The organism is Pseudochelatococcus lubricantis (genome assembly GCF_011762225.1).
Classification (GTDB): Bacteria; Pseudomonadota; Alphaproteobacteria; order Rhizobiales; family Beijerinckiaceae; genus Pseudochelatococcus; species Pseudochelatococcus lubricantis.
This window is the reverse complement of sequence record NZ_JAASQI010000006.1, coordinates 162709-278051: the sequence shown is the minus strand read 5'-3', so window position 1 is coordinate 278051 and position 115343 is coordinate 162709. Positions and strand designations below refer to the sequence as shown.

The window sequence follows — 115343 nt, the reverse complement described above, 5'->3', positions numbered from 1 at the left end:
GTAGTCCTTTTCCCGGATCGAGCGGAACTCCGCGCGCACCAGCCGCGCAACGTTCGGCCAGGTGACGATGGCGATGGCGATGGAGATCGTCGCGGCTGTCGGCTGGGTGATGGCGACGAGCACCACGACAAGCACGAAGTTGGGCAGCGTCTGGAATATCTCGATGATGCGCACCAGCAGATCGTCGACCCGGCCGCCGTAATAGCCTGCCACCGCGCCCACGCTGATGCCGGCGACGAGGCCGAGCAGCGTCGCCGCGATCCCGACCGTCAGCGATATCCGCGTGCCGTGCAGGATGCCGGCGAGCACGTCGCGCCCCATGGAATCGGTGCCGAGCGGATAGGCGGCATCCTGCCCCGGCCACAGGAAGGGCTTCGCTACCATCGCCAGCGGATCGCCGGGATAGAGCAGCGGCGCGATGCCGGCGGCGATCACCACGAGCGCGAGGATGATCAGCCCCGCGAGCGCGTTGGGATTGCGCAGGAAGATGCGCAGCGCCCGGCGCCCGTGGGTCGCGCCCGTGCCGGCGACATACGCGGGGAGCGGCTCTTCCTTGCCGAGCCAGCTCGGCGGCTCGGGCTCGCGCGGGTTCGCGGCCTTGGCCGGCGCGGCTTCACCCAGCAGGGCCGGATCGCGCAGGACTGGATCGGTCGCCGACATCAACGCACTCCAATACGAGGATCGAGGAAGGTTTGCAGCAGGTCCACCGCCGCGTTGACGGCGATGACCAGAAGCGAGGACAGGAGCAGGATGCCGAGCAACACGGTGAAGTCGCGCCCCATCACCGCCTCGTAGGCAAGGCGCCCCAGCCCCGGCCAGCTATAGACCGTCTCCACCACCACGGCGCCGCCCAGCATGCTGCCGATATGCATCCCCGCCAGCGTGGTGATGGGGATCAGCGCATTGCGCAGCACGTGATGCACCGTGACGGAGAACGGGGAGAGGCCCTTGGCGCGCGCCGTGCGCACGAAATCCTGCGACTTCACCTCCAGCATCGAGGCGCGCGTCAGGCGGGCGTAGATGGCGACGTAGAACAGGGCGAGCGAGGTCGCCGGCAGGATCATGTAGCGGGCCTTGTCCCACAGGCCCGCCCAGCCCGAAAGATCGGCGCCGATGGTGCCCGCGCCGCCGCTGGGCAGCCAGCCGAGCGTGACGGAGAACAGGATGATCAGCATCAGGCCGATCCAGAAGCCGGGCACCGAATAGAACACGAGCGCCAGCACGGAGAGCACGCGGTCCGGCAACCGCCCGGCGAAGATGGCCATCACAGAGCCCAGCACGAGCCCGATGAAGAGCGCGATGCCCAGCGCCAGCGACATCAGTAGCAACGTGCCCGGCAGCCGCTGGCCGATCAGCTCCGCCACCGGCATGCCATAGCGCGGCGAGAAGCCCAGGCTGAAATGCGCCAGCTCGTTGAGGTAGTTGTAGAGCTGCACCAGCACCGGATGGTTGAGGCCGAACTGCACGCGCAGGGCGTGCATGGTCTCTTCCGTGGCGGAGCCCGCCTCGCCGGCGATCACGTCGGCCGCGTCGCCCGGCGCCATCTGCAGCAGGAAGAAGTTCAGGATGACGATCCCGATGACCGTGGGCACGGCCTGAATGGCCGTCCGCCGCAGGCTGCTTCCGATTTTTCCCAGACTCGACATCCGCTTGCTCCGCGTCGCAGTGATTTCAGAACCGCAGCCCCGCGCTCTTCATCAGCGGTAGGATGTTCTCGCCGAAATGCTGGAGATCGGCGCGGAAGTCCGCGAAGCCGAGCTGCAGGCCGTCGATGCCCGCCCGCTTGAGCGCGATGAACTGCTCGACGACCTGCTCCGGCGTGCCGATAATCTCGATGTTGCCGCCGAGGCCGTAGCCCTGCTTGTGCGTCTTGTCCGAACGGCCACGCCAGGCATGGGCGTCGCTGTCGTAGTGGCCATGCCCGAACGACGCCCCTTTGGGGCGCGGCGGATTGTCGAGCAGCGCGTCGAGATAGGCCTGCGTTTCCTTCTCGGTGTTGCGGCTGACGATGACCGGGTTGATCAGCGTCCGGACCTCGCGCTCCACCGAGGCCGCAGTGCTCCGTATCGCATCGATATGCGGCGGCAGCGTCGCCAGGGCGCTGTCGATATGCGCGCCGCCAGGGGACGTGATGAACAGGATGTCGGAGTAGCGCGAGGCGAAGTCGATGCCCGCCTGCGAGCCCGTCGCCGTGACGAGAACCGGCCGGCCATAAAGCGGCTTGGGCGTGATCCAGCCGTTCGAGACCTTCCAGGCGGAATGGACGCTCTCGTGGGAATAGTTGTCGTCCGCCGTCCAGAGACGGTTCAGGACGTCGAACAGCTCGCCCGCCATGGTGTAGCGCTTGTCGTGCTCGATTCGCTGCCAGCCGAACATCTCGTGCTCGACGGCGCGATGGCCGGTGACGATGTTGATGCCCCAGCGTCCCTTGCTGATGTGGTCGAGCGTCGCGCCGAACTTGGCGAGGTGCAGCGGATGCCACGGGCCGTAGAGCACATGGATCGTGGAGATCAGCAGGATGCTCTTCGTGATCGCCGCCATACCGCCGAGCGCGACGAAGGAATCGAGGGAAGCCTCGCCGTCATAGCCGCCCTTGGGCAGCCACTGGGTGCGGCTGAAAGCGAGATCGAAGCCGAGCGCTTCCCCCTGCCGGACGATGTCGGCGTTGTAGTCGAACGTCCAGGTGTTGCTGGTGGGATACGAGGAGATGCTGATGTCCTGCAGATTGAGGAACAGCCCCAGCATCAGCGGCTGCCGCGCGGCGCGCGCCAGCGGGCTGTCCGCGCGCTCCAGCGGCCCGCGAACGCGGTAGAAGCTCTCCCCGGCGGACCACGCCGCCGGCGCGGCGGGCGTTGCTATGGCGGACGACATCATTGACTCCAGACAACATTGACCAAAAACACGCCTGCGCCGCGAGGGCGCGGACGCCGCCGCATCCGTTCATTCGCCGTTCACGCTTCCCGCGCCGCCGCGCTGATGAGCGCGCGCGTATAGTCGTGCCGGGGATGGGTCCATATCCGCAGATGATCGTTCTCCTCGACCACCTTCGCGTCCTTCATCACGATCACGCGGTCGGAGATGTACTGGACCACGGCGAGATCGTGCGAGATGAACAGGTAGGAGAGGTTGAGCGATTCCTTCAGCTCCACCAGCAGGTTGAGGATCTGCGACTGCACCGACACGTCGAGCGCCGACACCGGCTCGTCGCACACCACGAGCGAGGGGTTCAGCATCAGCGCACGCGCGATGCCGATGCGCTGGCGCTGGCCGCCAGAGAACTCGTGCGGCAGGCGATTGGCGGAGCGCGCCGGCAACCCGACCTGATCGAGCATCCGCTGTACCCGCTTCTGCCGTTCCCGCGCGTCGTTGACCTCGTGCACGGCAAGCGGGCCTTCGAGAATCTCGCCCACTGTGTGGCGGGGATTGAGCGAGCCGTAAGGGTCCTGGAACACCATCTGCATGTTCCGGCGCACGCGCCGCAGATTCTTGCCCTCGATGCGCGTGATGTCCTCGCCCCTGAACACGATCCGGCCGGAATGGGCGGGCACGAGGCGCATGATGGCTTTCGACAGCGTGGACTTGCCGCTGCCCGACTCGCCGACGAGCCCGAGCGTCTCCCCCGGTGCGATGGCGAGCGAGACGTCGTCCACCGCCGTGAACGGCCCGCGCGGCGTATCGTAGCGGACGGCGAGGTTGTGCACCTCGACGACCGGCGCGCCGCCGCGGTCCGGCGGCGGCAGGCGGATCGGCTCCCGCTTCTCCAGCAGGAATTCGTAGGTGTCGTCGGCATTGTGCACGACACGGATTTCCGGCAGGCGTTGCGTGCGGTAGTGCTGCGAGCGGTCGAGCCGGATCGAGGCGCCGATCAGGCCGCGCGTGTAGGGATGATGCGCCCGGCCGAACAGGTCGGCGGCGGCGAGCTGCTCCATCTTCTCGCCGTGATGCATCACGACGACGTTCTCCGTCCAGCGCGACACCAGCGCCAGATCGTGGGTGATGAGCAGCAGGCCCATGTTGAGTTCGCGGCGCAGGTCGTCCAGCAGTTGCAGGATCTGCGCCTGGATGGTGGCGTCGAGTGCCGTTGTCGGCTCGTCCGCGATCAGCAGCCTTGGCTCGCAGGCGATCGCCATGGCGATCATCACGCGCTGGCGCTGACCGCCGGAAAGCTGATGCGGATAGGCGTCGAGCCGCTGCTGTGCATCGGGAATACGCACCTGCTCCAGCAGCGCCAGCGCGCGCTCGCGCGCGTCCTCCCGCGACAGCGGCTTGTGGGCGCGCAGCGCCTCCACGATCTGCTCGCCGACGCGGTGCACCGGGTTGAGCGAGGTCATCGGCTCCTGAAAGATCATCGCCACCTTGCTGCCGCGCAGCGCCCGCAATTCCTTGCGCGGCAGGCCGATGACGTCCCGGCCGTCGACCCTGATCTCGCCGCCCAGTTTCGCCGTGTCGGGCAGCAGCTGCATGATCGCCAGCGCCGTCGAGGACTTGCCGCAGCCGGATTCGCCGACAAGCGCCACGGCCTCGCCGGGGCGGACGGAAAAGCTCAGCCCTGAGACGGCGGTCGTTTCCCCGCCGGGACCGGGAAAACGCAGCCGCAGGTTACGAACGTCCAGAACGGGTTGTTCCGTTTGCGCCATCTAATCTCTCTATAAATTCTGTAAAGTTTATTGCATTTGCGCAAATGCCTTGTCAAGCGCTGCCGGCGGCATTTCTCGGGCCGGTCCGGATGGCCGCCCGCAGGAGCATACCGCACGATAAAATAACTTGTAATATGGAATTTATGGAATTATGGCGTTGGCAACATCGACCCGGATGAAGACGGCGCGCGGGCCAGCGCGCCACCCGTTTCAAAGGATGACCACGATGCGTCTCGCACTGCATTCCTCACGCCGCCGCTTTCTCGGCGTTTCCCTTGCTGCGCTCGGCTTTGCGGTGACGGGCGCGCCCTTCTCCACGGGCGCAGGCGCCGCCCTTGCCGGACCGGCGCATGGCGGCACGGCCACTCTGCTGTTGGCCGCGGAACCGCCAGTGCTCACCTCCATCGCCCACACGGCGTACAACACGGTTTTCGTATCGGGCAAGACGACCGAGGGGCTGCTCGCCTACGACTTCGACCTCAACCCCCGGCCGCAACTGGCGACGGAATGGTCCGTGAGCGAGGATGGCCTGCGCTACACGTTCAAGCTGCGCGAGGGCGTGAAATGGCATGACGGCAAGCCCTTCACCTCCGCCGACGTCGCCTATTCGATCAATACCTTGAAGGAGGTGCATCCGCGCGGCCGCAACACCTTCCTCAACCTCGTCGAGGTGCAGACGCCCGATCCGCTGACGGCGATCCTCGTGCTCTCGAAGCCGGCGCCCTACCTCATCTCGGCGCTCAACGCCACGGAATCGCCGATCGTGCCGAAACACCTCTACGAAGGCACGAAAGCGGCGGAGAACCCGGTCAACCTCGCCCCCGTCGGCACGGGGCCCTACAAGTTCAAGGAATGGGTGCGCGCGAGCCACATCATCTACGAGCGCAACCCCGACTACTGGGACAAGCCCAAGCCGTACCTCGACAGGATCGTCGTGCGCTTCATCCCCGACGCGGCGGGGCGGGCGATCGCCATCGAGACCGGCGAGATCGACCTTGCGCCCAACACGCCCATCTCGCTGAGCGACCTGTCGCGGCTCGAAGGCCTGCCGCACATCGGCATCGAGAAAAACGGCAACCAGTACAACAACGGCATCAGCCGCATCGAGTTCAACCTCGAACGCCCGTTCTTCAAGGACGTGCGCGTGCGCCGGGCCATCGCCCACGCCCTCGACAGGGAAGTGTTCAAGAACACCGTCGCCTACGGCTACGGCAACGTCATCCCCGGCCCCATCAGCCCGAACCTGACCCGGTGGTTCGATCCGGATCTGAAGACCTACCCGCTCGATCCGGACACCGCCAACAAGCTCCTCGACGAGGCGGGCTTCGCGCGCGGCGGGGACGGCGTGCGCCAGCGCCTCACCATCGATTACGTGCCGAGCGGCGAAATCTACAAGCGCGGCGCGGACTACATCAAGCAGGCGCTGGCGCCGCTCGGCCTCGACGTGACCGTGCGCAGCCAGGACTTCGCCACCTATACCAAGCGTATCTATACCGACCGCGACTTCGATTTTGCCTTCGAGGGCATGAGCAACCTGTTCGACCCCACCGTCGGCGTGCAGCGCCTCTACTGGAGCAAGAACTTCAAGCCGGGCGTGCCGTTCTCCAACGGTGCCGCTTACAGTAACCCCGAGGTCGACAGGCTTCTGGAAGAGTCCGCCGTCGAGACGAATCCGGAAAAGCGCGTGGCCCAGTGGCGGCGCATCCAGGAAATTCTGGTCGAGGATCTGCCCGCCATCGACGTCATCAGCAGCCCTGAAGTCACGCTCTACAACAAGCGGATCGTCAATCACACGATCACCGCAGACGGCGTCGGCGGCTCGCTGGCAGATGCGTATATCGTGAAGTGACGCGGACGTGGCGGGCGCGGATGCCCGCTGCTTTCCTGAAAAAACCTCTCCCCAACGACGGGCGATCGCAATGACGGAACATCTCGATATCGTGGACATCCACACCCACCTGTGGCCGGCCGACCGGGGCGCTGGCGGCGCGCGGCGGGTGAATTTCGGCCTCGGCGACGACATCCTGCGCCAGATCGTCGATCCCGCCGCGCTGCTTGACGCCTTCGCGGCCGCGGGTGTGTCGCTTGCCGTCGTCAGCACGACCGTCGAAAGCCTGTTCGGGGTGGAGGGCCCCACCGACGAAAGCACGATCGCAGGGGTCAACGACTGGCTCGCCGGCCTCGTCGCCGCCCATCCCGGACGGCTTGCGGCTCTCGGCGTGGTCGACCCGTTCTCCGGCGAGGCGGCTGCACGGGAAGCCGAGCGGGCGCTCGGCACGCTCGGCCTCGCGGGGCTGGTCATCGACTCCTCCCGGCACGGACGCTTCCTCGCCGATCCCGCCGTCCGTCCCACGCTTGAGGTGGCGAACCGCTACCGGGCGCCGGTTTTCGTCCATCCCATCAACGCGCCGCAGGCCGATCTCCTGATCGCCGGCGCGGGCAAGGCGGGCAATTCGCTCGGCCGCGGCCTCATGAACGGCGTTGCCTTCCTGTCCCTGCTGGAATCGGACATCCTCGACGCCTTCCCCGACATCAACTTCGTTTTCGCGACGCTGGGGCTCGGCGCCATCGTGCAGGCATCGCGCGGCGGTCGCTACGGACGGGAGGCACGCGACGCCGGCGAGCGCCCCAACATCTATTTCGACACCATGGGCGATGACCCGGCAATCGTGCGCATCCTCACCTCCTTCTTCGGCGTCGAGCGCGTCCTCGCCGGCACCGATTGGCCGATTCTGCCCGCACTCGCGCAGGCGAGCCTGCGGGACAACCTGATCCGCGCCGGGCTCGACGCGCATGAACGGCAGCTCGTCGCCGGTCTCAACGCGCGCCGCATTCTCGGAAGCCGCGTCCCGGGGCAGACGGGAGCAGCCTGACGATGACCGCCCTGCCCGATACGGATTTAGCCGCCACGCTGGCCCGCGCCCGCGACCTTGGCCGGGAGTTCGCGGCGCGGGCCGCCCGCTATGATGAAACGGGGGAGTTTCCCGTCGCCAATTTCGAGGCGCTGCATGAGGCAGGCCTTCTAGGCCTCACCACCGCACGCGAGCACGGCGGCCTCGGGGGCGGGCTGCGCGACGCGCTGGCCGCCGTTTCCGCCGTCGCCCGCGGCGATCCGTCGACCGCCCTCGTTTACGCGATGCATCTGAACAACCAATACAGCGCCAGCCATTCCGGCAAGTGGCCCGCGCATCTCGTGGAGCGCGTGACGCGGGCCAACCGCGAGGGCGTGGCACTGCTCAACGCGGCGCAGGTGGAGCCCGCCGTCGGCTCGCCCTCGCACGGGACGCTGCCCCAAACGGTTGCGCGGCGAGACGGCGGGACGTGGCTCATCAGCGGGCGCAAGATCTACACAACAGGCATTCCGCTGCTGAAATGGGCGCTCGTGCTCGCCGTCACGGACGAGACCGAGCCCCGGCTCGGCTCGTTTCTGGTGCCGACGGACGCACCCGGCCTGCGGGTCGAGCGCACGTGGAACGCCGTCGGCATGCGCGCCACCCGCAGCGACGACATCGTCCTGGAGAACGTCGCGATCCCCTACGAGGACACGATCGACCTCGCACCGGCCTCGGCGGGCATCCGGCGCGACGAACGCGAGAGTGCCTGGTATTTCGGCCTTGTGCCCGCCGTCTATGACGGCGCGGCGCACGCCGCCCGCGACTGGCTGGTGAACTTCGCGGCCAGCCGCACGCCCGGCAGCCTCGGCGCGCCGCTCTCCTCCTTGCCCCGCTTTCATGACGGCGTCGGCCAGATCGAGGTGCTGCTCGGCATCAACCGCCGCCTGCTGCGCGGCCTCGCCGAGGACTACGATCTCGGCCGGCCGTTCGGCGCCGACGCCGTCATCGTCAAGCACGCGGTGATCGAGAACGCGCAGGCCGCGACGCTGATCGCCCTCGATCTCGGCGGCAATCCCGGCATCAACCGGGACAACCCGCTGGAGCGCCACCACCGCGACTCGCTGGGTGGCAAGGCTCACGCACCGCAGAACAACCTCATCCGCACCAATCTCGGCCGCGCCGCCTTCGCGCGCCACGCCGCCGGCACTGCCGCGGAATAGGGGAAAACGGATCGCCCGGCCCGGCAGAGGGCGTGTCATTCCCGGAGCGTCATACCCGGAACGACATGCCCCGAATGTCATGCCCCAAATGTCATGCCCATGTCATCGTCAACCCATGACATACGGCACTGCTATTGCTGTGCCCCGCGCGCGGGCTAGGGAGAAAAAACGAGATGAAAAGGTCGATCCTGCTGGCTATCGGCGCCAGCCTGCTGTCCGGCACCGCCCTGATGGCGGCCGAGCCCCTGAACTTTAACCGGATTTCGGTTTTCCCGGTCATTCGCAACCTGCCGGAAGGCGCCGATCCGGCCAAGCCGACGGTGTCCGAGATCATCGCGGCCAACGCTGACGGCACGCTGCTCGTCTACACCGATTCGCCCGGCAACCGCGTCGGCCTCGTCGACATCACCGATCCCGCCGCGCCCAAGGCCGGCGGCGCGGTCGCCGTCGAAGGCGAGCCCACCTCGGTCGTCGTCGTGGGCAACAAGGCGCTCGTCGGCGTCAACACCTCGAAGAGCTACACCGAGCCGTCGGGCTTCCTCGGCGTGGTCGATCTGACGAAGAAGACCCTCGAAAAGAAGTGCGAGCTGGGCGGCCAGCCGGACTCGGTCGCGCTGAGCCGCGACAAGAAGACCGTCGCCATCGCCATCGAGAATGAGCGCAACGAGGAACACAACGAAGGCGCGCTGCCGCAGCTTCCCGCCGGCTTCGTCTCGCTCGCCGCCGTGGGTGCCGATGGCGACGTGGACTGCGCCGCCGTTCGCCGCGTCGAAGTGACGGGCCTCGCCTCCTACGCTCCGGAAGATCCCGAGCCCGAGTTCGTCGACTTCAACGGCAAGGACGAGGTCGTCGTCACGCTGCAGGAGAACAACCACCTCGTCATCGTCGACGCGAAGGAAGGCAAGGTCGTCTCGCACTTCCCCGCCGGCGCCGTGACGCTTGAGAACGTCGACACGAAGAAGGACGGCGTCATCAGCCCCACCGACACGATCGAGAACGCCCTGCGCGAACCGGACGCCGTGCGCTGGCTGGACGACGACCGCTTCGTCATCGCCAACGAGGGCGACTACAAGGGCGGCGCGCGCGGCTTCACGATCTTCAACAAGAACGGCACCGTCGAGTTCGAGAGCAAGGCCTCGTTCGAGCATGAAGTGCTGCGCGCCGGCCACTATCCCGACAAGCGCAACAAGAAGGGCGTCGAGCCCGAAGGCATCGCTTTCGGCAAGTACGGCGACGACAACCTCTTCTTCGTCGGTTCCGAGCGCGGCTCCGTCGTCGGCGTCTACAAGGACGAAGGCGCGGGCAAGGAGCCCACGTTCCTGCAGCTCCTGCCGGCTGGCGGCATCGGACCCGAGGGCCTGCTGGTCATTCCGCAGCGCGATCTCTTCGTGACCGCCAACGAGACCGACCTGCGCAAGGACGGCGGACAGGGCACCACCGTCGCGATCTTCAAGCGCGCGCAGGCGCCGGCCGTTTATCCGACCATCGTTTCCGGCAATGACGGCAAGGGCCTGCCGATCGGCTGGGGCGCGCTCTCCGGCGCAGCCGCCGATCCGTCCGTCCCCGGCCGCCTCTATGTCGTCAGCGACAGCTTCTATTCGCAGGGCGCCATCTACGTCGTCGACGCCGCGCAGAAGCCTGCGCGGATCGTCGAGAAGCGCATCGTGACGAAGGACGGCAAGCCCGTCGCCAATCTCGACCTGGAAGGCATCGCTGTCCGTCCCGCCGGCGGCTTCTGGCTGGCGTCGGAGGGCAATCCGGAGCGCGAGAAGAACCCGACCCAGTCGCAGATCGTCCGCGTCGACGACAAGGGCGAGGTGCAGGAAGTCGTCGAGCTGCCGGAAGAGCTGAAGAAGCAGGCCACGCGCTACGGCTTCGAGGGCATCGCGGTGGCCGGCGAGGGCGACAGCGAGACGTTGTGGATCGCCGTGCAGCGCGAGTGGAAGGACGACCCGAAGGGCCACGTCAAGATCCTCGCCTACAACCCGGCTGCGAAGACGTGGGGCGAACTCCACTATCCGCTGGACAAGTCCGAGAAGGGCTGGGTCGGCCTGTCGGAAATCACCTACGTCGGCAACGACAACTTCGTGGTCATCGAGCGCGACAACCAGGTGGGCGACGCCGCCGCTATCAAGAAGCTCTACCGCTTCTCGATCGCGGGCCTGAAGCCGGCGGCCATCGGCGCGAAGGAGATCGCCGTGGTGAAGAAGACGCTGGCGCGCGACGTGCTGCCCGACCTCAAGGCCGCGAACGGCACGGTGCTTGAGAAGGTCGAGAGCTTCGCCGTGGACAAGGACGGCGTGAGCTTCATCATCACCGACAACGACGGCGTGGACGGTTCCTCCGGCGAGACGCAGTTCATCAACCTCGGCAAGATCAAGCTCGACTGACGGCGACACGCCATCGAATCCGGTACGGCCGGCGGATCGCTCCGCCGGCCGTATCCATTGCGGCCTCTCCGGCGCCGCGCACCTGTCACACCGGCGTCATTGCGCGGTGGCAGACAAACGCGGACATTTTTCTCTCTGGAGAGGCGCCATGCGCAAATTCACTGCTTCACTGTTTGCCGTCGCCGCTCTTGCGGCGCTCGTTGCCGCGCCCGCCCGGGCCCAGGACCTCGCCACGCTTGAAGCCGGCGCCCGCAAGGAAGGCGCGGTCTACAGCGTCGGCATGCCGGACGGCTGGGCGAACTGGAAGGACACCTGGGCGCAGCTCACGGAGAAGTACGGCCTCAAGCACGCCGACACCGACATGAGCAGCGGCGAGGAAATCGCCAAGTTCGCCAACGAGGGCGCCAACGCCACGGCGGACATCGGCGACGTCGGCCTCGAATTCGGCCCCATCGCGGTGAAGCGCGGCGTGACGCAGCCCTACAAGCCCACGACGTGGGAGCAGATCCCCGGCTGGGCGAAGGATGCCGAAGGCAACTGGGTCATCGCCTACACCGGCACCATCGCGTTCATCGTCTCGAACGAGGTGAAGAACCCGCCGAAGTCGTGGGCCGACCTGCTTAAGGGCGACTACAAGTTCTCCATCGCGCAGGTGGGTTCCGCCGCGCAGGACAACGCCGCCGTGCTCGCCGCCGCCGTGGCGCAGGGCGGTGATGAGAACAACCTGCAGCCGGGCATCGACCTCTTCGCCAAGCTCGCCGAACAGAAGCGCCTCGTCGCCAACGCCGCCAACCCGGCGAGCCTGGAGAAGGGCGAGATTCAGGTCGCCGCCCTGTGGGACTTCAACGCGCTGAACTACCGCGACGTTGTCGGCCGCGACAAGTTCACGGTCCTGATCCCCTCCGACGGTTCGATCACCAGCGGCTACGCGACGATCATCAACAAGCACGCCAAGAACCCCAACGCCGCCAAGCTGACGCGCGAATACATCCTGAGCGACGCCGGCCAGGTCAACCTCGCCAACGGCTACGCCCGTCCCATCCGCGTCGATCACATCACGCTGCCGGAAGAGACGAAGGCGCGCCTGCTGCCGTCCGAGCAGTACGCGAAGGCCAAGCCCATCGACAGCGAGGCATGGACGAAGTCCGCGCCGACCATCGCCGCCAAGTGGCGCGATCAGGTCGCTCCCAAGCTCTGAGCGGACGGCCCTTCAGTCGCAAAGGCGCGGATGATGCATCCGGCGACCCCCGCCGTTCCCGGCGGTTCCTGTGAAGCCAACAGGTGCGAGCGTCCCGGCCATGCCGGGGCGCTCGTGCGCATCCGGCGCGGCAGCGGCAGGCCTTCAGCGCCATGACCGACGCCAATACACTGCGCATGCGCCTCCTCGCGCTGCCCCTGCTGGTCGTGTTCGCGGTGCTCGTCGTCTGGCCGCTGACCAGCATCGTCATCGACAGCTTCGATGCGCAGGGGGAAATTTCCCTCGCCAACTACCGCACGGTGCTGGAAAGCACCTATTACCGGCAGTCCTTCGTCACGAGCCTCTGGATTTCCGTGCTGACGACGGGCATCGGCATCGCCCTCGGCATCCTGCTCGCCATCGCCCTGCGCGCGCGGGGCGGCGGCGTGCGGCGGTTCGCGCTCGCCTTCGGCAGCATGGGAGCCAACTTCGCCGGCGTGCCGCTCGCCATGGCGATCATCATCCTGTTCGGCATGAACGGGTTTTTCACCATCCTCGTCGGCAAGCTCGGCCTGCCGGGCGGCTTCAACGTCTATTCCCTCGCCGGGCTGGTGATCGCCTATTGCTACTTCCAGATCGCCCTCGCCACGCTGCTGCTCACGCCCGCGTTCGATGCCGTGCCGGCGGAGATCGAGGAAGCGGCGGCCCTGATGGGTGTGTCGTCAGCCCGCTTCTGGCTGCGCGTCGGCCTGCCCATCGTCGCACGCCAGATCGTCGCGATCGCCATCCTGCTGTTCGCCAACGCGATGGGCACGTTCGCCACGACCTACGCGCTGACAGGCACCAGCGTCAACGTGGTGACCATCGCCATCAGCGATCTCGTGTCGGGTGACATCTTCTCCGATCCCAATCTGGCCAACGCCATCGCGCTGGTGCTGCTCGTGGTGCTGCTCGTCCCCATCGTCGCCAGCCAGTTCCTCGCGCGGGAGAGGCGGCCATGATCCCGTCGAACGGACTGCTGTCGCGGACGTTTCTGATCGCCATGGCGACGCTGATGGCGCTGCCCATCGCCGCCACCGCCATCAACGCCTTCGCCGCGGACTGGTCGGACACGCTGCTGCCGTCCGCGCTGACGGCCGACTATTTCCTCACCGTGATCGCCGACCCGCGCTTCACCGCCGCCATGGTCCGCTCGCTGGCGGTGGCGGCGGTGGCGCTGGCACTGGCGACGGTGCTCATCGTGCCGGCGATCGTGTGCGCGCATATCTACTGGCCAGCGCTTGACCGCTGGCTGGCGCGGCTCGTGATCCTGCCCTATGCGGTGCCGGCGATCGTGCTGGTGGTGGGCTACCTGCGCGTCTTCTCCCACCCGCCGCTGCAGATCAACGGCTCGCCGCTGGTGCTTGTGCTCGTTTATGTGCCGGTCTGCTTCCCGATGTTCTACATTGCGATCAAGAACAGCCTGCGCGGCCTTGCGATCGTGGATCTGCTCGATGCCGGGCGGCTTGTGGGCGCGAGCGACGCCGTGCTGCTGCGCCGGGTGATCCTGCCGTCGATCGTGCCCGGCATCATGGTCGCCGCCGTGCTGAACTTCGCCATCCTGTTCAGCGAGTTCGTCTATGCGAAGATGCTGGTGGGCGGCAATTTCGAGACGCTGCAGATGTACATGTACGCCCAGCGCAACCTCAGCGGCCGCATCACCAGCGTGATCGTGCTGATCTATTTCGTCCTGCTGCTTGTCATGACCCTGGCATCGCTGGGACTCGCCCGAACGGAGGAGCGCGCAAGCCGATGAGCTATCTGACCATCGCCAAAGTCAGCGCGACCTATGGCGCCGCGACCATCCTCGACGGGATCAACCTTGAGATCGGACAGGGCGAGATGCACGTGCTGCTCGGCCCTTCCGGCTGTGGCAAGACGACCCTGCTGCGTGCCATCGCGGGGCTGGCGGCGCCATCGGCGGGCGAAATTCGCCTCGCCGGGCGGCGCATCGATAACCTGCCGCCCAAGGACCGCGGCATCGCCATGGTGTTCCAGCACTATGCGCTGTTTCCCAACATGACCGTGCGCCAGAACCTCGCTTTCGGCCTTGAGCAGAAAAAGCTCTCGCGGGCCGAGATCGCGCGGAAGGTCGAGGCGACGCTGGACATGGTGGCGCTCGGGCCGCGTGCCGACGTGCGGCCGCACCAGCTGTCCGGCGGGCAGCGCCAGCGCGTGGCACTCGCACGCGCGCTCGTTCTGGAGCCCTCCCTGCTGCTGCTCGACGAGCCGCTGTCGGCGCTGGATGCGCAGATCAGGAAGCGCCTGCGCGACGAGCTGAAGCGCATCCAGCGCGACACCGGCCTCACCAGCATTCTGGTCACGCACGACCAGGACGAGGCGCTGACGCTCGGCGACCGCATTTCCGTGATGAACGCCGGCGGCATCGCCCAGACCGGCAATCCGCGCGACATCTATCACCGCCCGCACAGCCTGTTCGTGGCCGGCTTCATCGGCGACGGCAACTTGCTGGCGCCGGAGGAGCTGGAGCGGCTGACCGGCATCCGCTCCGCCGACACGGTCGTCATCCAGCCGCAGGACTGGCGGCTGGAAGGCGCGAACGGCACGGCCGCCGCGCCGGCTGGCGACGAAGCGGGCGAGGCCATCCGCCTGCCGGGCGTCGTGGCCGATGCCAGCCTGTCCGGCCCCTCCATCCGCTATACGGTGACGGCGGCGGGCCTGCGGCTGAAGGTGGAAACGCCCAACCACTACGATTCCACGCAGTTTTCGCCAGGCGCCGACGTGGTCCTCACGCTGCGTCGGCGGGACGTGCACGCCGTCACGGGCTGAAACGGCGGTACCTGACGTCGCAGACATGCGATCAAGCTGCCGAAATCCCCCACCGCGCCTGCCGGATGCGTCTCGACGCACGGAACAGAAAGGCGGGGCACTTGCGTGCCCCGCCGATATCTTGTCGCTGGATCAGGCGTCTGCCGTCAGCCCACGAGGTCGTAGCCGACGATCTGGCCGAGGTCGCGGATCGCGGTCGTGCCCACCAGGTCGAGTTCGACCACGTTCTCGATCGACAGGTTGCCTTCCGCCATGTTGTTCACCGTGCGCAGGCCCGTGGGGTTCAGCATCGTCAGCGCGTTGCTCAGCCCGTTGATGTTGCCCGTGCGGTCGCCCGTCTGAACGACATACCAGTTATCGTCGAAGCGGAACGCCGCCACGCTGTTCTGGCCCATCACGCTCGCCACGTAAGTCGTCGCCAGCGCCACGTCGTTGGTCAGCGAACTCAGCATGTTCGAGATCGTGTTGGTCAGCACGCCGTTGGTGAACGCCTGCGAGGTGCCGCGGCCGCTCGCCTGCTGGTGCACGCCAAGGCCGTCGAACGCCAGCTTGTCGCCTTCGCCGATGTTGAAGTCGGTGACGAGGTCGATCTGGCGCGAGCCGGACTGGTCGGCGGCATCGAACAGGAAGGTGTCGGCGCCCTTGCCGCCGGTCATGACGTCGCGGCCGGCGCCACCCCGGATGACGTTGTCGAAGGCATTGCCGGTGAGCGTGTTGTCGCCCGCGCCGCCGAAGAGGTTGCTGTCCTTCGCGGCGTCGAGGAGGGTGCCCTGCTCGATGTTGTCGGGCAGGACGACAGTGGCCTTCTCGCCGTCGTAGAACACGCGGTCGATGGCGTCCGTGCCGAGGTCGGCAACCAGCGCATCAGCGTCGTGCAGGAAGATGTCCTGACCGCCGAATTCGTTGTCCGCGAGGTCATAGCCAAGCACCGCGAGAGGCAGGCGATAACCGTTCTCGTTCAGATAATTGATCGCGATCCGCGGCTCGTCGGTCTGGATGATCGACACGCCCTGATCCGCCCAGAAGCCATAGACGAGATCGGGACGCTCCAGGCCGAGGAAGTCCCCGCGGTTGCCGCTCATCGAGCCGCTCGAATTGCCGGAGCCCTGGAAAAGCGTATTCATGAAGTAGCGAACGTCATATTGCTCGAAAAGCGCCTTGATTTCGGGCATGAAGAAGTAGCCGGGGTCCTCGACCTGCCCGGGGCCCGATGCATAGACATTGATCTCGACCGCGTCGACGGGGATCGTCGAGAACACCTTTTCGACGAATGCCGCCGACACGCCCGGATACATGATCGGCATGAAGTGGATTCCGGCAGGCGACGCATCGAGCGCCGCTTTCACGGCGGCCAGGGACGCATCGTTGGTGATCGCGGCCTTGAACAGAAGCTGGTCAGCGACGCCGGCCGCCTCGCCGAGCCTCGCGATGGCGGGAATGTTCGCCACGGAGACCTTGTCGAGGTTGACCATCACCTTGTCATCGATCGCCGCGAACAGTTCCTCGATGGTCAGAACCTTCTGGTCCGTGACCTCGCGGGTGCCCTCGATGACGAGATTGAGCGACTTGATCTGTTCCAGCGTCAGGCTGCTGACATTGCCCGTTCCGGTCGTCGTGCGGTTGACGCTGCCGTCGTGCATCAGGACATAGTGCCCGTCGGCGGTCCGCTGGATGTCGGTCTCGATGATGTCGACACCGAGGCTGATCGCGTGCTCGATCGCCTTGAGGGAGTTCTCGGGCAGGATGCGCGCCCCGTCCTCGTAATAGCCCGCCCGGTGCGCCGCGATCAGCGTGTTGCCGTCCTTGGCGTCCTGATAGGAGTCGATGATCCGGTCGATGGGCGCGTTCACATAGTCCGGGTTCACGTCGCCGATCAGGTCCGCGAAGCGGTCCGGATGCACCGTCTCGCCCGCGTCCTCAAGCTGCATGGAGGGAATGTCGCGCGTCTGGATGATCCAGCCGTCCTCGACCTCCTGATACGACACGATATTGTCTATGTTGGCGCCGTCGAGGCCCTCGGGGCTCAGCACCAGAGCGCCGTCCTTCGGCGTCAGGCCGTTGATGGTGAGCTTGTACTCGCCGGTGCCGAGCTTGACGATGTTGTAATTGCCGTTGGAGACGGACGACGATCCGTCGCTCAGCACGCGCCCGAAGGTGACGTCCTTGTGGCCCGTCGGAATGTAGGTGAAGCCGAAGTCCTCGTTGTCGTAGACATAGCCGTTGTGGGTGTTGTTATGCGTGCCGATGACCCAGCCGCTGCCGTCTTCCTTCGGCCGCGCGGCCGTGTAGACGCCCTTGTTGGCGCCGCCGGTCACGAGCAGGATGCCGTCCGTCAGGCTGTTCACGCCGTCGAGCGTCACCGTGTAGGTGTAGTCGCTGTTGCGCGACACCTCGGCCTTGTCCGCGAAGCCGGCCGATGAAACGACGGTGTTGCCGCCGTTGCGGACCCACGCGCCCGTGAAGCGGGAGAAGTCGAAATAGGCGGCGGAGATGTCGCTGTTGAACTCGTTGCCCGTCGGCGCTTCATTCACCGACACGAACAGCGAGTTGTCGGAGCGGTAGCCGATGGACGCCGCGCCATACTGGACGCCGTCCCCGAAGCCCCAGTCGACACCGTTCGACGCGATCGAGGCGACGAAAATGCCGTTGATGGCGTCGTTCGTCGCCGATCCCGCGCGGATGTGGTAGTCGCCGCGGTTCGAATTATCGATCCGGCCATGATCCAGCGCGAACCAGTACGTATTCCGCTTGAGCGCAATGGTCACGTTGTTGCCGTCGCTGCCGTCGGCCGTCTGCTGCGCGGAGATATATCCGGCGTCGACCGTGTTCTGATCATAACGGACAAACGCAAAATTGAAGGCGCCACTATAGATGACGCCTTCTTCACGAACACCAGTATCAGTCATTGTGGCCTCCTCGTCATTCAGCCGCCAGGCGCCGCGACCGGACACCGGAAGCCGCACCAACCCCAAAGCGTACAGATGCCTAGCACCTGTCGATGACGATTAAATTACATCTTGCAATTTAATCTGGGTGTCGTAAATGGCTGGGCGAGGAGGAGAAGCCATGGCCGATGTCCAGACGCTGTTGTCCTACAGCGACCGCAGGTTCCTGCAGTTGCTGTTCATGGAAAAGGCGCTGTCGCGCAAGGATGTCGCCAGGAGGCTGGACATGACGGAGGCGAGCATCTCCCGCATCGCCTCGCGCCTCGTCGCGATGGGGATCGTGAGCGAGAGCGCGGAGCGGGAGGGCAAGCTCGGGCAGCCTGTGCGCACGCTCACCATAGCGGCGGGGCAGATCTTTTCGGCGGGCATCAACTTCGCGCTGAACGTCGTCGACGTCGCCATCATCGATCTCGCGGGGACCGTCGTATCCATGACGCGCGAGCGGATCGAGCAATCGTCGCCCACGGTGGCCGCCGAAAAGGCGAACGGTATTCTCTCGCACATGATCTGGCAGCACGGGATCGACCTGGACGCCATCGTCGGCGTCGGCGTCTCGGTGCCGGGCAACTTCGCGCCGGACAAGGAGTCCGTGTTCGCGCACAGCCTGTTCCTCGAATACGGCGACATCAACATCGCCGACGTCTTCGGCAGCGTCTGCGGCATGCCGGCCGTCATCGAGAACGACGGCGCCTGTGCGGCGCTCGGCGAGTATTACTTCGCCAACGGCCACCGGCACCGCATGCTCTTCAAGTACCACCTCGGGCACGGCTTCAATGCCGGCATCGTGCTCGACGGGCGTCTCTACAGGGGTGCCTACGGCAATTCGGGTGTGACCGGCGTGCTGTTTCCCTATGGCAAGCCGCGCCCCACCGGCACCGATCTCATCGAGACCCTGGCGGCTGTCGACATCCATCTGACCGACGTCGCCGACCTCGAATCCGTGCCCGGGAACGGGCGCGATACCGTGGAGCGGTGGCTCGACCGCGCAGCGGGTCAGCTCGCGGAGGCCGTGCGCATCGCGACGGGCTTCTACGATCCGAGCATCATCGTCATCGGCGGGCGCCTGCCGCGCTGGCTGACTCAGGAGTTGACGGGGCGGATCGCGTGGGAGACGCTCGCCGGGCCGTCGCGCGGGCTCCGGGTCGCACCCGTCGTTCCCTCCACGCTCGGTCCGTCGAGCGGCGCGATCGGGGCGGCGTGCGTGCCCTTCTTCGACCGCTTCTTCCCGAACGCCATCATCTGAATCGCGCAATGCAAGGCCTACCGATGTCACACAACGATATCTGTCCGCAGGATCATCTCCAGCATCTTTTCACAGGCGCCTCCGGCATCGTCGACCGGGCAGCTCAGCTTCTCGTCGCCATGCAGGCGCGCTCGCGCAGCGTCTCGCACAAGGAACTGCGCGACATCGTGACGGACGCGGATATCGCCGCCGAGGAACTCCTGATCGACGGCTTGCGCAAGCTGACGCCGGAGGCGGACATCCTCGCCGAGGAAACCGGCGAAACGCCCGGCAACGGCCGTCCCGGCACGGCGCCACTCCGCTGGATCGTCGATCCGCTCGACGGAACCGTCAACTATGCCAACGGCCTGCCCCTGTATTCGGTGACGGTCGCCGCGCAGGAGGGGGGCGAAACCGTGCTCGGCATCGTGCAGTCGCCGGCGGTCCCGCTCGCGGCGGCGTTCCTGAAGGGGGGAATGGCGACGGTGAACGGACGCCCGGCGCGCGTGTCCGACGTCGGCACGCTCGCGGACGCCATCGTGTGCGTTTCCCTGACGTCGAGCTATGAAGCCGCAACCGTGGCACGGACGACGGAGATCATCCGGCGGCTCGCGAATCGTGTCCGCGGCATCCGCGTCATCGTCTCCGGCGCATTCGAGCTGTCGCTGGTCGCAGCCGGACAGGTGGATGCCTTCGTCGGCCTGCGGACGGACGTCGTCTCCCACGCCGCCGGCATGGCGCTGGTGCGGGCGGCGGGCGGCATGGTGACGACGCTGTCGGGCGCGCCGGCCACGGACAGCGACCGGGAGCGCGTATTCTCCAACGGCCGCCTGCACGACGCCATCCTGCGCGAGATCGGGGACGTGTAGCACAGCGAACCGGGAAACGGCCGCCGTTTCCCGGCCGCGCCGTCAGGTATCGATGCGAATGCGGATGAGGTGGCGCGGAAAGACGCCGTGGCCGTAAAGAATGGGCGCATCCTCGGCATCGGTGTCCACATAGGTCATCACGATCACCGGGATCGTGGCCGGGATCGCCAGCGCCTCCGCCTCACGCGGGCGCGGCATGCGGCAGCTTATCCATGTCGAGCGGCGGAAGAACTCCGCCACGCCGCAGGCCGCGATCGCCTTCGTGAAGCTGGCGTGGCGCACGAATTCCCGATCGATGCCGTCGAAGCGCACTTTCGGAAACAGGTGATAGCCGTAGGTGCCGATGCCCGGCCCGGCCCGGCGCAGTGTCTCCGTGGCGATGAGCGGCGTGCCGGGGGCGATGCGCAGGGCGCGCGCCACCTGCCGCGTGGCGGGCAACTCGCGGCAGTCGTGCAGCACCGCCTCCCCGCCGCCGCCGTCGAAACGCTTTTCCACCTCGCTCCATTTCGCGTTGCGGTCGAGCGTGTAGTCGACCGGCTCGTCGGCGACGAAGACGCCCCTGCCCCGCTGCGCATGCACGAGGCCCTTTTCCGCGAGCCCGGCAAGGGCCTGACGCACCGTATGCCGGTTCACGCCGAATTTCGCCGCGAGTTCATGCTCGCTCGGCAACCTGTCGCCGGGGCCGAAGACGCCCATCTGGATATCGACCTCGATATCGGTCTCGATCTGCCGCCAGACCGGTACGTCGCGCCCGTTCCGGACCAGCTTGTACGTCGCCTCCATGTGCCGCGTCGCCTCCATGCGCGTCTCCTCCGCAGTCATCTGTTATCAATGCAGCCGCCGATTCCGCAACCGTGGCGAGACCAGCCGCCGCGCCCGTTCCGTCATGGAATCATCATCGTTCGGCAACGTGTCTGTTACACAACATGTGTAGTTCATCTATACAACTTTGATAGCGAAGGAAACAGGCCGTGCTGGATTTCGCACTCAACCGCCTGCTGCGCACGGTGGTCACGCTGGGCGTGATTCTCGTCGCCGTCTTCGTCGCGACCCGCCTGTCCGGCAATCCGCTCGATTACACCGGCAACGAGGGGCTCAGCGCCGAGGACCGCAGCCGGCTGATGGATTTCTACGACATCACCGGCTCGATCACGCAGCAGTTCGTCCAGTATATCGGCGATTTGCTGCGGGGCGATTTCGGCCTGTCCATCGTGGAGCGCCGCCCGGTGACGGTGATCTTCGCCGACAGGCTGTGGCCGTCGCTGTCGCTCGCGGGCGCCGCCATCCTGCTCACGCTGCTCATCGCCATTCCGGGCGGCATTGCCGCCGCCATCTGGCGCGACGGCCCGCTGGGGCAGGCGGTGATGGCCTTCGCCTTCCTCGGCTATGCCATTCCCAATTTCGTGCTGGCGATCGGCCTGCTGCTGGTCTTCTCATTCTGGCTCGGCTGGCTGCCCAGCACCGGCAACGCCACGCCCTGGCACTACGTGATGCCGGTCGCCGCGCTGTCTGCCTTCTACATCGCGGGGCTGACGCGCTTCACGCGCAACGCCATGCTCGACGTGCTGGGGCAGGACTACCTGCGCACCGCGCGCGCCAAGGGCCTGCCGGAGCCGCGCGTCATCCTCAAGCACGCGCTGCGCAACGCCAACATCACCATTCTCTCCGTGCTGGGGCTGCAGATAGCCGGCCTGATGGCGGCGGGCAATGTGGTGATCGAGACGATCTTTTCATGGCGGGGCGTCGGCGACCTGCTGGTCACCGCGGCTCTGCGCCGGGACTACCCGGTGCTGCAATTCGGGGTGATGGCGGTCGCGCTTGCCGTCGTTCTGATCAACCTCGCTGTCGATCTCGCCTATGGCCTTGCCGACCCGCGCGTGCGGGTGGGCCGCAAGGCATGAGCCGACTGGACGAACCGGGACAAAGGAGGGCCACAATGACGGAAATTGCCCTGCCGCAGGCCGAACCGGCCCGCAACGCGACGGAACGGACGGCTACCCCCCGTGCGAGACCGCATCTTGCGGTGCGCCTCGGCCGCCAGGCTGCGGGCCTCTGGCGCGAGGCCGGCTGGATGATGCGCGTCACGCTCGCACTGGGCATGCTGCTGGTGCTCGCGGCGCTGCTGGCGCCCGTCGTCGCGCCGTTCGACCCGAACGCGCAGAAACTGCTGATGCGTCTGCGCCCGCCGATCGGCTTCGAGGGCGCGCGGCCGGGCTATCTGCTGGGCACGGACGAACTCGGCCGCGATATCCTCTCGCGCAGCCTCTACGGCCTCAGGATGACACTGGCGATCGCGCTCAGCGGCTCGATGATCGGCATGCTGATCGGCGGTACGCTCGGCCTGTTCGCCGGCATGCTGCGCGGGAGGGCGGACGGCCTGATCATGTCGCTCGTGGACATCCAGATCGCGGTGCCGTTCACGCTGGTGGCACTGCTGGCGGTCGCGGTATTCGGCAGCCACTGGCAGGTATTGATCGCGGTGCTCGGCGTCGCCTACTGGGAGCAATACGCCCGCATCATCCGCGGGGAAGTGCTGAAGCTGCGCGAGATGCCCTTCATCGAGGCCGCGCGGGCGGCGGGCGCCTCCCCGGCGCGCATCGCCTTCCGCCACGTCCTGCCCAATGTCGTCTCGCCCATCGTGGTGATGTTCACGCTGAACTTCTCGAACATCGTGCTGCTGGAATCGAGCCTGTCGTTCCTCGGGCTCGGCCTGCGCCCGCCCACGGCGACGCTCGGCTCCATGGTCGGCATCGGGCGCGACTTCATGCCCTCCGCGCCGTGGATCGTGATCGCGCCCGCCGTCTTCATGCTGCTCACCACCTTCGTCGTCCAGATGCTGGGGGACCGGCTGCGCGACCGGATGGACGTGCGCCTGCGCGGCCGGTGAACGGGCGGCGCGAAACGACAACCGGCCGGGCGGCCGGCGCCCGCGGCTGCGTCCGCGACGCCGGTGCGCCCGCCGCGGCGGCGGCCCTGTCCGGGCCGTCGTCACCTCCTTGCCCACGCTAACCGTTTTTCGGGAGATTCGTCATGAAGTTCAAGGTCTTCGCCGCCACGGCGCTGATGGCCGCGCTCTCCGCCCCTGCGCTTGCGCAGGAGCTGAAGGTCGGCTCGCAGAACATGCCGCCCTTTCTCGATCCCGGCCGCGACCATTCCAACGTCGGCCAGCAGTTCTACGTCAACACCTTCGATGTGCTCATCGACCGCGACGCGGCAAAGGCGGACGCCGATTTCCGCCCCGGCCTCGCGACCGAATGGAAGCGCATCGACCCCACCACGATGGAGCTGAAGCTCCGGCAGGGCGTGACGTTCCATAACGGCGATCCGCTCACCGCGGACGACGTCGTGTTCTCGCTGAATCGCCTGTTCCAGCCGACCTTCGCGCCTTACGCCGTGCGCTCGCGCGACCGTTTCGGCAACTTCAAGGGCGCCGAGAAAGTCGACGACTTCACGGTGCGCATCCAGACGCATCGGCCGGAGCCGCTGTGGGAGACGCTGCTCAACACGCAGCAGCTCATGATCATTCCCGCCAAGTACACCAAGGCGCTGACCGGCGACCCGAACGTAGCCGAGGACAGCGATTTCGAGGCCTTCTCGCTCGCCCCCGTCGGCACCGGCCCCTACCGCATCAGCGAGTACGTACCCGGCGAAAGGCTGACGTGGGAGCGCTTCGACAGCTACTGGGACAAGAAGGCCCCGCTGGAAAAAGTCTCCATGATCCGCATCCCGGAGATGGCGAGCCGCATCACCGCCCTCAAGAGCGGCGCCGTGGACTTCATCACCAACATCCCGCCGGACCAGATCGCCACCATCGAGTCCGACCAGAACCTCAAGGTCGAGGGCGCGGTGACGCCGCTGTTCCACCTCATCATCTACAACACCCAGCATGAGCTGATGAAGAACCCGAAGTTCCGGCAGGCGCTCAACCTCGCCGTGGACCGCGAGACGCTCAACGAGGCGCTTTGGCTCGGCAAGGGCGTGGTGCCGACGAGCCACACCTTCCCGCAGTTCGGCGAACTCTACATGCCCGAACCCGTCATCTTCAAATACGACGTGGACGAAGCGAAGAAGCTGCTGGCGGAATCGGGCTACAATGGCGAGGAAATCCGTCTCGACACCTCGGCCACCTACTACACCAACGGCTTCCTCGCCATGCAGGCCGTCTCCGAAATGTGGAACGGCATCGGCGTGAAGACGCGCATCAACGTCGACGACAAGTGGACCGGCGGCGACCCCACGATGAACGTGCGCAACTGGTCGAACCCGATGTACTTCGCCGATCCCTTCGGCGGCTTCGGCGTGATGTGGGCGCCCGGCGGCCCGGCCGAGAGCGAGGGGCGCATCAAGACCGACGCCGCCTTCGCCGAGACCTTCGACAAGTTCCGTTTCTCGGAAAAGGTGGAGGACCGCAAGGCCGCCTACGCCGCGCTGATGGAGCGCACCCGCCAGGACCCGCCCTTCCTCGTTCTCTACCAGCCCTATGAATCGTGGGCGATGCGCAAGAACGTGAACTGGCGCCCGCTGCCGGGCCATATCGCCTACGTGCTCGACTTCCGCAACGGCGCGATCGGCATCGACTGACGGCCTGAAAACACGCCGGGGCCGCAGCGGCCCCGGCATCCCGCGGCCCCGAACCGGATTTGCACCATGAGCAGCAGCCTGCGCCTCGCCATCGTCACCGACATCCACCACGGCGACGACCATTTCACCAAGAAGGGTTCCAGCGCGCTGGGGCTGCTGACCGAATTCACCCGCTTCGTCGCCGATACGAAGCCGGATGCCGTCATCGACATGGGCGACCGCATTTCCGACCGCGACCGCGACACCGACCTGCGGCTCGAAACCGAGGTGGCGGAAATCTTCCGCGCCGTTGCGCCGCCGTGCTTCCACCTGTGCGGCAACCACGACCGCGACCATCTCACCGTCACGGACAACGCCGAGATTCTGGGACAGACGCTCGACAACACGGTCGTGGATATGGGCGCGTGGTCGCTCGTGCTCTGGCGCGCGGATTCGCGCATCCACCGCCCCGGCGGCTTCGTGCTGCCCGAAAGCGATCTGTTGTGGCTCGCCGGCGTCGTGGCACAGGCCGACAGGCCGCTCGCCGTCTTCTCCCACGTGCCCGTCTCCGGCCATGCGCAGGAGGGTAACTACTATTTCGAACGCAACCCGGACAGCGCCACCTATCCGGGCGGCGCGGAGCGGGCGCGGGCGGTGCTCGCGGGCGCGCGCGTGCCGGTCGCCTGCTTTGCCGGGCACGTCCACTGGAATACGCTCACCGTGGTGAACGGCCAGCCGCATTTCACCCTGCAATCGCTGACGGAAACCTTCACCACCCATCCCGAGCCGGCGGCGAGCTGGGCGCTGCTCGAACTGTCCGACACCATCGACTGGCGCGTCTACGGCCGCGACGCCCTGTCCGCCTCGCTGCCCGCGGGACGCACGGCGCACCGCTGGATGACGCCGCTGCCGCTCTTCGAGGACCATCCCGAGGCGCGCCTGCGCCGCCTGCAGCGCACGGAAGGCTGATCCCATGAGCGCCGCCGATCCCATGAGCGCCGCTGATCCCATGAGCGCCGCGACGACCGCCTCCTCCGCGCCGCTGCTCGCCGTCGACAGCCTGTCGGTTTCGTTCGGTCCCGTCCATGCGCCGGTCAGCGCGACGCAGGGCATCTCGTTCACCGTGGAGCAGGGGCAGACGCTCGCCATCGTCGGCGAATCCGGCTCAGGTAAATCGGTGACGTCGCTTGCCATCATGCGCCTGATCGAGCGCGAGGGCGGCCGCATTGACAGCGGGCGCGTCCTCTTCCGCAAGGAGGACGGCGAGATCCTCGACCTCGCCGCCTGCTCCGAGGCAGCGATGCAGCGCATTCGCGGCAACCAGATCGCCATGATCTTCCAGGAGCCGATGACCTCGCTCAACCCGGTACTCACGCTCGGTGACCAGATCGCGGAAACCCTGATGCTGCACCGCCGCCTGTCCCGCACCGCCGCGCTCGCCGAGGCGCAGCGGCTGCTCGACCGCGTGCGCATGTCGGAGCCCGCGCGGCGGCTGACGCAATATCCGCACGAGATATCCGGCGGCATGCGCCAGCGGGTGATGATCGCCATGGCGCTTGCCTGCGCACCGAAGCTGCTGATCGCCGACGAGCCGACCACGGCGCTCGACGTCACCATCCAGGCCGGCATCCTCGACCTCATCCGCGATCTGCAGACGAGCGCGGGCACCGCCGTCATCTTCATCACGCACGACATGGGCGTGGTGGCGGAAATCGCCGACAACGTCGTCGTCATGCGGCAGGGGCGCATGGTGGAGACGGCGCCGACGCAGCGCCTGTTCGCCGCCCCCGCCAGCGCCTACGCGCGCCAGTTGCTGGCCGCCGTGCCCCGCCTCGGCGCGGGCGCACCGCGCTATACCGCGCCCGCCGTCCCGGTGAAGATGGAAACGGCGGAACAGCCCGCCGACGCCCCCGTGCTCGATGTGCGCAACCTCGTGACGCGCTTTCCCGTGCGGGCCGGCATGCTGCGCCGGCTGGTGGCGCGCGTGCATGCGGTGGAGGACGTGAGCTTCACTCTGCGGCCCGGCGAAACGCTCGGCCTCGTCGGCGAATCCGGATCGGGCAAGTCCACCATCGGCCGCTCCGTGCTGAAACTGGTGGAGCCGCAGGAAGGAGCGATCGTGTTCCGCGGGCACGATCTTGCACCTCTCGACCGGCAGGCGATCCATCCCTATCGCCGGCACCTGCAGATGATTTTCCAGGACCCGTTCGCCAGCCTCAACCCGCGCATGTCGATCGCCGATCTGGTGACGGAGCCGCTCGCCATCCATACCGGCATGAAGCCGCAGGAGCGCCGCGATGCCGCCGCCGCGCTGCTGGAGCGCGTGCGCCTCCCCGCCGACGCGATCGACCGCTATCCGCACCAGTTTTCCGGCGGCCAGCGGCAGCGCATCTGCATCGCCCGGGCGCTCGCCTCGCACCCCGCCGTCATCGTGGCGGACGAGCCCGTCTCGGCGCTCGACGTCTCGGTGCAGGCGGATGTACTTGCGCTGATGAAGGAACTGCAGCACGACTACGGCATCGCCTATCTGTTCATCTCCCACGACATGGCGGTGATCGAGAGCATGAGCCACCGCATGGCGGTGCTCGATCAGGGCCGGATCGTGGAAAGCGGCCCCACGGACGCCGTGCTGGCCGGGCCGGCGCACGGCTACACCCGGCAGTTGCTGGATTCGGTGCCCGTTCCGGATCCTGCACACCGCCGCATCCGCGCCCGCGGGCAGGAGCAGGAACAGGAACGGAAAACACCGGTGCGCCCGCTGAACTATGCGCCGCCCCCGACGCGCTACAGGGACCTCGGCGGCGGCCATGTCGTGCTGGAGGGCTGAAGCAATTGCAACGAAAACGGAAACCGTTTTTTCGTCAAAAATTGCTTTAGAAACGAAAAGATGGAATATTTTGCACTTCAGCGTAGCACATAAATATTCAAGAGCGTGACATCCATCTCAAATCGCGCCGCAATTCTATATGTTTCTCGTAAGAAAACACTTATTATTCTTCATTTTATACGTCATAAGTACCGCCCTCTACGTGCCGCAGAACGTCTGTTGCACCACTTGCTCGGGGCGCGGCGGTTCGGCGTAGCGGGCATCTTGCGGCCGGTCGATGAAGGGCTCGGCGAGGACGTTGTGCAGCATGCGCGCGGGCGCGTCGTCACCGGCGTAGGCGGCGGCGATCGCCTCCTCGACGAGGTGGTTGCGCGGAATGAAGAGCGGATTGACGCTTTCAAGATGCCGCTGCAGGGCGGCCGGCTCGCGCCAGTCGCTGTCCGTGCGGCTTCGCCAGCGCGCGAGCCATGGCGCGAAGGCCGGCGTGCTGAAAATGCCGCCCCGCCCGCCGTCGCCCGTGAAAAGCGCGTCGGCGAGGCCGCGGAAGGTCAGCGTGTAGTCGGCCGCCGCCTCGCGCATGAGGGTTAACAGATCGCGGATCAGCGCACGGTCGTCGTCCTGCGCCGTCAGCAGCCCAAGCTTGCGGCGCATGACGGCAAGCCACGCCGCCTCGTAGAGGTCGGGGAAGCGGTCGATGGCGGCCTGCGCCTCGCGCTGCGCCGCCTCCGTGTCCGGCGCGAGCAGCGACATCAGCGCCTGCGCGAGGCGGGCGAGATTCCAGTAGACGATGCTCGGCTGATTGCCATAGGCATAGCGCCCGAAACTGTCGATGGAACTGAAGACGGCACCGGGGTCGAAGGCGTCCATGAAGGCGCACGGCCCATAGTCCAGCGTTTCCCCGGCGATGGAGGTGTTGTCGGTGTTCATCACGCCGTGGATGAAGCCGATGCCCATCCAGTCCGCGACGAGCCGGGCCTGCGCCGCGACTACCGCGTCGAGCAACGCGCGGTATGGGTTCTCCGCCTCCGCCGCGCCGGGATGCAGCCGCGCGATAGCGTGGTCGGCGAGCTGGCGCAGGCCGTCCTGATCGCCTATGGCGGCGAAGTACTGGAACGTCCCCACCCGGAGATGGCTGCTCGCCACCCGCGCGAGAACGGCGCCGGGCAACGGCACCTCGCGCATGATCGTGTCGCCGGTGGCGATGGCGGCGAGCGCGCGCGTTGTCGGGATGCCGAGGCGAGCCATGGCCTCGCTGACGATGTATTCCCGCAGCACCGGGCCGAGCGCCGCACGCCCGTCGCCGCCGCGGGAAAACGGCGTGCGTCCCGAGCCTTTGAGGTGAATATCGTAGCGCCGGCCCGCCGTGCTCACCGCCTCCCCGAGCAGGAGGGCGCGCCCGTCGCCGAGGCGCGGCACCCATTGGCCGAACTGGTGGCCGGCATAGACCATGGCGAGCGGCTCCGCCCCCTCGGGAAGGATGGTCCCGCACAGCAGCGCGGCGATGTCGTCCGGCGTAAGGGACGCGGGATCGAAGCCGAGTTCCCCGGCCAGGCTTTCGTTGAAGAGCACGAGGCGCGGTGCCGGCATCCGCTGTGGCTGCTGGCGGCGGTAGAAGCGATCCGGCAATCGCGCATAGCTGTTGTCGAATGCAAAGGACATGGCAGCCTCCCGGATATCTGCAAGGCGCGACGGGACCGGCGCGACACACAGGATATCTGGTGACCGCAACGGCGCATGTCAGCCCCCCGCATGTAAAGTCGCGGACGTCCGCACCGGCGGACGTGTAGCAAAGTTTCAATGTCGCCCGTGCATGATACACACTGTCCGAACGGCACTGAACGGGGGGAAGGTACGCCGACATGGATCCCATCGATTTCAACCGCGAGCTTCATGCGCGTCCATCCATCTATTTCGACGGACCGGCCCTCGTCTGCCACGCGGCCTACATGGGCGGCTCGGATGCCCATCCGCTTTATCACGAGCAGTCGGGCGGCATGAACGGGCGTCTCAGGCTGGCGCGCGAGATGCACGCCGAATTCCACACGCTGACGTCGGTCGTGGAACTCACGCACAACCCCTCCTCCTGGCCCGTGGCGCCGCGAGAAAGCCTTGAGGGCGTTACCAACGCCGGCACGGTGATGATGCGGGTGCAGATTCTCGTTCTCTCGGAAACGGAAGGCGAAGAAGCCGGAATCGATGCCGCCGCGCTGGAGCGCTTCGGCATGATCCAGCCGGTCGCTTCCACCGTCGGCGGGGGAGACGCGACGATCTATTCCGATTTCCGCGTTGACACCACCGGCTTCGGTCGCATCCTGCTCGTTAATCGCAGCCTCAACGCCTACCGCCTCGGCCGCATGGTGCGCAGGCTCTATGAGATCGAGACCTACCGCGCCATGGCGCTGCTCGGCCTGCCGCTGGCGCGCGAGGCCAGCGCCGCGCTGCCGCGCTTCGACGAGCGGCTGGTCGCTCTGTCGGAGCAGAGCGTCGGTTCGTCGAAGACCGATCCGCGCGAGCTGCTCGACCGGCTGTCGGAGCTGTCTTCCGAGCTGTCGCGGACCATCGCCCGTGTGAGCCACCGTTTCGGCGCGACCCGCGCCTATGCCGAGATCGTCGAGGAACGCATCCGGGAACTGCGCGAGACGCGCGCGACCGGATTCCAGCGCTTCGGCACCTTCATCGACCGGCGCTTCCGCCCGGCGGTGCGCACCTGCGGGGCGACCGAACGGCGGCTGGACAAGCTCGCCGCCAATGTCGCGCAACTCGTCAGCCTGCTCCAGACGCGGGTGCAGGTCGGCCTGCAGGAGCAGAACGTCCAGCGCCTGCAGGGCATGGAGGCGCGCACCGCCACCCAGATCAAGATCCAGAAGGCGGTGGAAGGACTTTCGGTCATCGCCATCACCTACTACGCGGCAAGCCTCGTCAAGCTGTCGCTGGAAGCGCTGGACCATTCCGAACTCGTCAGCACCGGGAGCTGGATGCTGGTCGCCCTGCCGATGACGCTGTTCGCCGTCATCGCCGCCGTGCTGATGGTGCGCCGCGCCCTGAAGTGACGCGCCGCTCCGGCATCAGCCGATCGCCATCAGCGTCGCGTTGCCGCCGGCGGCGGCGGTGTTGATCGAGGTCGACACCTCCTCCACCAGCCAGTGGCCGCAATAGGCGTCCGGGTTGCTGGCCAGCACCTCGCCGGTCGCGGCCTGCACGGGCACGAGCGGTCCAGGCAGCGCGGCGATGGCGCGGACGAGCTGGCGCGTGCGCTCCGCGTCGCCCTCGATCAGAGCCCCCGCATAAGGGCAGGCGGACGGCACGTCGCGCGTCCACGAAAGCCGCGCGAGGACGCTTGCCGGCAGGTCCCGGAACGCGCTCTCCAGCCCGCTGGCCGCGTCCGCGACCACGCTGTCGCCGGCGGCGAGCGCGGCCGTCAACTGGCGGATGAAGCCGGTTTTCGTCTGCGGGACGGCCAGAATCCGCCCGCGCGGATGCAGCGCGTAGAGGTTGCGCTCGCCGACCGGTCCCGGCAGTTCCAGTTCGAGCCCGGGCAGGGCGCGTTCGCCGGCCTGGCGCGCGGCCGCCGCCTCTTCGGCCGCGCCCTTCGCCTCCAGCCATCCGGCGAAGTCCGCCAGCGCCGGATCGATGCGCGTGCGCTGTCCGCGCGGCAGTTGCGGCGCCGTTGCGACGAGGCGTCCCAGATAGAGCGGCCCGCCCGCCTTCGGCCCGGTGCCCGACAGGCCGCGCCCGCCGAACGGCTGCACGCCCACGACAGCGCCGATGACGTTGCGGTTGATATACACGTTGCCGACCTTCACCCGCGCGGTGACGTGCGCGATAGTCTCGTCGAGGCGCGTGTGGAGGCCGAAGGTGAGGCCATAGCCGGTGGCGTTGATCGCGTCGATCACCCCATCGATGTCCTCGCGGCGATAGCGGAGCACGTGCAGGACGGGACCGAACACCTCGCGCGTCAACTGCGCCAGCGATCCGATCTCGATGATGGTCGGCGGCACGAAAGTGCCGTGCGCCGTCTCGCCGGCAAGGTCGATCTGCTCGATGGCGGCGCCGAGGCCGCGCATCCTTTCGATATGCGCCTCGATGGCCGCCCGCGCCTCTCCCGTGATGACCGGGCCGACATCGACGGCGAGCCTGTCGGTGCGGCCGATGGAGAGTTCGTGCAGCGCGCCCTTCAGCATCGCGAGCGTGCGCTCGGCAACCTCCTCCTGCAGGAAGAGCACCCGCAAGGCCGAACAGCGCTGGCCGGCGCTGTCGAAGGCGGAGGCGATGACATCGCCGACCACCTGTTCGGCGAGCGCCGACGAATCGACGATCATCGCGTTCTGCCCGCCCGTCTCCGCGATCAGCGGAATGGGCTTGCCCGCCGCCGACAGCCTTTCGGCGAGCTGTGCCTGGATGAGCCGCGCCACCTCCGTGGAGCCGGTGAACATCACGCCCTGCGTTTCGGGGGCCGCGACCAACGCCGCGCCCACGCGCCCGTCGCCGGGCAGAAACTGGAGCACGCCGCGTGGCACACCGGCCTCGTGCAGGATGCGCACGCCCTCGGCCGCGATCAGCGGCGTTTCCTCCGCCGGCTTCGCGAGCACCGGATTGCCGGCGGCGAGCGCGGCCGCGATCTGGCCGGTGAAGATGGCGAGCGGGAAATTCCACGGGCTGATGCAGACGACCGGGCCAAGTGGCTCCACTGCCGGTGCCCCTGCCGACGCATCGGCGGGCGTCAGGGTGCCGCGCGCCTGCTCGGCATAATAGCGCAGGAAGTCGATCGCCTCGCGCACTTCCGCGATGGCGTTCGGCATGGACTTTCCCGCCTCGCGGGCGATGAGCCCCAGCAGCACGGGCATGCGCGCCTGCATGATATCCGCCGCCCGGTCGAGCAGGGAGGCGCGCTCCGCGACAGGCGTGCGCGCCCAGCCCTCCGCCGCGCCGGCCGCAAGGGCGGTGGCGCGTGCCACATCCGCGTCGGACGTTTCGACCACCCGGCCGACGACATCGCGGCGGTCGCCGGGGTTACGCACCTCCCGGGCCGTGCCGACGCCCGCGCCGTCCGCGAGCAGCGGCTCGGCCATCCAGCCGGCGGCAGCGCTCTCGCGCAGTACCCCCGCGAGTTCCGCGAGCGTCGTCTCGCTCGACAGGTCGAGGCCGGCGGAGTTCCTGCGGGAAGCGCCGAAAAGGTCGCCCGGCAGCGCGATCAGCTCATGCTTTTCCCCTATGACAGGCAACGCCCTCGCCATGTCGGCGGGATCGGCGACGAGGTCCTGCACCGACACGGCCGGGTCCGCGATCCGGTTCACGAACGATGCGTTGGCGCCGTTTTCGAGCAGGCGGCGCACGAGATAGGCGAGCAGCGTCTCGTGCGTGCCGACCGGCGCATAAATGCGGGCCGGCCGGTCCAGCTTGTCCGCCCCGACGACCTCCTCATAGAGCGGTTCGCCCATGCCGTGCAGGCACTGAAACTCGTATTGGCCGACGCTGAACGGCTTGCCGGTCACCTCCTGCGCCAGATGGTAGACGGTGGCGAGCGTCTGCGCGTTATGCGTCGCGAACTGCGGAAAGACGGCGTCCGTCGCGCCGAGCAGCTTGCGGGCGCAGGCGATATAGGACACATCGGTGTGGTTCTTGCGGGTGTAGACCGGGAAATCCGCGAGGCCGTCGACCTGCGCGCGCTTGATTTCGGCGTCCCAGTAGGCGCCCTTCACGAGGCGCACCATGACGCGCCGGCCGGCCCGGCGGGCGAGGTCGATGATATAGTCGAGCACGAAGGGGCAGCGCTTGCCGTAGGCCTGCACCACGAAGCCGATGCCCTCCCAGCCGGCGAGATCGGGATCGAGGGCGAGTTCCTCCAGCAGGTCGAGCGACAGCTCCAGCCGGTCGGCCTCCTCCGCATCGATGTTGAGGCCGATGTCGTAGCTTTTCGCCGAAAGCGCCAGCGCCTTCACCCGAGGCAGCAGCTCGCCCATCACGCGCTCCGCCTGCGCGCGGGAGTAGCGCGGATGGAGCGCCGACAGCTTGATGGAAATGCCCGGCCCGGCATAGACGCCCCTGCCCGCCGAAGCCTTGCCGATGGCGTGGATGGCGGCCTCGTAGTCGTCATGATAGCGCTGCGCGTCGGCGGCGGTGGTCGCAGCCTCGCCCAGCATGTCGTAGGAGTAGCGGAAGCCCTTTTCCTCCAGCCGGCGCGCGCGCTGCAGCGCTTCGTCGATGGTCTGGCCGGTGACGAACTGCTCGCCCATCAGCCGCATCGCCATGTCGACGCCGCGGCGGATGACAGGCTCGCCGCACCGCGCGATGAGCCGCGTCAGCGCGGAGGCGAGGCTGCCGTCGTTGACGGTGCCGACGAGCTTGCCGGTGACCACGAGCCCCCACGTCGCCGCGTTGACGAACAGCGACCGGCCGCCCCCCAGATGCGATCGCCAGTCGCCGGCGGCGATCTTGTCGCGGATGAGCGCGTCGCGCGTCGCCAGATCGGGAATGCGCAGCAAGGCCTCGGCGAGGCACATCAGCGCCACGCCCTCCTGGCTGGAGAGCGCATATTCATGCACCAGCCCCTCGACGCCCGCGCCGCTGTGCTTGGCCCGCAGGGCCGTTATCAGCGTCGTCGCCGTCGCCGCGATGCGCCTGCGGGTTTCGTCACCGAGCGTCGCCGCCTCGACCAGTGGCGGAAGGCACTGCGTCTCCGGCCGCCGGCAGGCGTCCGTGATCGCGCGCCGCAAGGGCGTTTGCGGACGCAGGGCCGGCGCGAATGCCGCAAACACGCCCGGCACGGGTATCTCCGCGCCATTCACCGCTGCCGTGGCCTCCAGGATATTCGCCATGAAAGTGCAACCCGTTGTTGATGCCCCCGATCATGAAACGATACCATCGCCTGGCATTTCGTTCTCACTTGAATCAGGCATGAAAGAATGTAATTTCACCATTGTTTCCTTCACCAGCAGGCAAAATGAATGGCAAAATCCATCGATACGGCACAACTCGATCAGATCGACCGGAAAATCGTCGAGGCGCTGAGCGACGACGGGCGCCTGTCGATCACAGCGCTTTCGGCGCGCGTCGGCCTGTCGAAAACGCCCTGCCAGGCACGCCTGAAACGCCTGATCGACGAGGGTTACATCGTCGGCTTCCGCGCCGTCCTCAACCCGCACCGGTTCGGCGTCGACCACATCGCCTTCACGGAGGTGAAGCTCACCGACACGCGCGAGGCGGCGCTGCAGGAGTTCAACGCGGCGGTGCGCCGGATTCGCGAGATCGAGGAATGCCACATGATCGCGGGATCCTTCGACTACCTGCTGAAGGTGCGCACGACCAGCATCCGCACCTACCGGCTCGTGCTGGGCGAGAAGATATCGAGCCTGCCCCACGTGGCGAGCACATCGACCTACGTCGTCATGCAGGCCGTGAAGGAAAGCGGCATCTGACGCAGGGGATCGCCATCCGCGACCGGAAAGCGTGACAAGCGGCGCTGGTTTGATTATCTGGAACGAACGTCACAAATACGTCAACAAGGGGAGGTGCCAAGTTCATGAGTGCGACAAGCCAATCCCGGTGCCTGACGCCGCCCGATATCCGCGCGCGCAAGGGTGCGGCGCCCATCGTCTGCCTCACGGCCTATACGACGCCGGTGGCGCGGCTCGCCGACGCGCATTGCGACGTCGTGCTGGTGGGCGACAGCGTCGGCATGGTGCTGCATGGCCTGCCCTCCACGCTCGGGGTCACGCTCGACATGATGATCCTGCATGCGAAGGCGGTGCGGCGCGGCCTCAAGCGGGCGCTCATGGTGGTCGATCTGCCGTTCGGTTCGTATGAGGAAAGCCCGGCGCAGGCATTCGCCTCCGCCGCCCGCGTCATGGCCGAGACGGATTGCGCCGCCGTCAAGCTCGAAGGCGGCGTCGACATGGCTGAAACCATGGCGTTTCTGGTGAAGCGCGGCATTCCCGTGATGGCGCACGTCGGGCTGACGCCCCAGTCGGTCAACGCCTTCGGCGGTTATACCGTGCAGGGCCGCGGCGGCGACGCGGAGCGTGTGCTGGCCGACGCGGCGGCGGCGGCGGAAGCCGGCGCTTTCGCCGTGGTGCTGGAGAAGATCACCGCCCCGCTCGCGCGGCGCATCACTGAAACCATCCCCGTGCCGACCATCGGCATCGGTGCGTCCGCCGCCTGCGACGGACAGATCCTCGTCGTGGACGACATGCTCGGCCTGTTCGCCGATTTCCGCCCGCGCTTCGTCAGGCGCTACGCGGAACTTGCCCGCGATGCCGAATGCGCCATGGCGGCCTATGCCGAGGACGTGCGCGCGCGCCGTTTCCCGGCGCCGGAACACAGCTTCGACGATATCCCGCAGACGCCTGCCGGCGGAGCCGTTCGATGAGCCTCGCCATTGTCCGCACCCCCGCCGATCTGCGCGCCGCCGTCCGGGCGTGGAAGGCGGCGGGCGACACCGTCGCCGTGGTGCCCACCATGGGGGCGCTGCACGCCGGGCATCTGGCGCTTGTAGCGGCGGCCCGGCGCGAGGCCGGGCGCGTCATCGTCACGCTGTTCGTCAATCCCCGGCAGTTCAACAACGCGGGCGACCTGGCCGCCTATCCGCGCACGGAGGAGGAGGATGCCGCAAAGCTCGCGCCGCTCGGCGTCGACCTGCTCTATGCGCCGGGCGTCGAGGCGATGTATCCGCCCGGTTTCGCCACCACGATATCGGTCGCGGGCGTCAGCGAGGGATTGTGCGGAGCACACCGCCCCGGCCATTTCGACGGCATGGCGACCGTCGTCGCCAAACTGCTGCTGCAAACCGGGGCGGATGTCGCGCTATTCGGCGAGAAGGACTACCAGCAGCTTCAGGTGATCCGCCGGCTGACGCGCGATCTCGACCTGCCGGTGCGCATCGTCGCCTGCCCGACAGTACGCGAGGCCGACGGACTCGCGATGTCGTCACGAAACCTGCGTCTCGATGCGCAACAGCGTGCGGCCGCGCCGGCGCTGGCGCACGTATTGTCCGCCACGGCGGCGGAGATCGCCGCCGGCGCCGCGCTTTCGCGGCTGCGCGCCGATGCCGGACATGCGCTCGCCGAGGCGGGCTTCGGGCCGGTCGAGTATCTCGAACTGCGCGCGGAGGACGATTTTTCCGTCGTTGACGACGCCTCCCGGCCGGCAAGGCTGCTCGCCGCCGCCTGGCTCGGCGATGTGCGCCTCATCGACAACGTGCCCGTGCGGGCAATTCCGCGACCCTGAGGCAGGGGCCGCGCCTGCCCCTGTCACGCGCCGGGATCGATCCAGATGTCGCCGAAGCTCCAGTTGATGCCCTGCCCGCCGGTGACGAAATTCTTCACCTTACGGTTGGCAACGATCTGGCTGCCGGGGACGATAAGGTCGACCGACGCGACCTCGTCGTGGATGATGTTCTGGAAGCGCACCCAAAGCTCCCGGCGCTTCGCCTCGTCAACCTCGATGGCGGCGGTCTCCAGCAGCGCGTCTACTTCGGGGTTGCTGTATCCCGCCGCGTTGGAGAAGGGCACGCCCTTCTTGATGTTGCGGCTCCAGTAGGCGCGCTGGACGCCGAGCGTCGGGTCGAAAAGATTGGACAGCGACTCGATCGTGAGGTCGAAATTGCGCTCGCCGTAGACCGTCCTCAGATAGGTCGGCAGATCGAGCCTGACGATCTCGGCCTCGATTCCGACGGTTCGCAGCGCGTTGCTGATGAAATCGGCATAGTTCGGCGCCAGGAAGGTGTTGTAGAGCAGCCGCACGGGGAACCGGAAGCCCTTCGCGCCGCGCGGATAGCCCGCCTCGTCGAGCAGGCGCTCCGCCGCCGCCGGATCGAACGGATGCTGGCGGATGCCGGCGTCGTGGAACTTGCTCAGCGTCACCGCGATCGGGCTCGGCGAAACAAGGCCCGTTCCATAGGTGACCACGTCGACGAAGGCTTTCAGGTCGATGGACTTCGCCACCGCCAGCCGCACCCGCCGGTCCTTCCAGATGTCCCGGTCGAAGTTGAAGAAAAGCTGCTGCTGCTGGCCGGCATAGGCATAGATCTTTTCATCGACGACCAGATCGGGGTTCTGCTTGAGGCGCCCGAGGTCCGTGAGGGCGACGGGGTTGGCGCCGATGTCGATCTCGCCCGTTTCGAGGGCGGCGGCGCGTGCGGCGGGATCGGTGATGATGCGCAGCACCAGCCGGTCGAGATAGGGCTTGCCTTCGTCCCAGTAATCGGGATTGCGGTCGAAGATCAGGTGGCTTCCCGGCACCCACTCCACAAGCTTGAACGGCCCAGTCCCGATCGCCGTCGCAAGCGTCTGGCCCTGCTGCAGCGGCAACGCTTCAAAGACATGCTTGGGAACGATGGGCGATTCCGAGCTTGACAGCGCCGTGATGAGATAGGGCGCGGGCTTCGACAGCACGACGATGGCCGTGTGCGGGTCCGGCGTCTCGACCGCCACCAGATTCTGGTAGGTGATACTGCCGCGCGGGTGCGCCTCCTTGAGGCGGAAGATGGAAAAGGCCACGTCCGCCGACGTGAAATCCTTCCTGTCGTGCCAGCGCACTCCCTGACGCAGCTTGAAGGTATAGCGCAGCCCGTCGCCGCTCACCGACCAGTCCGTTGCGAGAAGCGGCACGGGGTTGAGGTCGTAATCGAAGGTGAACAGTCCTTCGACGACCTTCGGGCCGATGGCCTGCCCGGTGCCCGAGGACGTATTGATGGCGAAAAGCGCGGAACCGGGCTCCAGCGTGTAGGCCCATTTGAGCGTCCCGCCCCGGATCGGGACATCGCTCCGCGCCTGCCCCGGCCCAGGCCGGAACAGGCCGAAGCCCGCGAGGCTGGTCGCGAGCAACAGCCGATTGAAGCGACGGCGGGAAATCGTCATGATCCGGGGGCTCCTCTGAATGCGCCGGGGTGAGTGCGGCGAAGGCCGGAACGCGCCCTTGCTGTCATCAGCGGGCGCGCCGGTCACCATCATCCGGCCAGGCGCAGGCGCATGAAAGAATGTTTTTTTGCGCCCGCGAGAAAGAAAGGCTTCTCCGGCAGGCGGTATCGGCTGCGCGGCAAACGTCGCCCGCCGGGATGACACATCCGCCGGAGGACCCATGAGGCGTTATGCCCCGGTTGCTTCGGGAGGGCATCAGCCGCATCATCGTCGAATGGTTCCGCAGACGCCGGAGGACACGGGCGGGATGGAAGATCGGGATCAGGATTGCTGCATCGTCGGGGCCGGCCCGGCGGGCCTCATGCTCGGCCTGCTGCTTGCCCGCGCCGGCGTGCGCGTGACCGTCGTCGAGAAGCACGGCGATTTCCTGCGCGACTTTCGCGGCGACACCATCCATCCGTCGACGCTTGAGGTGATGGACGAACTCGGCTTTCTCGACGAATTCCTGACCCTGCCGCACCAGAAGGCACCGAGCCTGCATGCGGAGATCGATGGCAGGCCCGCCACCATCGCCGATTTCTCGCGCCTGCCGGTGCGCTGCCGGTATATCGCCTTCATGCCGCAATGGGATTTTCTCGCCTTCGTCGCCGACAAGGCGCGGGCGCTCCCCGGTTTCCGCCTGATGATGGGCAGCGCGGTCACAGGCCTTGCCGAGCGGGACGGGCGCATCACCGGCGTGACGCTGCGCGATGCGGACGGCACGGAACGCACCCTCGCGGCCGCGCTCGTCGTGGGCGCGGACGGACGCGGCTCCGTCGTGCGCCGGGCGGCGAAGCTCACCGTCACGGACCTCGGCTCGTCGGTCGATGTGCTGTGGATGAGGCTGTCGCGCCATGCCGACGACCCGCCGCAGGCCATGAGCCACGCCGGCCCGAGCCAGGGCATCGTCCTGATCGACCGCGGCGATTACTGGCAGGTCGGCTATGTAATCGGCAAGGGCAACTTCGGGCAGGTGAAGCGCGACGGCCTTCCGGCGCTGCGGGCGAAGCTCGCCGCCGTGGCGCCCCTTCCCGCCGACCGTTTCGAGGAACTGGCCGACTGGGATCATATCCATCTGCTCGAAGTGCGCATGGACCGGCTGAAGCAATGGTGGAAGCCCGGTGTGCTGTGCATCGGCGATGCGGCGCACGCGATGTCGCCCATCGGCGGCGTCGGGGTCAATCTCGCGATTCAGGACGCGATTGCCGCAGCCAATATCCTGGCGCGGCCGCTGCGCGAGGGAACGCTGGCGGACGCGCACCTGCGCGCCGTGCAGACGCGCAGGCGCTTTCCGACCTGGGCGACGCAGAAGATCCAGCTCATGATGCGCCGCAAGCGCGGCACCGGCGAGGGCGCCGCCACCGGCGGCAGGCCGCCCGCCTTCCTGCGTGCCATCGCCCGTTCGCGCCTCCTGCCCCACCTCACCGGCCGGCTGATCGGCATGGGCTTCCGGCCCGAGCACGTGCGGACGTGAGGGGAGCGTGCGCGATGCGCGGTCTCTATCTTGCGGCCGGCCTCCTGTTCGTCGCGCTCGGCTTCATCGGCGCGTTCCTTCCGGTGTTGCCGACGACTCCTTTCCTCATCGTGGCGGCGGCCTGCTTCGCGCGCTCCTCCCAGAGGCTGGAGAGCTGGCTGTTGAACCATCCGCGTTTCGGCCCGCTGCTGCGTCAATGGCGCGAGCGGGGCGCGGTTCCGCGGCAGGCCAAGCTGATGTCGCTCGCCGGCAGCAGCGTCGGCTTCCTGCTGTTCTGGATCGGATATGAGCCGGAGCCGGTTTCGGCCATCGCCGTGGCCGCGCTGATGCTCGCCGGCGTCGCCTACGTGTTCTCCCGGCCCTCGGCGTGATGACCGGCCAGCCTTGTGCGCCCGGACACGGGAAGAAGCAGCGGCATCGCCGCCCGGCCGCCGCCGGCGTTGACTTGCCCCGGGATCGGGAGATACCGTTCGCGGCACGCCATACCTTCCCTTGTGCGACGCAATCCCTGGAGTTTGGACATGACCGATTCCGCCGAATACACGCCGCCGAAGATCTGGACCTGGAACAAGGACAACGGTGGCCGGTTCGCGAACATCAACCGCCCGATCGCCGGCCCGACGCACGAGAAGGAACTGCCTGTCGGCCGCCACCCGCTGCAGCTCTATTCACTGGCCACGCCCAACGGCCAGAAGGTCGCTATCCTGCTTGAGGAGCTGCTGGCGCTTGGCCACGAGGGCGCGGAATACGACGCCTGGCTGATCCGCATCGGCGAGGGAGATCAGTTCGGCAGCGGCTTCGTCAAGGTCAACCCGAACTCCAAGATCCCCGCCTTGCTGGACCGCAGCGGCCCGACGCCGGTGCGGGTTTTCGAGTCGGGCGCCATCCTGCTCTATCTGGCGGAAAAGTTTGGCGCCTTCCTGCCCACCGATACCGCCGCGCGCGCGGAATGCCTCTCGTGGCTGTTCTGGCAGATGGGCAGCGCGCCCTATCTCGGCGGCGGGCTCGGCCATTTCTACGCCTATGCACCGGTCAAGATTCAGTACGCCATCGACCGGTTCGCCATGGAGACCAAGCGCCTGCTCGATGTCATCGACCGGCGGCTGGCGGAGAGCGAGTATCTGGCGGGCGACGAATATACGATCGCCGACATAGCATCCTTCCCCTGGTACGGCGGCCTCGCGAAGGGCTGGAACTACGGCGCGGCCGAATTCCTGCAGGTGCAGGAATACAAGAACGTGCTGCGCTGGGCGGACGCTATCCTCGCCCGGCCTGCCGTCCGGCGCGGGCGCATGGTCAACCGCGTGAGCGGCGATCCCTCCGAGCAGTTGCACGAGCGCCATGACGCCAGCGACTTCGATACGAAGACGCAGGACAAGATCATCGCGGCCGGCTGACCAGCGGAACGGCCCGGCCGGCGCAATACCAACGCTTCCGGTCTCCGGCCGTTCGCGCGCGGGTTTTGCTCAAGCCTGTCAGCCGAGCCGTTCGGCATGCCAGCGCAGATGGTCCTCAATGAAAGTGGCGATGAAGAAATAGGAATGGTCGTAGCCTTCGTGCCGGCGCAGGGTCAGCGGCTGGCCCGCCCGGCGGCAGGCCTCCTCCAGCAGGTGCGGCTTGAGCTGCGTGTCGAGAAAGCCGTCCGCGAGACCCTGATCGACCAGAATGTCGGGGACGCGCGCGCCATCCTCGATCAGCGCGCAGCTGTCATAGGCCCGCCACGCGGCGCGGTCCGGCCCCAGATAGCCGCCGAGCGCCTTTTCGCCCCACGGGCAGTCGAGCGGCGAGACGATGGGCGCGAAGGCCGATACGGAGCGGTAGCGGCCGGGGTTCTTCAGCGCCAGCGTCAGCGCGCCGTGCCCGCCCATGGAATGACCGGTGATGCCTTGCCGGCTGACATCGACCGGCAGGAGACCGGCGATCGCGGCCGGCAGCTCCTCGCCGACGTAGCTCGCCATGCGATAGTGGGCGCGCCACGGCTCCTGCGTGGCATCGACGTAGAAACCGGCGCCGAGCCCGAAGTCATACGCGCCGTCGGGATCGTCCGGCACGCCCTCGCCGCGCGGGCTGGTGTCAGGCGCGATCAGGACGAGGCCGAGCTGCGCCGCCACGCGCTGCGCGCCCGCCTTCACGGTGAAATTTTCCTCGGTGCAGGTGAGGCCGGAGAGGAACCATACCACCGGTGCGGGCTCCGTCTCGGCGGCGGGCGGAACAAAGGCGGCAAAGCGCATCGCCGTGCCGGTGGCTTCGGACTGATGCCGGTAGACATACTGCGTCCCGCCGAAGCAGCGTGCCTGTGATACGATCTCCAGCGACATGAAGTCCTCCCCGTCTGGCCATGCGGCAGCGCACCGTTGATATCATCCGCCCATCTGCACGTAAATCGCCGTATCCGCCGCACAGACTGCTTCCGGCGTGGAATGATCGATGAGAACAGATAATGTCCGTATAGTCGGGGACGGTCGTTGATTCTCGATGCGGACAGGGATGAGCCCGAGGTGAGCGCGGTATATCTGGACAAACTGAACGACAGGCAGCGCGCCGCCGTTGAGCACGGCGTGGGCATTCCCGGCGGCGCGGTCGGGGGGCCGCTGCTCATCATCGCCGGCGCGGGTTCCGGCAAGACCAACACGCTCGCACACCGCGTCGCGCACCTCATCGTCAACGGCGCCGATCCGCGCCGCATCCTGCTGATGACATTCTCCCGCCGGGCAGCCGCCGAGATGGGGCGGCGGGTGGAGCGCATCTGCGCCGGCGTGCCGGACGGGAAGGCCGGCGCGCTTGCCGATGCGCTGGCGTGGTCCGGCACCTTCCACGGCATCGGGGCGCGGCTGCTGCGCGAACACGCCGCCGACATCGGCCTCGATCCGCAGTTCACCATCCACGACCGCGAGGATTCCGCCGACCTCGTGAACCTCGTCCGCCATCAGCTCGGCTTCTCGAAGACGGAGAGCCGCTTTCCGGCCAAGGCGACCTGTCTGGCGATCTATTCGCGGGCGGTGAACGCGCAGACGCCGCTCGCCGACGTGCTGCGGGCGAACTTTCCGTGGGCCGCGGCGTGGGAGCCGCAGTTGCGCGACCTGTTTGCCGGCTATGTCGAGGCCAAGCAGGCGCAGAACGTGCTCGACTACGACGACCTGCTGCTTTACTGGGCGCAGACGATGAGCGAGCCGGCGCTTGCCGCCGCCATCGGCGGGCGCTGGGACCATGTGCTGGTCGACGAATTTCAGGACACCAACCGGCTGCAAGCCGCGATCCTCACCGCGCTGAAGCCGGCGGGCAGCGGCCTTACCGTGGTCGGCGACGATGCGCAGTCCATCTATTCCTTCCGGGCCGCGACGGTGCGCAACATCCTCGATTTCCCGAAGACGTTCTCGCCGCCCGCCGATGTGGTGACGCTCGACCGCAACTATCGCTCGACGCAGCCGATTCTGGCGGCCGCCAATGGCGTCATCGATCTCGCGCGGGAACGCTTCACCAAGAACCTGTGGACAGACCGGGAAGCCGCCGAGCGGCCGCGCCTCGTGACCGTTCGCGACGAGGGAGACCAGGCGCGCTACGTGGCGACGGAGGTGCTGGAGAACCGCGAGGCGGGCATGCGGCTGAAGGATCAGGCGGTGCTGTTCCGCGCGAGCCAACACAGCGGGCCGCTCGAAGTGGAACTCGTGCGCCGCAATATCCCGTTCGTGAAGTTCGGCGGGCTGAAGTTTCTGGATTCGGCCCATGTGAAGGACGTGCTCGCCGCGCTGCGCTTCGCCGAAAATCCGCGCGACCGGGTGGCCGGCTTCCGGGTGATGCAGCTTCTGCCCGGCGTGGGGCCGGCGTCGGCGCAGGCTGTGCTCGACGCCATGGCCGGCAGCTCCGATCCCTTCGCGGCGCTCACCGGGCATTCCGGACCGCCGCGCGCGGCGGCCGACTGGCCGGGCTTCGTCGCGCTGCTCTCGGGCCTGCGCGCGCGCAGCGCCGGATGGCCGGGAGAAATCGGCCAGGTCCGCAGCTGGTACGAGCCGTATCTGGAACGCATCCACGACGAGGATGCCGTGATGCGCAAGGCCGACCTCCTGCAGCTTGAGGATATCGCGGCAGGCTACCCCTCGCGCGAGCGCTTCCTGACCGAACTCACCCTCGATCCGCCGGACGCGACGTCCGGACAGGCCGGGCCGCCCTTGCGCGACGAGGACTATCTGATCCTGTCCACCATTCACTCAGCCAAGGGGCAGGAGTGGCGGTCCGTGTTCGTGCTCAACGCGGTCGACGGCTGCATTCCCTCCGATCTCGGCGTCGGCACATCGGAGGAGGTGGAGGAGGAGCGCCGGCTCCTCTATGTCGCGATGACGCGGGCGCGGGACAGGCTCGCGCTCGTGGTGCCGCAGCGCTTCTTCACGCACGGCCAGTCCGCGACCGGCGACCGCCACGTCTATGCTTCGCGCACGCGCTTCATTCCGCCGCCGCTGCTGTCGCTTTTCGAGTGCAGGGCATGGACTGTCGCGGCGCCCGGACAGGTGCCGGGGCCGCGGGCGCAGCAGGTTCGCATCGATGTCGCCGCCCGCATGCGGGACATGTGGCGGTAGCGCCCGGCGCGCTTCAGCGGCTCATGCGCCGTAGCGGTCGAGCGCGAGGTCTGCCGTCTCGATGTCCGGCTTCGTGCCGCCGATCAGGTCGGCCAGCACGCGGCCGGAGCCGCAGGACATGGTCCAGCCGAGCGTGCCGTGGCCGCTGTTAAGGAAGAGGTTCGCGTAGCGCGTGGGGCCGATCACCGGCGTGCCGTCCGGCGTCATCGGCCGCAGACCGGTCCAGAAGGTCGCCTGCCTCCGGTCGCCGGCACCGCCGAAGAGGTCCTCGACGGAATGTTCCAGCGTCTCCCGGCGCGCCTGGGGCAGATCGAGGTTGAAGCCCGCGATCTCCGCCATGCCGCCCACCCGGATGCGGTCGCCTAGCCTGGTGATCGCCACCTTGTAGGTTTCGTCCATCACCGTGGAGACCGGCGCGCGCGCCTCGTCGACGACGGGCAGCGTGATCGAATAGCCCTTCACCGGATAAACCGGCAGGCGCAGGCCGAGCGGCGCGAGCAGCCCCGGCGCGTAGCTGCCGAGCGCGGCGACGAAAAGGTCGGCCTTGATGTCGCCGGTCGCCGTCTCGACGGCGGCGATGCGGTCTCCCGCCACCCGCAGGCGGCGGATATCGACGCCGAAACGGAACTCGACGCCGAGCCCCTCGCAAATCCGGTGCAGTTCGTTGGTGAACTTGAAGCAGTCGCCAGTCTCGTCGTTCGGCAGGCGCAGGCCGCCGACGATCTTGTCCCGCACCCGCGCAAGGCCCGGCTCCGCCGCCGCGCAGCCGGCCGCGTCCAGCACCTCGAACGGCACGCCGTCCGCCTTCAGCACCGCGATGTCCTTGGCGACGCCGTCGAGCTGCTTGTGCGTGCGGAACACCTGCAGCGTGCCCTGCGTGCGGTGGTCGTAGGCGATGCCCGTCTCCGCCCGCAGCGCGATCAGGCTGTCGCGGCTGTATTCGGCAAGGCGCACCATCCGCCCCTTGTTGATCTTGTAGCGCTCCTCTGAGCACTCCCAAAGCATGGCGAACATCCAGCGCCAGGAGGCGAGCGCGGCGACCGGGTGGATCACCAGCGGCGCGTGCTTCATGAACAGCCACTTGAGCGCCTTCAGCGGAATGCCGGGCGCGGCCCACGGCGAGGCATAGCCGGGCGAGATTTCGCCGGCGTTGGCGAAGCTCGTCTCAAGCGCGGGACCGGGCTGGCGGTCGAGCACCGTGACCTTGTGGCCCGCCTTCGCGAGATAATAGGCGGACGTGACGCCGATCACGCCCGAGCCGAGAATGACGATGTTCATGCGGTTCCCCTGTTTTCTTCCGTTGCCGTGCCGGCGCGCGGATAGTCACGATGATAGCGCCGCCCGAGGCTGGTCAGGATTTCGTAGGAAATGGTGCCGGCGGCCCCGGCGATGTCCTCCAGCGTCTGGTGCGGGCCGATCACCTCGACGAGGCTGCCCAGCCGCAGCGTTCCCGGCGGCAGCGCTGAGATGTCGACGGTGATGCTGTCCATGGACACGCGCCCGGCGATCGGCAGCCGCACACCGCCGAAATAGACGGCGCCGCGGTTGCTCAGGTGGCGGAAGATGCCATCGGCGTATCCCGCCGCGATCGTCGCGAGGCGCGTCTCGCCCGCCGTGATGTGGGTGCCGCCATAGCCCACGCGCGCGCCGGCGGGCACCGTGCGGGTCTGGATCACGCGCACGTCGAGCCGCACGACCGGCGACAGCGGGTTGTCGGCCCCCGGAGCCGGAACGCCGCCGTAGAGCGCGATGCCGGGACGCGCCAACGCACCATGATAGTCGGCGCCAAGGAAGATGCCGCCGGAGTTGGCAAAGCACAGAGGCACATCCGGAAACAGCGCGGCGCAGCGGTGCAGGACGGCGAGCTGATCGGCGTTCTGCGGATTGCCCGGCTCGTCGGCGCAGGCAAGATGGCTCATCAGATAGGCGAGGCGCACCCCGGCGAGCAGCGCGGGATCGGCCGCAAGGGCCTGCGCCTCGCCGCCGGAAAGCCCGAGCCGCGACATGCCTGTGTCGAACTGGAGAACCGCCGGCAGCTCCCGCCCGCGCTCCCGCGCCGTCGCGGCCCAGTTAGCCGCCTGTTCGAGCGAGTTGAGAACGGGCACGATGCCGGCATCGGCGCACAGGCCTTCCGCGCCGGGCAGCAGGCCGTTCAGCACGAAGAGCCGCGCGTCGTGCCCGAGCACGGGCCGCAGCTTCAGGGCCTCGCCGAGATGGGCGACGAAAAAATCGCGGCAGCCGGCATCGTAAAGCACGGGTGCAACCCGCTGCGCGCCAAGGCCATAGGCATCCGCCTTGACGACGGCGCCGGTGGCGCCTCCCTCAAGCCGCGCCCGGAGCGCGCGGTAATTGCGCGCCAGCGCATCGAGATCGATCGTCAGCACGCCGCAGGAAATCTCCCGCGCGAGGGATGGAGAAACGTCGTCGTACATGAAACACCTCGGCACCGGGGTTGCCGCCGCGACAGCAGGCCACCTGCAAAACGCATCGAATCTAGCGCAAGGACCACGCAATGGATGCGCAAAGTGCGCCTGAAAATTTCACTATTGGATAATTTGTGCAATAATCGACGTCAAAACGGAAGGTTCCTGCATGACCGGCCTCGACACCATCGACCGCAACATCATCCGCCTGCTGCGTCTCGACGCGCGCATGAGCAACGCCCGGCTCGCGGAGGAAGTCGGCCTGTCGCCCTCCGCCTGCCTGCGGCGGATCAGGCAGCTCGAACACAGCGGCGTGATCCGGGGCTACACGGCCATCATCGACCACGCCCTGCCGGAAACCACCATGGCGGTCATCGTCAATATCACGCTAGAACGGCAGACGGAGGACTATCTCACCCGCTTCGAGACGGCGGTGCGCAAGCATCCAGAGATCCGCGAGTGCTATCTGATGACAGGCTCAGCCGACTACCTGCTGCGCGTCGAGGTGGAAAACGCGGCAGCGTTCGAGCGCGTCCATACGGAAATTCTCTCGACGCTGCCCGGCGTATCGCGCATCCATTCGAGCTTCGCGATCCGCAACGCGCTCGCCGCCCGCAGCCGCTCCCGCGCGCCGCTCGCAGTCAGAAGCGGCAAGGCGGGCTAGAGCGCTTTCCGATCAGATGGAATCATCTGATCGATCAGAATTCGCTCAACATAAGGAAACTGGAAACTGTCCTGTTTCAATGTAAACACGACAGTTTCCAGCGGCCGGGCAACAGACGTTTCCGTCACGAACATGCAACTTGCCGCGGCTACCAGATGGGGAGAGGATGAACCGGGCGCGGGGAACCTTACCGAAGGGATGGCAGGCGATGGCTGAAAAAGTTGAAGCACGGCGGACCGGACAGGGCGTGGGCGAACACAGCGTCCCGATGTTCTGGCCGCTTTCGGCGATGTTCGCGGCGGAACAGGCCGCCTTGTCGGTTCCGGATCATCTGCTCGGCTTCCTGAAGGAAGCGGAAGAAATCGACAATCCGCCGGCGCCGGTATGGCACACGAAGAACACCGTGCGGCTCGATCTCTCCACCATGTTGCTGCGGGAATTCGGCACGCCGGGCCAGGGTACACCGGGCCAAGGTATACCGAGCACGGGCACGCCGATCCTCGTCGATGCGCCCTACGCCGGGCACGGTGCGACCATCGCCGATTTCGGCGAGGGGCAAAGCCTTGTCGCCGCGCTGCTGGCGGCGGAGGCTCCTGCCGTCTGGGTGACTGACTGGAAAAGCGCCACACCCGAGATGCGCTATTTCTCCATCGACACCTATCTGGCGGAGCTGAATGCCGCGATCGACGACCTGGGCGGGCGTGTGCATCTGGTGGGGCTCTGCCAGGGCGGCTGGCTCTCGGCCATGATGGCGGCCCGGTTCCCGCAAAAGATCGCTTCCCTGGTGCTTGCGGGCGCGCCCATCGACACGGACGCGGGCCACGGCCCGATCCGCGAGCTTGCCCATGCCATGCCGCTGGCGGCCTATGAAGAGATGGTCGCGTTGGGCGAGGGGCGCATGCCCGGCAAGTTCATGCTGGCGGGCTGGAAGAACATGCATCCCGACAAGCAATATATCGACAAGTACGTCACGCTCTATGAGCATCTGGACGACAATAGCTACGTTGAGCGGACGAAGCATTTCGAAAGCTGGTACGAGAACCCGCTGGATTTGCCGGGAAACTATTACCTTCAGGCGATCCGGTTGCTGTTCAAGGAAAACCGGTTCGCGAAAGGCCAGTTCACCGGCCTCGGGCGCACGCTGAAGCTGGGCGACGTCACCTGCCCGGCGTTTCTGCTGGCGGGCGAGGCGGATGACATCACGACGCGCGAACAGGTGTTCGCCGCGAAGGATCTGCTCGGAACGCCGCCTGAAAAGATCAGCTCGGCGCTCGTTCCCGGCGGGCATATCGGGCTGTTCATGGGCCACAAGACCATCGCCGAAACCTGGCCGGTGATCGCGAAGTGGATTCTGTCGAACGACTGAGCGGTGGGCGGCTGCCTCCGCACGGAGGCAGCGTTGCCATCGGCGGGAGGGTCACTCCATGCCGGCGGCGACCAGTGCCTGCCAGTTCGCGAATTCCCTGGCCATATAGGCCTGGAACGCGGCGGCATCCCAGTCTTCAAACCGCACGCCCTGGTTGGCCGTCAGCTCCCGACCTTTTTCGGACAGCATGATTTCCGCTACCATGCGGTTCAGCATGGTCACATCCTTGTCGCTGAGCCCGGCCGGCGCGAAGAAGCCGAACCATTGCGCCGCCTCGACCTCGGCAAAGCCCTTTTCGGCGGCCGACGGCACATCGGGAAATTCCGGGCGGCGCCCCTTGCCCAGATACAGCACCGCCTTGCCCTGATTGTTGTTCAGATACGGCGCCGAGGAGCCGACGGACCCGACGTAGTAATCCGCCCGGCCGGCGATGACTTCCATCATCGCCTCGCCCGAGGATTTCATATGCAGGATCCTCGGTTTCAGGCCCAGCTCGTTCGACACCATCCGCCCGACGAAGTGCGTCGATGACCCGACGCCGGCCGTCGACATGACGATCTTGCCCGCCTTGTTCTTGGCGAAGAGATCGTCGATCGTCGTCACCCCGGCGGCGGGCGAGCCGATGATCATGAACTCGTTGAAGCCAAGAACCGAGATGGCTTTGAATTTCTTGACCGGATCGTAGCCGGCGTTCGGATTGTAGGCCGGCCCCGTCAGGAACGACGAGCTGGAGAACAGCAGCGTCGATCCGTCTCCGGAGTTGCGCGCGGCCTCGGCCGTGCCGACCACGCCGCCCGCGCCGGGCTTGTTGATCACCACGACCGGCTTGCCCAGCTTGTGCTGCAGTTCCTCCGCCAGAAAGCGGACGAAGGGATCGGTCGAGCCGCCGGGGTTGAACGGCACGACGATCTGGATCGTGGATTGCGAGGCGATGTCGGCCGAGGCCTGGCCACCCCACAGGGCTGCGCAAAGCGCAAGCCCGCAGCCCACGATCCATGACTTGAAAGCGGCTTTCATTCGGGTATCTCCTCCTCCGGCGATCGTCTCGTGCGATCGTCCGTTTCGCGGCCAGTCGGCTGCTGAGCCCATGTAGGGCCCTCGCGATGCCGCCTGGCAAATGACATCTCGTCGCGTGACGATAAGCTGCGGTTATGCGACCGCCGCCGCGCGGAACGGCGGCCTTCAGGCCTTCACCTGAATCAGGGCGTCCACGCCGACTCCGCCCTCCGGCAGGGCGATGAAGGGGTTGATCTCGACGCTTTCGACCTCCGGACCCTGCGCCGCGATGAACTGGGAGACCCTGACGATGGCCCCGGCGATCGCATCCAGATCGGCCTTTTCCTGCCCGCGCGCGCCGTCGAGGATGGCGAAGGCGCGGATCGAGCGGATCATCTCCAGCGCCGCCTCGTGCGTGACCGGCGCCGTGCGCAGAACCGTATCCTTCAGCACCTCGGTATAGATGCCGCCGAGGCCGAACATCACCACCGGCCCGAATGTCGGGTCGCGATGCGCGCCGATGATGGTCTGGGTGCCGCCCCGGATCATCTGCGCCACGGTCACGCCGCGAATGTCCGCCGCTGGCGCCGCTGCGGCAGCATTCGAAACCACACGGTCGAAGGCCGCCCGCACCGCCGTGGCGTCAGCCAAATTCAGCGCAACGCCGCCAACTTCGGATTTGTGAGCGATCTGCGGCGACAACACCTTCAGCACAACCGGATAACCCATGGCCTCCGCCGCCGCAGCGGCCTCGTCAGCATTGGCCGCCACCCGTTCCTGCGCGAAATGCAGCCCGGCCGCCGCCAGCAGCTCCTTGGACCGGGCCTCGTCCGGCGAGGACGTCAGCACAACCGGGGCAAGCGCCTCGATCTGGGGCGTGACCAGCGGGCGCCGCCGCACGGCCGACAGCTCGGCCGCCGCTGCCAGCGCCTTGACGCAGAACACCGGGTCCTCGAAAACCAGATAGCCCAGTTCCTCGATTTGGCTGCGGAATTCCGGCGTGGTTTGCACGCACAGCGCCAGTTGCGTTTCCGGAAACTCCGCGCGAAGCGCCCGCAGGGGCCCGGACAGGATTTCCATGTCGCGGGCGTTGCGCCCGGCATTGGCGAAGAACAGCATCGCCGAACCGAAGGGGCGGTCGCGCAGCACGCGCTCCACCGCGCGCGTCAGCATGGCCCGGTCGCCGACGGTCTGCGCGGTGGTATCCACCGGATTCAGCCCCACGGCCAGCGGCAGTTCCTTCTGGATTTCGGCCAGCGTCGCCTCGGAAACCGGCGGCAGCGCGATTCCCGCCTCCATCGCCGCATCGGTGGACATCACCCCCACGCCGCCCGAGACGGTGACGATGGCGAGCGTCTTGTCGACGGGCAGGCGGCCCTGCGCGCAAGCGTAGGTGACGTCGACCATTTCCGTCAGCGTCTGGCAGGAGTACACGCCCGCCTCGCGCAATACCGCGTCGAAAACCTGCACGGAACCCGCCAGCGCCCCGGTATGCGAGGCAGCAACCGTCTGGCCCGCCTCCGTGCGGCCTGCCTTGAACACGATCACCGGCTTTTTCATCCGCCGGGCGGTGCGCAGGGCGCCGATCAGGGCCGGCCCGTTGCGGCAGCCCTCCATATAGAGCATCAGCACGTCGGTATCGGGGTCCTGCGCCATCCATTCGAGGCATTCGGCGGCCTGCACATCGGCCTCGTTGCCGGTTGCCACGAACTTGGAAATCGCCATGCCCCGGCTGATGACCAGGTTCTGCAGGTAGGACCCGACCGCGCCGCTCTGGCTGACCATGCCGACCCGGCCCACGGCGGGCGTGCCCCGGTCCATCGCGGTCGAGAAGGTCGAGAAGACGCGGTCCACCGTGTTGAACGAGCCCATGGCATTGGGGCCGATCATCCGCGCCCCGGCATCGCGGATCATCTTCATGATCCGGGTCTGGGCGGCGGCACCCTCATCCCCGGCTTCGGCAAAGCCCGCGCTGAACATCACGATGGAACGCACGCCGGCGGCGCAGGCATCGGCCACGGCGGCCTCGGCCTGACGCGCGGGCACCGCGATGATCGCCTGATCCACCTGATCGGGAATGGCGGCGGCCGTGGGATAGGCAGTCAGCCCCTGCACCTGCGAGCGGGTCGGGTTGACGGGATAGACCTTCACCGCCGACTTCGCCTCCAGCATGTAGCGGATCGGCCGCCCCCCGATCTTGCGCGGATCGTCCGAGGCGCCGATCACCGCGATGCTTCCGGGGCGGAACAGGGCGTCGAGCCCGGCCCGTCTGATTTCTGCGTTCATCTAAATCCCCCCTTCGGCCAGGCGCCCGCCGGGCGCGGCCAGATCCATGAAATAGCGGCGTTGTTCGGCGCTGTTTCCGAGCCAGCCGATCAGGCTGAGGCAGCGTTTCACATGCAGGCCGAGGTCGTTCTCGTCGGTGATGCCCATGGCGCCGAAAAGCTGGATGCTTTCGCGCATGATCCACAGGGCGCTGTCGTTCAGCCGCGCCCGCAGCCGGGCAGCCTGCATCCCGTGCGCCGCCGCGTCCGGCAGCGCGTCCAGCCGCGACAGCCCGGCCTCCAGCACCGCGCGCGCCAGCCGCCGCCGCACGAACATGTCCGCCGCGCGATGCTGCAGCGATTGAAAGGCGCCGATGGGCTTGCCGAACTGGCGGCGGGTTTTCAGATGCTCGATCGTGAGCGCCATCATCCGGTCGATATGGCCCATCAGTTCAGCGGCAACGAGAACCGAGCCCTCGTCGAGCGCCCGCCGCAGGGGTGCGGCGGCCGCCTCGCCACGGGCGAGTTCACGGACCGGAACGTCGCGCAGATCGAGCCGCCCCATGGCCGAGCCATCGGCGCGGAACTGCTGCGTCAGGACGAGCCCCGGCGCATCCGCCGCCGCCAGCACCAGCACCGGCTCGCCGTCGTCGCTGGCGCTGACGATGAAATGGCTGGCGCCGGCCGCACCGGCGATCCATCCCTTACCGCCGCTGGCCTTGCCGCCGGCACAAATCGTCTTCGCCGAAGGTAGTGGAAAGTCCTGCGGCCCTTCCTGCCAGGCCAGCACCGGTTGGGCGGTGCCGGCGGCGAGCCCGTCCATCAGGTCGGGCTCCGCCCCCGTGAGCGCCAGCACCCGCCCGGCGAGGAACAGGCCGGCCAGCGGATCCGAGGTGAAGCAGCCCGCGAGCCCCTCGGCGACGACGGCGGCGGCGGCGATGCCGAGTCCGCCGCCGTCTTCCGGCATGGCGAGCGCCAGCCAGCCCTGCTGCGCCATCTCCGCAAGCTCGGCGGCGCGCGGTCCCGGCAGCGTCGCCCGCCGAGACCGGATTGCCGCGCCATCGGCATGGCGTTCGGCATGTTTCGCCACGGCATCCCGAAGAAGCGTGGCTGTTTCCCTGTCGAGAACTGTCATTGCCAGCCTCTAGTCAGATTTCGGCAGGCCCAGGACCGAGCGCGCCAGAATGTTGCGGTGAATCTCGTTCGTGCCGGCGAAGATCGTCGGCGCCCTGCTCTCGTAATAGGGCGCCAGCAGGTCGGACGCTCCCTCGCCGGCGAGGACCGCATCGCTGCCGGCCACTTCCAGAAGCAGCTCCGACAGGCGCTGGAAGACGCTTGTCGACCAGATCTTCAGGGCCGAGATCTCGACCCCCACCTTGCCGTCGCTGCGCACCAGATCGGCAAAGCCGGCGTACATGTCCTGCGCGTCCTGCGTGTCGAAGATCGCCTGTGCCAGCCGGTCGCGCCAGTAGTCGCCGGTCAGCAGCCCGCGCTCCTCCATCTGGCGGCGCAGCGCCAGCAGCACCTTCAGCGCCCGTTTGGGCGAGCCGGCCCAGATGCGCTCGAATCCCAGCAGGGAGCGCGCCACCGCCCAGCCCTTGTCGGGCTCTCCCAGAATGCACTCGATGCCGACAGAGACATCGTCGAAGAACACCTCGCAGAAGTCCGGATGCCCGGACAGGTTCTCGATGGGGCGCACGGTGATGCCGGGCAGCCGCATGTCGATCAGCACGAAGCTGATGCCTTCCTGCTTGGGGCCGGAACGGTTGGTGCGGATCAACGCGAACATGTGGCTGGCGACATGCGCGGAGGTCGTCCAGATCTTCTGGCCGTTGATGATCAGACGGCCACCCTCGATCCGGCCGTCGCATTGCAGGCTGGCGAGGTCGGACCCGGCGGCCGGCTCGGAATAGCCCTGGCACCAGATATGCTCGCCCGCATGCATCTTCGGCAGGTAATGGGCTTTCTGTTCCTGCGTGCCCCAGGCGATGATCGCCGGGCCGAGGTTGCGCACCCCGGCATCATGCAGCCAGGGCGTGCCGGCGGATTCCATCTCCTCGATGAAGATGAGGTGCCGGTCGGGCGTAAGCCCCATCCCGCCGTATTCCACCGGCCAGCCGGGCGCGATGAAGTTGCGCCGGTGCAGCGCCCTGTACCACGGCATCGTGGTTTCGGCCGGAAAACGGTGCGGATAGTGGCGCAGCCCGGCCGGGCACTCATCCTCGATAAAGGCGCTCAGGATGCCGCGGAATTCCGCCTCCGGCATACCGTTCCAATCCGGGTCGGCGCCGGACATGTCCTTCCCCTCAGCGGCCATGATAGACACCGGGGCGCTTTTCCATGAAGGCGCGGATGGCCTCCTTGTAGTCCTCGCTCTGGTTCAGGAAAGACTGGGTATGAGCCTCGATATCCAGATAGGTATCCAGATCCGTCGCGGTCGCCACTTCAAAGAGATGCCGCGTCATGCCGAGCGCGAGCGTGGGCATCGCCAGAAGCTGGCGGCAATAGTCCTCCGCCTCGGCCTCAAGCCGGTTCTCCGGGACCACGCGGCTGACCAGCCCCATGCCCAGCGCCTCGGGCGCGGGGAGGATGCGGCCGGAGAAGGCCAGCTCCTTGGCCCGCAGCTGGCCGATATGGCGGATCAGGAAATGGATCGCCCCGCCATCCGGCGCGAGACCGCGCTTCGAGAAGATCATGGAGAAGCGGGCGGTTTCCGTGGCGATCACCACGTCCGAGGCCAGCGCCACCGACCAGCCGAAGCCGACCGCGACGCCGGAGACCGCCGCGACAACGGGCTTTTCCAGCGCCGCCAGTTCTCGGGCGACGCCGCAGACGCCGCGCTGCATCCTTGCACGGGCACTGCCCTGCGTATCCTTGCCCATGCGTGAGACATCGGCGCCGGCGCAGAAATCGCCGTTCGCGCCGCGGATCAGCACCACGCGCACCTCCGGATCGTAGCGCAGGCCGCGGACGATGTCGGCCATCTCGTAGCGTTCCTCGGGCGACAGCGCGTTGCGGCGGCCGGGCGTGTCGAAGGTTATACGGCCGATGCCGTCGGATTTTTCCAGATGCAGGCCCATCATCGTCCTCCCGTGCGCAGCCAGCCGGCCCGCAGCGCGCGGGCAGCATCGTCGGCGGCCTCGGCCGCATGCCATTCCTGTTCCAGTTGATCGGCGATCTCCGCCACGGGCTGGACGCGGTCGATCAGACCCACGCCCTGCCCCGCGCCGCGAATGTCGCGCCATGCCTTGGCCCCGGAGCGGGCGCCCGCCTGGTAGCGGCTCTTGTCGCGGCTGGCGGCGGCGACTTCCTCGGGATCCAGCCCCGCCGCCACGATGCTTTGCCGCAGATAGTTCGCCGGCAGCCCGCTGAAGAAGGGCGTGTAGATCACGTCCTTCAGGGCGGCCTCGATCACCATGGCGCGGTAGTCGCCGGGGGCACGGCTTTCGGCGGCGGGAATGAAGCGGCTGCCCATGTAGACCATGTCCGCCCCAAGCCCCAGCGCGGCATGGATAGCCCCGCCGGTGCCTATCGCGCCGGCCAGAACGATGGTGCCGCCGTAGAACTTCCGTACTTCGGAATAGAAGGCGAAGGGGTTTGCCGTGCCGGCATGTCCTCCCGCGCCGTTGCAGACGAGGATCAGCCCGTCGACGCCCTGCTCCAGCGCCTTTTCGGCATGGCGCACCGTGGTCACGTCATGAAACACCAGCCCGCCGTAGCCATGCGCGGCCTTGACCAGATCGCCGGGCGGCGACAGCGAGGTCAGCAGGAGCGGCACCTCATTGTCGATGCAGACCTGCGCGTCGTGATCGAAACGCGCGTTCGACCTGTTCGAGATCAGGTTCACCGCGTGGGGCGCGGCGGGGGCTTCGGGATGGGCGGCGTCGTGGGCCGCGAGCGCCTCCCGGATCGTCGTCAGCCAGACCTGCAGCTCGCTTTCCGGCCGGGCGTTCAGCGACGGGAAAGAACCGAGAATGCCGGCCTTGCATTGCGCCACGACCAGTTCGTGGCCTGAGACAAGGAACATCGGCGACGCGACGACGGGCAGCCGTAGCCGGCCGCGAAAGGCCTCGGGCAGACTCATGCGCTTTCCTCCAAAAGGGCGTAGTCGGGGGCCGGGTGACCGTCGCCCAGCAGGGCGCAGCCGGCATCCAGCACCGTGACGTTCCGCGCCTCCACACGGGCGCGGAAATGGGCCCGGTCTCGCTCGCTCCAGATCTCGAAGCGCACCGTCTCGCCGGGGAAAACCGGGCGCGAGAACCGGCACTCGACCGAGCGGATCGCGGCGGCATCGCCGTCGGCCACGGTTGGCAACAACGCCCGTACCGCCAGCCCGTAGGTGCAGAGCCCGTGCAGGATCGGCCGGTCGAAGCCCGCCTTGGCGGCATAGGCCGGATCGGCGTGCAGCGGATTGCGGTCGCTGTTCAGCCGGTAGATCAGCGCCTGTTCCGGACGGGTCGCCACATCCACCTCATAATCGGAGATCCGCTCCGGGCAGGGCGTAGCCCGTGGAACCGGGCCGAAGCTGCGGCCGAAGCCGCCGTCCGCCCGGCAGAAGGAGGAATGCAGCACCGAGGCCACGGGCGCGCCGGTTTGCGCGTCGAACATGGTGCGGGCCGCATGAATGACCGCGCCCTTTTCCCCCTTGTCCTCGACCGCCGCCACGCGGGCGCGGGCGTAGAGCCGCCCCACGGGGGCCAGCGGCCGATGCAGGAAGACCCGCTGCTCGCCGTGCACTACCTTGCTAAGGGTGACACCCAGCGCCGGATCGGCCGTCCATCGCCCGGGATGGCACAGGATGGCGGGCATGGTGGGCACCGCCGTCAGGCCGTTTTCGAAGACGAAGGGCAATTGCGCGGGATCCAGCGGGTCCTGACCGAAGCCAAGGGATACCGCGTAAAGCATCGTATCCTTGTCGGTATAGTCCTGTTCGAGCCGGGGAAAGGCCCAGGCTTCCAGTGCGTCGACGTTCAGGGCCATCGGGCCGTCCTTTCTCAGATCGGGTCCCAGCCGATGACGTCCCTGGTGCGCTCCGCCGGCGTGAAGGCGGAAGCCCAGGCATTCGGCAGGCGCTCGGCCAGCGCCTCCACGGTCCAGCCGTCGTCGCGGTGCATGGTGCGGATCGGGCGCGGCTGGTTGTAGAGATAGACCTCGTTGCCGCGCGCGCCGAAGATCTGGCCGGTGATCCCCGCAGCCGCGTCCGAGCACAGGAAGGCCGCCAGCGGCGCGATCTGGTCGGCACGGGTTCTCGTGCGGCGCTTTTCCATCTCGCGCGCCTGCTCCTCGGGGTCCTTGCCGGGAATGGTCTCGATCATCCGGCTGAAGGCATGGGGCGCGATGCAGTTCGACCGCACCCTGAACTTCGCCATGTCGAACGAGATGGCCCGGCTGAGGCCGACGATGCCCATCTTGGCGGCGGCGTAGTTGGCCTGCCCGAAGGAGCCGATCAGCCCCGAGGTCGACGTCATGTGTACGAAGGCGCCGCCTTCCTGCGCCTTGAAATGCGGCGCGCAGGCGTGGGAAACATTGAAGGCGCCGAAGAGGTGCACGCGCAGGACGGCCTCGAAATCCTCCGGCGTCATGCGGTGGAAGATCACGTCGCGCAGGATGCCGGCGCTGTGGACGGCGCCATCGATCCGGCCGAAATTCGCGATCGCGTCGTCGACCATGCGCTTCGCGCCCTCGGCGGTGGCGACGCTGTCGCCGTTGATCACGCCCTCGCCGCCGTCGGCGCGGATCAGATCCACCACTTCCTGCGCCGGGCTGGCGTCCTGCCCCTCGCCGGCCAACGAGGCGCCGAGGTCGTTGACGACCACCTTCGCGCCGTTGCGGGCGGCGCACAGGGCGATTTCGCGCCCTACCCCCCGGCCCGCGCCGGTCACGAGGATGACTTTGTCTTGCAGCAGTTTCACGGTCATAGCTTGTCCGTTCCGTCAGAGGGTTGAAGAGTTGCCGAGGATCAGCGTGGCCTGCCCGGCCAGAACGCCGCCGTTGCCGTGGGAGATGGCGGTTTCGGCACCGGCGACCTGACGGTCGCCGCATTCGCCGCGAAGCTGCCGGGCGGCCTCGACCATGGTGAAGAGGCCGAACATGCCGGGATGGCAGTAGGACAATCCCCCGCCCGAGGTATTCACCGGCAGCCTGCCGCCGGGCGCGATGGCGCCATCCCGCACGAAGCGCCCGCCCTCTCCCTTGGGACAGAAGCCCAGATCCTCCAGAAACAGAAGCGTGGTGACCGTGAAGGCGTCATAGACCTGCACCACGTCGATGTCCTTCGCCGCCAGTCCCGCCACGGCATAGGCCTGCGCACCGGAGCGCGCCACGCCGGTCTCGGTCAGCTCAGCCATCTGGCTGATGGAATGGTGTTCCTCGGCCTCGCCCGCGCCGAGCAGGTAAACCGGCGCCTTGCGCAGGCCGCGCGCCATGTCGGCCCGCACCATGACCACCGCCGCGCCGCCGTCCGTGACGAGGCAGCAGTCCCTGACGCCCAAAGGCGATGACACCATCGGCGCGTTCAGCACGTCCTCGCGCGTCAGCGGGCGGCGGTCGAAGGCGCGCGGGTTCAGCTGCGCCCAGCCGCGGGCCGCGAGCGCGATGTCGGCGAGGTCGCCGCGGGTGGTGCCATAGAGACGCATGTGACGGGCCGCCGCCAGCGCATAGCCGGTGACGGGCAGGCGCGGATTGTATAGCCCGTCGTAGTCGTTGATGTCGCGCTGCGGCGTGAACTTGCCCCGTGCGCTGCGCTGGGTCGAGCCATAGGCAATCACCGCGACGTTGCACAGCCCCGCCTCAAGCGCCAGCGCCGCATGGGCCGCGAGGCTCTGGAACGACGCTCCGCCGATGTAGCTGGAATCGAAGTAGCGCGGACGGATGCCCATGTATTCGCACAGGGAGATCGTCGGCATCCGGAGCTGGCTCGCGGCACAGAAAACGCCGTCGACGTCGCGCAGCGCCAGCCCGCAGTCAGCGAGCGCGGCCAGCACGGCCTGCGCCATCAGATCGAGCGGCGTCGTACCCTCCGCCACCACGCCGAGATCGCTCTCGGCGACGCCGACGATGGCGCTGCCGCCCCGTTTCGGAACTGCGTTCATTGCATGCCCTCCCAGACGAAAACCGGCAGGGGGAGATCGTCCGCGCTCTCCGCCGGACGAAAGGTCACACGCACGCGCCGGCCAATCTCGGCCGGATCGCCGCTGGCGCCTTCGACGGTCGACATCATGCGGAAACCTTCGTCCAGATCGATCAGCGCCACCGGATAGGGATCGCCCTTCGCCGGATGGACGCACGAAATGGAATAGACGGTGCCCAGCCCCCCGCTGATGCGCCATTCAAGAGGCGCGATGCCGCCGAAGGGGCATGCCAGACGCGGATAGAACACCGCCCTGCCGGCATCCGGGCTGAACTGATAGGCCAGTTCGCCGGCACGTAAATGGTCCTGCCACCGCCGCAGCGGCGACCTTTCGATCGTATTCATGTTTCCCCCCGGCGGGCGCCGGCCTCTTCAGGGCTTCGCCCGCTCCTCGTGACTCCAGAGTTAAATGCGTTTAAGGCAAACGCTCAACTTGGCTCCGGTCACCCATGCCTAACTCTTTGTTATGCTACATTGGGACCTTCAGCGAATATCGCATGCCCCGTGAAGAAATCGATCAATGCGGCGTTGAAGCCTTCCGGGTTCTCGATATTGATCGAATGGCCTCCGTCCAGATCGACGATCCGCATCCGCGGCCAGATCGCCGCCAGCTCCGCGCGAAAGGGCTGGAAGGCGCGTTCGTGGCGACCGTTGACCAGGAGGGTCGGCACGTTCGGCGCGGAATCCACGACATGCCGCAGCGAAAGCGAGGGCATCACCTCGCCGAGGATGCGCGTATAGGTCGGCATATCGATGCGCTCGGCGTCAGCGCACAGCATGTCGCGCAGATCGGGTCGGAAGCGTCTGGCGAAACGGGGATGGAAATGCTCGCGCCGCAGGGCCGCCACGCCTTCCCGCCGCAGCGTCTCCAGCCGGGACAGACGGGACGCGCGCTCCTGCGGGCTGTCGTTCTCCCGCAGCACGACCCGGGCGTTGGTGAAGGCCTGCGCCACCACCCGATCCGGATAGCGCCGCGCGTAGTTGAGCGTCAGCCCCGCGCCGAAGCTTTGCCCGCAGACATACCAGCGGCCGATGCCCAGCTCCGTGCGGATGCGGTCGAGCCCGCCGATCAGGCTGTCCGCCGTCAGGCTGTTAACCTCCGCTGGCGGCGGGCTGTTCCCGTGGCCGGGCAGATCGACCTGCACAAGGTTGAAATGCCGGCCGAGGCCCCCGCGGTTGGGCAGCCAGTGGCGCGCATTCGTCAGCATGCCGTGCACCAGCAAAAGCCAGGGCCTATCCGCGCCGGAATAACGGATGCTGCTGTGCATCTTCATTTCTCGCTCCCTCGCCGGAAAAGAAAAACGGGCGCGGCCACAAGCTGCCGCGCCCGGAACCTGTCGACAGCCGATCCGTCATTCGTCGGCGAACATGACCGCGCGCTTCGCCCGCAGTTTGGGCATGACCATCAGCACGACCAGAAAGACCGCGAGGCCCAGCATCGCCAGCGGCAGCGGGCTGTCAACGAAGGTCAGCAGGTCGCCGTCCGACAGCACCAGAGCGCGGTTGAAGTTCTCCTCCAGCATCGGGCCGAGGACGAAGCCGAGCACCAGCGGCGCGGGCTCGAAACCGAGGAGCTTGAGAACCACGCCGATCACCCCGAAAACCGCCGTCAGATACAGGTCGAAAGAGGAGAAACCCGACGCATAGACGCCGATGCAGCTGAACATGACGATGCCGGGGAACAGCAGCCGATAGGGCACGCTCAGCAGTTTGACCCAGATACCGACCAGCGGCAGGTTCAGCAGGACGAGCATCAGGTTGCCGATCCACATCGAGGCGATCAGCCCCCAGAACAGTTCGGGCCGTGACGACATGACGTTAGGGCCCGGCTGGATGTTGTGGATCATGAGCGCGCCAAGGATCAGCGCCATCACCGGGCTGCCCGGAATACCCAGCGTCAGCGTGGGGATGAACGCGGTTTGCGCGGCGGCGTTGTTCGCGGATTCCGGCCCTGCGACGCCCTCGATCGCGCCTTGGCCGAATTCTTCCGGATGGCGGGACACGCGCTTTTCGACGCTGTAGGCGATGAAGGAGGACATCGAGATGCCGGCCCCCGGCAGCACGCCCAGCAGCGAGCCGATCCCGGTTCCGCGCAGGATCGGCGCGAACATGCGGCGGAAATCCTCGCGATCCGGCCAGAGACGGTTGATCGGGTTGGTTTTTGCATCGGGCTCATCGCGGTTCGCGAGGGTGGAGTAGATTTCGCCGAAAGCGAACAGGCCCACCGCCAGCACGATGAAGTCGACGCCGTCCCAGAGCTGCTGCAAGCCGAAGGTAAAGCGCAGGGCGCCTGTATTGGAATCCGAGCCCGCCAGCCCCAGCAGCAGCCCCAGCACGACCATGGCCACCGATTTCAGCATGGTGCCGGAGGCCAGCGAGACCGCGCCGACGAGGCCGAGCGTCATCAGCGCGAAATAGTCCTTCGGGCCGAAGTCGATCGCTATTCGCGTCAGAGGCGCGGCAAAGGCGGCGATCAGCAGCGTGCCGAACGTCCCGGCCACGAAGGAACCGATGGCTGCCGTGGCGATGGCGACGCCCGCCCTGCCCTTGCGCGCCATCTGGTAGCCGTCGAGCACGGTCACGGTGGAGGCGGTCTCGCCCGGCAGGCTCATCAGGATGGCGGTGGTCGAGCCACCGTAGGCCGAGCCGTAGTAGATGCCGGCCAGCATGATCAGCGCCGAAAGCGGCTCCAGCCCATAGGTGAAGGGCAGCAGGATGGCGATGGTGGCGAGCGGTCCAAGGCCCGGCAGCACGCCGATCAGCGTTCCCAGCAGGGCGCCGGCCAGCGCATAGGCCAGATTGGCCAGCGTTCCCGCCGCGGAAAAACCGAGGATGATATTGTCCCACATGACCCGTCAACCTCCCCAGGGCCAGGCTTGCACCTGCAGATCCAGAAGGTAGCGGAACAGGACCACCGCGATCGCCGCCAGCACGACCGCGGTTGCCAGCGCCCCCACCGGCGTCAGCAGCCGCGACCCGGCCCCGACCGCAGCGATGCTGACAAGACATGTCAGGAAGAGTCCGGCCACCGGCAGCAGCAGGCCGAACAACACGAAGCCGCCCGCAACCACCACAAGGCACCACAGATGCCACGCATCCAGCCGGATCGGCGGTGCCGGGGAGACGCCTCCCTTGAAATCCACGGCGGAAACGACGATCCCGCAGCCGGTCAGCACCAGAAGCCCGGCGAGGATGACTGGAAAGAAGCCCGGTCCTATGTTTCTGGCGTTGCCTATGCCATATCCCGATGCGGCGATCGCGGCTGCGATGCCGACCGCGATCAGCAGCGCACCGCCGATGACATCGCGAACATCCTTGACGGACATTACCTACCCTCCCGTTTTATTTTTTGACGACGCCGTACCCCTCGGCTCCCCCTTCTCACGCAGCCCGTGCATCCTGCGCCGGACCGGGGAACGAGCGGCGTTTCCCGGATAAATCCGACGAAAAGGCAAAGAGATAGAGCAAGGTGGCGGTTCTGGCCTAAGACGCGCTCCAATCAGAATTCGCTTAAAATAGGGAACCTGGAATCTGTCCTGTATCAACGTAAACAGGACAGATTCTAAAGGCCGTCAGTGACTACGGACAGGAGCGCATCGAGCATCACGACGCCTTCCCCCTCGGGACGCACGAGGATCGGATTGATCTCGGCCTCCTGAATCCTTGCGGCGCCGGCGAGTGCGGATACGGCAGCGACCGCGTGGGCGAGGGCTTCAAGATCGCCCTTCGGCCGGTTGCGATAGCCCGACAGCAGCGCGAACCCCTTGACCTGGGCGATCATCGCGCGGGCTGCGTCGATGTCGACGGGCGCGGGATGCACGGCGCTGTCGCGGTAGATTTCGGTCATCACGCCGCCCATGGCGACCGTCACCATCGGGCCGGCCACCGGATCGCGCGTCAGGCCGATTAGAGCCTCGCCAAGGCCCTGGCACATCTCCTGAATCAGGATGCCCTCAAGCCGGAAGCCGGGACGGTGCGCCTCCGCCGAGGCCTTCATGTCGGCAATCGCCCGCATCAGAGCCGCGCGGTCCGTCACCCCGACGCGGATCGCGCCGGCCTCGGTCTTATGCGGCAAATCGGCCGAAACCAGTTTCGCCACCACCGGATATGGAATGCCCAGATCGGCCGGCAGTTCGGCGTGCGGGGCCAGCACCACCGACAGCGGGCCGGGCACACCCAGCGCCCGCATCACCCGGGCCGAGGTTGTCTCGCCCTGCGTGCCGGGGACGAGCACGGCGATCAGCGCCTCGGCCTCGGCGGGGAGCGCCGCCGCCACGGGCTCGACGTCGGGGACCGGGGCGAACAGCGCCGCGATCGCCTCGGCACAGGTTTCCACGGTGCGAAACGCGGGCACGCCGCCTGCCTCCAGCATCGTCAGGCTTTCCGGCGCGTGAGGGAGCGGAAACGCCAGCACCGGAGCCGCGCCTGCCGGCGCATCGGCACGGGCATCGACGATGGGCGCCACGGCAAGCTCGGGATTGAACTGTGCGGAGGAGCCGATGACCACCAGCAGCATGCCGGTTTCCGGGTCCGCCATCAGCGTGCTGACGACCTCCTTCATTCGGTCATAGCGCGTGCCGGCGAGCGTCACATCCACCAGCTTGCCGTGGCCGAGCGGAATGCCCTGCGCCGCCAGTTTCGCGCGCGAGGCATCCGAGAGGCCGGCGATGGGCACGCCGCGCAGGGCAAGCTGGTCGATCACCATCGCGCCGCCGCCGCCGGTCGTGGACACCACCGTCACCGACCTCGGGCGGCTCGGCACCGGCGCGAGCTGCGACAGGGTGCGCGCCACCGGGATCAGCGATTCGAACGCCTCGACCTCGCGAACCCCGACCGAGGCGAGGAAGGCCGACACCGACCGGGCCGAGCCGGTCAGCGCGCCGGTATGCGACACAGACAGCGCCTGCCCCTCCTCGCTGCGGCCGATCATGTAGGCCACGACGGGCTTGCCACGCGCCCGCGCGCCGCGCGCGAAGGCCGCCACCGCGTCGCGATCGCGGATCGTCTCCAGAAACAGGATGAAGCCGTCGGTGCCCGAATCGTCCAGCAGCAACTGCCCCAGCCGGCCCACTCCGGCGGTGGCCTCGTTCCCGGTCGATACGAGGACCGAAAAGCCCGTGTCCTGCGCCTTGCCGCGCGAGAGCATAGTGCCGATCACGCTGCCGCTTTGCGACAGCACGGCCAGCCTTCCCTTCGTGATACCCCCGGCGCGGAAGGCTGCGTTGGTGGTGCAGACGAAGCCCGGTGTCGTGGCGACAACGCCGGTGGAATTCGGCCCGATCAACAGGATGCCGGCCTCCTCGGCGATGCGCACCAGCCGCTCCTGGCGCAGGCGGCCCTCCTCTCCCGCCTCGGCAAAGCCGTCGGCCAGGATCGAGACCACCTTCACCCCGGTGCGGGCGCAATCCTCCAGCGCCTCAAGCGCCGGATCGGCGTTCAGCAGGATGTAGGCGTGATCGACGCCTTCCGGAAGCTCCCGGACGGACTTGTACGCCTTGAGCCCGCCGATCTCGTCCCGGGTCGGGTTGACCGGATAGATCCGTCCCTGCCAGCCGTTCGCCTGCAGAAGCTCCAGCGGGCGCGCCGTCAGCTTGCCCGACGAGCCGGAAACCCCCACCAACGCCACGCTTTCGGGCGCGATCAGCGCCTTCAGCAGGCTCGCATCGTCGTGGCGTATCACTTGCGGCCTCCGCGCTGATCGAAGCGGCGATCGAAGATGCCCTCGGCGATGCGGTTGCGCAGAATTTCCAGCGAACCGCCCGCGATCATCCAGCCCCGCGTGCGGCGCAGGCAATATTGCGCGGTGCTTTCCCCGGAGAAGCCAAGCCCGCCCATGATCTGCACGGCCTCGTTCGCGGCGAAGAACCCGGCCTCGTTGCACGCCAGCTTGGCCAGCGCGGTGTCCTGCGCCGAGGGCAGGCCGTCCGGCGCATCGGCTGCGTTGACGGCCGCGCGCATCAACAGCAACTCCGCCGCAGACAGCTTCAGCTCCATATCCGCGAATTTCCATTGCAGCCCCTGGAACTCCGCCAGCGGCCGGCCGAACTGCTTGCGCACCAGCGCATGGTCGCGCGCCAGATTGAAGGCGTGGCGCCCGACCGCCACCGCCCGCGCAGAATTGCCCAGCCGCTCGACATTGAAGCCCGATATCTGTTTCTTGAAGCCGCCCTCGCCCAGCAGGATATTTTCCTTCGGAATGAACACGTTGTCAAAGAACAGAGGCGACCAGGATTCCCCGTTCATGAACTCCGACGGGTTGCCGATGATGAAGCCTTCCATACCGCGCTCGACCAGAACCGAGCCGATGCCGTGCGTGCCCGGCCCAAAACGGGCATAGACAAGATAGACGCCGGCCTCGACGCTGTTGGTGCCGAAAATCTTCGATCCGTTCAGACGCCAGCCGTCGCCGTCCGGTGTCAGCGAGGTGGTCAGCTCGGTGACCGCCGAACCGGCTTCCGGCTCCGACATGCCCAGCGAGATCAGCGCCTTGCCGGAAAGAAGCGCCGGCAGGAAGCGCCTCTTCTGTTCCGGCGTCGCATATTCCACGAAAGTGCGGATGGGGCCGAAATTGCAGGCCTGAATCACGTCACCCGATTTCGGGCAGACCTCGGCCACGGCGCGAATGGCCAGCACGGAGTCGACCAGCGAGCCGCCGGCTCCGCCATCGGCCTCGGGAAAGGCGATCCCCAGCAGCCCCATGTCCGCGCATCTCTGCGCCACGTCCCACGGATATTCCCTGGCCTGCGCACGCTGCGATGCCCCTTCGGCCAGCTCGGACAAGGCGAACTTGCGGACAGAATCGAAAAAAATCTGCTGCCCTTCGGTAAGTTTGAAATCCATCTGTTTCCTCAGCCCCTTCCGCACCGATCAAACTCAGTTTGACCGAACTGGGCTGCGGCGATAACGATGCTTGTGGTCTAGCATGGGAAACCAAAAGTTATGGCAGAACAGTACCGCAACCTGCCGCTGAACCCGCTGAGGGCCTTTGCGATCGCGGCGCAGTATCATACCTTTACGGCGGCGGCGAACCACATGGGCATCAGCCAGGTGGCGATCAGCCGCCAGATCGCCATTCTCGAAGGCTATCTCGGCGTGCAGCTTTTCGAGCGCCGGGCCCGGTCTGTGAAGCTGACGGAGGTCGGGAAATCCTTCAGCCGGGAGATCATCGGCCTGTTCCACGATCTGGAAATGGCCACCCATCGCGTGCTGCGCAACGAGCGCGAGATGGTCGTGCACCTGCGCATCTATCCGACGCTGGTGCACTATTGGCTCTCGCCACGGCTGAGCCGCTTCTACGACGCCTATCCCGGCCATTCCGTGCGCCTGGACACGACCGTGCAGCCGCTGGATTTCCGCGGCACTCATCTGGATCTGGCGTTCCAGCTCGGTCAGGGGGAGTGGGGCGACGCGCGCTGCCGCAAGCTGTTCGACGAGACGATCGACGTCGTCTGCAGCCCTGCCTATGCCGAGCGGTTCAACGGGTTCCGGTCCGGAGCGGATCTGGCGCACGCGGCGCTGCTGCATGCCAAGTACCGCCGCCGCGAATGGGATCTGTGGGCGCACGCGGCGGATCAGCGCCTGCCAGACGAGCCCGGAATGATCTTCGAAAGCTCGCTCCTCGCCTATGGCGCGGCGCGGGATGGCCTTGGCCTCGCCATCGGCCAGATCGACATCCTGCAGGACGAACTGGACTCCGGCCGCCTCGTGCGCCCGTTCATGACGCCCGTCAAGACTGGTTCCTCCTTCTATCTGGTCTGGCCCACCGTCAAGTCGGTCGCCACGCCGACGCGGCATTTCGTCGACTGGCTGCTCTCGCTGGCGGGGGAACCGCGCGAGTTCTTCAGACAACCGGCGAGGGAGTAGCGGGCGGCGGCGATCCGCAGGCACATCAGAACTCCTGACGAAACCTCGCGGGATCGGCTGGCTGGTGATTTTGGCCACCTGTTGCGCTGCCGATCCTCGACAGTGCAATCCGTGTCGACTGCGTCCGGCGTCACAGGAAAAATGCAAACTGTTCTATTCCATCTGATCGATCAGAATTCGCTTTAGGAAACGCGCCGCAGAGTCTGCGACGGCAGTTCGCCGTAGCGTTTCCGATAGGCTTCGGCGAACCGGCCGAGGTTGATGAACCCCCATTTCAGGGCGATGTCGGTGACGGACGTGGCCCTGCCCGCCGCAACCAGCAGCTCGCCCCGCACCGCTTCCAGCCGCATGGCCCGCAGCGCCGCCATGGGCGTCGTACCGCGGAAATGCCGGAACCCCTCGAACAGCGTGCGGATGCTCACGCCGGCGGCGGCGGCGACGTCACCCACGGAAATCGCATCCCCCATATGCGCGGCCATGAAGTCCTCGGCCAGACGGACGTGCCGCGGCGCGGCCGGGCTGACCGGTGCCGCCAGCGCGGCCGAGTAGTTGTTCGGAAACCCGGTCAGCAGCATGGTCATGATCGTTTCTTCCAGATGCCGCCCGCCCCGCTGCGACCGGAAGAAGGTATCGTCCTGCTCGGCTTCCGCGGTGATGAAGTCGAGCAGCCGCCGATAGCCGGGATCCCGTCCCGCACCGGTCGCCGGATCGGGCAGGAACTCGATTGGATACCTCGCGCTGTCGTTCAGCAGCGACGCCAGATGCTGTTCCAGCGCCGGGCGCTCGACCTTGAGGACGAGCTGGGCGGAGGCGGCCGCCCATTTCATCTTCAGCCCCAGCGTCGCGGAACTGATGACATCCATGCCGGGTGCCGCAACGAGATCCCGCCCGCCCACCCGCATTTCGCAGGAGCTGCGGTCGATGGAATGCACCATGAACCAGCCTCCCGGCTCCCCGGCGTCGATCTCCACGTCTTCGCCATAGGTGATGTAGCTCAGCGCCAGCCGGCCCATGGAAACGAAATTCTGCCTGCACGAAAGCTGCCGCCTTCGGCCGGCGTAAGCGATATTATGGCAGCAGAACACACTGCCCACCCTCTCACGCGCCTCGTCGATATCCGTGGTTTGGAAAAGGAGATGGCGGGCGATCGGCGTTGCATGCGTGCCGTGGGGTGTTGAGGTGTTTTCCCGCATAATTCGTACATTCCCTGCAGCGAGCGGATAGACGACCGGGAGCATATAGTTTCAGCTTAAACCATATAAAAACGTCCGCACGAGACGTTCGTCAAGGGGATAAAGGTTTCAGCTTGAAATATCGGGGAATTGCCTCGGGCAATTCGCGACGCCGGCGCAGCCGTGCGTTTCACGCCACAGTTGGCACCCGATCGGGGCTTTCTATCGAAAACGGGAGCAATATCATGGATTTCAGCAAAGGCATCGTTGCCGGCGGCGACAGCTTCAAGGGCCAGAAGTGGACCATTCTGGGCCAACCCTACCGGCCTCTGCATCTGACGCCGTCGTCGCTGCTCATGCATGCGGAATTCGGGCCGGGCAGCTTCGTGCCGACGCATGTCCACGAGACGCAGGACGAGATCCTCCATATTCTCGAAGGTGTGATGGAATTCGAGCTGGAGGGCCGCACCATCAACGCCGGCGCCGGGGACACAGTCTCCCTGCCGATGGGTATCGCGCACGCGCTCTACAACCGCTCGGACGCGCTGGCACGGGCGCTGGTCGTCGTTTCCCCGACCGGCCGGATGTATGACTACATGATCGCGATTAGCGGATTGAGCGATCCAGCCGAGGTCGTCCGGCTGGGTGCCGAGCACGAAATCCAGTTCGTCTGAGCCACGTTCGGGCAGGACGCCCCGCGAGGGCACCGCGACCGCTTCCAAAAAGAACAACACATTGATACGGGTCCGGCCTCATGGCCGGGTACCGCCCCCGCATGCCTTGCGGAAATAAAAATCGATGAGGAGAGCGTATGATGAGCGTGAGGGAGACGGTCGAGGCCTTCTGGAAAGGTCACAGTGCCGGTGACCGCGCCGCGCTGAAGCAAATCGTCTCGGAAGATCTGATCTGGACCGTGGTGGGAGGAACCAGCCCGATCGCGAAAACATATCGGGGCTGGGACGGATTCTTCGGCGAATTGCTCGACGGGCTGGCGCAGGCCTTCTGGCCGGGCACACTCGATATGCAGTTGAAGGGGCTCTATGCCGACGAGGAAAAGGGCGTCGGCATCCTGCAACTGGAGGAATCCGCCACGTTGCGGAACGGCAATACGGTGAAACTTGAGATCGTCGACGTGATGACGGTGCGTGGGGGCAAGGTTGTCGAGGTGCGCGAGGTCATGGATCTTGCCGCCGTCAACAAGGCCTTCGGTTTCTGAGGGGAACAGGATGTCGAGCGCTTACAAGAACGAACAGACAAGCCAGATCATTGCCCGCGTGCACGAGATCGGCCCCATCCTGCACGAAAACGCGGCGCAGGCCGACCGGGAGCGGCGCGTTCCCGATGCCTCGCTCGCGGCACTTGAGACGACGGGAGTCTTCGGCATCAATACGCTGGCGCAAAACGGCGGGCAGGAAGGCGGCGCGCGGATGCTGCTCGACGTAGCGAGCGCCATCGGCCAATACTGCACCAACGCGGCCTGGATCGCGGTCATCTCCAGTGTCTCGTCGCTTCTGACGCTGCGTTTTCCGCAATCGTTGCGCGACCGGGTTTTCTGCGACGGCAGGCCGGTGCGCATGGCCTCGGTCATCGTCGGATCGAGCAATACCGCGGTGCGCGACCGCGACGGCTATCGCGTCACGGGCGAGTGGCCGTTCGGCTCCAACATCCTGAATTCGGAATGGGCCATCGGCGTCGTCCAGATCCGCGAGAGCCCGGATGCGCCGCAGGAGCCCGGCTACGTGCTGCTGCACAGGGATCAGTACGATATCAAGGATACGTGGTTCACGATCGGGATGCGCGGCACCGGCAGCAACAATTTCGTCGCCCGGGATCAATGGGTCCCGGCGGATCAGGTGGTGCGGGCAGAGACCCTGCTCGGCCCGGGCTTCGAGGCGGCGGCGGATTCGCATTTCCTGCAGAGGCTCGCGCCGGTCTCGATGTTTCCGACGGTCATCATCTCGGGTCCGCTCGGCGCGGCGAGAGCAGCGCTCGAACTGACGGCGCAGGCATCGTCGAGACGGCCTGTGACCTATTCGAAGTACCAGCCGCAGAACACCTCCGGCGCGTTCGTTCAGGGCATTGGCGCGGCAGGGGCGAAAATCGACACCGCGGAGATGTTCCTGCAGCGCGCCGCCGACACCATCGACGCCGCCGCACAGGGAACGACACCGCTGTCGCTTCAGGACCGGGCCATGATCCGCAATTGCTGTGCCCATGCCACTCACAATCTCGCCGATGCGATGAACGACATCGCCTGGCTGCACGGCACCGCGCTTTTCGCCGAGGCCAACCCCCTTGGCCGCCTGTGGCGCGACGTGAACACGGGCGTGCGCCATGCCATCGCCGCGAGCCCGCTCTGCTACGAGATCGGCGGCGCGGCGATCCTTGGCGTGGCTCCGCCGACACCGCTGGTCTAGACCATTTTTGCGATGCAACTCCGGGCGCGAGAGCGGCGTCCACTTTTGCTGAAACTGCTTCAGGAGCGGCCGATGCCGAACCTTGCGGAGAATGACGGCCGACACAGCCTTCGGCGCGGAACTGCCCGGGGTGTGCTGCGAAACGGCGTCGAGTGCTATTACGGCCTCAGATATGGGCGGTTGTCGCGACCCGGCAATCCCCGTTCCCCGGTCACGCCCGCGGAAGGCCAGTTCGAAACGGCGGAACTGACCGGCGTGCCGGTCTTTCCGCAGTTGCCCAGCCGGCTGGAGCGGGCGATGGGGCCGGGCATCCGCGAGAACCCGCAGCGTGATGAGGCGTTCTATCTCAATGTCTGGACTCCGGAAGGGGCAGACGGCCTGCCCGTGCTGGTGTTCCTCCACGGCGGCGCCTGGGTCAGCGGCGGCGGCGCGGCGCGCTGGTATCGCGGCGAACGACTGGCGGCCGGCGGGATGGTCGTCGTCACCCTGAATTATCGCCTTGGTCCGGCGGGGCATCTTGAGGACAAGGGGCAGGGCGACGGCCATCGCCCGATCGGCGATCTGCTCGCCGCACTGGAATGGGTGCAGCGATGTATCCGGGACTTCGGCGGCGATCCGGACAGGGTAACCCTTGCCGGCCAGTCGGCCGGCGCCTGGTATGCGTGGGCGCTGGCCGGCCTGCCGGCGGCGCGGGGGCTGTTCCGGCAGGCCGCGCTGTTGAGCATCCCGCAGATCACGCCGTGGACTCCCGCATACCGTCACGCCTTTACCGGAAAGGTGGCCGAGGCCACTGGCTTCCCCGGGCGGGCGGACGAGACGGCTTCAGAAGCGCTGCTGCGGGTCGGTGGAGAGGTTCTGGCGCGGACGCCGCAAAATCCGGGAGCGATCCCGCCGATGTATCTGCCCGTCTGGCCCACGGAGGATGCCGGCGCGGACAGGCCGCTGCATGTCCGCGCACTCCATGTGCGGATCACGTGGCACGAAATGTCGGTTTTCCTGCCACCCCACCCCTCCGGCTCGGCCGAGGCAACCGCCACCCTTCGCGCCCTGCGCAGTCTTCAGACCCCGGCACAGCCGGCCTGTCCGCCCTCTCCCGCCACTTGGCCGGCGGATCGGACCGAGACCATCGCGCTCGCGTCGTGGCAGACGTTCGGCCGGTTCGCGCAAGACATTGCCGCATCGGCCCGAAAACGGGGCTGCACAGTGACATGGCGCGCATTTGCGGCGCTGGCGGGTCTGCCGGAGCTGGGCGCGGCGCATTGCCTCGATCTGCCGTTCCAGTTCGGCAACGCCGGCGACTGGCACGACGCGCCGATGCTCCACGGCTGGCGCGCAGACGATTTCGAACGGCTGAGCGCCGAGGTTCGCCGGGATCTGGCGGATTTCGTCGCCGGCCGCCATCAGGCCCCTGCCGGCATCCTCGGAGAGGGCTACGGGCCGATGCAGGATCAGGAAACGCAGGATCAGGAATGTCCACGATGACCCAGACACGTCCGATGACAAACGCCTTCCGCGACGCTTTCCGCCGCCACCCGGCGGGCGTGGCGATCATCACCGCCGACACGGAGAACGGACCCGTCGCGCTGACCGTCAGTTCGCTGATTTCGGTCTGCGCCGCGCCGCCGGTGGTCGCCTTTTCGCTGTCCTCCTCGTCGCGCGCCTCGGAGGCGATCGTGAAAGCGGAGACGATCGTCGTTCACTTCCTGCGCTATGCCGATCAGGAACTGGCCCGCCTCTGCGCCAGCAGCGGCGCCGACCGCTTCGGCTCCGGGATCGACTGGGAGCGCCTGCCCACCGGGGAGCCGCGCTACCGCAGCGTCGAAACCTGGTTCCGCGCCCGATTGACGGGCACGACGCCCGTCGAGGGCGCAACGCTCGTCACCGCCACTCTGCTGGAGGGAAACGTGGCCTGTGCGACGGAGAGCGCCGATATCGATGCACTCGTCTATCTCGACCGGCGCTGGCACAGCCTGGGCTGATTCAAGATTTTCACCGCCGACTATCTCAATATCAACGACCAGAGGGGCAAACATGCTATTGGATTTCAGGCGCGAGGCAAGCAAAGCAGGGTCCTTGGGGAAGTTCCGCCGCCGGCTTTGCATAGGCCTGACCTGCGCTTTTTCGGTTCTTGCGGTTCCCGAGCTTCGTGCCAACGATCTGCCGACCGTCAACCTCGGCCTGACCAGTTTTCTGGACGGCGCACCGCCCTCGGGACCGGGCTGGTACGCGGCACAGTACTTCCAGTACTACACGGCGAACAGGCTCACCGACAGCCAGGGCAACCGCCTCGCGCTCCCCAAGCAGGATGTTTCGATCTTCGCGGGCATAACGCAGTTCATGTATCTTTCCCCGGCGAAGCTCGGACCGGGCGCGTTCGGCGTCAGCCTCCTCGTCCCCTATGTGCTGGGAGCGGACGCCGACGACGGCCTCGGCGGAGCGGCGCTCCGGGCGGAACGGGGGATGGCGGACATCGTCATCGGCCCGTTCTACCAGTTCGACCCGATCATGGGCGCGAACGGCCCGCGCTTCGTTGCCCGCATCGAGGCCCAGTTCATCGCGCCGACAGGACACTACGACAGGGCCGCGGCGGTCAATCCGGGGGCGAACTTCTGGTCCTTCAATCCCTATATCGCCGGCACGTTCTTCATCACGCCGAAATGGACGGTTTCCGCCCGGCTGCACTACCTGTGGAACGACACCAACACCGATCCGGCGCTGTCCCACGGCATCGGCACGGTCAACACGCGCGCCGGGCAGGCCGTGCACGCGAACTTCGCCACCGAATACGCGGTGACGGAGAAGCTGCGGGTCGGGCTCAACGGCTACTGGCTCCAGCAGACCACGAACACGCGGGTGAACGGCCTGAGCCAACCCGGCAGCAAGGAGCGCGTATGGGCGCTGGGCCCCGGCGCGGTCTACGGCTTCGACAAGAACAACTTCCTGTTCGTCAACGGTTACCACGAGTTTGCCGCGCGCAACCGGCCGGAAGGACAACGATACGTGCTGCGCTACGTCCACCACTTCGAATAGCGCGCCACGGTCATCAACGGCTGCAGACGAACGGCGCCCGGGCGACACCGGGCGCCGCATGCTTTTGCGCGGCATGTCCGGCCGACACCTCCGGACAGATGTCGCGGCCGCAGCGCAGGATCATCGCAATATTCCGCAATTTTTGCACAGCCGCCGCGCTCCCCGCATAGTCTCTAACGGTACTATTTTTCACTTTCTTATGACTGAGAACCATAACAGAGAGGAAGAAATGTCGAAAATCGCTATCGTCGGCGCGGGCCAGGCCGGACTGCAGCTCGGCGTCGGGCTGCTCAAACACGGCTACGAGGTGGTGATTACCTCCAACCAGACCGGCGAGCAGATCCGCAACGGACGTGTCACTTCCAGCCAATGCATGTTCGACCGCGCGCTGCAGAACGAGCGCGACATCGGCCTCGATTTCTGGGACGGCGAGGTGCCGGTCGAAGGTATCCAGTTCGCCCTGCTCGGCCCCGGCGGCGGAAACGTCATGAAGTGGTCGTCCCGGCTGAATGCCCCGGCGCAGGCCATCGACCAGCGGCTCAAGATGCCCCGCTGGATGGACGCATTCGTCGCGGCGGGCGGGGAACTGCGCATCGCCGACGTCGGCATTCCCGAACTGGAGGCGCTGCACAAGGAAAGCGACCTCGTGATCGTCGCCTCCGGCAAGGGCGAGATCGGCAAGCTGTTCCAGCGGGACGATACCCGCTCGCGCTTCGACAAGCCGCAACGATCGCTCGCGCTGACCTACGTGCACGGCATGCGCCCGCGCCAGGAGCATACGGCCGTCAACTTCAACTTCATGCCCGGCATCGGCGAATACTTCGTCTTCCCCGCGCTTACTCTGAGCGGCGCCTGTGAGATCATGGTCTTCGAGGGCGCCATCGGCGGGCCGATGGACGACTGGGCCAGCGTCGGGAGCCCGCAGGAACATCTCGCGGAAAGCCTGCGCATCCTCCGGGAGTTCGTGCCGGGCGAATACGAACGCAGCAAGGACTGCGTGCTGACGGACGACCTCGGCGTTCTCGCCGGCCGTTTCCCGCCGACCGTGCGCAGGCCGGTCCTGACGTTGCCGTGCGGCGGGCTCGCGCTCGGCATGGGCGATTCCGTGTGCCTCAACGATCCCATCACCGGGCAGGGATCGAACAACGCCAGCCATGCCGCTGCCGCCTACCTCGCGGCGATCCTCGACCACGGCGACCGGCCGTTCGACGCCGCCTTCATGCAGGGCGCCTTCGAGCGCTACTGGGATTACGCACGGTTCGTGGTAGAGTGGACGAACGGCACCCTGCTGCCGCCCACGGACAATCTGCAGAAGCTGCTCGGCGCCGCCCAGCACGACCCGCGCGTGGCGCACTGGTTCGTGAACGGCTTCAACGACCCGCGCACCTTTTTCCCCATCATTGCCGATCCGCATGCCGCCGATGCATTCCTGGAGCAGGCAGCATGACGGGACGGCCATAATGACACGCAACAATCAGAATTCAGGGGAAGCATGCCAATGTCAGGCTTGAACGGAAAAGTCGCCATCGTCACCGGCGGCGCGGCCAGCATCGGGCTGGACATCACAAAGGCGCTGGCCGCGGCCGGCGTGACAGTGGTCATCGGCGCGCGCGGCAAGGAAGCCGGCGAGGCCATCGCCCGCGAACTGGGCGACAAGGTGCGCTATGTCGCGGCCGACATCCGCAGGGACGAGGACCTCGATGCGCTGGTGGCCGCAGCCGTCGCGCTCGGACGGCTGGATTTCGTCGTCAACAACGCGGCTGTCTATGACGACGACGGCGCGGCGAGCAGCCGCGAGTCGTGGCTCAACACACTCAATACGAACGTCGTCTCAAGCGCACTGCTGAGCGAAAAGGCACGGCCGCATCTGGCCAAGACGAGGGGCGCCATCGTCAACATCTCATCGATCAGCGCATACGCGGCGCAATCCGGCCGCTGGACCTATCCGGTTTCCAAGGCCGCGATCCTGCATCTCACCCGTTCGCAGGCGCTGGATTACGCGAAGGACGGTATCCGCGCCAACACCGTGATCGCGGGCTGGATATGGAGCGATCCCATCGCCGGCCTGTCCGGCAACGATCAGGAAAAGGCCGACCGCGTGGGCGGGAAGTATCACGTGCTCGGGCGGGTCGGCCGCGGCGCCGAAGTGGCGGCGGGCGTGCTGTTCCTGCTGTCGGACGAGGCAAGCTTCACCACCGGCTCCGAACTCAAGGTGGACGGCGGCTACACGGCGCTGGGACCGGAAGGCGCGGGCCAGGCCATCGCGGAACTGACCGGCGGCAGCGGCAGCGTGCGCTGATCCCGCCGCCGGCGGTCCGTGTCAGCACCGGCGCAAGGTCTGGGACGGCGTTTCGCCGAACATCTGCCGGTATTGCGCGGCGAAGCGGCCGAGCTGGTAGAAGCCCCAGTCGGTGGCGACGGCGGTGACGGTGTCGCCGTCCTGCGGATTGAGCAGCCGTTCACGCACCATACGCATGCGCACCGTGCGAACGTAGGCGAGAGGCGAGACGCCGCGAAAGCGGCGGAAGCCCTCAAACAGCGCGCGGCTGCTCACGCCGCTGACGGCCACGAGGTCGTCGATGGTGAGGGGCTTGTCGGCATTGGCCTCGATATAGGCCTCGACGTTGCGTACGTGGCGCGGCGCGATGCCGGCGCAGCGGGCGGAAAGGCGATCACTGTAATTGCTGGGCTGGTGCTCCAGCAAGCTCACGAGCAGCAGGGATTCGTACAGGCTGACAGCGAGGGAGGCACGGCCATGCGGCGATGCATCGAGATCCTCGGCCAGCAGGCCGACGGTGCGCCACCACCGCGCCATCGCGCCGCGCAGCGGCATGGCGAGATCGAAGGAGATGCCCCTGGCCGGGGCGCCGCCCAACATGCCGGAGAGCTGCCGCTCCAGCGCCTGCCGGTCGATGCGCACCATGAGCTTGTCGCAATCCGCGGACCAGCGCATGCGCGTTGGATCGTCGGGATTGAGCAAAGTGCCGCAATGGCTTGTCGCAACTGCCTGCCGCCGGCCGTGCTGAATGTCTGCCGCGCCGGCATAGGGCAGCATCAGGAGATAGAAATCCCCGAGCCGGCCGGGGGCGATCTCCACGTCGGCGCCGTAGCTCATCGCGCCGACGCTCATCGAACCCAGGCGCGCCATGTTCTGCCAGGCACCGAGCCGGCGTGCGCCACCGAGAAGGTCAAGACGATGATCGCAGTAAACCTTTGCAACCTGCTCCCGGGCTTCATCCACGACCGTGGTGCTGAAGCGTGCATAGCGGGCAAGAGGGCGTTCCGAAGCCATAGGCGGCTGCCTCCCCGTTATATCCCGATATAAAAGATGTTCCCGTCATATTGTTTAAGCTTAAATTTATAGTGCGCGTCGACGGCTGACAAGCAGTTTGTGCACTCACCCGCCCGCATCTGACGGCTCTCGATCCCCGCCGATGCTTTGAGTATAAAATATCTTTCCTTGCCCGGTTTTCCGGATATGCTTTCAACTGCAACGGGTCGGCGGAAAGAGGCCGGGATTCCTCGAAATCGCCAGAAACCCAGAAATCACAAAGAGGTGGAACATGAGCACGCAGCAAGACAACACTCGGCAGACCCCGACACAACGGAACCTGGCTGATCTCGCAGCCGCCCTCACCGCGGGCACGATAGAGATCGTCGACCTCACGGCTACGCTCGGCCCGGATACGCCGATCCTGCATCTGCCGCCGGATTTCGCGCGGAATACGCCCAAGGTCGCGATCCACAAGATCTCCGCCTACGATCAGGACGGGCCCTGGTGGGCCTGGAACTGGCTGGAGCTTGGCGAACATACCGGCACCCATTTCGATGCGCCCTCGCACTGGGTTTCCGGCAAGGACTTGCCGGACAACACCACGGACACCGTGCCGGTACAGCACTTCGTGGCACCCGCCGTCGTGATCGACCGCTCGCAGGAAGTGGCCGCCGATCCCGATTTCCTGCTCAGCGCCGACGACATCAGGCGCTGGGAGGCGGAACACGGCGCCATCCCTAAGGGCGCGTGGGTGCTGCTGCGCTCGGACTGGTACCCGCGCAACAGCAGCACCGAGGCGTTCCTCAACACCGACGACAACGGCTCCCACACGCCCGGCCCCAGCGTCGACGCGGTGCAGTACCTGGTGGAGAAGGGCGTGCTCGGCTTCGGCACGGAATGCGTCGGCACCGATGCGGGCAACGCCGCCACGTTCGATCCGCCGTTCCCCGCGCACAACCTGCTGCTCGGCGTCGGCAGCTATGGCCTCGCGAGCCTTGTCAATCTCGACAGGTTGCCCGCGACAGGCGCGCTGCTTGTGGTGACACCGCTCAAGATCGTCGGCGGCAGCGGCAGCCCGGTGCGCGCCATCGCGCTGGTTCCGCGCGGCTGAGCCATAGATCAGATCAGGAGAGCGAGGGATGGCCGACGCGGACTATATCATCGTCGGGGGCGGCATCAACGCCCTCGTCGCCGCTGCGATGCTGGGCAAGAAGGGCAACAGGGTGCTGGTGCTGGAGCGCGAGGCGGCCGCGGGAGGCTGCCTGCGCACCGAGGCGATCACCGCGCCCGGCTTCATCCACGACGTGATGGCAACAACTTTCGTTCTGTTCACCACGTCGCCGGCCTACGCCGCCATCGGCGCCGATCTTGCCCGGCATGGGCTGGAGTTCTGCAACACGCGGAACCCCACGGCGGTTGTGCTGCCCGACGGGCGCCATCTCGTGCTGAGCACGGACAGGGCCGGGAACATCGCTGCCTTCACCGCCGCCAATCCGGCGGATGGAGAAGCCTTCCAGCAGGAAATGGACCGTTTCGGTGCCGATGCCGGCTTCGTCTTCGGCCTGCTCGGCGGGCGGCTGTGGTCGCTCGACATGCTGAAGACGGTCGCAAGAGAGGCATGGAAGCGCGGCCTGCGCGGCCTAGCCGCCTTTTTCGGCGAGGCACTCATCCCTGCCCGGCCCTATCTCGAAACGCGCTACCGGTCGGACCTCGTGCAGGGCCTTTTCGCGCCCTGGGTGCTGCATTGCGGGCTGAATCCCGAGAGCACCTATTCGGGCGAGATGGTCAAGGTCATCGGCTTCGCGCTGGAGGCGGCGGGAGCGCCGATCGTCCGGGGCGGCGCGATCAACGCCGTGCGCGCTTTCGAGGGGCTGATCGCCGAACAGGGCGGCACCGTGCGCACCGACGCGGAGGTCATCAGCGTGACGGTGGACGGCGCCAACACCGCCCGGGGCGTACGCCTCGCCGATGGCGGGACGCTCACCGCCGCGAAGGGCGTCATCTGTTCGGTCGCGCCGTCCCAGCTCTACGGCAAGCTGCTGGCCGGCCAGCCCGTTCCAGAGGCGGTGACCGAAGGTGTAGCCCGCTACCGCTACGGCAAGGGCGACATGCAAATCCACTACGCCTTGCGCGAAAAACCGAAATGGAAGGGCGCCGGGCTCGACGACGTAGCGCTGATCCACCTGACACCCGGGCTCGACGGTGTGTCCCGCGCCGCCAACGAGGCCGAGCGCGGCCTGCTGCCGGCCGTGCCGACCATCTGCGTCGGCCAGCCGACGGCGCTCGATCCCGGCCGCGCACCTGAGGGACAGGCCATCCTCTGGCTGCAATTGCCCGAAGCACCGCGCCGCATCAAGGGCGATGCCGCCGGCGAAATCGCGACGGAAAGCGACGGCCGCTGGACCGACGCGATCCGCGAGCGGTTCGCCGATCGTGTCGAGGCTATCCTGCGCCGGCACATCGAGAATTTCGACAGCGCGGTCATCGCACGCAAGAGCTATTCACCCGCCGATCTCGAAGCGCTGAACGTCAATCTGGTCGGCGGCGACCCCTACGGCGGGTATTGCGGCATCGACCAGTTCTTCATCTGGCGACCGCTCGGCACCACAATCAACCACGCAACCCATGTGCGCAGCCTCTACCACATCGGCGCGGCCACCCATCCGGGCCCGGGCCTCGGCGGCGGCTCCGGATACCTGCTCGGCAAGGCGCTGGACTGATGAAAAGCCGGCACGCCTGCCGGGCCAGAGCGCTTTTCGATCAGACGATTCCATCTGATCGGAACGCGCTCTAACGGGCCCGGAACGCGCCCTTAAGCACCCGCAAGTCGAAGGTCGAGCCGCCTTCGACGGCATGCGCGGCGTTTTCCTTGATGACGCCGCGTGCGAGTTTGCGGGTTGCGGCGAGCGGCAGGGCGTCGACGAAGGCGATGTAGCCGGGCAGCTTGTGATAGGCCAGCGTCTGCGACACCTGTTCGAGGATGGCCTGCGCGAGCGCGATATCCCGCGCTCCCGATCCCGCCGCGACGATGAAGGCGAACACTTCCTCCCCGCGCAGCGGATCGGGCACAGGCGCGACGGCGCTGGTTTCGACGCCGGGCAGCCGGTTGAGCGCGGATTCGACCTCCAGCACGGCGATGTTCTCGCCGCTGCGGCGGACGATGCTTTTCTTGCGGTCGAAGAAATACAGCAATCCCTTGTCATCGCCATGGAGGACATCACCGGTATGAAACCAGCCGTCCGCCCATGCGTCCTCCGTCGCCTGCGGATCGTCGAGGTAGCCGCTGAAAAAACCCCGCTGGGGATCGCTGCCACGGGCGCGCACCAGCAGTTCCCCCGGCTGACCGGGCGCGACATCGGCGCCGGCATCGTCGACAAGGCGATAGTCCATGGAGGGCACAGGCCTGCCGATGCAGCGTGGACCGAAGGCACTGCCCTCGCCTGCGGTCGAGGTGACGGCGGCACCGCCCGTTTCCGTCATCGCCCATGCCTCGACGATGGGGATGCCGTAACGCGCCTCGAAGGCCGCGCGGTGATTCGTGTCGACCCCCGGCGCCAACGCGAACTTTACCTGATGGCGGCGCTCATCGGGCGAGACGGGCAGTTCCAGCAGGATGGCGGGAATGACGCCGAGGCAATGCACCACCGTCGCGCCGCTGTCCGCCACGCTTGCCCACCAGCGGCGGGCGGAGAACCGGTCGAGCGGTACCACCGCGCCGCCGATGCGCATCATGCCGACCGCGCTGCAGCCGAGCGCGTTCATGTGGAACATGGGCAGCGGCGTCAGCACGACCTCCTCGCCCGGTGTCAGGGAGGCGATGCCGCCCTGCGTCACGTACCATTCGGAGAGCTGCATGAAATAGCGGTTCGAGAGGATGCATCCTTTGGGCCGGCCTGTGCTGCCGGAGGTGAAGAGCAGCGCGCATTCGTCGTCCTCCACCGGCTCCGCCACGTCCCGGATGTCGGCCTGCGCGGCGGGAATGGCGTCGCCGGCCTCGATCAGACGCGCCTGCGCCAGATCGACGCCGCGCATGCCCTCCATGCGTTCGCGCGCGGCGACGAGGAGTTGCGCCCGCGACAGCGAGAGCTGGAACGTCATTTCGTCCGCCCGCAGATCGGGATTGAGCGGCACGATGGACGCACCGAGCGCATTGAGCGCCAGCCAGTGCGCGAAGAAATCCGGCCGGTTGTCCAGCAGCAGCGCGACGCGCGTTCCCCGCCCGTAGCCCGCGGCCCGGTAGCGCGCCCGAAGCTGCTCTACCTCGGCGAAAAGCGCACCATAGGCGATGCGGAAGCCGTCCGGCGCGTAGCTCAACCCCGCGCTCGCCGGCGCAGTCAGAAACGGCGCGTCCGGCGTGCGAAGCACGGATGCGGCGAAGGCCGCGAATGGAGACGCGATCGAAGCCATGGTTCCCCTCCGGTTGTCGGATGCTCTGGTTGTGGCGACGATAGAGGGTATTTCAAAAATTTTAAATATATAATATCGTGCACGGACACCAACAATTGAGCGCGGACGCAAGGTCCGGGAGGGACGATTGAGCAATCCGAACAGCAATCCTGCACTGCCGGCCGGAGCGGCACTCGCGGACGAGTTTCTGCCTGCGGAACGCACCCTGCCGATCCTTCTCGCCCGCCGGGCGGCTGCTCTCGGCGAGCGGCCGTTCGTCACTTTCGCGGATACGACGCTGAGCTTCGCGCAAGTCGAGCAGCTCGCGGCGGCATCCGCGGGCGCACTGCTCGACGCCGGCATCGCGAGGGGCGACCGGGTTGCGATCATGGCCGCCAACCGGCTTGAGTTCCTGCAGGTTTTTCTCGGCTGCGCCTGGCTCGGCGCCATCGCCGTGCCGATCAACACGGCCTCGAAGGGCGTGCAGCTTGCGCATATCCTGACGAATTCCGGCGCGAAGCTGCTGGTCATCGACCATGCATTGCTGCCCTCCCTGCAGTCGGGCATCGAGGCGGGCGGGCCGGTGCCGGACCTCATCTGGACGCTCGACGGCACGCAGGACACCACCGGCAAGGGGCTGGCGCTGCAGCCGCTGCCCGTGCCCGGCGAGCGCGCGGAGGCGGCGGCGCTGCGGCCCGGCGACACGATCGCCATCCTCTACACCTCCGGCACCACGGGGCCGTCGAAGGGCGTCTGCTGCCCGCATGCGCAGATGTTCTGGTGGGGCGTCAACACCGGCAGAGCTTTCGGCCTGACGGCGGACGACGTGCTGTTCACCACCCTGCCGCTGTTCCACACCAACGCGCTCAACACCTTCTTTCAGGCGCTGCTGCACGGTTGCCGCTTTGTCATCCTGCCGAAGTTTTCGGCGTCGGGCTTCTGGAACAGCGCGCGCGAGCACCGCGCCACCGTCACCTATCTGCTCGGGGCGATGGCGGCCATCCTGCTCTCGCGCCCGCCCGAGCCCGGCGACCGCGACCATTCCATCCGCGCGGCGCTTGGCGGCGGCGTTCCCGGCCGGTTCCACGGTCCGTTTCAGGAGCGCTTCGGCGTGCCGCTGCTCGACGCCTATGGCTCCACGGAAACGAATTTCGTCTTCGGCAGTCCGATCCCCTCCGACCATCCCGGCACCATGGGCTACCTGATCGACGGCATGGAGGCGCGCGTCGTCGACGAGGACGATACGCCCGTGCCGGACGGTGAGGCGGGTGAGCTGATCCTGCGTGCGCTCGAACCCTTCGCCTTCGCCACGGGCTATTTCGGCATGCCCGACAAGACGGTGGAAGCGTGGCGCAACCTGTGGTTCCACACCGGCGACAGGGTCGTGCGCGAGAAGGACGGCCACTACCGCTTCATCGACCGCACCAAGGACGCCATCCGGCGGCGGGGCGAGAACATCTCGTCGTGGGAGGTGGAACAGACGCTGCTCGCCCACCCGGCCATCGAGGCCTGCGCGGCCTATCCGCTGCCATCGGAACTCGGCGAGGACGAGGTGGCCGTCGCCGTGGTCCTCAAGCAGGCCAATGCCCTGTCGCCGCTCGATATCGTCATGCATTGCGAGGGCAAGCTGCCCTATTTCGCGGTGCCGCGCTTCGTGCGGGTCGTGGCGGAGATGCCACTCACGGAAAACGGCAAGATCCGCAAGTTCGCCCTGCGCGACGAAGGGCGCGTGCCCGGCGTCTGGGACAGGGAAGAAGCGGGCTATCAGGTGCGCCGCTGAGAACATCCGCCGCAATGCGCCCGTGCCGATGACGATTGTGCAGGCTCGAAAATGCTGCCATATCAGTCTCGTCAGGGCGCTCGTCCATCGGATGGAATCATCCGACCGTCCCGGGCCGGATGGCGCTCAGGCAACCTGGTATCTGTCCTGTTTACGTTGAAACAGGACAGATACCAGGTTCCTTATTTTGAGCGAATTCTGATCAATCAGATGATTCCATCTGATCGGAACGCGCTCTAAGGTCAGTGGAAGCGGGCATCTATGCAGGATCGGTTTGCGGGAACAGTTCTTCGTTCGCAGGAGGATGACACGGTCTTGCCGACCATCGGCGAGATCGGCCTGAACCAGTTCGCGCCCTACCTGATGAACCGCGTCATCGCACGCTGGAACGCCAGCCTGTCGGACGAGCTGAAGGCGCTCGGCATCACGACGGTGAAGATGCGGGTGCTCGCCATCCTCTCCGTCGCACCGTCGCTGACGATCAACGAACTGTCGGTATTCGCCGTCACCGAACAGTCGAGCATGAGCCGCACGCTCGACTCGCTGGAGGCGCAAGGATACATCCGCCGCACCCCGCGCCCGGAGGACATGCGCATCCGTGATATTACCATCACGGCCGAGGGACGCGCCGCCTTCGAGCAGTTGTGGCCGAACATGTACAAGATGTTCCGGCAGATGTTCGACGGTATCGACGAAAGCGAATACCGTCACTTCGTCGCCATCCTGCATCGGATATTGCAGAACACCCGGAACCTGGGCGGCTGATCAGGTCTCGTTCGCCGCCGGCGGCCGCAGCAGCCCGTTCGCGCCGAGCGCGCTGACGAACGCCGCCATGCGCCGGCGGCGATACGCATCGACATCGACCCCGGCGTAGTCGAAAAAGCCCGCCCCGGATTTGAGGCCGATCCGGCCCGCCTCCATGTTCTCACGCACGATGCCGGGCGGCGCGAACCTGTCGTCGTCGAACGCCTGCGCCAGATAATTGCTCGCGTAATAGAGGATGTCGCCGCCACCCCAATCGATGAATTCGAGCAGGCCGAGCACCGCGAAACGCAGGCCGAAGCCGTAGGTCACAGCCTTGTCGACATCTTCCGCGCTTGCCACGCCTTCCTCGACGAGACGCGCCGCCTCGTTCATCGCCAGCGCCTGGATGCGCGGCACGATGTAGCCGGGCGACGCCTTGCAGACGACGGGCACCTTGCCGAGGCGTTCCAGAAACGCGCGCAGGCGCGAAAGGACGTCCGCGTCCGTCTCCTCGCAGGGGCTGAGTTCGACGAGCGGCATCAGGAATGCCGGGTTCAGCCAGTGCGCATTCAGGAATGAGCCAGGCCGCCGCGTCAGCTGCGCCAGATCGGTCGACAGCATGGTCGACGTCGTGGAAGCCAGTATGGCGTCCGCATCCGCGTGCGCGTCGAACAGGGCGAAGGCCGCGGCCTTCGCCTCCCGCACCTCAGGCACGCCCTCGAACACGATCGCGGCCCCCTTGACCGCCTCGGCCGCACGGTCGAGCGGCCAGACGGTGACGCGGCCAAGGATCGCGGGGATGGCCGCGCCGTCGAAGGCGCCCAGATCGGCAAGTGCAGCAAGCCCTTGCCGGATTTCAGCCTCAACCTCGCCGGCGAGCTTGCCGAAGGCCTCCCCGTCGCGCGCACGCGCGTCGAGCAGGCGGATTTCATGGCCGCCGTAGGCCACGCTCTGCGCGATGCCGCGCCCCATGCGCCCCGCGCCGATGCAGGCGACGATCTCTCTGCTCACGACAGGCCCTCGCGCAGGATTTCCCGCAGTTGCACCCCGTCGAGCCCGGCGAGGCCGAGGTTCTCGAACGTGCGGCCCTCGTTGCGGAAATCCGTTTCCGCCACGGCGGAGGCAACCGCCAGCAGGCCGGCGGCGACCGGTGTCGGCACGCCCGCCCAGCCGCCCACGGAGACGAGGAAGGCGAGGCCGAGCCCGACGTCCTCCTGCATGTAGCGGTGCGTCTTCAGATCGAGGGACTCGTGCCAGTCGCCGGAATCGACCAGCTTGTCGTGTGCGAGGTTGCCGTACATCCAGTTGCTGGTCTCGTAGTGGTCCGCGAGCGGGAAATGCGGCGCGCCGTAGCCCAGCGCCTCGCGCACCGCGATGCGTTCGTTGTCGAGCGCCGTATGGGTGCGGCGGATGGCGGGCTGCGTGCCTTCGTTGTGGATGTCCCAGCGGTCGAAATGCTCGATGGGGCCGGCGTTCATGAGGATGAGCGGCGGATGGATGATCGGCCCGGCGTTCATGAGCGCGCCCGAGAGCGCATCCTCCACAGGCTCGATGGCGCCCGGGAACGCCTCACCGATGACGGCGATCGCGTGGTCCGTGAGACGCGCGGGCAGCACGCCTGTGGGCAGGCGCGAGGCGCGGGTGGTGATGCGCACTTCGAGCGGCCCCTGCTTGCGCGCCAGCCATGGCAGCGTGCCGGTTTCCGCGATGGCGACATCGGCCTTCGATCCGTGCTCGCGGATGCGCCGCAGCATGATGTAGGAACCGAAAGTGCCCGGCGGCAGATAGATCACCTGTCCGTCGACAAGATGCGGCGCCAGCGCAGCCGCGATGTCTTCCTGCGCAAAAGCGGGCGTGGGCGCGAGGATGAGCGCGGCGCCGTCGAGCGCGGCGGCGAGGTCGTCGGTGGGCGTTATGGCGATCTTGCGGCTGCCGGCATGGTCGGTGACGGTGATGCCGCCCGCCTTCAGGATATCCTCGAAGCTGGCCCGGTCGCGGCGCCACCAGCGCACGTCATGCCCCGCCTCCACCAGATCCGCAACGGCCGCGTAGGAGCCGTTGCCCCCGCCGATAACGACGACTTTCATGGCAATTCCCTCTTCCTGTTCTGATTGTGTGAAACGGACGCCGGCCACCGTCAGAGCGTGGCGACAGTCTTCAATGCGCCATCGAGCGCGACGCCTTCTTCATCCAGCAAGGCCGCCTGCCGCAGGCGCCGCAACCAGGCAGCGCCGTCCTCCCGCGCGGTCAGGGCGGGCAGCGCCGACAGCACCCGGTCGAATTTCGAGTGGCCGCGCGCATGGGTATCCGAATACCCCTTGATCAGCCGACGGCAGTTGAGCACCTCGACCGCGAGGTCGTAGTTCGCGGCGATGGTGTCCGCCGCCAGGGCGAGCCATGCCTCGCGGTGCGCCGCTTCGCGCGCATGGCGCAGCGTCTTGCGGCGGATGCGCCGCAGGGCAGAGACGCCGTAAAGCCCCGCAAACCAGAACAGGGTGCCCGTGCGCACGCGCCGCCCGCGGTTCACCAGCCGGTCGAGACGGGCGAAGAGCGTGGGCCGGTTCTCGATCCACTCCCCCCACCCCTTCGGCAGCGTGCCGCAGATTTCCTCCATGCGCGGATGCATGTATTCGGTGGTGTAGACGATCTGGTCGGCCTTCGCGCCAACTTCCCGGCGCACGCGCTCGAAGCGCGAGGCGCGTACCTTGAGATCCGCCACGCGGATGACATCGTCGTAGGCCATTGCCACGGCCGTATATTTCGCCGCCTGCACGGTGAAGGCATGGCCGCGCGCCGCGCCGTCGTGCTCCCTGTCCAGCGCATGAAGCGTCGCGACGCGGTCGAGATACTCGTCGGCGTAGGCAGGGTCCTGGAAGTCCGTCAGCTTGCGGACGCCGGCGTAGAGCAGCGGCCACGCCTCGGCCGGGAACTCCTGCCGGATACGCTGCACCAGCGCGTCGAGTTGCGCGTGCCCGGCCGTTTCCGGCAGTGCGTCGAGCCGCTTGGGCGGCGTGGCCGTCAGCGTGTCCTTGGGCTTTTGCCGCGTGCGTTCGTAGGCAGCGTTGAAGGCGCGCAGGCTCGGCTCAACCCCCTTGCCGCCGGCGCGGATCGTCGCCTCGAACGCCTCTTTCGAAAACGGCAGAACGCCGGCAGCCGCCACCGCACCGAACAGCGCCGCCGACACCACGCTGCCGTTCTTCACGGCGAGCGTCTCCATGTCGAAGGCTATCGTGCGCCGGGCGGCGAAATCGGTCGCGTCGGTCACCACGGTCGGATTGCCGATGCCGTCGCCGGGCTTCTCCTTCTCGATCACGGCGAAGGAGCGATGGGTGGAGGCGATCAGGGTGGTGCGGTCCGGCGTCACCAGCCCGCGCAGCACGGAACGCCCCGCCTCCATCAGCTCGGCCGCGATGACGACATCGACATCCCCGGGCGTGGGCATGAGCGAGAGCACGGGCTCGCGGCCCTCGCGCGCGGGAATGGCCTCGATGTAATAGATGGTTGCGCCGGTGCGCTGGGCGACGCCGGGCACGGAGGTCGACTGCGCGACCCAGCCGTTTTCCTCGGCAACCGCCACGATCCAGTCGGCGAGCACGCCGCCGCCCTGCCCGCCCATTGCCAGCACGGCGATGGCGAGCGGCTTGTCGGCGGCCAGCGCGGGGGCGGCCGCGTGCCGGTCCGCCGTCGTCACGATATCGGTCATGGCTGCTTCCCAAAGCAGTTTGCGTTCAAGCTATATCTCTAATTAAACGCAAGTTGGCGATAAACTGTATAAATTGGAACTGTACTCACGATGGACCGTGATCCAGCAATAACTCAAACCGTTCTATTCGGCGAAGACGATGCGATGCGCCTCGCGGCGGGCCTGCAGCCAGCCGATCACCTTGCCGCGCACGGCGGCGAGAAAGCGGTCGATCCGCGTGGGGTTGTGGATGATGTCCGCGCGATAGAACGACGGGCACAGCACTGCCGCTTCCGACACCTCGCCGCAGTTGCCGCAGCCCACGCAGGTGTTGTCGATGGCCGCGACCGGATCGTCCTTCAGCGGGTCGTCGGTATGCTTCACGGACAACGAGGGACAGCCGGAGAGGCGGATGCAGGCGTGATCGCCGGTGCAGACATCCTCATCCACGCCGAAGCGCTCCCGCACCATGCGCCTGCCGTCCTTCACCGCCTTCGCGAACTGCGGCTTGACGCGCCGCTGCTTGTTGAGCATGCACTCCGACGAGGCGACGATGATCTTGGGGCCGGGCTCCTTCGTCGTCAGCGCCTCGCGCAGGGTGTCGCGCAGGCGCGCGACGTCATAGGTGCGGTCGATCTGGCGCACCCATGTCGCGCCGATGCCCTTCACCGCATTGACGATGGAGTTGTTCGTCTTGCGGCGCGGGTTACGCGCGCGAGAGGACATGATGTCCTGCCCGCCGGTCGCCGCCGAATAGTAGTTGTCCACGACGAGGATGACGCCATCCTGCTTGTTGAACACGGCATTGCTGACGCCGCTGGTCAGGCCGTTGTGCCAGAAACCGCCATCGCCCATCACCGCGATGGACCGCTTGTCGGCCTCGACGTTGAAGGCCGAGGCCGAGGCCGGCCCGAGGCCATAGCCCATTGTCGTCGCGCCGAGATTGAAGGGGGGCAGGATCGAGAACAGGTGGCAGCCGATATCGGCCGAGATGTGGTGCGGCCCGAGCTCCTTCTCCACGAGCTTCATCGCGGCGAAGATCGGGCGCTCCGGACAACCCGTGCAGAATCCGGCCGGGCGCGGCGGCACCACTTCCGCAAGGGCCTTGATGCGTTTGTCGGCGAGAACCGGGGATGGGTCCGGCACCGGCGGGCGGTTGCCGAGCAGGTGCGGTGCCTGCGCCTCGAAAAAAGCGCTGAGGCCCTGCATCAGGACGGGCGCGGTGTACTCGCCACCGATGGGCAGCACATCCTTGCCGGAGAGATGCGTCCGGATATCCCGCCGGCGCAGGATGGTGTGCAGCGACTGCTCGATATACTCGGGCGCGCCCTCCTCGACCATCAGCACGGCCTTCTTGCCCACGCAGAATTCCGCCACCTCGTCGTCCACCAGCGGGTAGGCGACGTTGAGCACGTAGAGCGGGATGGCGGAATTGCCGTAGACGTCGGCGAGCCCGAGTTGCTGCAATGTGCGCAGCAGCGAATTATACAGGCCGCCCAATACGATGATGCCGACATCGCCTGTCTGCGGGCCGAAATGCTCGTTGAGCTTGCGGTTTCTGACGAACGCGACGGCTGCCGGCCAGCGCTGCTCGATCTTTTCCTTCTCGTGCAGGAAGGAGGCAGGCGGCAGCACGATGCGGTTGACATCGCGCGAGGGGTTTTCCAGCGCCTGCCGCAGCGTGTATTGCGGGCGCCTGTTGTCCTTGGCGACGAACTGGCCATGCATGTGGCAGCTGCGGATGCCCACCTGCAGCATCACCGGGGTGTTCGAGACCTCCGACAGCTCGAAACCGTCTTCCACCGCCTGCACGATGGATGGCAGGTTGGGGCGAGGATTGAGCAGCCACATCTGCGATTTCATCGCAAAGGCGTGACTGCGCTCCTGCATGATGGAGGAACCCTCGCCGTAGTCCTCGCCGATGATGACGAGCGCGCCGCCCGTGACCCCGCCCGAGGCGAGGTTGGAAAGCGCATCGGAGGCGACATTGGTGCCGGCTGTCGATTTCCACGTCACCGCCCCGCGCACGGGATACATGACGGAGGCCGCCAGCATGGCGGCGGCGGTCGCCTCCGAGGCCGACGTCTCGAAATGGACGCCGAGTTCCTCCATGACGTCCTTGGCATCCGCCAGCACATCCATCAGATGCGAGATGGGCGACCCCTGATAGCCGCCGACATAACCGACCCCGGATTGCAGCAATGCCTTGGTGATGGCGAGGATCCCCTCGCCCCTGAACACCTCGCCGGCACCGAGCTTCAGGTCCTCCACCTCGCGCGCAAAAGAACGCTCAGCCATAACCTCGTCCCCCGTCCGTCAACGGACTTTATGATTTTATAAATCTGCAAAATCATATGATATACATTGAAGGGCTGTCAATCGGGTTTTTAACAAATATGATTTCAGCTTAAAATTGAGTAATATCAGTGCCGCACCTGTGAATGGAGCGCCTACAATTATATGATGATGCATATTTATGAGGCAGAAAACGCCATCCCGATGCCGCCTTCTGTCGACGGCACGAAACCGGCGGGCAGCTGATCAGTCCTTGCCGCCCACCTGCGCGGTGGCACGCAGGACCGACGCCTTCAGCGCTCCGAGCTGCAGCCAGAGGGCGTCCTGCTCCTTGCTGTCGAGGTCGCCGACGAGTTCCGCGATCCATTCGCTGTGTTCGGCGGCCATGGTCGCGAAGACGGCGTGGCCACGCGGAGTGAGGCGCACGATCGCCGCACGGCGATCGGTCTCACTCACCTGTCGCTCGACGAGCTGCTCCTGCACAAGCCGCTCCACGAGGCCGGTCAGGTTGCCGTTCGACACCATCATCCGCCGCGACAGTTCGCCCAGCAGCATGCCGTCCGGCGCGCGCTCAAGCTGCGCCATCAGGTCGAAGCGCGGCAGCGTGGTGGCAAACCGCTCGCGCAGGCGCTTGCGAATCTCCGTCTCGATCATGTTGGCGCAGGTCAGCAGCCGCAGCCACAGCCGCAGCTCCGTCCGGTGCGCATGCGGATTCTCGTGCACCTTGAACTCGGCATCGATCAATACGCTGCCATTGTCTTCCGTGGCGTCCACAACCCGATCCTGTTTCTCCATGTCCGCTTTACTTCATACTTAAATTATCCCGGAAAAACAATGTCCGCCTCTGCCGCAGGTTGAAAAGCTGCACGTCGACCGCTCCCGAGGACGGATTTGGCGCTTGACACGGCGCGTTTCAGGCCATTACTTTAACATTAAAATAATAGCTCCGGACAGGGAACCATCAAAGCAGGAGGACCGTTCCCATGCGCATTGTCAGTATCGGCGGAGGGCCGGCTGGGCTCTATTTCGGGCTTCTCATGAAGAAGCTCCATCCGGAACACCGCATCTCCGTGGTCGAACGCAACAGGCCGTACGACACGTTCGGCTGGGGCGTCGTCTTCTCCGACGCCACCATGGAATCCATGAAGACGTGGGACCCCGAAAGCGCCGGCGACATCGAGGACGCCTTCAACCATTGGGACGACATCGAGGTGCTGTTCAAGGGCACCCGCCAGCGCACCACCGGCCACGGCTTCGTCGGCATCGGCCGCAAGCGCCTGCTCAATATCCTGCAGAAGCGCTGCGAGGACCTGGGCGTCGAACTGGTGTTCGAGACCGATGTCGAGAGCGATCTCGAATTCCCCGACGCCGATCTCATCATCGCCGCCGACGGCGTCAACTCGAAGATCCGCAACCACTACGCCGACGTGTTCCAGCCCGATCTCGTGGTGCGGCCCAACCGCTACATCTGGCTCGGCACCGACAAGCTCTACGACGCCTTCACCTTCGACTTTCGCAAGACCGAGCACGGCTGGTTCCAGGCGCACATTTACAAGTTCGACGACAAAACCTCGACCTTCATCATCGAGACCACCGAGGAGGCCTATGAGGCGCACGGCCTTGGGCAGCTCGACCAGCAGGGTTCGATCGATTTCTGCGAAAAACTGTTCGCGGAGGTGCTCGACGGCGCGAAGCTGATGACCAACGCCCGCCATCTGCGCGGCTCGGCCTGGCTCAACTTCAACCGCCTCATCTGCGGCAAATGGAGCCATTTCAACGGCCAGTCCCACGTCGTGCTGATGGGCGACGCGGCGCACACGGCCCATTTCGCCATCGGCTCCGGCACCAAGCTCGCCATCGACGACGCCATCGAACTCACCCGCCAGTTCGAGAAGTTCGGCCACGGCAAGGAGACTATTCCCGCCGTGCTGGACGCCTATGAGGAAGTGCGGCGCGTCGACGTGGCGCGCATCCAGAACGCAGCCCGCAACGCCATGGAGTGGTTCGAGGTCGTCGGCCGCCGCTATGCGGATACACTGGAGCCCGAGCAGTTCATGTATTCCATGCTCACCCGCTCCCAGCGCATCAGCCACGAGAACCTGCGCCTGCGCGACAGGCAGTGGCTCGAAGGCTACGAGCGCTGGTTCGCGCGCCGGACGGGGCTCAACGTGGCAGACGACGCGCGGGCGCTGCCGCCCATGTTCACGCCCTATACCGTGCGCGGCGTCACGCTTGCGAACCGCATCGTCGTCTCGCCCATGGCCATGTATTCGGCGACGAACGGCCTCGTCGACGACTTCCACCTGACGCATCTGGGCGCGCGCGCCATGGGCGGCGCCGGGCTCGTCTTCGCGGAGATGACCTGCGTGTCGCCGGATGCGCGCATCACCCCCGGCTGCCTCGGCCTGTGGAATGAGGAACAGGCCGCGGGCTGGCGTCGGCTGGTGGACTTCGTCCACGGCTACAGCAATGCCAAGGTCGGCATCCAGCTCGGCCACGCCGGCCGCAAGGGTGCGACCAAACGGGCCTGGGACGGCATCGACCAGCCGCTCGACGGCGATCCCGCGACGGAAGAAGGCGGCTGGCCGCTGTTCTCCGCCTCCGCCCTGCCCTACCTGCCGCACAGCCAGGTGCCGAAGGCCATGGACCGCGCCGACATGGACCGCGTGAAGGCGGATTTCGTGCGCGCCGCCGAGCTTGCCGCCGCCACCGGCGCCGACTGGCTGGAGCTGCACGTCGCGCACGGCTATCTGCTGTCGAGCTTCCTGTCGCCGCTCACCAACCGGCGCGAGGATGAATACGGCGGCAGCCACGAGAACCGCGCCCGCTATCCGCTGGAAGTATTCGCGGCCGTGCGCGCCGTCTGGCCGGCTGACAGGCCGATCTCCGTGCGCCTGTCCTGCCACGACTGGTTCGAGGGCGGCAACACGCCGGACGACGCGGCGATTTTCGCACGGCTGTTCAAAGAGGCCGGCGCGGATCTCATCGACTGCTCGTCCGGGCAGGTGTGGAAGGAGGAGAAGCCGGTCTACGGCCGCCTGTTCCAGACGCCGTTCTCGGACAAGATCCGCAACGAAATCCACATCCCCACCATCGCCGTGGGGGCGATCTCGGAAGCGGACCACGCCAACTCGATCATCGCGGCCGGCCGTGCGGACCTGTGCGCCGTGGCGCGCCCGCACCTCGCCGATCCGGCCTGGTCGCTGCACGAGGCAGCGAAGATCGGCATCACCGGCATCCCGTGGCCGAAGCAGTACCGCTCCGCCAAGTACCAGTATGAGTCGAACCTCGCCCGCGCCGCCGGCACGTCGTCGTAGGAGCGGGCCATGTCGACAACAGCACCTCTCGCCGGCCGGCACGCGCTCGTCACCGGCGCGGGCGGCGGCATCGGAGCGGCCATCGCGCTGGCCCTCGCGGGTAACGGCGCGAATGTGACGCTGGCCGGACGGCGGCGGGAGCCGCTCGACACCGTCGCGGCGACCCTGCCGCCGGGCCAGGCCTTCGTCGCGGACGGCTTCGACGTCACCGACGCCGACGCCATCTCGTCGGGGCTCGCGCGGGCCAACGCCGCGTTCGGCACGGTCTCGATCCTGATCAACAACGCAGGTGAGGCGCCGAGCGCGCCTTTCCACAAGACGACGCGCGACCTCTGGCAACAGACCGTCACCACGAATCTCACCAGCGTCTTTCTGATGACGCAAGCCGCGCTGCCGCAGTTGCGCGAGCATGGCCAAGGTACGCATGGCGATGGCGCGCGCATCATCAACGTCGCCTCCACCGCCGGCCTCACCGGCTACGCCTACGTGTCCGCCTATACGGCGGCGAAGCACGGGGTCGTCGGCCTCACGCGCGCGCTGGCGCTGGAACTGGCGCGCACCGGCATCACCGTCAACGCGGTGTGCCCGGGCTATACCGACACGGCGCTGGTGGCGCGCTCGGTCGACATCATCACCGGGAAATCCGGCCGCTCGCGCGACGAGGCGCTGGCCGAATTCACCCGATCCAATCCACAGGGGCGTCTCGTTCAACCACAAGAAGTGGCGGACGCCGTGCGCTGGCTCGCGGGGCCGGGTGCATCATCAATCAATGGACAGGCCATCGTGGTGGCCGGCGGGGAGGTCATGGCAGGATGAGCAGCGCGGTAACTCTCACAACGATGCGTTCGCATCTGCGTCCCTTCAGGGACTATCAGGCGCGCCACTTCCTCTGGGAAGTGAGCGAAGATGGCCGCGTGGCGACGTTGACCCTCAACCGTCCCGACCGCAAGAACCCGCTGACCTTCGACAGCTATGCCGAGATGCGCGACCTGTTCCGCGATCTCGTTTACGCCTCGGACATCCGCACCGTGGTGCTGAACGGCGCGGGCGGCAACTTTTCCTCGGGCGGCGACGTGTTCGAGATCATCGAGCCGCTGACCAACATGGCGATGCCGGACCTCATCGCCTTCACGCGCATGACGGGCGATCTCGTCAAGGCGATCCGCAAGTGCCCGCAGCCGGTGATCGCGGCCGTGGACGGGGTCTGCGCCGGCGCGGGCGCGATCCTCGCCATGGCCTCCGATCTGCGCTACGCCACGCCCGCCGCGAAAACGGCCTTCCTGTTCACCCGCGTCGGCCTCGCGGGGGCGGATATGGGGGCCTGCGGCATCCTGCCGCGCATCATCGGGCAGGGCCGGGCTGCGGAACTGCTGTTCACCGGCCGCGCCATGAGCGCCGAGGAAGGACTGGCGTGGGGCTTCTATAACGCGATCCACGAGGCGGATGCGGTGCTCGACGCGGCGGGGACCGTGGCGCGCCAGCTCGCGGACGGCCCGTGGTTCGCCCACGGCATCACCAAGAACCAGCTCAACCAGGAATGGGCCATGGGCCTCGACGAGATGATCGAGGCGGAAGCGCAGGCGCAGGCCATCTGCATGGCGACGCAGGATTTCCGCCGCGCCTTCGAGGCCTTCGCCGCCAAGCGGAAGCCCGTCTTCGAGGGGAACTGACATGACGGCCCCCCGCCCCTCGCCCGCCGGCCCGACGCGCGAGCATCTCGCGTGGCCGTTCTTCGCGGAGGCGCATCGCGCCTTCACGGAAAAGCTCGACGCCTTCGCCGCCTCGGGTGTGCTCCATGGCGTCGACCATGCCGACACGGATGCCGCCTGCCGCTCGCTGGTGCGCCTGCTCGGCGAGGCCGGCCTGCTCGCCGCCGCGACAGGCGACTCGGGCAGGACGGCCATCGATTCGCGCACCATCTGCCTCGCCCGCGAGACGCTTGCCTGGCACGACGGTCTTGCCGATTTCGCCTTCGCCATGCAGGGGCTCGGCACCGGCGCCATCAACCTCGCCGCCCCGGACGAGCTGAAACAGGCGGTGCTGCCGCGCGTCACCGCCGGCGAATGGCTTGCCGCCTTCGCCCTGTCGGAGGCCGAGGCCGGCTCCGACGTCGCGGCCATGCAATGCGCGGCACGGCGCGACGGCGACCATTACATCATCGATGGCGAGAAGACGTGGATTTCCAACGGCGGCATCGCCGACGTCTACACGCTGTTCGCCCGCACCGGCGAGCAGCCGGGCACCCGCGGCATCTCGGCCTTCGTGGTGTTTCCGGATGATCCGGGCTTTTCCATCAAGGACAGGATCGACGTCATCGCGCCGCACCCGCTGGCGACGCTGCGTTTCGACAATTGCCGCATTCCCGCGACGCGCCTGCTGGGCGCGCCGGGGGAGGGCTTCAAGATCGCCATGCGCACGCTCGATATTTTCCGCGCCTCCGTCGCCGGCGCCGCGCTCGGCTTCGCGCGCCGGGCACTCGATGAATCGGTGGTGCATGTGAAAGCGCGAAAAATGTTCGGCGCGACACTGGCAGACCTGCAGCTTACGCAGGCCGCGCTCGGCGATATGGCGACGGGCATCGACGCGGCCGCGCTGTTGACATACCGTGCCGCCTGGCGGCGGGATGTCGAGCAGAAGCCGACCACACGCGAGGCCGCCATGGCCAAGATGACGGCCACCGAAACGGCGCAGACCGTCATCGACCGCGCCGTCCAGCTCTTCGGCGGGCGGGGCGTGACGAGCGGCGAGACCGTCGAGAAGCTCTATCGCGAAATCCGCGCCCTGCGCATCTACGAGGGCGCGACAGAGGTGCAGAAGCTGATCATCGCTCGCGAGCTGCTCAAGCCCGAACTGGTCAAGGCGCCCTGACTCACAGGAGTATGATGTGTTCGAGACATCGCGCCCCCTGCGCTTCAGCAACTGCGACCCGGCGGGCATCGCCTACTTTCCGTCCTACATCGACATGCTCGTCGGCGTGACCGAGGACTTTTTCACGGACATCGGCGCACCGTGGACGACACTCATCCACGAGCGCCGCATCGGCGTGCCGACCGTGCGGCTCGATGTAACCTTCGCGAAGCCTGCCTTCCACGGCGACCGGCTCGACTTCACCCTGCGCGTGGTCGGGATCGGCCGCAGCTCGCTCGACTTCGCCCATCATGTCGCCGTCGGCGGCGATACGGTCTGGACGGCGAGCCAGCGCCTCGTCGCGACGTCGCTCAAGAATCACCGGCCGATTGCATGGCCAGACGATATCCGCACCACCCTTTCCCACCATCTGGAGGTCAACGATGCACAAGGTCCTGCAACCTGACGGCTGGGCCAAGCCCCTTGGCTACGCCAACGGCGTGGAAGCGCGCGGACGCACCGTCTTCGTAGGCGGGCAGATCGGCTGGAACGCGCAACAGCAGTTCGAGACCGACGACTTCACCGGACAGGTGCGCCAGACGCTCGCAAACGTCGTCGCGATCCTCGCGGAAGCAGGCGCGGGGCCGCAGCACCTCACGTCGATGACGTGGTACTTCACCGACAGGGCCGAGTACAACGACAACCTCAAGGGCATCGGCCAGGCTTACCGCGAGATCATCGGCAAGCACTTCCCCGCCATGGCTGCCGTGCAGGTCGTCGCGCTGGTCGAGGAACGCGCCCGGATCGAGATACAGGCCGTCGCCGTCATTCCGGACGAGTGATCGGCGGGAACGACAGCGGTCTTCACGAAAACAACAAAAAAGAAACGCCGAAACGGACGGGGCAAGAAAACACAAGGGGAACTCTGTCATGAAACGTTACCAGAAGCTTCTTTTGTCCGCCGCGATGCTTGTCCCGCTGGTTTGCGGCGGCGCACGGGCGGAGATCGTCGTCGGCTTTATCACGGGCCTCAGCGGCCCGGTTTCGTCCATCGGCATCCCGAATGCGAAAGGCCTGCAGGCGGGGCTTGAGTATCAGGGCGAGATCGACGGCGAGAAAATCCGCATCATCCAGCTCGACGATACGTCGGATCCTTCCATCTCCACCCGCAACGCACGCAAGCTCGTGGAACAGGATCAGGTCGATTTCCTGATCGGCACCTCCGGCGCGCCGCAGACGGTCGCCATGGCCGTCACCGCGGTCGAGTTGCAGGTTCCGATGATCGCGATCTCGCCCATCTCGCCCGTGGCTCCGGGGAAGGATGGCCCCTGGGTCGCCCAGGTGCCGCAGCCGACCTCCCTGCTGGTGCAGGGCATCGTCGATCACATGAAGGCCAGCAACGTCAAGACCGTCGCCTTCATCGGCTTCAGCGATGCCTTCGGCGATCTGATGTACAACTCCCTCGTCCAGGCGGCCGGAGCCGCGAACATCAAGGTGGTCGCGGACGAGCGCTACGGCCGGGCGGATACGTCGGTGACGGCGCAGGTTCTGAGGGCCGTATCCACGCGCCCGGACGCGGTCATGATCGGCGGCACCGGCACGTCCGGCGCGCTGCCGGTGCTGGCCCTGAAGGACAGGGCCTACAAGGGCGCCGTATATGGCAACCACGGCATGATCAGCACGGATTTCCTCCGCATCGCCGGCAGCGCGGCGAACGGGATCATCTGCCCCACCGGGCCGGTCACGGTGGCGGAACAGCTGCCGGAATCCAATCCGATCCGCAGCGTGGCGCTGGCCTACCGGGCGGCCTATGAGAAGGTGAACGGCGCGCCGCCGTCAGACGGCTTTTCCGCCTATGGTTTCGACGGATGGATCGCCTTCGTCGACGCGGCGAAGCGGGCGAAGGCTTCCGGCGCACAGCCGCGCACCCCGGAGTTCCGAAAGGCGCTGCGCGAAGCCATCTTCAACACGCGGGAATTCGTCGGCACGCAGGGCATCTACAATTTCAAGCCCGACAATCTCAACTGGGTCGACGAACGGGCGCGCGTGCTGATCCGCATCGAGGACGGGAAGTGGAAGCTTCTCCCGCCCTTGTAACGGGAGCGCAGACGCGCCCGCGCTCCGCCCGCCACGACCGGCATCCGTGAGGTTTTCATGTCCGTCTCCGTCCGCATCGACGATCGCATCGCGCTGATCACCATTGACAACCCGCCGGTCAACGTCACCTCCCACGCCGTGCGCGAGGGGCTGATGGCAGCCCTCGACGAAGCCGGGGCGGCGGATGTCGGGCGCGTCATCCTGACCGGCGCCGGCAAGACCTTCGTCGCCGGGGCGGATGCGCGGGAGTTTTCCGCGCCCCCGCGGGAGCCGCATCTGCCGGATATCGTGGCGCGGATCGAGCGTTTTCCCGTTCCGGTGATCGCGGCGATCAACGGCGCGGCGCTCGGCGGCGGGCTGGAACTCGCGCTCGCCTGCCGCTGGCGCATTGCCGCACCCGCCGCCACGCTCGGCCTGCCGGAGGTGACGCTCGGCGTCGTCCCCGGCGCGGGCGGCACGCAGCGGCTGCCGCGCCTCACCGGCCTCCCGGCGGCCCTGTCGCTGATCAGCGAGGGGCGGATCGTTGCCGCGGCGGAAGCCTTGCGCCTCGGCGTTATCGATGCGGTCGATGCCGATCCGGTCGCGGCCGCGCGCGCCCTGGCGCTCACCGACCGTCCCGCGACCGGCGACCTGCCTGCGCCGGCCGCCGCCGACGCAGCCATCGAGGCAGCACACCGGCAGGCCGCCAAAAGGATGCCTGGACAGACCGCGCCGTTGGAAGCCATCGAACTTGTCGCGGCCGCTGCCCGCCTGCCGCTCGCCGAAGGGCTGGCGCTTGAGCGGCAGACCTTTCTCAACCTCAAGACGTCCGATCAGGCCGCCGCGCTGCGTCACGTCTTCTTCGCCGAGCGCGCCGCCGCCGGACGCGGCCGCGAGGGCGGCGCCGACATCCGCTCGGCCGTCGTGGTGGGCGGCGGTACCATGGGCTCGTCCATCGCGTATGCGCTCGCCGGCATCGGCATCGACGTCGCGCTGGTCGAGACCGACGCAGCCGCGGTGGAGCGCGCCCGCGCCAACGTGACGAAGCTCTACGACGACGCGGTCAGGCGCGGCAAATCCACGCCCGAGGCCGCTGCCGCCGACAGGGAAGCCCGCTTCACCTTCCACGCCGGCTACGACGCGCTCCCCGCCGCCGACATCGCCATCGAGGCGGCTTTCGAGGATCTGGACGTCAAGCGCCGTATCTTCAGCGCTCTCGACCCGGCGCTGCCGGAAACGGCGGTGCTGGCCACCAACACCTCCTATCTCGACGTCAACCGCATTGCCGAGGGCATCCGCAACCCGGGCCGGTTCCTGGGCCTGCATTTCTTCAGCCCTGCCCATGTGATGAAGCTGCTTGAGGTGGTGAAGGCGCGCGAAACCGCGCCGGAGACGCTCGCCACCGCGCTGCGGCTCGCGGCGCGGCTGAAGAAGATCCCGGTGCTGGCTGGCGTCTGCGACGGTTTCATCGGCAACCGCATCCTCACCCGCTACCGCCAGACAACCGACATCCTGCTGATCGAGGGCGCGACGCCGTGGCAGATCGACGCCGCCATGCGCGGCTTCGGCATGGCGATGGGCCCCTATGAGGTGCAGGACCTCTCCGGCCTCGACATCGCCTATGCCAACCGCAAGCGGCTCGGCTGGAAAACGAAGAAGGACTTCCGCTACATCCCCATCGCCGACCGCGTCGTGGAGGAGACCGGGCGGCTCGGCCGCAAGACCGGTGCGGGCTGGTACGACCATGCGGAAGGCCAAGCCAGCCCGTCGGCGCTGGTCGGGCGCATCGTGGAGGAGGAGTCGGCCAGGGCCGGCATCGCCCGCCGCAGCTTCACCGATGAGGAAATCGTCGACCGCGCCGTTACCGCCATGATCGAGGAGGGCTTCCGCATCCTTGAGGAAGGCATTGCCGAAAAGGCTTCCGATATCGACCTCGTGCTCGTCCACGGCTACGCCTTTCCGCGCTGGCGTGGCGGGCCGATGCACCACGCGGGCCGTATCGGCCTCGCCGAAATCGAACGGCGGCTCGCGGCGTTCGCTGCCGCCGATCCTCTATCGTGGAGCGTACCCAGCCTGCTGCGGCGCGCTGTCGAAGAGGGGCGCGATCCGGACGGGTTGTAAGGAATGCCGCATTCGCCCTTCGCCATCCGCCGGCCGGACGTGCTATCGTCGTCCCGCAATAGACCGGGACAGACGATGAGCAACGCCCTTCCGCTACCCGACGAAATCCGCAAGGACTTTCGCAAGACTGACTGGCCGTTCTACTGGATCGTCCGCGTATCCGCGGTCTATACGCAGGTTATGGAAGGCGTTCTCAAGCCCATCGACCTCGACATGCCGGCGTGGCGGGTGCTGATGTCGCTGCACGAGGGCCAGTCTCTCAGCATTTCCGAAATTGCCGATTTCTGCGTCATACGCCTTAACACGACGACCAAGATCATCCAACGCATGACGACAGAGGGGCTGGTGGAACGTCACCAGAGCCGGTCGGATGGCCGCGTCACCGAGGTGCGCATCACGGAAAAAGGCGAACAGGCACGCCGCTTGGCCTGGGCCGAGGCGGAGCGCATCTTCTCCGCCGGCTTCGAGGCGATCGATCCTGCCGAGATCGAGGCCATGAACGCCACGCTGCATCGCGCCTTCGCCAACTTGCGCCGTCTGCGCGAAACCGTGGATGATTGAAGAGCCGCCCGCCACTCAGGCGGGATGCAGATGGTGGAAGCTGCGGTTGAAATAGACGAGGTTTTCCGCCTCCCGCATCCTGATGCGCTCGACTTCGCACATGAAGATGGTGTGCGTGCCCACCTCGACGCAACCGGCAATCCTGCAATCCAGCGCCGTGGGGGCATCGCTGAGCACCGGCGATCCCGTGGCCAGTGTTTCCCACTCCCCGCCGGCGAACCTGTCGTCGCTCGACATCCGGTTGCTCGCGAAAGTCTTCGACAGCGCCTCGTGCCGCCCCGCGAGGATATTGACGCAGAGGACACCGTTCTCGCGCACGATGTCGTGCGAGCGGTTGGCGCGGTTGATACATACGATCAGGGTCGGCGGCGAATCCGTCACCGAGCACACCGCCGAAACCGTCAGGCCGCGGCGGCCCGCGGGGCCGTCCGTCGTCACCAGATTGACGCTGGCACCGAGCCGGCTCATCGCTTCGCGGAATTCATCCGAATTGACCATCAAGTGTTACTCCCGCAGGCGGCCTGCCGACACGTTGTTGCCGGGCGGGCACGGATGGCGCGCTCGATGCCGCCGGTCCGCCGCCCGCCCGGACCTTCAACGCAGGTAAAGCCCGCCGTTGATATCCCATGTCGCGCCCGTCACGAAGCCCGCATCGGGCGAGGCGAGGTGCAAAACGGTCCGCGCCACGAACTCCTGCGAGCCAAGCGTGCCGACCGGAATGGTCGACAGAACGCCGGGCATGCGGTCGGCCGGGATGGTGCGGTGGACGATGGGCGAGTCGAGCGGCCCGGGCGCGATGGCGTTCACGGTGACGCCGTAGGGGGCGAGATCGCGCGCGAACACCTTCGTCAGCGTCAGGATCGCGCCCTTGGAGGCGGCATAGTGGGCGCCGGTCGCCGTGCCGCCGTTCTGCCCCGCGAGCGAGGCCAGGTTGATGATGCGGCCGTAGCCGCGATCCCTGAAATAGCGCCCGAACACCTGCGAGCCGGTGAAGGTGCCACCGGCGTTGATCGCCATCACCTCGTTGAACTCTTCCGTGGTGATGTCGAGCACCGGCTGGGCCCGCGTCACGGAGGCGTTGTTGACGAGCACGTCGACGCGCCCCCACTTCTCCACCACCTGCGCGAGAGCGGCTTCGAAATGGTCGCGTTTCGCGATCTCCAGTTCGAGGCCGACGGCCGTTTCGCCCGTCCCGTCCAGCTCCGCGGCGATCTCCAGCGCGCGCGCATGGTTGCGGCCCGTGACGGCGACGCGATAGCCGGCGCCGTGCAGGGTGCGGGCGATGATCTCGCCCAGGCCGGCCGTCGCGCCGGTAACGACTGCAATCTGCGTCATGAACAATGCCTCACAGATTGGGGATGACGAGTTCGCGGCCGATGCGGGCCTCGACACGGCAGAACTTCCACAGACGGTATTCGCCCACCGGCGTCGTGCGGAACAGGTTGCAGCCGGCGACCACGGTGGCGTGATCGGGTACGTCCGCCAGGATGTAGGCAGTCCACGGCCAGCCGTTGGGCGAGGTGCCGACCATCGTCTGGTCGTCATCGATGGTGCCGAGAATGGTCACGCCCGGCAGGTTCCTGAGGTCGTTCAGCATCGTGCCGAAGGCCTTCCAGACGGTGCCGATCTCGGCGGCGGGCAGATCGAAAAAGTTCTGCTGCACGGCGATGCAGAACAGGACGCGCAACGGCTTTGCTTCAGTGGTCATCATGGTTCCCCTTCTTTTGCTAGAGCGCGTTCCGATCAGAATTCGCTCAAAATAAGAAATCTAGAGTCTGTCCTGTTTACGTTGAAACAGGACAGATTCCAGTCATGGATAACCGGGTACGCCCGGCTGGTTGAGCAGCGCGCCGCCCGCGCTCTCCCACGTGCCGAGGCCGAGGAAGGCGTGCTGCGCGACGGCGGCGGCATCGTTCATCGCCCGGCCGAGCGGATGATGGCGGACGATGGAGCGCGTGCCGCCCGCGACGTAGGCCGCGCGCGCCACCTCGGCGCCCGCGTGGGCGGCACTCGTCGCGCCAAGACGCAGGCGAATGCGCTGTTGCTGGCTCAGCTCGTCGCCGGCGAGCAGCGTCTGCCAGGCATCCTCGATGGTGTCGTAGAAGAAGCCGCGTGCGCCCGCCAGCGCCGCCTCGCCGCGCGCGAGTTCCGCCTGCACATAGGCCCGTTTGGCGAGCAGCGGCGCGCCGGTGATGGAGCCGTCGCCGCCGGCCATCTCGGCCAGCACGTCGAGCGCCTCGCGCGCGGTGCCAAGCCCGACGACAGCCAGCACCTGCGCGGCGATCGCCATGGAGGGATAGCGGAAGATCGTCCCTTCCCGCCTGGACTTTCCGCCGCGCACGAAGGTCCAGTCCCGCGGGATTTCGGCATCCTCCAGCACCACATCATGGCTGCCGGTGGCGACCAGGCCGATGGTGTCCCAGTTCTCGTCGACGGTGACGCGCCCGCGCGGCAGCACTGCCATGCGCGGCAGGCCGCCGTCGTCCCAGCCTTCGACCTTGACACCGACGCCGACAAGGGAGGCGCCCGTCACGCCCGAGCAATAGTTCCAGCGCCCGGAAACCGTCAGCACGTCGCCGTTCGTCCGCGCCGGCTGCGGCGGGAACAGCGCGCCTGCGAACACGGTATCGGGATCGTTGCCATAAATTTCCGCGAACCGCTCCGGCGGCAGCCCCGCCAGATAGACCGACGAAACGCCGAAGCTCGCAACCCATGCCGTGGAAGCATCGGCGACCGCGATGCGCTCCAGCAGGCGGCAGAAATCCGCCGGCGAGAGTTCGTCGCCGCCGAACTCGCGCGGCACGAAGGCCCGGTAACAGCCGATCTGCTGAAGTTTGCGCACGACGTCCTGCGGCACATGGCGGAGGACCTCGAACTCAAGGCGGCGCCGGCGGATTTCGGCGAGGACGGCATCCATGTCGATGGCGGGTTCCGTGCCGGCTGCGGCCGGCCCTCCGGGAGCGGTGTCTGTTGTCATGATCGTACATCCCTCTGTCGTTGGGTTCGTCGTCCGGCCGCCCGCGTCTTCACGCTGGTGATTATTGTCGCGGCTGCGTCGGCGGGCCAGTCTGCCCGTCATCGTGCATATCCATCGAACCAACTTACGTGAAAGTTACCGTAATTATGCTTGGAGTCAATATCTTTTTTAAATATATAGTGTATTTTACTTTGTAAAACGCAAATATCTCCGGACAATAATTCCAGAGCAGATTGAATAACAATACTGAAACCTTGCGCTTACAGATCTAAACTGGTTTTCGCATGGAAAATCTCCCTTTGCCTATTCTCTCCGTGCGCCTTTTTCTGATCCGGCGCTGCGGAGGCATCGGGCGGCGGCCGGGTCCCCTGCCCGGCCGCCGCCATTCAGTGCTCGCCCAGATAGGTGGCGATCAGCCGGGGATCGTGGATGAGATCCTTCGACGGCCCGGCGCTCGCCAGTTCGCCGGTTTCCAGCACATAGCCGAAGTCGGCGGTCTCCAGCGCCGCGCGGGCGTTTTGCTCCACGAGCAGCAGCGACACGCCGAGATCGCGCAGCGAGCCGATGACGTGGAAAATCTCGCGCACGATGAGCGGCGCAAGCCCGAGGCTCGGCTCGTCGAGCATCAGCAGGCGCGGCTTGGTCATCAGCGCCCGCCCCAGCGCCAGCATCTGCCGCTCGCCGCCCGACAGCGTGCCCGCGAGCTGGCTGCGCCGCTCGCGCAGCCGCGGAAAACGGTCGTAGACGGCATCGAGATCGCGCGCGACATTGTTGCGGTCTCGGCGGCTGTACGCGCCCAGGATGAGGTTGTCGGAGACCGACATCTCCGAGAAAAGCTCGCGCTTTTCCGGCACCAGGCACAGGCCGCGCTCGACGCGCGCCTCGACATCCAGCTTCGACAGATCCATGCCGTCGTACAGGATGCGCCCCTTGTAGGGCAGGAGCCCCATGACGGCGGTCAGCAGCGTCGTCTTGCCCGCGCCGTTGGGGCCGATGACGGTCGCGACGCGGCCCGCCTCGACGGACAGGCTGACCCCGCGCACGGCCTCGACCTTGCCGTAGCTGACGCTGACGTTCTCGACGGAAAGCAGCGACATCAGCTCACTCCTCCAAGATAGGCTTCCTGCACGCGGGGATCGTTGCGCACGTCTGCGGGCAGGCCCTCACAGATCTTGGTGCCGAAATCCATCACCACGATGCGGTCGACGAGGTTCATCACCAGTTCCATGTCGTGCTCGACGAGCAGGATCGTGAGATGCTGCGCCCGCAGGGAACGGAGCAGCTCGGCCAGGGCGATCTTCTCCTGACGCCGCAGGCCGGCGGCGGGCTCGTCGAGCACCAGCAGCACGGGGTCGGAAGCAAGGGCGCGCGCGATCTCAAGCACGCGCTGCTGGCCCAGCGCGAGGTTACCCGCCTGCTCGAATGCCTTGTCGGCAAGGCCAACCCGTTCGAGCTGCTGCCACGCCTCGTAACGGGCGCTCGCCTCCTCGGCCCGGTCGAGCCGCAACGCCGACGAGAGAAAGCTCGCCCCGGTGCGCTGGTAGGCGCCGAGGGCGACGTTGTCCAGCACGCTCATGCGCGGGCGCAGCTTCACGTGCTGGAAGGTGCGCGCGATCCCGGCGCGCGAGGCCTCGCGCTGCGCGCTTCTGGTAACGTCGAGACCGGCAAAGCGTATCTGCCCGGACGTCGCGCGCAGAGCCCCGGTGATCAGGTTGAACATGGTGCTTTTGCCGGCGCCGTTGGGGCCGATCAGGCCGACGATCTCGCCCGCCCGGATCTCGAAATTCACCTTGTTGACGGCGATGAGGCCCTGAAACCGCTTCTCGGCATCCTGCACCTCAAGCAGCGGCGTGCCGGGCGCGGGCTGCTGCCGGCGCGGCAGGGGCGTCGCCGGCGCGGGCGGCGCTTCCGCGGACTTCGGCAGAAAGCGCGTAACATAGGGCACGATGCCGTTGCGCGCATTCTGCAGGAACAGGATGAACAGGAAGGAGAACGCCACGATCTCAAGCTGCCCGGAGGCGCCGCCCGCGATCAGCGGCAGGATATCCTGCACGTAGTCCTTCAGCAGCGTGATGAGGGCCGCGCCGACGACAGCGCCGATGGGGCTGCCGGAGCCGCCGATCATCGCCATCATCAGATATTCGATGCCCATCTTGGCCTCGAACGGCGTCGGGCTCACGAAGCGCCCGAGATGCGCATAGAGCCAGCCCGAGATCGCCGCGAGCAGCGCCGCGATAACGAAGACGGCCAGCTTGATGCGGAAGGCGTCGACGCCGAGGCTCTCCACCAGCAGGTTGCCGCCGCGCAGCGTGCGCATCGCCCGCCCCACGCGGGAATCGAGCAAGTTGTAGGCGAGCACGAGCGCCGCGATGACGATCACCCAGATCAGGTAGTAGATCTGCGTGCCCGACAGCAGTTCGAACGGGCCGATGGCGATGGGCGGAATGTTGGCGATGCCGTTGAAGTGGCCGAGCCCGTCGATGTTGCCGAAGAGAAAGGCGATGGCCAACCCCCAGGCGAGCGTGCTCAGCGACAGGAAATGCCCTTGCAGCTTCAGCGTCACCAGCCCGAGAAAGGCCGCGATGCTGCAGGTGAGGGCGATGGCGAGCAGAAGGCCGATCCACGGCGAATAGTCGTTGACCGCCGTCGCCCACGCCGTCGCATAGGCGGCGATACCCACGAACGCCGCCTGACCGAAGGAGACGATGCCGCTCACGCCCGTCAGCAGGGCAAGGCCGATGGCCACCAGGGCATAGACGCCGATATAGTTCATCAGCGTGATGCTGAACGAGTTGAGCGCGTAGGGTGCCGCCAGGAGCAGAAGGGCCGCCGCCACGCCCGCCGCACGGATATGGTTAGGGCTCATTCTTCGATGTCTTCTTCTGAATGGGTGGAGGCAAGGGAGCGCCAGATAAGGATCGGGATCAGCAGCGAGAAAACGATCACCTCCTTGAGCGCACTGCTCTGGAAGGAAGCGAAGCTCTCCAGCAGGCCGACGAACAGCGCGCCGAGCGCCGTCGAGGGATAGCCGACGAGCCCGCCGATGATAGCGCCCACGAACGCCTTGAGGCCGAGCAGGAAGCCGGAATCGTAGAAGATCGTGTTGACGGGGGCGATCAGCACCCCCGACGTGCCAGCCATCAGCGAACCGAGGATGTAGGCGATGGCGCCGGAGCGCGCGGGCCGGATGCCCATCAGCCGTGCGCCCGTGCGGTTGACGGCGGTCGCGTGCAACGCCTTGCCGGTCAGCGTGTAGTCGAAGAAAAGATAAAGGCCGATGCTGAAGATCACCGACGTGACCACGATAAGGATCGTCTGCCCGGAGATCAGGATGCCCGCGACATCGAACGCAGCCTCCGTCAACGGCTGGGTGCGGACGCCCTCCGGCCCGAAGAACAGCAGGCCGAGCCCCGACAGCGCGAAATGCAGCGACACGGAGACGATGAGCAGGAGCAGCACCGACGCATCGGCGATGGGGCGGAAGATGATGCGGTCGAGCAGCGGCGCGATCGGCAGCACCAGCAGGATAGCGAGCGCGATGCGCGCCGCCATCGGCAGCTCGAAACCGATGCCGAAGCGCACCAGGGCGACCACGAGCAGCGGCAGGCCGAGATAGAACAGGAGGGCGCGGGGAACTGCGTGCAAGTCCCCGCGCCGCACAAGAGACACGACCTCTATCAGGGCCGCGATGACGGCGAGCGCGATGACAAGGCTGATCGTGCCCGGCACCTGCCGGTTTTCCAGCGCCGCGAGCGTCAGCGCGGTGAAGGCGGCAATATCGCCGAACGGGACGAAGATAACCCGTGTAACCGTGAAGATGAGCACGAGGCCGATTGCGACCAGAATATAGATGGCGCCGTTGGCGACACCGTCTATTCCGAGGATCGCGGCGATTTCAAGCGTCATTCTGCGTCACGCCTTCCTGTCGTTGTTGAACGGCCAGCGGCCTCAGGGTTCGTATTTCCAGGCGCCGTTCTGAAGGCGCACGAGCACGAGGCCGCGCTCGTCGACGCCATAGTTCGAGGCGGGCGTAAAGTTGTAGATGGCATGCACGCCGGCGAGTTCCTTCGTCTTGAAGATTTCGTCCTTGAGCGCCTGCCGGAACTCCTGCGTGCCGGGCGTGGCCTTCGCCTTGGCGCGCGCAGCCGCTTCCGTGAAGATCAGCCAGGCGTCGAACGAGTAGGCGGAGAAGCCATCCCTCGTCTCGCTCTTGTTGACCTTCTCGTAAGCCTCACGGAAGGCGAGCGAAATCTTCTTGGCGAAGTGGTCGTCGGGCAGCTGCTCCGCCACGATGACGGGCCCGGTCGAGACGAGGATGCCCTCCGCCGACTTGCCGGCGACACGGATGAAATCCGCGTTGACGAGCGCCGGCGTGCCGTAGATCTGGCCCTTGAAGTTGCGGTCGGCGAGGGTCAGGATTGGCAACGCGCCCTGCGTGCCGGAACCGCCGATCAGAACGGCGTCAGGGCGGCCGGCGAGAATCTTCAGGATCTGGCCGGTCACCGACGTGTCCGTGCGCGAGTAGCGTTCGTTCGAGATCACCTTGAACTGGCCGGCCTGTTCCGCAGCTTTCGCGCCCGCGTAGACGAAATCGCCCCAGGCATCGGAAAAGCCGATGTAGCCGGCGTTCTTGACGCCGTCGCGGTGCATGCGGTCAGTGACGACCTTGACCATGAGCGCCGGCGGCTGCGGGACGGCGACCGTCCACTTTTCAGCACCTTCCTTCTCGTTGAGATTGATCGGCGAGATGGCGATGAACGGCACCTTCAGCTCGCTCGCCACGGAGGCGATGGCGATGGTGGCCGGGGCGGTCGCGGTGCCGATGAGGATGTCGACCTTTTCTTCCTCGACGAGCTTGCGCGCGGCGCGGGTGGCGGCGGACGGATCGGAGCCGTCGTCGAGCTGGATGAGCTGGATTTTCTCGCCGTCGACCTCACCACGGTATTCATGGCCGGCGGCGATGCCCTTGGCATACGGGATGCCGATCGAGGAGCCGTTGCCACTGAGCCCGGTCACGAACCCGACCTTTATATCCGCCAGCGCCGCCTGCGCGGAAAACACGCCGGCGAGAAGCGATACGATGGATAGCCACTTGTTCATCCTGTTTCCCTCACTCGTTTTATTGTTCGATGACGGCTCGAAAGGCGGCTGTCGTCACGGCGGAAACCGGACCGGCAGACGGACGACGCCGGTGTCAGCCCCGGCGATACCCGTCTAAACCATCGCAGGAACGGGTGACGACGCAAACTTCCGCGCACATTCGTTTCAAACTTGCATGGGAGGCACTCTCCCCGGATGGCGCCTGTCAACCCTCGACTGCGGCATCCTTAATTCCCCTTACGCGACTAGCTCGCGTTATTATTTTAAGCTTAGAAGAATTTCACAACGCAAGTCAATGGCATATTTCAGACGTGGCGCTTCTTTTCGCAGGCGGCCTATGACGGCATCAAAATTTCCATTTTTTGCCAATATGTTCATCCATTCCTCCCTCATTTTTGGCAGACTGACCGCACACGCAGCAAGCCATTGGCCTATGCCGCTGCAAGATTATTTACGGCGACTGCTCACCTCGGTTGACGGTCCAATTAGTTTATGCTTTAACTTTTTAACCCGCTAAGAACACGTCCGGCCGTCAGCAGCCGGAAATGATTGATCCGGTTGAGAATCCGGCAAGAACGGGCGGAGAGGACATGCGTATTTTCTGGCAGAGCTTTGTGGATGCGTCCGCAAGCGCGCCGTACATGACGCGCCTGCAGGACTATCTGAACGGCATCGCCGCCCCCGGGGTGACGGTGGAAGTGGCGGGAATATCGCCGCCGGATCGCGATTTCGGCCGCCTCAGCGAGCTGCGCTGCGCCATTCTGGCGATCGACAACGGCCTTGCGGCTGAAGACGCCGGCTATGATGCCGTCGTTATGGGCCATTTCCAGGATCCGGGCCTTTATGAGCTGCGCGCCTCGCTGCGAATCCCTGTGATCGGCACGGGCGAGGCGTCCTTTTACGCGGCGGCACAGCTCGGCCGACGCTTCGGCCTTGTCACACTCGACAGCGTTTTCGAGACGTGGCATCTGGAGCAGGCGGCGCTCTACGGTCTGGAGCACCGGGTCGTCGGCGTGCGCGGTCTCGATTGCACGCCCGCCGATTTCAGCGACGCCTTCGCCGGCGACGACGATGCCCACGCCCGCATGTGCGCGGCCTTCGCGGCCTGCGCGCAACCGCTGGTCGACGCAGGAGCGGACGTCGTCATCCCGGCCGGCGTCCTGCCCGGCCTGCTGCTCAGCCGCGAGCGCGGCCTTACCGTGGGGCGGGCGCCCGTCATCAACTGCGCGGCAGTCGCCCTGAAGAGTGCCGAGATGTGGGTGCAGTTGCACCGGCTGAACGGCATCGAACCGAGCCGCGGACCGGCCTTCGCCCTGTCCCCCGCACGGGCGCGGGAGGACTTCCGTGCACTCGTCGCCCGGGGGCGCGGGCCGCAGACCGCCGGAGGCGATACAGCATCATGAGAAATGAGGAAAGCCAGCGATGACGAAACCTGAAAAGATATTTTACACCGCACAGGCAAGCGCCACCGGCGGCCGGCAGGGAGAGGCCGCCAGCACCGACGGGCGGCTATCCGTACAGCTCTCCGTTCCTGCGGGGCTTGGTGGCGACGACGGCCCCGGCACCAATCCCGAGCAGCTTTTCGCCGCCGGCTATGCCGCGTGCTTCCTCGGCGCGGTGAAGCTCGTGGCGCGCACGCGAAAAATCCCGCTGGCGGACGACACGACGATCACCGCCGTTGTCGGCATCGGGCCCGTGGCGGTCGGCTATGCGCTCGCGGTCGAGCTGCGGGCGTCGCTGCCGGGGGTAGAGCCCGACCTCGCCCGGGAGATCGTCGCGCAGGCCCATGAGCGCTGCCCCTATTCCAACGCCACGCGCGGCAACGTCGACGTGACGCTGACAGTGGTTTAACGAACTTGCGTTTGAAGGACATGTCCGTGACCCGCCCAGAACCGCAGGCCACCCGCACACCTTACGATGACGTGGTGCTGGTCGCGCCCGTCACCGTTCCTTACGTGCGCTACTCCATCGAAGGCGCCCATTGGTGGATCGGCCGCGCCCTGCAGGCACTCACACGGGAGGCCGGCATCGCGCCCGGCGCCATCGACGGCCTGTGCCTCGCGAGCTTCACGGTGGGGCCGGATACCGCCATCGGCATCACCCAGCACTTCGGCCTGTGCGTGCGCTGGCTCGACCATGTGGCGATGGGCGGGGTCAGCGGCATCATCTCTCTGCGGCGGGCCGCGCGCGCGGTGCAGGCGCGCGATGCCGACATCGTCGCCTGCGTCGCCGCCGACACCAACCACCCGGACAGCTTCCGGCGCACGCTCTCCACCTTCTCGCGCTTCGCGCAGGACGGTGTCTACCCCTACGGCTCCGGCGGCGCGAACGCCAGTTTCGCCCTGATCGCCCGTCATTACATGGAAAAGTTCGGCGCGACGCGCGAGGACTTCGGCAAAATCGCCGTCAGCCAACGCAGCAATGCCTTGCGCAATCCCAACGCACTGATGAAGACGCCGCTCTCCCTCGACGACTACATGAACGCGCGTCCGATCAGCGATCCCATCCATCTGTATGATTGCGTGATGCCCTGCGCAGGCGCCGAGGCCTTTCTGGTGATGCGGCGGGAAACCGCGACGCAGCTCGGCCTCGCGGGCGCACGCCTCCTCGCGACGATCGAGCGCCACAATGCCTTTTCCGATGACCCGATACAGGTACGCGGGGGCTGGGCAAAGGATATCGGCGAACTCTATGCCATGGCCAGCATCAGGCCGGACGACCTCGATGTCGTCCAGACCTACGACGACTATCCCGTCATCGTCATGATGCAGTTCGAGGATCTCGGCTTCTGCGGCAAGGGCGAAGGGCCGGACTTCGTGCGCCAGCACGACTTCACCATCGACGGCAGCTTTCCGCAAAACACCTCCGGCGGCCAGCTTTCCGTCGGGCAGGCGGGAGCTGCCGGCGGGCATCTCGGCATCGTCGAGGCGATGCGGCAGGTTCGCGGCGCGGCCGGACCGACCCAGGTCGCAGGCGCACGCCTCAGCCTTGCGTCCGGCTTCGGCATGATCAATTATGATCGCGGCCTTTCCTCCGGCGCGGCCATTCTGGGCGGAGACAACGCATGACCGACCCCATCGCCCCCCCCCGCCGGAAAGATCCCCTCAAGCGCACGCGCCAGCCCACCCTGCCCCCGGCCGAGCGCAGCCGCAAGGCGCACGGCCTCATCCGCCCGGCGGCGGAAGGGCGCTTCATGCTGCCGCGATGCGGGGAGTGCGGCACGTTCCACTACCCGCCCCGGGAAGCGTGCCCGGCGTGTTTGTCGTTCAACGTGAAGCTCGCGGACGCGCCGGCCGGCGGCATTCTGGCGAGCGAAACCACGATCAGGGTGCCGAGCGAGGTCTATTTCCGCGAGCGCGCGCCGTGGCGCGCCGGCATCGTCACGCTCGACTGCGGACCGGCGGTGATCGCGCATCTGCACGCCGACTGCACGCTGGGCGCGCGCGTGACGCTGTCCCTGCAGCTCGACCGCAGTGGACAGGCGGTCGCCTTCGCCCATCCCGCGACGAGGACTCCGAACATGGCCGACGACCGGCAATGGCGCGAATTGACCGCCGATCCCAAGTTCCGCCGTGTGCTGGTGACGGATGCGCGCGGCCCCGTTGGCCTTGCCGCCGTCAAGGCCCTGAAGGCGGCCGGCGCCGGCACGGTGTTCGCGGGCGTGCCGGAACAGTGGAAACCGTTTGCGGGTGAGGCGGAGCTGCGGACTCTTGAAGGCGTGAGCATCGTGCCGCTCGACGTGCGCGACGACAGATCGGTGCGCGATCTCGCCGCAGACATCGGCGCCAAGGTCGACATCCTCGTCAACACCGCCGCCCACATCCGCCCCGGCGGCGTGCTGGACCGCGATGGCCTCAACGTCGTACGGGAGGAGCTGGAAACCGGCTACCTCGGGCTGGCGCGGCTCGCGCAGGCATTCGGCCCCGTCATGCGCGCGCGCGGCGCAGATGGCGTCAACAGCGCGGCCGCGTGGGTAAACATCCTGTCCGTGTATGCGCTCGCGAACCTGCCGGCCTACGGCGCCTGGTCGGCCTCACAGGCCGCGTGCCTGTCGCTCGGCCAGTCGCTGCGCGCCTCCTTCCGACCGGGGGGCCTCAAGGTCGTCAACGTATTCACCGGCCCGCTCGACATTGAGTGGTTCCAGACCGAGCCACCGCCGAAGGTCGCCCCCGCCGCGCTGGCGCGCGCCGTCGTCGATGCCCTGCAGCGCGGGCTGGAAGACGTCTTCGTCGGCGACGTCGCGCAGGATATTCACGCGCGCTTCATCGCCGATCCCAAGGCGCTGGAGCGGGAACTTGCCGGTTGAGGCCAGAAACGCCGGAGGAAATGCATGCCAACCTGTGACCTGTCGGGCTTTGCGGAAGCAATCGCCTCCGGCGAAATCGATGTCGTCGATCTGACCTTCACCCTTTCACCCGATTTCCCCGTCATCGTCATGCCGCCGGAAATCGGCCAGTCCGCCCCTGTGCGCATCGAGGAAATCTCCCGCTACGATGCCGCGGGTCCCGCGTGGTACTGGAACAACCTGAGCTTCGGCGAGCACACCGGCACCCATTTCGATGCGCCGGTGCATTGGTATACAGGCCGTGACCTGCCGAACAACAGCGTCGATACCCTGCCGACGCGCCACATGATCGCGCCGGCCATCGTCATCGACTGCACGCGCGAGGCGGTGGCCGATGCCGATTTTCTGCTCACGGTCCCGTTTCTCGAACGGTGGGAGACGGCGTACGGGCGCATCCCCGTCGGCGCGTGGGTGCTGATGCGCACGGACTGGTCGAAAAAGGACTGGCGCGCCTATTCCAACCTCGGCGACGACGGCGCGCATACACCCGGCCCCGACGCGGCCGCCATGCAGTGGCTCGTCATCGAGCGCGACATTCTGGGCTTCGGCACGGAGACCATCGGCACGGACGCCGGCCAGGGCGGCCATCTCGATCCGCCCTACCCCGCCCACCACTTCCTGCATGGCAACGGCAAGTACGGCCTGCAATGCCTGACCAACCTCGACCGACTGCCCGTGCGCGGCAGCGTACTCGTCGCCGCGCCGCTGAAAGTGCAGCGCGGCTCCGGAAGCCCGTTGCGTGTACTGGCGCTGGTGCCGAAAGAGGTAGCGTAAAAGACTTCGGCCGAGATCAAGCACTTGCAGAGCATGATCCGATTTACAGAAATCGGATCATGCTTCGGCCTGAGACCGAAGCTGCGCCTCCATGTCGCGATAGGCGTATATCGTATCGCCGTCCGCCTTTCTCAATAACCCGAAACGCAGGTGTCCTTCCTGCAGCATGTCCAGCATCTCGCGAGACTGGTCGGCAGACAGCATGTTCAGCATCTTTGAATATGCCTCGATCGCGGCGGCTCCATTATTTTTCAGCGCCAGGAATAGCCCCGGGACACCGTCTGCGCGCCTGGCTTCCAGTAGGCTACCGAGAAAAGCGGCACGCTCTTCCCGCGTCAGACTGAGCCCTTTCAGCAGTGCTCCATAGGCCTCAATCGCGGCAGCTTGATTATTTTGCAGCGCCATGAACAGCCCCGGAACAACGTTTGCATCCCTGGCCGCCAGCAGACCGGGGAGAAGCGACACGCGCTCCTCCGGCGTGAGGCGAAGCCTTCCCAGCAGTGCCCCATAGGCCTCAATCGCGGCAGCTTGATTATCTTGCAGCGCCATGGACAGCCCCGGAACAACGTTTACATCTTTGGCCGCTAGCAGACCGGGGAGAAGTGACGCACGCCTCTCCGCCGAAAGGTTGAGCCTCCTCTCCAGCAATTCACCGTAAGCCTCAATCGCGGCAGCGCAATTACTCACCAAGGCCACGAACAGCCCCGGGACACCCTCTGCGTCTCTGGCCTCCAGCAGGCCGGAAAGAAGAGATGCATGCTCCTCTCCCGTGAGGGCGAGCCCCGCCAGCAATTCACCGTAAGCCTCAATCGCGGCAGCGCTATTATTCTGCAGCGCCATATAGAGAGCCGGCACACCGTCTGCGCGCCTCGCTTCCAACAGGCCGGAAAGAAGGGACGCGCGCTCCTCCCCTGTGAGGGCGAACTCCTTCAGCAACGCCCCGTACGCCTCGATTCCGGCAGCTCCATTATTTTGTAGCGCCACGAACAGTCCGGGGACACCGTCTGCATCCTTGGCCTCCAACAGGCGGGAAAGAAGAGACGCACGCTCTTCCCGCGTCAGGCCAAGCCCATTCAGCAGTGCCCCATAGGCCTCGATCGCGGCAGCTTGATTATTTTGCAACGCTATGAGCAGCCCCGGAGCACCGTCTGCATCCTTGGCCTCCAGCAGACCCGGGAGAAGTGATGCGCGCTCCTCTGCCGTGAGGGCGAGCCGCGCCAGCAACCCCGCGAATGCCTCGATCGCGGCAGCGCTGTTATTCTGCAACGCCACATGGAGGCCCGGCAAACCGTC

Annotated in this window: 95 protein-coding genes and 1 pseudogene (1 of these 96 running past the window's edge); 52 read left to right on the top strand and 44 right to left on the bottom strand. The window is 66.8% G+C overall.

Features of this window, described 5'->3' with window-relative positions:
• The 4 genes from FHS82_RS13960 to FHS82_RS13945 all read right to left on the bottom strand — a co-directional run.
• Window positions 1–660 carry the 5' portion of an ABC transporter permease subunit gene (locus FHS82_RS13960; RefSeq protein ID WP_166953829.1) on the bottom strand. It extends 330 nt beyond the left edge of the window, so only the first 660 of its 990 coding nucleotides appear in the window; its start codon is at window positions 658–660; its stop codon lies off the left edge, out of view.
• A complete protein-coding gene (locus FHS82_RS13955; protein ID WP_166953827.1) occupies window positions 660–1646 on the bottom strand; it encodes an ABC transporter permease in 987 nt (328 codons plus the stop codon). The genes FHS82_RS13960 and FHS82_RS13955 overlap by 1 nt, the downstream gene beginning before the upstream one ends.
• 25 nt (window positions 1647–1671) lie before the next feature.
• The gene (locus tag FHS82_RS13950; protein ID WP_166953825.1) at window positions 1672–2871 is read right to left on the bottom strand and encodes an LLM class flavin-dependent oxidoreductase; all 1200 of its coding nucleotides are present in this window, start codon (window positions 2869–2871) and stop codon (window positions 1672–1674) included.
• A gap of 80 nt (window positions 2872–2951) precedes the next feature.
• Window positions 2952–4637, bottom strand: coding sequence for an ABC transporter ATP-binding protein (locus FHS82_RS13945; RefSeq protein ID WP_166953823.1), 1686 nt, complete (start codon window positions 4635–4637; stop codon window positions 2952–2954).
• Between the two features lie 226 nt (window positions 4638–4863).
• On the opposite strand from FHS82_RS13945, the gene FHS82_RS13940 reads away from it, so the two are divergent.
• The 8 genes from FHS82_RS13940 (at window position 4864) to FHS82_RS13905 (ending at window position 15087) form a co-directional block, all read left to right on the top strand.
• Entirely contained in the window at window positions 4864–6486 is a 1623-nt protein-coding gene (locus FHS82_RS13940; RefSeq protein ID WP_166953821.1) for an ABC transporter substrate-binding protein, read from the top strand.
• A 70-nt stretch (window positions 6487–6556) separates the two neighbouring features.
• Complete coding sequence (locus tag FHS82_RS13935) at window positions 6557–7510, top strand: amidohydrolase family protein (RefSeq protein ID WP_166953819.1); 954 nt, start codon at window positions 6557–6559, stop codon at window positions 7508–7510.
• Window positions 7511–7512: 2 nt separating this feature from the next.
• Window positions 7513–8691: an acyl-CoA dehydrogenase family protein gene (locus FHS82_RS13930; RefSeq protein WP_166953817.1), complete on the top strand. Its 1179-nt coding sequence runs from the start codon at window positions 7513–7515 to the stop codon at window positions 8689–8691.
• A 173-nt stretch (window positions 8692–8864) separates the two neighbouring features.
• Entirely contained in the window at window positions 8865–11081 is a 2217-nt protein-coding gene (locus FHS82_RS13925) for an esterase-like activity of phytase family protein (protein WP_166953815.1), read from the top strand.
• Between the two features lie 148 nt (window positions 11082–11229).
• Window positions 11230–12279, top strand: coding sequence for an ABC transporter substrate-binding protein (locus tag FHS82_RS13920; protein WP_166953813.1), 1050 nt, complete (start codon window positions 11230–11232; stop codon window positions 12277–12279).
• A gap of 152 nt (window positions 12280–12431) precedes the next feature.
• Complete coding sequence (locus tag FHS82_RS13915) at window positions 12432–13259, top strand: ABC transporter permease (RefSeq protein ID WP_166953811.1); 828 nt, start codon at window positions 12432–12434, stop codon at window positions 13257–13259.
• On the top strand, window positions 13256–14053 hold the full coding sequence (locus tag FHS82_RS13910; protein ID WP_208394244.1) for an ABC transporter permease: 798 nt from the start codon (window positions 13256–13258) through the stop codon (window positions 14051–14053). The genes FHS82_RS13915 and FHS82_RS13910 overlap by 4 nt, the downstream gene beginning before the upstream one ends.
• Window positions 14050–15087, top strand: a complete 1038-nt coding sequence (locus FHS82_RS13905) for an ABC transporter ATP-binding protein (RefSeq protein WP_166953810.1) — start codon at window positions 14050–14052, stop codon at window positions 15085–15087. Before FHS82_RS13910 ends, FHS82_RS13905 begins: the two co-directional genes overlap by 4 nt.
• A gap of 146 nt (window positions 15088–15233) precedes the next feature.
• On the opposite strand, the gene FHS82_RS13900 is transcribed toward FHS82_RS13905, so the two are convergent.
• Entirely contained in the window at window positions 15234–17993 is a 2760-nt protein-coding gene (locus FHS82_RS13900; protein ID WP_166953809.1) for a glycerophosphodiester phosphodiesterase family protein, read from the bottom strand.
• Between the two features lie 160 nt (window positions 17994–18153).
• Here FHS82_RS13900 and FHS82_RS13895 point away from each other — a divergent pair, with 160 nt between their 5' ends.
• Both FHS82_RS13895 and FHS82_RS13890 read left to right on the top strand, forming a co-directional pair.
• A complete protein-coding gene (locus FHS82_RS13895; RefSeq protein WP_166953808.1) occupies window positions 18154–19275 on the top strand; it encodes an ROK family transcriptional regulator in 1122 nt (373 codons plus the stop codon).
• A gap of 23 nt (window positions 19276–19298) precedes the next feature.
• On the top strand, window positions 19299–20123 hold the full coding sequence (locus tag FHS82_RS13890) for an inositol monophosphatase family protein (RefSeq protein ID WP_166953807.1): 825 nt from the start codon (window positions 19299–19301) through the stop codon (window positions 20121–20123).
• Between the two features lie 42 nt (window positions 20124–20165).
• On the opposite strand, the gene phnF is transcribed toward FHS82_RS13890, so the two are convergent.
• Window positions 20166–20924 carry a phosphonate metabolism transcriptional regulator PhnF gene (gene phnF, locus FHS82_RS13885; RefSeq protein ID WP_166953806.1) on the bottom strand — a complete coding sequence of 253 codons (759 nt, stop codon included), beginning with the start codon at window positions 20922–20924 and terminating at the stop codon, window positions 20166–20168.
• Between the two features lie 170 nt (window positions 20925–21094).
• On the opposite strand from phnF, the gene FHS82_RS13880 reads away from it, so the two are divergent.
• The 5 genes from FHS82_RS13880 (at window position 21095) to FHS82_RS13860 (ending at window position 27510) form a co-directional block, all read left to right on the top strand.
• A complete protein-coding gene (locus FHS82_RS13880) occupies window positions 21095–22024 on the top strand; it encodes an ABC transporter permease subunit (RefSeq protein ID WP_166953805.1) in 930 nt (309 codons plus the stop codon).
• Between the two features lie 35 nt (window positions 22025–22059).
• The gene (locus tag FHS82_RS13875) at window positions 22060–23010 is read left to right on the top strand and encodes an ABC transporter permease (RefSeq protein ID WP_166953804.1); all 951 of its coding nucleotides are present in this window, start codon (window positions 22060–22062) and stop codon (window positions 23008–23010) included.
• A gap of 143 nt (window positions 23011–23153) precedes the next feature.
• The gene (locus FHS82_RS13870; RefSeq protein ID WP_166953802.1) at window positions 23154–24704 is read left to right on the top strand and encodes an ABC transporter substrate-binding protein; all 1551 of its coding nucleotides are present in this window, start codon (window positions 23154–23156) and stop codon (window positions 24702–24704) included.
• Between the two features lie 66 nt (window positions 24705–24770).
• Window positions 24771–25652 carry a metallophosphoesterase family protein gene (locus FHS82_RS13865; RefSeq protein ID WP_166953800.1) on the top strand — a complete coding sequence of 294 codons (882 nt, stop codon included), beginning with the start codon at window positions 24771–24773 and terminating at the stop codon, window positions 25650–25652.
• Window positions 25653–25656: 4 nt separating this feature from the next.
• Window positions 25657–27510 carry an ABC transporter ATP-binding protein gene (locus FHS82_RS13860; RefSeq protein ID WP_246225344.1) on the top strand — a complete coding sequence of 618 codons (1854 nt, stop codon included), beginning with the start codon at window positions 25657–25659 and terminating at the stop codon, window positions 27508–27510.
• Between the two features lie 198 nt (window positions 27511–27708).
• On the opposite strand, the gene FHS82_RS13855 is transcribed toward FHS82_RS13860, so the two are convergent.
• Complete coding sequence (locus FHS82_RS13855; RefSeq protein WP_166953799.1) at window positions 27709–29169, bottom strand: protein adenylyltransferase SelO; 1461 nt, start codon at window positions 29167–29169, stop codon at window positions 27709–27711.
• A 200-nt stretch (window positions 29170–29369) separates the two neighbouring features.
• On the opposite strand from FHS82_RS13855, the gene FHS82_RS13850 reads away from it, so the two are divergent.
• Window positions 29370–30560, top strand: a complete 1191-nt coding sequence (locus FHS82_RS13850; RefSeq protein ID WP_166953797.1) for a DUF3422 domain-containing protein — start codon at window positions 29370–29372, stop codon at window positions 30558–30560.
• A 15-nt stretch (window positions 30561–30575) separates the two neighbouring features.
• Here the strand turns inward: FHS82_RS13850 and putA are convergent, their stop codons facing one another.
• Complete coding sequence (putA, locus tag FHS82_RS13845) at window positions 30576–34325, bottom strand: trifunctional transcriptional regulator/proline dehydrogenase/L-glutamate gamma-semialdehyde dehydrogenase (protein WP_166953795.1); 3750 nt, start codon at window positions 34323–34325, stop codon at window positions 30576–30578.
• A 129-nt stretch (window positions 34326–34454) separates the two neighbouring features.
• On the opposite strand from putA, the gene FHS82_RS13840 reads away from it, so the two are divergent.
• The 3 genes from FHS82_RS13840 to panC all read left to right on the top strand — a co-directional run bounded on the left by FHS82_RS13840 (window position 34455) and on the right by panC (window position 36732).
• Complete coding sequence (locus FHS82_RS13840; protein WP_166953793.1) at window positions 34455–34925, top strand: Lrp/AsnC ligand binding domain-containing protein; 471 nt, start codon at window positions 34455–34457, stop codon at window positions 34923–34925.
• Window positions 34926–35029: 104 nt separating this feature from the next.
• Complete coding sequence (panB, locus tag FHS82_RS13835; protein ID WP_166953791.1) at window positions 35030–35875, top strand: 3-methyl-2-oxobutanoate hydroxymethyltransferase; 846 nt, start codon at window positions 35030–35032, stop codon at window positions 35873–35875.
• Window positions 35872–36732: a pantoate--beta-alanine ligase gene (panC, locus tag FHS82_RS13830; RefSeq protein ID WP_166953789.1), complete on the top strand. Its 861-nt coding sequence runs from the start codon at window positions 35872–35874 to the stop codon at window positions 36730–36732. Before panB ends, panC begins: the two co-directional genes overlap by 4 nt.
• 23 nt (window positions 36733–36755) lie before the next feature.
• On the opposite strand, the gene FHS82_RS13825 is transcribed toward panC, so the two are convergent.
• Window positions 36756–38363 carry an ABC transporter substrate-binding protein gene (locus FHS82_RS13825; protein ID WP_166953787.1) on the bottom strand — a complete coding sequence of 536 codons (1608 nt, stop codon included), beginning with the start codon at window positions 38361–38363 and terminating at the stop codon, window positions 36756–36758.
• A gap of 307 nt (window positions 38364–38670) precedes the next feature.
• Between FHS82_RS13825 and FHS82_RS13820 the strand changes: the two genes are divergently transcribed.
• The 3 genes from FHS82_RS13820 (at window position 38671) to yghU (ending at window position 41273) form a co-directional block, all read left to right on the top strand.
• Complete coding sequence (locus FHS82_RS13820) at window positions 38671–39876, top strand: FAD-dependent oxidoreductase (RefSeq protein WP_166953785.1); 1206 nt, start codon at window positions 38671–38673, stop codon at window positions 39874–39876.
• A 14-nt stretch (window positions 39877–39890) separates the two neighbouring features.
• Window positions 39891–40247 carry a YbaN family protein gene (locus FHS82_RS13815; protein WP_166953783.1) on the top strand — a complete coding sequence of 119 codons (357 nt, stop codon included), beginning with the start codon at window positions 39891–39893 and terminating at the stop codon, window positions 40245–40247.
• Between the two features lie 150 nt (window positions 40248–40397).
• A complete protein-coding gene (gene yghU / locus FHS82_RS13810; RefSeq protein WP_166953781.1) occupies window positions 40398–41273 on the top strand; it encodes a glutathione-dependent disulfide-bond oxidoreductase in 876 nt (291 codons plus the stop codon).
• 78 nt (window positions 41274–41351) lie between these two features.
• Here yghU and fghA read toward each other — a convergent pair whose 3' ends face one another.
• Window positions 41352–42194 (bottom strand): S-formylglutathione hydrolase, encoded by an 843-nt coding sequence (fghA, locus tag FHS82_RS13805; RefSeq protein ID WP_281351133.1) that lies wholly within the window; start codon window positions 42192–42194, stop codon window positions 41352–41354.
• A 180-nt stretch (window positions 42195–42374) separates the two neighbouring features.
• On the opposite strand from fghA, the gene FHS82_RS13800 reads away from it, so the two are divergent.
• Complete coding sequence (locus FHS82_RS13800; protein ID WP_166953941.1) at window positions 42375–44447, top strand: UvrD-helicase domain-containing protein; 2073 nt, start codon at window positions 42375–42377, stop codon at window positions 44445–44447.
• 21 nt (window positions 44448–44468) lie between these two features.
• Here the strand turns inward: FHS82_RS13800 and FHS82_RS13795 are convergent, their stop codons facing one another.
• Both FHS82_RS13795 and alr read right to left on the bottom strand, forming a co-directional pair.
• Window positions 44469–45725, bottom strand: coding sequence for a D-amino acid dehydrogenase (locus FHS82_RS13795; RefSeq protein WP_166953779.1), 1257 nt, complete (start codon window positions 45723–45725; stop codon window positions 44469–44471).
• Window positions 45722–46879, bottom strand: a complete 1158-nt coding sequence (gene alr / locus FHS82_RS13790; protein ID WP_166953777.1) for an alanine racemase — start codon at window positions 46877–46879, stop codon at window positions 45722–45724. Before alr ends, FHS82_RS13795 begins: the two co-directional genes overlap by 4 nt.
• 160 nt (window positions 46880–47039) lie before the next feature.
• Between alr and FHS82_RS13785 the strand changes: the two genes are divergently transcribed.
• Window positions 47040–47534, top strand: a complete 495-nt coding sequence (locus tag FHS82_RS13785; RefSeq protein ID WP_166953775.1) for an Lrp/AsnC family transcriptional regulator — start codon at window positions 47040–47042, stop codon at window positions 47532–47534.
• A 208-nt stretch (window positions 47535–47742) separates the two neighbouring features.
• Complete coding sequence (locus FHS82_RS13780) at window positions 47743–48900, top strand: alpha/beta fold hydrolase (protein ID WP_166953773.1); 1158 nt, start codon at window positions 47743–47745, stop codon at window positions 48898–48900.
• A 51-nt stretch (window positions 48901–48951) separates the two neighbouring features.
• Here the strand turns inward: FHS82_RS13780 and FHS82_RS13775 are convergent, their stop codons facing one another.
• From FHS82_RS13775 to FHS82_RS13705, 15 genes are all read right to left on the bottom strand, one after another.
• A complete protein-coding gene (locus tag FHS82_RS13775; protein WP_166953772.1) occupies window positions 48952–49917 on the bottom strand; it encodes a Bug family tripartite tricarboxylate transporter substrate binding protein in 966 nt (321 codons plus the stop codon).
• Between the two features lie 165 nt (window positions 49918–50082).
• A complete protein-coding gene (locus FHS82_RS13770; protein WP_166953770.1) occupies window positions 50083–52182 on the bottom strand; it encodes an acetate--CoA ligase family protein in 2100 nt (699 codons plus the stop codon).
• Complete coding sequence (locus FHS82_RS13765; protein WP_166953768.1) at window positions 52183–53295, bottom strand: acyl-CoA dehydrogenase family protein; 1113 nt, start codon at window positions 53293–53295, stop codon at window positions 52183–52185.
• Between the two features lie 9 nt (window positions 53296–53304).
• Window positions 53305–54456 (bottom strand): acyl-CoA dehydrogenase family protein, encoded by a 1152-nt coding sequence (locus FHS82_RS13760; RefSeq protein WP_208394242.1) that lies wholly within the window; start codon window positions 54454–54456, stop codon window positions 53305–53307.
• 10 nt (window positions 54457–54466) lie between these two features.
• Entirely contained in the window at window positions 54467–55240 is a 774-nt protein-coding gene (locus FHS82_RS13755) for an enoyl-CoA hydratase/isomerase family protein (protein WP_166953765.1), read from the bottom strand.
• On the bottom strand, window positions 55240–56244 hold the full coding sequence (locus tag FHS82_RS13750) for an NAD(P)H-dependent flavin oxidoreductase (protein ID WP_166953763.1): 1005 nt from the start codon (window positions 56242–56244) through the stop codon (window positions 55240–55242). The genes FHS82_RS13755 and FHS82_RS13750 overlap by 1 nt, the downstream gene beginning before the upstream one ends.
• On the bottom strand, window positions 56241–57140 hold the full coding sequence (locus FHS82_RS13745) for a MaoC/PaaZ C-terminal domain-containing protein (protein ID WP_208394241.1): 900 nt from the start codon (window positions 57138–57140) through the stop codon (window positions 56241–56243). Before FHS82_RS13745 ends, FHS82_RS13750 begins: the two co-directional genes overlap by 4 nt.
• Before the next feature lie 14 nt (window positions 57141–57154).
• Complete coding sequence (locus FHS82_RS13740) at window positions 57155–58078, bottom strand: SDR family oxidoreductase (protein WP_166953762.1); 924 nt, start codon at window positions 58076–58078, stop codon at window positions 57155–57157.
• A gap of 15 nt (window positions 58079–58093) precedes the next feature.
• Window positions 58094–59251 (bottom strand): acetyl-CoA acetyltransferase, encoded by a 1158-nt coding sequence (locus FHS82_RS13735; RefSeq protein WP_166953760.1) that lies wholly within the window; start codon window positions 59249–59251, stop codon window positions 58094–58096.
• Complete coding sequence (locus FHS82_RS13730; RefSeq protein ID WP_166953758.1) at window positions 59248–59634, bottom strand: Zn-ribbon domain-containing OB-fold protein; 387 nt, start codon at window positions 59632–59634, stop codon at window positions 59248–59250. Before FHS82_RS13730 ends, FHS82_RS13735 begins: the two co-directional genes overlap by 4 nt.
• 119 nt (window positions 59635–59753) lie before the next feature.
• On the bottom strand, window positions 59754–60563 hold the full coding sequence (locus FHS82_RS13725) for an alpha/beta fold hydrolase (protein ID WP_166953756.1): 810 nt from the start codon (window positions 60561–60563) through the stop codon (window positions 59754–59756).
• Between the two features lie 78 nt (window positions 60564–60641).
• Window positions 60642–62138: a tripartite tricarboxylate transporter permease gene (locus FHS82_RS13720; RefSeq protein WP_166953754.1), complete on the bottom strand. Its 1497-nt coding sequence runs from the start codon at window positions 62136–62138 to the stop codon at window positions 60642–60644.
• Between the two features lie 6 nt (window positions 62139–62144).
• Window positions 62145–62615, bottom strand: coding sequence for a tripartite tricarboxylate transporter TctB family protein (locus FHS82_RS13715; protein WP_166953752.1), 471 nt, complete (start codon window positions 62613–62615; stop codon window positions 62145–62147).
• Between the two features lie 236 nt (window positions 62616–62851).
• Entirely contained in the window at window positions 62852–64969 is a 2118-nt protein-coding gene (locus FHS82_RS13710; RefSeq protein WP_166953749.1) for an acetate--CoA ligase family protein, read from the bottom strand.
• Window positions 64966–66129: an acyl-CoA dehydrogenase family protein gene (locus FHS82_RS13705; protein WP_166953747.1), complete on the bottom strand. Its 1164-nt coding sequence runs from the start codon at window positions 66127–66129 to the stop codon at window positions 64966–64968. Before FHS82_RS13705 ends, FHS82_RS13710 begins: the two co-directional genes overlap by 4 nt.
• Window positions 66130–66228: 99 nt before the next feature.
• Here FHS82_RS13705 and FHS82_RS13700 point away from each other — a divergent pair, with 99 nt between their 5' ends.
• Window positions 66229–67152 (top strand): LysR substrate-binding domain-containing protein, encoded by a 924-nt coding sequence (locus FHS82_RS13700; protein ID WP_246225343.1) that lies wholly within the window; start codon window positions 66229–66231, stop codon window positions 67150–67152.
• Window positions 67153–67334: 182 nt separating this feature from the next.
• Here FHS82_RS13700 and FHS82_RS13695 read toward each other — a convergent pair whose 3' ends face one another.
• Window positions 67335–68345, bottom strand: coding sequence for an AraC family transcriptional regulator (locus FHS82_RS13695; RefSeq protein WP_166953745.1), 1011 nt, complete (start codon window positions 68343–68345; stop codon window positions 67335–67337).
• 224 nt (window positions 68346–68569) lie between these two features.
• On the opposite strand from FHS82_RS13695, the gene FHS82_RS13690 reads away from it, so the two are divergent.
• The 8 genes from FHS82_RS13690 to FHS82_RS13655 all read left to right on the top strand — a co-directional run bounded on the left by FHS82_RS13690 (window position 68570) and on the right by FHS82_RS13655 (window position 76070).
• Entirely contained in the window at window positions 68570–68998 is a 429-nt protein-coding gene (locus tag FHS82_RS13690; RefSeq protein ID WP_166953743.1) for a cupin domain-containing protein, read from the top strand.
• A gap of 140 nt (window positions 68999–69138) precedes the next feature.
• Entirely contained in the window at window positions 69139–69540 is a 402-nt protein-coding gene (locus FHS82_RS13685) for a nuclear transport factor 2 family protein (RefSeq protein WP_166953741.1), read from the top strand.
• Between the two features lie 10 nt (window positions 69541–69550).
• Complete coding sequence (locus FHS82_RS13680) at window positions 69551–70741, top strand: acyl-CoA dehydrogenase family protein (protein ID WP_166953739.1); 1191 nt, start codon at window positions 69551–69553, stop codon at window positions 70739–70741.
• Window positions 70742–70813: 72 nt separating this feature from the next.
• Window positions 70814–72223 carry a carboxylesterase family protein gene (locus FHS82_RS13675; RefSeq protein WP_166953737.1) on the top strand — a complete coding sequence of 470 codons (1410 nt, stop codon included), beginning with the start codon at window positions 70814–70816 and terminating at the stop codon, window positions 72221–72223.
• On the top strand, window positions 72220–72720 hold the full coding sequence (locus FHS82_RS13670) for a flavin reductase family protein (protein WP_166953734.1): 501 nt from the start codon (window positions 72220–72222) through the stop codon (window positions 72718–72720). Before FHS82_RS13675 ends, FHS82_RS13670 begins: the two co-directional genes overlap by 4 nt.
• 94 nt (window positions 72721–72814) lie before the next feature.
• Window positions 72815–73771: a SphA family protein gene (locus FHS82_RS13665; RefSeq protein WP_246225342.1), complete on the top strand. Its 957-nt coding sequence runs from the start codon at window positions 72815–72817 to the stop codon at window positions 73769–73771.
• 229 nt (window positions 73772–74000) lie between these two features.
• Window positions 74001–75218, top strand: coding sequence for a styrene monooxygenase/indole monooxygenase family protein (locus tag FHS82_RS13660; RefSeq protein ID WP_166953729.1), 1218 nt, complete (start codon window positions 74001–74003; stop codon window positions 75216–75218).
• A gap of 51 nt (window positions 75219–75269) precedes the next feature.
• Window positions 75270–76070 carry an SDR family oxidoreductase gene (locus FHS82_RS13655; protein WP_166953727.1) on the top strand — a complete coding sequence of 267 codons (801 nt, stop codon included), beginning with the start codon at window positions 75270–75272 and terminating at the stop codon, window positions 76068–76070.
• A gap of 21 nt (window positions 76071–76091) precedes the next feature.
• Here FHS82_RS13655 and FHS82_RS13650 read toward each other — a convergent pair whose 3' ends face one another.
• Window positions 76092–77063 (bottom strand): AraC family transcriptional regulator, encoded by a 972-nt coding sequence (locus FHS82_RS13650; RefSeq protein WP_166953725.1) that lies wholly within the window; start codon window positions 77061–77063, stop codon window positions 76092–76094.
• A gap of 271 nt (window positions 77064–77334) precedes the next feature.
• On the opposite strand from FHS82_RS13650, the gene FHS82_RS13645 reads away from it, so the two are divergent.
• Together FHS82_RS13645 and FHS82_RS13640 are read left to right on the top strand one after the other, a co-directional pair.
• Window positions 77335–78156: a cyclase family protein gene (locus FHS82_RS13645; RefSeq protein WP_166953723.1), complete on the top strand. Its 822-nt coding sequence runs from the start codon at window positions 77335–77337 to the stop codon at window positions 78154–78156.
• 28 nt (window positions 78157–78184) lie between these two features.
• Window positions 78185–79765 carry a phytoene desaturase family protein gene (locus FHS82_RS13640; protein ID WP_166953721.1) on the top strand — a complete coding sequence of 527 codons (1581 nt, stop codon included), beginning with the start codon at window positions 78185–78187 and terminating at the stop codon, window positions 79763–79765.
• Window positions 79766–79835: 70 nt separating this feature from the next.
• Here FHS82_RS13640 and FHS82_RS13635 read toward each other — a convergent pair whose 3' ends face one another.
• Window positions 79836–81452 (bottom strand): AMP-binding protein, encoded by a 1617-nt coding sequence (locus FHS82_RS13635; RefSeq protein WP_166953719.1) that lies wholly within the window; start codon window positions 81450–81452, stop codon window positions 79836–79838.
• Between the two features lie 127 nt (window positions 81453–81579).
• On the opposite strand from FHS82_RS13635, the gene FHS82_RS13630 reads away from it, so the two are divergent.
• A complete protein-coding gene (locus tag FHS82_RS13630; RefSeq protein WP_208394240.1) occupies window positions 81580–83211 on the top strand; it encodes an ATP-dependent acyl-CoA ligase in 1632 nt (543 codons plus the stop codon).
• Between the two features lie 261 nt (window positions 83212–83472).
• On the top strand, window positions 83473–83976 hold the full coding sequence (locus FHS82_RS13625) for a MarR family winged helix-turn-helix transcriptional regulator (protein ID WP_166953718.1): 504 nt from the start codon (window positions 83473–83475) through the stop codon (window positions 83974–83976).
• Here FHS82_RS13625 and FHS82_RS13620 read toward each other — a convergent pair whose 3' ends face one another.
• The 5 genes from FHS82_RS13620 to FHS82_RS13600 form a co-directional block, all read right to left on the bottom strand.
• Window positions 83977–84966, bottom strand: coding sequence for a 3-hydroxybutyryl-CoA dehydrogenase (locus FHS82_RS13620; protein ID WP_343042579.1), 990 nt, complete (start codon window positions 84964–84966; stop codon window positions 83977–83979). It lies immediately after the preceding gene.
• Window positions 84963–86042 (bottom strand): NAD/NADP octopine/nopaline dehydrogenase family protein, encoded by a 1080-nt coding sequence (locus FHS82_RS13615; protein ID WP_166953716.1) that lies wholly within the window; start codon window positions 86040–86042, stop codon window positions 84963–84965. The genes FHS82_RS13620 and FHS82_RS13615 overlap by 4 nt, the downstream gene beginning before the upstream one ends.
• Before the next feature lie 50 nt (window positions 86043–86092).
• Window positions 86093–87658, bottom strand: coding sequence for an indolepyruvate oxidoreductase subunit beta family protein (locus tag FHS82_RS13610; RefSeq protein WP_208394239.1), 1566 nt, complete (start codon window positions 87656–87658; stop codon window positions 86093–86095).
• Between the two features lie 123 nt (window positions 87659–87781).
• Window positions 87782–89935, bottom strand: a complete 2154-nt coding sequence (locus FHS82_RS13605) for a ferredoxin family protein (RefSeq protein ID WP_166953714.1) — start codon at window positions 89933–89935, stop codon at window positions 87782–87784.
• Window positions 89936–90178: 243 nt separating this feature from the next.
• Window positions 90179–90727 (bottom strand): MarR family winged helix-turn-helix transcriptional regulator, encoded by a 549-nt coding sequence (locus FHS82_RS13600; protein WP_166953713.1) that lies wholly within the window; start codon window positions 90725–90727, stop codon window positions 90179–90181.
• Window positions 90728–90915: 188 nt separating this feature from the next.
• Between FHS82_RS13600 and FHS82_RS13595 the strand changes: the two genes are divergently transcribed.
• The 9 genes from FHS82_RS13595 to FHS82_RS13555 all read left to right on the top strand — a co-directional run bounded on the left by FHS82_RS13595 (window position 90916) and on the right by FHS82_RS13555 (window position 100854).
• Window positions 90916–93249 (top strand): bifunctional salicylyl-CoA 5-hydroxylase/oxidoreductase, encoded by a 2334-nt coding sequence (locus tag FHS82_RS13595; protein WP_166953711.1) that lies wholly within the window; start codon window positions 90916–90918, stop codon window positions 93247–93249.
• A 9-nt stretch (window positions 93250–93258) separates the two neighbouring features.
• Window positions 93259–94065, top strand: a complete 807-nt coding sequence (locus FHS82_RS13590; protein WP_166953709.1) for an SDR family NAD(P)-dependent oxidoreductase — start codon at window positions 93259–93261, stop codon at window positions 94063–94065.
• Entirely contained in the window at window positions 94062–94919 is an 858-nt protein-coding gene (locus FHS82_RS13585) for an enoyl-CoA hydratase family protein (RefSeq protein WP_166953707.1), read from the top strand. The genes FHS82_RS13590 and FHS82_RS13585 overlap by 4 nt, the downstream gene beginning before the upstream one ends.
• A 1-nt stretch (window position 94920) precedes the next feature.
• Window positions 94921–96117, top strand: a complete 1197-nt coding sequence (locus tag FHS82_RS13580) for an acyl-CoA dehydrogenase family protein (protein WP_166953706.1) — start codon at window positions 94921–94923, stop codon at window positions 96115–96117.
• Window positions 96118–96133: 16 nt separating this feature from the next.
• Window positions 96134–96562: a thioesterase family protein gene (locus tag FHS82_RS13575; RefSeq protein WP_166953704.1), complete on the top strand. Its 429-nt coding sequence runs from the start codon at window positions 96134–96136 to the stop codon at window positions 96560–96562.
• Window positions 96540–96938 (top strand): RidA family protein, encoded by a 399-nt coding sequence (locus FHS82_RS13570; protein ID WP_166953702.1) that lies wholly within the window; start codon window positions 96540–96542, stop codon window positions 96936–96938. The genes FHS82_RS13575 and FHS82_RS13570 overlap by 23 nt, the downstream gene beginning before the upstream one ends.
• A gap of 88 nt (window positions 96939–97026) precedes the next feature.
• Entirely contained in the window at window positions 97027–98193 is a 1167-nt protein-coding gene (locus tag FHS82_RS13565; protein WP_166953701.1) for an ABC transporter substrate-binding protein, read from the top strand.
• Between the two features lie 57 nt (window positions 98194–98250).
• Entirely contained in the window at window positions 98251–100293 is a 2043-nt protein-coding gene (locus FHS82_RS13560; RefSeq protein ID WP_166953699.1) for a 3-hydroxyacyl-CoA dehydrogenase NAD-binding domain-containing protein, read from the top strand.
• 75 nt (window positions 100294–100368) lie between these two features.
• On the top strand, window positions 100369–100854 hold the full coding sequence (locus FHS82_RS13555) for a MarR family winged helix-turn-helix transcriptional regulator (protein ID WP_166953697.1): 486 nt from the start codon (window positions 100369–100371) through the stop codon (window positions 100852–100854).
• A gap of 15 nt (window positions 100855–100869) precedes the next feature.
• On the opposite strand, the gene FHS82_RS13550 is transcribed toward FHS82_RS13555, so the two are convergent.
• From FHS82_RS13550 to FHS82_RS13515, 8 genes are all read right to left on the bottom strand, one after another.
• Window positions 100870–101352, bottom strand: a complete 483-nt coding sequence (locus FHS82_RS13550; RefSeq protein WP_166953696.1) for a flavin reductase — start codon at window positions 101350–101352, stop codon at window positions 100870–100872.
• Between the two features lie 96 nt (window positions 101353–101448).
• Window positions 101449–102189 (bottom strand): SDR family NAD(P)-dependent oxidoreductase, encoded by a 741-nt coding sequence (locus FHS82_RS13545; protein WP_166953694.1) that lies wholly within the window; start codon window positions 102187–102189, stop codon window positions 101449–101451.
• Between the two features lie 10 nt (window positions 102190–102199).
• On the bottom strand, window positions 102200–102562 hold the full coding sequence (locus FHS82_RS13540; protein ID WP_166953692.1) for a hypothetical protein: 363 nt from the start codon (window positions 102560–102562) through the stop codon (window positions 102200–102202).
• Window positions 102563–102664: 102 nt separating this feature from the next.
• Complete coding sequence (locus FHS82_RS13535; RefSeq protein WP_166953690.1) at window positions 102665–103831, bottom strand: acyl-CoA dehydrogenase family protein; 1167 nt, start codon at window positions 103829–103831, stop codon at window positions 102665–102667.
• A 386-nt stretch (window positions 103832–104217) separates the two neighbouring features.
• The gene (locus FHS82_RS13530) at window positions 104218–104928 is read right to left on the bottom strand and encodes an ABC transporter ATP-binding protein (protein ID WP_377590251.1); all 711 of its coding nucleotides are present in this window, start codon (window positions 104926–104928) and stop codon (window positions 104218–104220) included.
• The gene (locus FHS82_RS13525; protein WP_166953688.1) at window positions 104928–106697 is read right to left on the bottom strand and encodes a branched-chain amino acid ABC transporter ATP-binding protein/permease; all 1770 of its coding nucleotides are present in this window, start codon (window positions 106695–106697) and stop codon (window positions 104928–104930) included. The genes FHS82_RS13530 and FHS82_RS13525 overlap by 1 nt, the downstream gene beginning before the upstream one ends.
• Window positions 106694–107737 carry a branched-chain amino acid ABC transporter permease gene (locus FHS82_RS13520; protein WP_166953686.1) on the bottom strand — a complete coding sequence of 348 codons (1044 nt, stop codon included), beginning with the start codon at window positions 107735–107737 and terminating at the stop codon, window positions 106694–106696. The genes FHS82_RS13525 and FHS82_RS13520 overlap by 4 nt, the downstream gene beginning before the upstream one ends.
• Window positions 107738–107779: 42 nt before the next feature.
• Window positions 107780–108931: an ABC transporter substrate-binding protein gene (locus FHS82_RS13515; RefSeq protein WP_166953684.1), complete on the bottom strand. Its 1152-nt coding sequence runs from the start codon at window positions 108929–108931 to the stop codon at window positions 107780–107782.
• A 590-nt stretch (window positions 108932–109521) separates the two neighbouring features.
• Here FHS82_RS13515 and FHS82_RS13510 point away from each other — a divergent pair.
• The 5 genes from FHS82_RS13510 to FHS82_RS13490 are packed head-to-tail and all read left to right on the top strand — an operon-like array spanning window position 109522 to window position 114050.
• Window positions 109522–110334, top strand: a complete 813-nt coding sequence (locus FHS82_RS13510) for an aspartate/glutamate racemase family protein (protein WP_166953682.1) — start codon at window positions 109522–109524, stop codon at window positions 110332–110334.
• Between the two features lie 19 nt (window positions 110335–110353).
• Window positions 110354–110782: an organic hydroperoxide resistance protein gene (locus FHS82_RS13505; RefSeq protein WP_166953680.1), complete on the top strand. Its 429-nt coding sequence runs from the start codon at window positions 110354–110356 to the stop codon at window positions 110780–110782.
• Between the two features lie 26 nt (window positions 110783–110808).
• The gene (locus tag FHS82_RS13500) at window positions 110809–111999 is read left to right on the top strand and encodes a thiolase family protein (RefSeq protein ID WP_377700186.1); all 1191 of its coding nucleotides are present in this window, start codon (window positions 110809–110811) and stop codon (window positions 111997–111999) included.
• Window positions 111996–113237, top strand: a complete 1242-nt coding sequence (locus FHS82_RS13495) for an SDR family NAD(P)-dependent oxidoreductase (RefSeq protein WP_166953678.1) — start codon at window positions 111996–111998, stop codon at window positions 113235–113237. The genes FHS82_RS13500 and FHS82_RS13495 overlap by 4 nt, the downstream gene beginning before the upstream one ends.
• 24 nt (window positions 113238–113261) lie before the next feature.
• Window positions 113262–114050, top strand: coding sequence for a cyclase family protein (locus FHS82_RS13490; protein ID WP_166953677.1), 789 nt, complete (start codon window positions 113262–113264; stop codon window positions 114048–114050).
• Window positions 114051–114107: 57 nt separating this feature from the next.
• On the opposite strand, the pseudogene FHS82_RS13485 reads toward FHS82_RS13490, so the two are convergent.
• Window positions 114108–115343: pseudogene (locus FHS82_RS13485) on the bottom strand (hypothetical protein); the annotation flags it as partial.

Excerpts from the sequence above, each read along its gene's own strand:
- FHS82_RS13955 (WP_166953827.1), bottom strand. The coding sequence starts at position 1,646 with ATGTCGAGTCTGGGAAAAATCGGAAGCAGCCTGCGGCGGACGGCCATT.
- FHS82_RS13950 (WP_166953825.1), bottom strand. The coding sequence starts at position 2,871 with ATGTCGTCCGCCATAGCAACGCCCGCCGCGCCGGCGGCGTGGTCCGCC.
- FHS82_RS13945 (WP_166953823.1), bottom strand. The coding sequence starts at position 4,637 with ATGGCGCAAACGGAACAACCCGTTCTGGACGTTCGTAACCTGCGGCTG.
- FHS82_RS13940 (WP_166953821.1), top strand. The coding sequence starts at position 4,864 with ATGCGTCTCGCACTGCATTCCTCACGCCGCCGCTTTCTCGGCGTTTCC.
- FHS82_RS13935 (WP_166953819.1), top strand. The coding sequence starts at position 6,557 with ATGACGGAACATCTCGATATCGTGGACATCCACACCCACCTGTGGCCG.
- FHS82_RS13930 (WP_166953817.1), top strand. The coding sequence starts at position 7,513 with ATGACCGCCCTGCCCGATACGGATTTAGCCGCCACGCTGGCCCGCGCC.
- FHS82_RS13925 (WP_166953815.1), top strand. The coding sequence starts at position 8,865 with ATGAAAAGGTCGATCCTGCTGGCTATCGGCGCCAGCCTGCTGTCCGGC.
- FHS82_RS13920 (WP_166953813.1), top strand. The coding sequence starts at position 11,230 with ATGCGCAAATTCACTGCTTCACTGTTTGCCGTCGCCGCTCTTGCGGCG.
- FHS82_RS13915 (WP_166953811.1), top strand. The coding sequence starts at position 12,432 with ATGACCGACGCCAATACACTGCGCATGCGCCTCCTCGCGCTGCCCCTG.
- FHS82_RS13910 (WP_208394244.1), top strand. The coding sequence starts at position 13,256 with ATGATCCCGTCGAACGGACTGCTGTCGCGGACGTTTCTGATCGCCATG.
- FHS82_RS13905 (WP_166953810.1), top strand. The coding sequence starts at position 14,050 with ATGAGCTATCTGACCATCGCCAAAGTCAGCGCGACCTATGGCGCCGCG.
- FHS82_RS13900 (WP_166953809.1), bottom strand. The coding sequence starts at position 17,993 with ATGACTGATACTGGTGTTCGTGAAGAAGGCGTCATCTATAGTGGCGCC.
- FHS82_RS13895 (WP_166953808.1), top strand. The coding sequence starts at position 18,154 with ATGGCCGATGTCCAGACGCTGTTGTCCTACAGCGACCGCAGGTTCCTG.
- FHS82_RS13890 (WP_166953807.1), top strand. The coding sequence starts at position 19,299 with ATGTCACACAACGATATCTGTCCGCAGGATCATCTCCAGCATCTTTTC.
- phnF (WP_166953806.1), bottom strand. The coding sequence starts at position 20,924 with ATGGAGGCGACGCGGCACATGGAGGCGACGTACAAGCTGGTCCGGAAC.
- FHS82_RS13875 (WP_166953804.1), top strand. The coding sequence starts at position 22,060 with ATGACGGAAATTGCCCTGCCGCAGGCCGAACCGGCCCGCAACGCGACG.
- FHS82_RS13870 (WP_166953802.1), top strand. The coding sequence starts at position 23,154 with ATGAAGTTCAAGGTCTTCGCCGCCACGGCGCTGATGGCCGCGCTCTCC.
- FHS82_RS13865 (WP_166953800.1), top strand. The coding sequence starts at position 24,771 with ATGAGCAGCAGCCTGCGCCTCGCCATCGTCACCGACATCCACCACGGC.
- FHS82_RS13860 (WP_246225344.1), top strand. The coding sequence starts at position 25,657 with ATGAGCGCCGCCGATCCCATGAGCGCCGCTGATCCCATGAGCGCCGCG.
- FHS82_RS13855 (WP_166953799.1), bottom strand. The coding sequence starts at position 29,169 with ATGTCCTTTGCATTCGACAACAGCTATGCGCGATTGCCGGATCGCTTC.
- FHS82_RS13850 (WP_166953797.1), top strand. The coding sequence starts at position 29,370 with ATGGATCCCATCGATTTCAACCGCGAGCTTCATGCGCGTCCATCCATC.
- putA (WP_166953795.1), bottom strand. The coding sequence starts at position 34,325 with ATGGCGAATATCCTGGAGGCCACGGCAGCGGTGAATGGCGCGGAGATA.
- FHS82_RS13840 (WP_166953793.1), top strand. The coding sequence starts at position 34,455 with ATGGCAAAATCCATCGATACGGCACAACTCGATCAGATCGACCGGAAA.
- panB (WP_166953791.1), top strand. The coding sequence starts at position 35,030 with ATGAGTGCGACAAGCCAATCCCGGTGCCTGACGCCGCCCGATATCCGC.
- panC (WP_166953789.1), top strand. The coding sequence starts at position 35,872 with ATGAGCCTCGCCATTGTCCGCACCCCCGCCGATCTGCGCGCCGCCGTC.
- FHS82_RS13825 (WP_166953787.1), bottom strand. The coding sequence starts at position 38,363 with ATGACGATTTCCCGCCGTCGCTTCAATCGGCTGTTGCTCGCGACCAGC.
- FHS82_RS13820 (WP_166953785.1), top strand. The coding sequence starts at position 38,671 with ATGGAAGATCGGGATCAGGATTGCTGCATCGTCGGGGCCGGCCCGGCG.
- FHS82_RS13815 (WP_166953783.1), top strand. The coding sequence starts at position 39,891 with ATGCGCGGTCTCTATCTTGCGGCCGGCCTCCTGTTCGTCGCGCTCGGC.
- yghU (WP_166953781.1), top strand. The coding sequence starts at position 40,398 with ATGACCGATTCCGCCGAATACACGCCGCCGAAGATCTGGACCTGGAAC.
- fghA (WP_281351133.1), bottom strand. The coding sequence starts at position 42,194 with ATGTCGCTGGAGATCGTATCACAGGCACGCTGCTTCGGCGGGACGCAG.
- FHS82_RS13795 (WP_166953779.1), bottom strand. The coding sequence starts at position 45,725 with ATGAACATCGTCATTCTCGGCTCGGGCGTGATCGGCGTCACGTCCGCC.
- alr (WP_166953777.1), bottom strand. The coding sequence starts at position 46,879 with ATGTACGACGACGTTTCTCCATCCCTCGCGCGGGAGATTTCCTGCGGC.
- FHS82_RS13785 (WP_166953775.1), top strand. The coding sequence starts at position 47,040 with ATGACCGGCCTCGACACCATCGACCGCAACATCATCCGCCTGCTGCGT.
- FHS82_RS13780 (WP_166953773.1), top strand. The coding sequence starts at position 47,743 with ATGGCTGAAAAAGTTGAAGCACGGCGGACCGGACAGGGCGTGGGCGAA.
- FHS82_RS13775 (WP_166953772.1), bottom strand. The coding sequence starts at position 49,917 with ATGAAAGCCGCTTTCAAGTCATGGATCGTGGGCTGCGGGCTTGCGCTT.
- FHS82_RS13770 (WP_166953770.1), bottom strand. The coding sequence starts at position 52,182 with ATGAACGCAGAAATCAGACGGGCCGGGCTCGACGCCCTGTTCCGCCCC.
- FHS82_RS13765 (WP_166953768.1), bottom strand. The coding sequence starts at position 53,295 with ATGACAGTTCTCGACAGGGAAACAGCCACGCTTCTTCGGGATGCCGTG.
- FHS82_RS13760 (WP_208394242.1), bottom strand. The coding sequence starts at position 54,456 with ATGTCCGGCGCCGACCCGGATTGGAACGGTATGCCGGAGGCGGAATTC.
- FHS82_RS13755 (WP_166953765.1), bottom strand. The coding sequence starts at position 55,240 with ATGGGCCTGCATCTGGAAAAATCCGACGGCATCGGCCGTATAACCTTC.
- FHS82_RS13750 (WP_166953763.1), bottom strand. The coding sequence starts at position 56,244 with ATGAGTCTGCCCGAGGCCTTTCGCGGCCGGCTACGGCTGCCCGTCGTC.
- FHS82_RS13745 (WP_208394241.1), bottom strand. The coding sequence starts at position 57,140 with ATGGCCCTGAACGTCGACGCACTGGAAGCCTGGGCCTTTCCCCGGCTC.
- FHS82_RS13740 (WP_166953762.1), bottom strand. The coding sequence starts at position 58,078 with ATGACCGTGAAACTGCTGCAAGACAAAGTCATCCTCGTGACCGGCGCG.
- FHS82_RS13735 (WP_166953760.1), bottom strand. The coding sequence starts at position 59,251 with ATGAACGCAGTTCCGAAACGGGGCGGCAGCGCCATCGTCGGCGTCGCC.
- FHS82_RS13730 (WP_166953758.1), bottom strand. The coding sequence starts at position 59,634 with ATGAATACGATCGAAAGGTCGCCGCTGCGGCGGTGGCAGGACCATTTA.
- FHS82_RS13725 (WP_166953756.1), bottom strand. The coding sequence starts at position 60,563 with ATGAAGATGCACAGCAGCATCCGTTATTCCGGCGCGGATAGGCCCTGG.
- FHS82_RS13720 (WP_166953754.1), bottom strand. The coding sequence starts at position 62,138 with ATGTGGGACAATATCATCCTCGGTTTTTCCGCGGCGGGAACGCTGGCC.
- FHS82_RS13715 (WP_166953752.1), bottom strand. The coding sequence starts at position 62,615 with ATGTCCGTCAAGGATGTTCGCGATGTCATCGGCGGTGCGCTGCTGATC.
- FHS82_RS13705 (WP_166953747.1), bottom strand. The coding sequence starts at position 66,129 with ATGGATTTCAAACTTACCGAAGGGCAGCAGATTTTTTTCGATTCTGTC.
- FHS82_RS13700 (WP_246225343.1), top strand. The coding sequence starts at position 66,229 with ATGGCAGAACAGTACCGCAACCTGCCGCTGAACCCGCTGAGGGCCTTT.
- FHS82_RS13695 (WP_166953745.1), bottom strand. The coding sequence starts at position 68,345 with ATGCGGGAAAACACCTCAACACCCCACGGCACGCATGCAACGCCGATC.
- FHS82_RS13690 (WP_166953743.1), top strand. The coding sequence starts at position 68,570 with ATGGATTTCAGCAAAGGCATCGTTGCCGGCGGCGACAGCTTCAAGGGC.
- FHS82_RS13685 (WP_166953741.1), top strand. The coding sequence starts at position 69,139 with ATGAGCGTGAGGGAGACGGTCGAGGCCTTCTGGAAAGGTCACAGTGCC.
- FHS82_RS13680 (WP_166953739.1), top strand. The coding sequence starts at position 69,551 with ATGTCGAGCGCTTACAAGAACGAACAGACAAGCCAGATCATTGCCCGC.
- FHS82_RS13675 (WP_166953737.1), top strand. The coding sequence starts at position 70,814 with ATGCCGAACCTTGCGGAGAATGACGGCCGACACAGCCTTCGGCGCGGA.
- FHS82_RS13670 (WP_166953734.1), top strand. The coding sequence starts at position 72,220 with ATGACCCAGACACGTCCGATGACAAACGCCTTCCGCGACGCTTTCCGC.
- FHS82_RS13660 (WP_166953729.1), top strand. The coding sequence starts at position 74,001 with ATGTCGAAAATCGCTATCGTCGGCGCGGGCCAGGCCGGACTGCAGCTC.
- FHS82_RS13655 (WP_166953727.1), top strand. The coding sequence starts at position 75,270 with ATGTCAGGCTTGAACGGAAAAGTCGCCATCGTCACCGGCGGCGCGGCC.
- FHS82_RS13650 (WP_166953725.1), bottom strand. The coding sequence starts at position 77,063 with ATGGCTTCGGAACGCCCTCTTGCCCGCTATGCACGCTTCAGCACCACG.
- FHS82_RS13645 (WP_166953723.1), top strand. The coding sequence starts at position 77,335 with ATGAGCACGCAGCAAGACAACACTCGGCAGACCCCGACACAACGGAAC.
- FHS82_RS13640 (WP_166953721.1), top strand. The coding sequence starts at position 78,185 with ATGGCCGACGCGGACTATATCATCGTCGGGGGCGGCATCAACGCCCTC.
- FHS82_RS13635 (WP_166953719.1), bottom strand. The coding sequence starts at position 81,452 with ATGGCTTCGATCGCGTCTCCATTCGCGGCCTTCGCCGCATCCGTGCTT.
- FHS82_RS13625 (WP_166953718.1), top strand. The coding sequence starts at position 83,473 with ATGCAGGATCGGTTTGCGGGAACAGTTCTTCGTTCGCAGGAGGATGAC.
- FHS82_RS13615 (WP_166953716.1), bottom strand. The coding sequence starts at position 86,042 with ATGAAAGTCGTCGTTATCGGCGGGGGCAACGGCTCCTACGCGGCCGTT.
- FHS82_RS13610 (WP_208394239.1), bottom strand. The coding sequence starts at position 87,658 with ATGACCGATATCGTGACGACGGCGGACCGGCACGCGGCCGCCCCCGCG.
- FHS82_RS13605 (WP_166953714.1), bottom strand. The coding sequence starts at position 89,935 with ATGGCTGAGCGTTCTTTTGCGCGCGAGGTGGAGGACCTGAAGCTCGGT.
- FHS82_RS13600 (WP_166953713.1), bottom strand. The coding sequence starts at position 90,727 with ATGGAGAAACAGGATCGGGTTGTGGACGCCACGGAAGACAATGGCAGC.
- FHS82_RS13595 (WP_166953711.1), top strand. The coding sequence starts at position 90,916 with ATGCGCATTGTCAGTATCGGCGGAGGGCCGGCTGGGCTCTATTTCGGG.
- FHS82_RS13590 (WP_166953709.1), top strand. The coding sequence starts at position 93,259 with ATGTCGACAACAGCACCTCTCGCCGGCCGGCACGCGCTCGTCACCGGC.
- FHS82_RS13585 (WP_166953707.1), top strand. The coding sequence starts at position 94,062 with ATGAGCAGCGCGGTAACTCTCACAACGATGCGTTCGCATCTGCGTCCC.
- FHS82_RS13580 (WP_166953706.1), top strand. The coding sequence starts at position 94,921 with ATGACGGCCCCCCGCCCCTCGCCCGCCGGCCCGACGCGCGAGCATCTC.
- FHS82_RS13570 (WP_166953702.1), top strand. The coding sequence starts at position 96,540 with ATGCACAAGGTCCTGCAACCTGACGGCTGGGCCAAGCCCCTTGGCTAC.
- FHS82_RS13565 (WP_166953701.1), top strand. The coding sequence starts at position 97,027 with ATGAAACGTTACCAGAAGCTTCTTTTGTCCGCCGCGATGCTTGTCCCG.
- FHS82_RS13560 (WP_166953699.1), top strand. The coding sequence starts at position 98,251 with ATGTCCGTCTCCGTCCGCATCGACGATCGCATCGCGCTGATCACCATT.
- FHS82_RS13555 (WP_166953697.1), top strand. The coding sequence starts at position 100,369 with ATGAGCAACGCCCTTCCGCTACCCGACGAAATCCGCAAGGACTTTCGC.
- FHS82_RS13550 (WP_166953696.1), bottom strand. The coding sequence starts at position 101,352 with ATGGTCAATTCGGATGAATTCCGCGAAGCGATGAGCCGGCTCGGTGCC.
- FHS82_RS13545 (WP_166953694.1), bottom strand. The coding sequence starts at position 102,189 with ATGACGCAGATTGCAGTCGTTACCGGCGCGACGGCCGGCCTGGGCGAG.
- FHS82_RS13540 (WP_166953692.1), bottom strand. The coding sequence starts at position 102,562 with ATGACCACTGAAGCAAAGCCGTTGCGCGTCCTGTTCTGCATCGCCGTG.
- FHS82_RS13535 (WP_166953690.1), bottom strand. The coding sequence starts at position 103,831 with ATGACAACAGACACCGCTCCCGGAGGGCCGGCCGCAGCCGGCACGGAA.
- FHS82_RS13530 (WP_377590251.1), bottom strand. The coding sequence starts at position 104,928 with ATGTCGCTGCTTTCCGTCGAGAACGTCAGCGTCAGCTACGGCAAGGTC.
- FHS82_RS13525 (WP_166953688.1), bottom strand. The coding sequence starts at position 106,697 with ATGAGCCCTAACCATATCCGTGCGGCGGGCGTGGCGGCGGCCCTTCTG.
- FHS82_RS13520 (WP_166953686.1), bottom strand. The coding sequence starts at position 107,737 with ATGACGCTTGAAATCGCCGCGATCCTCGGAATAGACGGTGTCGCCAAC.
- FHS82_RS13515 (WP_166953684.1), bottom strand. The coding sequence starts at position 108,931 with ATGAACAAGTGGCTATCCATCGTATCGCTTCTCGCCGGCGTGTTTTCC.
- FHS82_RS13510 (WP_166953682.1), top strand. The coding sequence starts at position 109,522 with ATGCGTATTTTCTGGCAGAGCTTTGTGGATGCGTCCGCAAGCGCGCCG.
- FHS82_RS13505 (WP_166953680.1), top strand. The coding sequence starts at position 110,354 with ATGACGAAACCTGAAAAGATATTTTACACCGCACAGGCAAGCGCCACC.
- FHS82_RS13495 (WP_166953678.1), top strand. The coding sequence starts at position 111,996 with ATGACCGACCCCATCGCCCCCCCCCGCCGGAAAGATCCCCTCAAGCGC.
- FHS82_RS13490 (WP_166953677.1), top strand. The coding sequence starts at position 113,262 with ATGCCAACCTGTGACCTGTCGGGCTTTGCGGAAGCAATCGCCTCCGGC.